This is a genomic window from Geomonas oryzae, assembly GCF_004117875.1.
Lineage (GTDB): Bacteria > Desulfobacterota > Desulfuromonadia > Geobacterales > Geobacteraceae > Geomonas > Geomonas oryzae.
Genome location: NZ_RAHW01000004.1, coordinates 229,139 through 341,532, shown reverse-complemented (window position 1 = coordinate 341,532; position 112,394 = coordinate 229,139). Strand labels below are relative to the sequence as shown.

Here is a 112,394-nt window from a genome sequence, read left to right as displayed (position 1 = left end):
CGAGCCCTGCGCCTCGAGCACCGCCTGGGAGACGAAGTTCTCCGAGGCGATCAGTTCGAGGTTGTACTCCTGGCGCTCCGTCTCGTGCTTGATGACTTCCGCCACTGCCGGGTCGAATGTTTCCAGTACTGACATGTCTGATCTCTCCTAAAAAGTGCTGGTGAAATGAGAAAACGGGACTCTGGGAGTCCCGTTCTTTGCTTCAGAATCGTTTGTCTTTCCAGTGCCACCTTGCCGAAACACGCTTTGTGGGAGAAAGGATTATCCCTTCAGTTCGCGCTCCAGTTCGGTGATCTTGTCCAGACGTTTCTGGTGCCTGCCTGCAGCGTACTCGGTATCGAGCCAGGCAGTCACCATCTCGCGCGCCTTCTCGACTTCCAGGACACGGCCGCCGAGCACCAGGATGTTGGCGTTGTTGTGCTCCTTGGCCATGGTTGCCATGAAGACGTCGGTGGCAAGTGCCGCGCGGATGCCGGGGAACTTGTTGGCGACGATGGACATCCCGATGCCGGTGCCGCAGACGAGGATCCCCTTCTCGGCGCTCCCCTCGGAGACGCGGCGCGCCACGGCCTCCCCGAAATCGGGGTAGTCGACGGAGTCGCCGTTGTGGGTCCCCAGGTCTTCGCAGGGAAGCCCGCGCTCTTCGAGAAGTTTCTTTATCTCGTTCTTCAGATCGAGGCCGCCGTGATCGCTTCCAAGAACTATCATCCGTTAGACCCTCTTGAAAAGAAGCGAGGCGTTGGTGCCGCCGAAGCCGAAGGAGTTGCTCATCGCGTACTCGACCTTCGCGTCGCGCGCGGTGTTCGGCACGTAGTCGAGATCGCACTCGGGGTCCGGGTCGTTGTAGTTGATGGTCGGAGGTACCACGGAGTTCTTCATCGCCAGGAGCGAGAAGACCGCCTCGACGCCGCCGGCCGCACCGAGCAGGTGGCCGGTCATGGACTTCGTGGAGGAGACCATCAGCTTGTAGGCATGGTCGCCGAACACGGTCTTGATGGCTGTCGTCTCGCCGACGTCACCGTACGGGGTCGAGGTGCCGTGGGCGTTGATGTAGTCCACCTGCTCCGGGTTGATGCCGGCGGTACGCAGCGCCATCTTCATGCAGCGCGCAGCACCTTCACCGCCCGGGGCGGGAGAGGTCAGGTGATAGGCGTCGCCGGAGAGGCCGTAACCCACTATCTCACCGTAGATCTTGGCGCCGCGCGCCTTGGCAGCCTCGTACTCCTCGAGCACCACGATACCGGAACCTTCGGAGAGGATGAAGCCGTCCCTCCCCTTGTCGAACGGACGCGATGCGCCCGCCGGGTTCTCGTTGTTCGTGGAAAGCGCCTTCATCACGGAGAAGCCGCCGATCCCGAGCGGGGTCACGGTCGACTCGGTGCCGCCGGCGATCATGGCGTCGGCGTCGCCGCGCTGGATCATGTGGTAGGCGTCACCGATGGAATGGGTGCCGGTAGCGCAGGCCGAAACGGAGGAAACGTTCGGGCCTTTAGCACCGTACTTGATGGAGATGTGCCCCGGAGCGAGGTTTATGATCAGCATCGGGATGAAGAAGGGCGATACCTTCTTGTAGCCACCCTCCAGCAGTGCGCTGTGGTAACGCTCGATGGCGGGAAGCCCGCCAAGACCTGCGCCCACCAGGACACCAACGCGCTCGGCGTTCTCCTCGGTGATCTGCAGACCGGAGTCTTCCATGGCGAAATGGGCCGCGGCCAGCGCGTACTGGATGAAGAGATCCATCTTCTTGATCTCTTTCTTGTCGATGAAATCTTCGGCGACGAAGTCCTTGACCTCGCCAGCGATCCTCACCGGCAGGTCGGAGGCGTCAAAACGGGTGATGGGAGCGATGCCGGACGTGCCGGCCACAAGGGCGTCCCAGTTCTTGCCGTTTCCGGTCCCCAGCGGGGAGACCACGCCTACCCCCGTGACAACAACTCTTCTCATACTCTGAACTCTCCTTGGATGCTTTTAGGCTCACGCCTGCCCGGAGGCGGCATGAAAAAGGGGAAGCATAACTCCCCCCTCTCTACTAGGTGTGATCAGTGATGTAGTCGATTGCGTCCTGGACCGACTGGATCTTCTCGGCGTCCTCGTCGGAGATTTCGATTTCGAACTCTTCCTCAAGGGCCATAACCAGTTCTACGGTGTCCAGGGAGTCGGCGCCCAGGTCGTCCATGAAGGAGGACTCGTTGGTCACCTGAGCCTCGTCAACACCAAGCTGCTCAGCGACTATCTCTTTAATGCGTTTCTCGATCGAAGCCATTCAATTACCTCCATTTGATTGTAACGTCAGACGTTTTTAGTTTTGCTTTGTCGAAAGACTGCTATTTCATAGCATGAAAAGCAGAATTTGCAAAAGGTATTTTTGGCGCTGAAAGTAAAAAAGAACGCCGTTTGCGACATCACATGTACATGCCGCCGTTCACCGAAAGTACGTGTCCGGTGACGTATGCCGCGGCGTCGGAAACGAGGAACAGTACCGCCCCCGCTATGTCATCGGAACTGCCGAGCCTTCCCATCGGGATCTGCTCCTGGAGCGCTTCCCTGGTCTTCTCGGAGAGCTCCGCGGTCATGTCGGTCTCGATGAAGCCGGGGGTGACCGCGTTCACGGTGACGTTTCTCCTGGCGAGTTCCTTCGCCACCGACTTGGTGAGGCCGATCATGCCGGCCTTGGAGGCGCAGTAGTTGGCCTGGCCGGGGTTGCCCATCTCGCCGACCACGGAAGAGACGTTGACGATCCTGCCGTAGCGCGCCTTGGACATGAGCTTCGCGGCCTCGCGGGTGCAGTTGAAGCAACCCTTCAGGTTCACGTCGAGCACCGCATCCCAGTCCTCTTCCTTCATCCTTAGGAGCAGCCCGTCCTTGGTGATGCCTGCGTTGTTGACCAGGATGTCGACCTTGCCGAAGGCCTCGACGGCCTGCTTGAAGAGCCCCTCGACCTCGGCGACCACGGAGACGTCCACCTTGACGGCGAGTGCCTTGCCGCCTGCGGCGACGATCTCTTCTGCGGTCTTGGCGGCACCCGCTTCGCTGGTCGCGGTGACGACCACGGCGGCCCCTTGTGCGGCGAGTTTCATGGCGATGGCGCGGCCGATGCCGCGGGAGGCGCCGGTTACCACTGCTACCTGTCCGTTAAGACTCATTACGCCACCTCCGCAATAGCTTTCACCCCGGCTGCATCCTGCACGTTGGTGCAGGCGGCTTCCTTGTCGATCCTCTTCACGAGACCTGCGAGCACCTTGCCCGGACCGATCTCGACGAAGTTGGTGACGCCGGCGGCGACGATGTTCTGGATGATCTGTTCCCAAAGAACCGGTGCGCAGACCTGCTCGACGAGGAGCGGTTTGACGCGTGCAGCGTCGGCGTTCGGTTTCGCTTCGACGTTGCTCACCACCGGGGCGGTCATGGTGCCGACGGTTACCCCCTCGAGGGTCTGGGCCAGACGGTCCGCGGCGGGCTTCATCAGGGCGCAGTGGAAGGGGGCGGATACCGGAAGGAGCATGGCCTTCCTGAAACCCCTCGCCTTGGCGATGTCGATGGCGCGGTTCACGGCGCCGGTGTGCCCTGCGACCACGATCTGGCCGGGGGAGTTGAAGTTGGCCGGGGAAACGACCTCGCCCTGCGCCGCCTCGGCGCAGATCTCTTTGAGGACGTCGGCCTCGGCACCGAGGATCGCGGCCATGGCGCCTACGCCGATGGGCACCGCGTCCTGCATGTAGCTGCCGCGGGCGCGCACGGTCCTGAGCGCATCGGCGAAGTCGAGCGCGCCGGAAGCGACCAGTGCGGAATACTCGCCCAGCGAGTGGCCGGCCAGGAAGGAAGGCGTCAGCGAGGACTCTTCCCTCAGCACCCTGAGCGCCGCGACGCTTGCCGCCAGGATGGCGGGCTGGGTGTTGGCGGTGAGCTTCAGCTCCTCCTCGGGCCCTTCGAAGCAGAGCTTGGAGAGGGAGAAGCCGAGCGCGTCGTCGGCCTCCTCGAAGGTGACCCGGGCGGTCTTGAAGTTATCGGCCAGGTCCTTTCCCATCCCGGCGTGCTGGGAGCCCTGCCCCGGGAAGATGAATGCATAGGATTGCATAGATGACCTCTTTTCTTTTTAGTGGGAGCCGGGCATCCGGCACGAGCTCGGCTGCGCCGTGCCCCTCACCCCTGCCCCTCTCCCGAAGGGCGAGGGGGTATGGGTGTTACCACCTTATGAGCGCGGAGCCCCAGGTGAGACCGCCGCCGAAGGCGTCAAGCAGCAGCAAGTCCCCTTCTTTGAGTCGGCCGGCACGCGCCGCCTCGTCGAGCGCGATGGGGATGGACGCTGCGGAGGTGTTGCCGTAGCGGTCCAGGTTCACGAATACGCGCTCGCCGGTGATGCCTAAGCGCTTGCCGACGGAGTCGACGATCCTCTGGTTCGCCTGGTGCGGGATGAAGAGCGTTACGTCGTCGGGGGTGAAACCGTTGGCCTCCAGGGCTTCCTGGGCGACCTCGCCCATGGCGCGTACTGCGAGCTTGAACACCTCGTTCCCCTGCATGGTCAGGTAGACCAGCTTGTCGTCCACGTTCTGGTGCGTGGCCGGTTTGCGGCTCCCGGGGCCCTTCTGGTAGAGGATCTCCCAGTAGTTGCCGTCGGAGTGCATGTGCGTGGAGAGGACGCCGTGGTCACCCTCCTGGGCCTCGAGCACCACCGCGCCGGCACCGTCACCGAAGAGCAGGCAGGTGTTGCGGTCGGACCAGTCGACGATGCGGGAAAGGACCTCGGCGCCGATCACGAGCGCCTTTTTCACCTGGCCGGAGCGGATGAACTTGTCGGCGGTGGAGAGGGCGTAGATGAAACCGGAGCAGGCGGCGGAGAGGTCGAAGCAGAAGGCGTTGGTGGCCTTGATGGCTTGCTGCACGATGCAGGCGGTGGCGGGGAACGGGAAGTCGGGGGTGAGTGTTCCGACGACGATGAGGTCGATCTCCTCGGCCTTAACCCCGGCGGCGGCAAGCGCCTTCTCCGCGGCCGCGACGGCGAAGGTCGAGGTGTACTCCCCCTCCGCGGCGATGCGGCGTTCCCGGATACCGGTCCTGGTGACGATCCACTCGTCGCTGGTGTCCATCATTTTTTCGAGATCGAAGTTGGTCAGCACTTTCTCCGGAACGGCGGAGCCGGTTCCGGTGATTCTTGCTCTAATCATGAAGCTACCCTTTCTGTTGCGGCGTCCGGGTTCTGGGCGCCGGCTCGCTCGCGCGGCTCACCGGGGAAGCTCTCGTTGAGCTTTTCCGCCATGCGGCTGTTGACCCCTTTGAGCGCGTATTCATGGGCAAAGCGGATCGCGTTCTTGATCGCTTTGGTATTCGAACCGCCGTGGCAGATCATCCCCACGCCGTTGATCCCAAGCAGAGGCGCCCCGCCATACTCGGCATAGTCTACGGTTTTCTTGAAGTTCTTGAACGCCTTGCGGCTCAGGAAGTAGCCGATCTGGGACAGAAGGCTCGCCTTGATCTCGGCCTTCAGCATCTTGCCCACGGCCTCGGCCAACCCCTCGGAAAGCTTCAAGGCCACGTTGCCGACGAAACCGTCGCAGACCACGACGTCGACGGAGCCGTTGAAGATGTCCCGGCCTTCCACGTAACCTATGTAGTTGATGGGCTTTTCGCGCAGAAGTGCGCTGGTTTCGCGGGTGAGCTCGTTCCCCTTGCTGTCCTCCTCACCGTTGGAGAGAAGACCGACGCGGGGTTTGTCGACGCCCATGACGAATCTGGCGTACACCTCGCCCATGACGGCGAACTGAACCAGATGGATCGGCTTGCAGTCGACGTTGCCGCCGACGTCGAGAACGAGGGTTTTACCGGTTACGGTGGGGAAGAGTTGGGCGATCGCGGCGCGATCGATCCCCTTCATCCGCTTCAGCACGAACATGCCGGCCGCCATGGTGGCGCCGGAGTTGCCGGCGCTGACGACGGCCACCGCCTCGCCACCTTTTACGAGCTCGAAGGCGACGCGGATGGAGGAATCCTTCTTCTTGCGTACCGCGTCGGAAGCGGAGTCGTGCATGCCCACCACTTCCGAGGCATGCCACACTTCGATATCCAGCCCTTTGCAGTCATGGCGGGCCAGTTCGGCCTGCACCTTTTCGACATCGCCGACCAGAGTGACCGGGATGCCGAACTCTCTGGCAGCAGCTACTGCACCTTCAACTTCAACATGAGGGGCGTTGTCGCCCCCCATTACATCGACAGCAACTCTCATATTTCCCCTAGGGAGCGGATTTCGAACAGTCACGGCTGTGAAATCGAAATCCTAGAGCTCTTCAGCCTTCAGCACCTGGCGTCCCTTGTAAGTACCGCAGGACGGGCAGACGCAATGCGGCAGCTTCGGAGCCTTGCACTGGGGGCAGGTCGAGACGGTGGGAGCGGTAAGGAAGTCGTGTGCACGCCTCATGTTCTTGCGCGACTTGGAGGTTTTCTTCTTAGGTACAGCCATGGTGTTCTCCTTTTTACTTTTCTATCTTGATCTTCTTCAGGGCGGCCATTTTCAGATTTATCCCGCCGCGATCGCAGCCGCACTCTCCGGCGTTCAGGTCAGAACCGCACTCGGGGCAGAGCCCTTTGCACGATTCGCTGCATAGTGGCTTGTACGGCACCTCAAGCATCACCTGTTCGGCGATCTCGGGGTCCATGTCGATCTCGTCACCCCTGTAGGTGGCGGAGATCAGCTCCTCGTCGGAGAGTTCGACTTCATCCTCGGCACTCTCCTCCTCACCCTCGGTGTAGAAGATGGTGAAGTCCGAGGTGATCGGGAAGTCATACTCCGCGAGGCAGCGGGAGCAGGTGAGGCGGGCTGCGCTCTCAACGTGCCCGGTCGCCCGCACATGGTCGTATTCCCATACTGCGGTGACCTTGGTGCTGACCGGGGCGGTGAAGGTACACTCGCCGGCCGCTTCCATTTGCACCAGCACCGGGAAGTGCGAAGCCGGCTCCACCTCAGAGAGGTCGAGCTGCTTCTTTTTCACCTTCTCTATCTCTATCTTCAAAGGAAGCTCTCCCTCATTTTCAAAGTTTCTCAGTATAGAGATGGCGGTTTTTTTGTCAAGGTAAATCTGGTCACCACCCCATCCTGTAGTCCACACTGACGCCGCTGTCTGCGCCTGTGAGGACACCGAGCCTCCCTGCGGCTCCTTCAACCAGCATGTCCACCAGCTTACCCTTCTTCTTCGGGGTCCTGATCAGCCTCGGCTCCCCTTTTATGCCGCCAAGGCGCGCCGCCTCGTCGACGGCATCCTGCATGGAGCCGATGCGGTCGATAAGCTTCAGGGCGAGCGCCTGTTCGCCGGAGAAGATCCTGCCGTCGGCGATGGCGCGCACCGCCTCCTCGGGGAGCTTTCTCCCTTGCGCCACCGCCTTCACGAACTGGCCGTGGGTCGAGTCGATCACCCCCTGCAGCATGCCCCTCTCCTCGTCGGTCATGGCGCGGGCCGGCGAGCCTGTATCCTTGAACTTGCCGGTCTTGATGGTGTAGGCCTTCATGCCGACCTTGTCCATGAGTCCCTCGATGTTGGAGAACTTCATCAGGACGCCTATGCTCCCGGTGATGGTGCCGGGGTTCGCGTAGATGAGGGTGGCCGGAGCGGAAACGTAGTACCCGCCCGAGGCGGCTACGCTCCCCATGGAGACCACCACCTTCTTCGTTTTGGCAAGATCCTTCACCGCCGCGTAAATCTCCTGCGAGGGGCCGACCACGCCCCCCGGAGAATCGACGCGGAAGACGACCGCCTTCACGTGCTCGTCCTTTTTCATGCTGCGCAGCTGCCTTATTGTCTCCTGGCCGTCGATGATGGCCCCCTTGAGCTCCACGACGCCGACCCCGTCGCCGCCGGAAAGCGTGTCGTCGTCGCCTATGAGGGCGCTGACCACCGCGACACAGGCCGCGAAAAGCAAGGACAACCCGAGAACCAGGGCGAGGATCCATAACAACCACTTCTTCATGACGCCTCCGTTAGTATCGGCAATACTCGATCACCCTTATCAAGTCAACTGTTTACAGCTTATTTTGCTTGTCATTTGCCGGGACAATGTCCTATATCTGAACAAGGTGGGACTAAGAGGAAACGGGATCAGCGCCAATAACTTTACACGAAGCTCTGTGCGGCGCAAAAATAAGCTTAATTGACTACCTCCCCCCTGAGGGGGAAAGGTTGATCGAGTTGCTGCGCTCCCCTTCCCTGTCCCTCCCCCACCGGGGGCGGGGATGCCACCGCAGTTTACTCTGACGCGATAGTTGTAAGAGGAATTATGAGAGTACTGGTGATTTCAGACAGTCACGGCAACTACGCCCACGCCTTCAAGGCGCACCAGCAGGCGGGTCCGGTGGATCATATCGTTCATCTGGGGGACGGGTGCGAGGACGCACGCCTGATGGAGGAGGTGCTTGCGGTGCCGGTGCACCGGGTGGCGGGCAACTGCGACATGGACCGGCGCGTCCCCGCCGAGCTCACCCTGGAATTCGGGGCGTGCCGCATCCTGGTGACGCACGGATACCGGCAACAGGTGAAAAGCGGCCTGAAGCAGCTGATCGACCAGGGGATGAAGGCAGGCGCCTCGGTGGTGCTCTACGGCCACACGCACCAGGCGGCGGTGGAGTCGGCGCAAGGCATGCTGCTGGTCAACCCGGGGGCCCTGAAGGAAGGGCTCCCCGGCAGCTACGCCATCGTCACCGTCGACGGCGCCACGGCGCGCGCCGAGATTTTCCCTCTTTAGCAGCCGCAGCCGCAGTTGTGGCAGACCTTGCGGTTCTCGTCATCGGGAGGCACGGTCTCCGGCGCGAAGGCGATGCGGTTCACGGCGCGCTTTATATCCTCATGGAGATCAAGGCGCGGGCTTTGACCGATGACGTGCCCTACGCAGACGTTGCTGATGCCGTCGGAAGGCGAGGCGATGCGCACCGAGTTCAACAGGTCGCCGTAGCCGTTCACCTCGATCACCTGCCCGGGATTTTCCCCGAGTTCCAGTGCGATGCCGAAGCGCTCCAGTTCCTGGGCCAGTTCCGCGAAAAATATGTCGAAGGTCACTCCCGAAAGCGGGGCTTCCCACTCGGGTTTGCTCTTTGTCCTTCCGTAACAGGTAAGTCTCATCTGTTTTGCCATGCTGTGTAGCTCCTGAAAGGTTCTTCTAATTGGCCGCGGCCTTTCTGTGCATCGAGCTGAAGATCATGTCGAGCACCGCCTTCTGCTTTGCTTCGTACTTGTTCAGGACCGCGAGACAGGTCCCCATGGGGAACTGCTCGTGCAGGTAGTCCGAGTCGCGCCCGGAGAGGATGACGATCCGGTTCTTGTCCATGCCGATGGAGACGGCGTACTTGAAGATCTTTGACCCGTCCAGGGTCGGCATCTCCAAATCCACGAGCAAAAGATCCACCTGCTCTTTCTTGAGCACGGCCAGGGCCTGCAAGGGGTCGGTACACGTTATCACTTCGAGCAGCGGGTAGAGCGCATGGATCTTCTCCTTGAGCGCCCCCACGAATGCCGCGTCGTCATCCACGATTACAATCTTTCCCATCAATACCTCTATGTATCTATTTAAGCACCCGGGTCGCGGCGGTGAGCACCGGGAAGGGGACGTTCAGGTCGAGCAGTCGGGCGGCCTTCAGGTTCACGATGAGATCGACCCGTTTCGGCGTGACGACGGGGAGATGCGACGCCTTCTTACCGCTCAGGATGCGCGCCACGTAGTCGGCCGCTGCCTGCCCCTGCTCCGCGGGATCCGCCTCAAGGGAGATGAGGGCCCCTTTGTGGGCTGCCCCCGGCATCTGCGATATCACCGGGATCTTCACCTCGGTGGCGCGGTGCACGATCTTCTCGAAGAAGCGCCCCCCCGCCGTGCATTCCGTCACGTAGATGCAGTCGACCCTCGTGGCCAAAAGCGTGGCGAGCGCGGCGTCGAGCCCGGACGGCGAGGCTACGTTGGTTTCGACCAGCACCACGCCTGCCTGGGCGGCGATCTTGCGGGCCTCCTTCAACTGGGCCACAGCCCCCTCTTCACGGCTTGCGCAGACGACCCCCAAGGTCCTGATCGGTTTCACCTCCATGGCGGTCTTCACCAGGGTGACGAGCGGGACCTTCGAGCTCACCCCGGCGATGTTCCGGCCGCTGGAGGCCATGCTTTTGGCTACGCCGGTTTCCACCGGACCGTACACGTCGGCGTACACGATCGGGATGTCCTGCGACTCTCTGAGGGCCGCCAGGGTGGCCGAGGTGCCGTAGGCGACGATGACGTCGGCTCCGATGGCGTTGAACTTGCGGATGCTGTTGGACCAGGAGATGAGATCGGGGTTGGGGGTCTGCGTGATGACCTCCACGTTGCTCTGGTCGTACCCCTTCAGCACCAGCGCCTTCATGAAGGCCCGGTGGGCCTCGCGGTAGCGCGGCAGGTCGCACGTCAAGAGCGCCGCCACCAGTTTTCCGGCCGCGCGGGAGTCAGACGCGGGGAGAACCGAGCAGAACAGCAAAAGCAGGAGTATGGATCGGATGACAGTTTTGATACGCTACCCCTCGGTCACCACTTGGCCGCCAGTCCGGCCACGATGGCATGCACCATCCCGTTGTACGTCTGGTAGTTGATGTTCTGGCTGTTCTTCTCGTCGTAATCCCTGAGCGTGTACTCGAGCGTCGTCGAAAGGACGCGCGAGAAGCGGTACTCCCCCCGGGCCGAAAGCGCGCTGATCACCGTGTCCTGCGCCGTTATCCCGCTGATCCCGGCCGTACTGCTCCCCGCGTACGCAGCGGAACTGAAGTCGGCAGGCGAAAAGGAGGCCCTCGAGCGTATCTGCTGGGCCATGAGCGACAGATCGCACTGCTCGCCAAGCGCGTAGGAGACGTTCACCGTGTAGACGTGAGAACTGTTGGAAAACCGGCTGTCGGCTTCGCTTCCCACGACGACGGTGGTGAAGAACACCGGCTGCTCCACCTCGCTGTGCAGGTAGGAGTAGTTGAATCCCACGGTCAGTTTCGGCAGCGGCATCCACCATGCACCCACGTTCGCGTTCTCGCTGCTGCCGTGGCGCGAGGTAAGCGGCATTGTGCTGTAGTCCAGCGGGTCCAGGGTATTCAGCACGAAGTGGGTAACCTCGTCGTTGCGGTCGTGGCGGATGAGGGCGTGGGTGGAGACCCCCCAACGGCCGCCGGTGTAAGTCAGGAGGAGCTTTCCCTCCTGGCGCTCTTTGAACGAGGCGCCGTACGCCGGGTTGTCGGTGGAGGCGTAGCTGTACTGGGCGCTGCTGCGCACCCCCTTGAAGGGGCGGTAGTAGACGGCGAGCGAGCCGGTATGGGTCGCGGAGTGGTCCGGCAGGGCCCAGGTGGTCGGCGACGGGAGATCGCTCACGTTGTCCCGGTTCACGAAGTCGCCGCGGTATTCCCCGACGAAGGAGAGGTCGTGCCGCGGCCGGTACCACACGGTGCCGGTGACGAGGTTGCGTGTGGTTTCCAGGGGCGCTTTCACTACCTGGAGCGGATCGACGAAGTTCGCGCTCAAAAGGGCGCCGCGGTTGCCGTTGTCGAGCTCCTGGCGACGGTACTTCAAGGCGAAGGTGTACTCCCGGCACGGCGTATAGGTGATGTCCCCGGCCGCGTTTTGCAGGTACACCTTCATGTGGCGCGCGCCGGTCACGTCGGACAAGTCGGAGAGGTTCTCGCGCTGGTCCACGCTGTAGGAAGCGGAGCCGACGAGACCGCCTGAGAGGGAGGTGTGCAGCTTCAGGGTGTGGGAGAAGAAACGGCTGTCGGGATTCTCGTTGTGCTGCTGCTCCCCACCGAGCCGCTCGAGGTTGCCGTGGATGTCGTTGCGCGCGATGTAGGTGGCGACCGGCGTAGGGAGACGGTCCTCGAAGTACCGGATCTTGAAGTCGTAGACCAAGTCGACCGGCCCCAGATGGGCGTCGAGGCCCAGGCGTCCCTCCTGGATCTGCTGGTCTATGCTGCGCGGGCGGGCGTAGACCGTGTTGGCCTCCCCCTCGAAGGAGGCGTCGGCGAAGCGCTGCTGGATGGTCCCTTCCTTCGTGTAGCGCCAGTAGCCCAGGTTCAGGTGCAGCGGGTAGTTGTGCAGACGGTAGCGGAAGTCGGCGCGGTCCTGGACCACGCTCACCCCGTAGTGCGCAGGCGCGTCCTGCTCGGCGCTGTAGGTGGCGCTCCCGGGGGCGTCGGTCCTTGGCCCCTCGAAGCTCGGAGAGAAGAGGATCTCGCGGTCCAGGTTGTGGTAGAGCGACTCCGTCCTCAGGTGCAGCCGGTAGTCCCCCCGGTAGTCCATCAGCAGATCGCCGTGGTAGTCGTTCTCGTTCAGGTAGAACCCTTCCAGCTCGAGGTTGGTGTCCTTCTCCATGTGACGGTAGAAGAGTCCGCCGCTTCTGCTGGATTTAAGGAAGCCGTACTCCAGGGCGCGACCGCGGTTGTCGTCCCCGAAGACGAAGTTGTAACCGAGCGAGCCTCCCTTTCTTTCCAGCACTTCCACCTGGCGCTCGTCCTCGGGCACGTACGCCGGTTCCCCGGCGCCCTGGGAAACCGCTTCGTCCGCCGGTTCGGCTGCCGAGACGCCTGTCCCCTCCGGCGTAGTTTCCGTCACCTCCCCCCCCGGCTCCTCCGCCGCGGAGTTCTCACCCGGCTCGCCGGCGTCGGGCGCAGTTGCCGACTCCGCCGTCCCTTTCGCCGATACGGCTGCCTTCTCGAGGTCGCCCGACGGCAGCGCGTCCAATTCCGCCGCGCAGACGCCCCCCGCTGCCAAGAGCAGCAAAAGCAGCGGTGATAGTACTGTTGATGCGAGATCAAGCGGTGTTTTCACCATCGGCTCCTTTCGCGCTTACTGCCGCAGGGTGCCCCGGCCCGTCACGGCCTGGGAGGGGATGTCGCTGCCGTGCACCTGCGAGTGGCAGTCGGTGCAGCGGTTCGTGTAAAGCTTTTTGAGCCCGCCACCGGGGGTGTCGGTGGCCAAGTGCCCGGAGTGGCACTGCAGGCAGAGAAACGGCATCGAGGCGTTCAGAAGGTTGTTGTTCACCGAGCCGTGCGGGGTGTGGCAGTTCATGCAGTTCTCGGTCACGTCGCCGTGCTCGAAGGCGAACGGCCCCTGCTTCTCCATGTGGCACCTGGTGCAGGTCTCCTTCGGGGTGTTCCCCTTGAGCAGGCGGTCCTGCGTGGAGCCGTGCACCTCGTGGCAGTCGACGCAGAACATCTTCTTCTCGCGGATGGGGTGGTGCGAGAAGAGCGAGTTCTCCGCCTGGACCTCGGGATGGCAGGTGAAGCACATCTCGGACATCTGCTGCGGGCTCACCTTCTGCTGGGGGCCCTGGTGCAGCTTGTGGCAGTCGAAGCAGCTCACGTCGTGCAGAGCATGCGCGCTCGCCTTCCAGTGGCTCAGCACGGGAATCGAGGCGGCGGCGTGGCACTTGAGGCAGATGAGGGACTGGGCCTGGGCGGGAAGATGCATGATGTCGAGGAACTTCGAGGTGTCGCACTTCCTCTTTTCCCGGGTGTTCTCCTCGCGGTCGTCGCTTAGGTGCGCGATGGCGAGGCTGCCCGGTCCGTGGCAGGACTCGCAGTTCACCAGGGGGAGCCCGGTTTCGGGCTTGATCTGTTCTCCGTGGAGGCTGTGGCTGAAGTCGTCACTGATCTTGTCGTGGGCGTGGCACTTGGAGACGCAGTTGCTGGTGCCGACGTACTCGGCGTCCAGGCGCCCGACGATCATCTTCTCGTATTCGCGGGTGGGGAGGAGGGGCTTGCTTTGCTTTAATTCGGCACAGGAAACGGAAAGAAGGGGAACGAGCGCCATGAGGATCGCGACTTTCATGCGGCGCAACGGATGAACGTTCATCTATTCCCCCCTTATCCCCTTCGTTGTCGTGTAGATGAAACCGCGGACGATCGGGTTTTCGCTGTTCTTGATCTCGCGCGGCGTGCCGATCTCGACCACGGAGCCGCCGTGCATCATGGCGATCCGGTCCGAGATGTAGAGCGCGAAGTTCAGGTCGTGCGTCACGATCACCGTGGTGTTCTTGGTGCTTTCCTTGAGCTTCAGGATCGTGTTGGCGAGCTCGTCCGTGGTCACCGGGTCGAGCTCGGCGGTCGGCTCGTCGTAGAGGATCAGGTCCGGGTTCATGGCGAGGGAGCGGGCGATCGCCACGCGCTTTTTCATCCCGCCGGAAAGCTCCGAGGTGCGCAGCTCCTCCTTGCCGACAAGCCCCACCATCTCCAGTTTCTGCCTGATGATCTCGCGGATCTGCTGTTCCTTGCAGACACGCTTCTCCCGAAGCCACAGCCCCACGTTCTCCCCCACGGTGAGGGAGTTGAAGAGGGCCGAGGACTGGAACACCATGCTGTAGCGGTAGTCCCTGGCGGCCGAGTCGGTCTTGGGGCCGAAGATGGGGAGGTCGTCGATGTAGATCTCGCCGCTGTCCGGGGTCTCGAGCTTCACGATGTGCTTTAAAAGGACGCTCTTTCCGGTGCCGGAAGGTCCTATGATGCAGAAGGTCTCGCCGGCGCGGATTTCCAGGTTCACGTCCTTCAGCACGTGGTTCGGGCCGAACGACTTGTTCAGTTGGTGGATCCTGATCCCGACGCCCCTGGTGTCCTGCAAATCGACGGGGCGATTCCCGTTTTCCGGGTGAAAGAAGGAGCCGGGCAGGCCGTGTTTTAGCTTCTCGAACATCCGTATCCTTTTGAGAGCGATTCTGCGTGATCGAGGCAGCGCACAGAACACCGGCTTTGCCAGTAAATTCTGTCATCTGCCGTCGCGAAGAAGCGCGCACATACTACCAGAGATGTGACTGTGCTGGCAAGGGGGAATATTTGAACACACTTAACGTTTACACAAGGTCCGAGCCCCTGTTCCGGCTCGGTGAAGGGGGGGGCGATGACTCTCTTTGATTCTGAAAGGTCCCATCAGGAAATACGAAGCGGACGGCAGGATCGTTGAGCGGCATGCATGGAAGCGGGGGGGGAGGCGGCGCCCCCCCACCCGCGGCGTTTTTCAGCGTTTCATCGTCTTTACGTGCTCCTTCAGCATGCAGCGGTCCATCACCACCTCGAGCCCCGCCGCGCGGGCGCGCTTGGCGGCCTCCTCGTGGACCACCCCTTCCTGCAGCCAGACCACCTTCGCCCCCTTGGCGATCGCCTGCTCGACGATCTCGGGGACGAACTCGGAGCGGCGGAAGACGTCGACGATCTCCACCGCTTCCGGAATATCGGTGACGCTTGCGTAGCTCTTCTCACCGAACACCTCGGGGACGGCGGGGTTCACCGGGATGATGCGATAGCCGGCCCGTTTGAGGTACGCCGCCACCTCGTGACTTGGTTTGCCGCTGTCGGGGGAAAGCCCGACGACGGCGATGGTGCGGTACTTGGTCAGTATCTCTTTGATGTCAGGAACCTGCATGAGCACCTCCCTTTAACCTTGAGTTTTTTTTTACCGCTTGCGCATCCCGCTCACGGCGACGCAGAAGAAGATCACCCCCATGACGCCGGCGATGAATATCCAGTCTGCCGCGCTGAATCCGAACATAATGCCTCCTTGGCCGTCTCTACTGTTCCAACTGCTCCAGGGTGGTCTGCGCCTCGGAGAACTCCGGGTTGATCCTTAACGCCTGGCGCAGGTAGAAGCGCGCGTCCGCGGCGGCCCCCAGGTCCTTGCAGCAAAGCGCGAGGAGATAGGGGATCTCCGCCATGGGGAACTCGAGCGCGAACCAGGCGTCCGCCATGACGTCGTTCAGGATCGCCGTCGCCTCCTGGTACCCCCCCTCTTCCCTGAGCGCCATGGCGCCCGCGATCGCCTCCAGGTAATCTACGGCTGGCACACGCGGCACCTCTCCCCGGTCGATCCGCTCCAGGCGGGCGTTCAACTCGGCCTTCGCCTTCTCCTCGACCTCCGGAAGGAGCGCGCGCCACAAGGAGGCCGCCTTGTCGTACTTGCCGAGGAGGAAGGAGACCTCGGCCAGGGTGGTCAGGCAGCGCGGCTGATCCCCGGCCAGCTCGCGGGCACGGTCCAGGTACTGTTCCGCCTTGAAAAGGGCCGCCGTCGAAAGGTGCAGCGCCGAGAAACGGCACGCCTGATCGAGGAGGGTGACGCCGATCTCCAGCGGAAAGTGGGCGTTTTCCGGCTCGAGGAGCGAGAAGATGCGCAAGAGCTTCACCCTGCGCTCGAGGTACGGGACCTCGACGTCCTTCTCGCCGAGCATCAGGATGTAGCTCGCAAGCTCGGAGACGTAATGGGGGTACCCCTTCAGCATCTCGGCGTAGCGCTCGCAGTAGCGGCACCCGGGATCCTGGCGCAGGGCGTGGTAGACGCCGCGTCCCACCGCGTCGTACCCGGGCACCTGCCCCCCCAGGGCGCGGTAGTCCTCGTCCAGAAGCGGGATCGGCTCGGGGCCAAGCGGAAACACCACCTTGCCGTCCAGGCCGCTCACCTCGCTCCCCGCGGGGGGGCGATAGTAGGTAACACCATTGATGGGGGTCATATCCCTTTCCATTAAGCGCACTCCTTTTCCTTGTTACCGCTCCCGATGCGGGAACGTGTCCACACCGGCGTGCACGCCGATGGTCTTGTATATCCTCACGTCGTCCCAGGGCTCGTCCATGATGCCGTCGTGGATCGCCCAGCTGCGCCCGAGGACGCTCTTCTCCATGCCGGGGCATCTGAACGGGGTGGAGCCGTCCAGTCTCTCAAAAAGCACGCCCCCCGGGGCGAACCCCGCGTCTATCTCCTGCATGAGGCGCTTTCCCACCACGTAGTCGAAGCCGTACCCCTCGTAGCGGATCGCGTTGTCGTAGGTCAAGGGCTCGGCCACGATGAGCTGCATGCCGAGCCCCGCGACGAGGCGCTCGAGAAGGGGGAGGAACTCCCCGAACATCCTCAGGCCGCGCCGGGTCTGGTTCGGGAAGAGCCCCGCCTCCATGGCCCGCACCTCCTCGAGGATGTTGCGCCCGAGCGTCGCGAACACGTTGTTGCGCCCCTCTTCGTCCAGGTCGACGTCGTAGCGCGGCGCCGCCGGATCGGCGATGGTGCAGTAGGAAAGCTCCATCTGGCCGTGATGCGTGTCGCACAGGTCCAGGATGAAGGCGGGGTCCCGGTCGCCCGGGCTGCGGCGCGCCGCGAGACGCAGGAACCGGTGACCCTCCGGCGCGATCACCTCGACATTCCCTCCGCCGCTTTCCACCATGGCGAGAAGACGCTCGGGGAGCAGCGACCGGTAGATCGCCTCCTTCTCGGCGGAGGGCAACCGGTTGATGTCGTACAGGGAGAAGAGCTGCCTTCCCCTTACGTCACTGAGCGGCTCATGTGAGGTGTCGTTTGCCATAGTCGCCGATGAGGACCGGGAAAACGTGTTTGCGCACGTAGGCGATGCTCTTCTCCACCGCGTCGAGCGCACGGTTGCGGTCGTCATCCTGGGCCCAGTGCATCGCGTCCAGGAGCATCCGGTGCGGGTAGCCAAGCTGCGCGATGAGCTTCACGAAGGAGGCGGGCAGCCTCGGTGAGACCTCGCGGTCGTTCATGACCCCCCAGGCGATGGTCCAGGCCCTGGCGACGTTCATGAGGTCGTACCCTCCCCCCCCGACCCCGACCCAGGGGATCTCCAGGGCGCGCAGCTTTCTCATGATGTAGGAGTAGGCGTGCGTGGTGACCTCGAGCCGTGTGAGCGGGTCGGTCCTGAAGGTATCGGCACCCAGTTGCGTCACCATGACGTCCGGGTCGAAAGCGGCGATGAGCGGGAAGGCGACCTCGTCGAAGGCCTTCATGAACAGCGCGTCGTCGGTGTGCGCCAGAAGCGGCAGGTTCACCGAATACCCTTTCCCCCTCCCTTCGCCGGTCTCGTTTTCGAAGCCGGTGCCCGGGAAGAAGTAGACCCCGCTTTCGTGCAGGGAGATGGTGAGCACCCGGTCGCAATCGTAGAAGGCGTTCTGGACGCCGTCGCCGTGGTGGGCGTCTAGGTCCAGGTAGACCACCCGTTTGCCCCGCTCCCGCAGGTAATTGATGGCGACCACCGCGTCGTTCAGGTACGAGAAGCCGGAGGCCCTTCCCTTCTGGGCGTGGTGATACCCGCCAAGCGGGTTGAAAGCGGCGGCGAAACCTTCCTCGGTCACCAGGCGAGCCGCCTCCAGGGTGCCGGAGACCCCGAGACAGGCCCAGTCGTACACCCCGGGAAAGATGGGATTCTCCACGTCGCCCAGCCCGTAGCGGAAGTCGGCCCTCGGTTCCCGGGCTTCGCTGAACTCGCGCAACCGGTCCAGGTACTCGGCGGAGTGTGCCGAAAGGAGTTCCTTTTCGTCTACCGGACGCGGACGCACCTCGGTCACCCCCGGGAGACCCAGGAGCCCGTACGCCGCCATGAGATCGCGTGCCAGACGGTAGCGCTGCACCTTGAAGGGGTGCTGTTCGCCGTAGCAGTACCCGCTTAGGTCTGCGCAGGCGATGAGAGCGGTTTTGCGGGACAACAAGCCACCTCCGGCCGAAATTCTGCACAAATTTACCCGCTGGCCGTTTACAGGTCAACAGTTAATCCTGCCTATCCCTTGGGCAGCGTCGCACATTAATTGGGCAGAGCGAGGCGTCCTTTTCATTAGACGCCCGAGGCGACCAACGTGATTCCAAGCAGATATGGATTTGGCAGAGACCTTGCTAGGACTCGGCGTTCTCCAACGAAGGGGGGCATTTACCAACGGAGGTAACGGAATGAACGGGATGTCGACGATGACAGGTCTTGCAAACAGTACAGATGTGCTCTTCCTCATGTTAGGTGCGGTCATGGTCTTCGCCATGCACGCCGGTTTCGCCTTCCTCGAGGTGGGGACGGTACGCAAGAAGAACCAGGTGAACGCCTTCGTGAAGATCCTGACCGACTGGTCCGTCTCGACCGTGGTCTACTTCCTCATCGGCTTTCCCATCGCCTACGGCATCAGCTTCCTGAAGCCAGTCAAAGAACTCCTCGGCCCCAACCAGGGGTACGACATCACCCACTACTTCTTCCTGCTCTGCTTCGCCGCCTGCATCCCCGCCATCATCTCGGGCGGCATCGCCGAGCGCGCCAAGTTCTGGCCGCAGGTGATCGCCGGTGCCGTTTTCGCCGGTCTCACCTACCCCCTCTTCGAGTCCCTCATCTGGGGGCAGAACTGTTCCGTGCTGCAGGGCTTTTTCAAGTCCATCGGCGGTGCCGAGTTCCATGACTATGCAGGCTCCGTCGTGGTGCACTCCATCGGCGGCTGGCTCGCCCTCCCCGCGGTCATCATCCTCGGGCCGCGCATGGGGCGCTACGTGAGGGGCAAGTCCCACCCGATCCCGATCAGCAACATCCCCTTCCTTGCCCTTGGCTCCTGGATCCTCGCCGTCGGCTGGTTCGGCTTCAACGTGATGAGCGCCGGCCACCTCGACAAGATCTCCGGCATCGTGGCGGTGAACTCGCTGATGGCCATGGTAGGCGGCGTACTCGCGGCCCTCATCGCAGGCAAGAACGACCCCGGCTTCGTGCACAACGGCGCCCTGGCCGGCCTCATCGCCGTCTGCGCCGGCTCCGACATCATGCACCCGCTCTTCGCTTTCGTAACCGGCGCCGTCGCCTCGGTCATCTTCGTCTACGGCTTCCACATCGAGCAGGAAAAACTCAAGATCGACGACGTCCTCGGCGTTTGGCCGCTGCACGGCGTGATCGGCTCCTGGGGGGGGATCGCCGCGGGGCTCTTCGGCGGCGAGGCACTCGGCGGCCTGGGCGGGGTGACCTTCCTCTCCCAGCTCATGGGCTCCCTCTCCGCGATCGTCTTCGCCCTCGTGAACGGCTTCGTCATCTACGGCATCCTCAGCAAGACGGTGGGGATCAGGCTGAGCCAGGAGGAAGAATTCAACGGTGCCGACCTCTCCATCCACAGCATCGGCGCATACCCGGAAGACCATATCCGCTAGGTATCGAATCTCAAAACGCAGAAAGATCAGGAGGCCCGGGAACGGGCCTCTTTTTTTTATTTTGATATTTCCTACGAAGTATGTATTATTTGCGATGTTAAAAGCTTCTCATTACCGTCAAAGGCGTACTCTATCATGAAGATACCCTTGGGACAGTTGCTGGTTCGATCCGGCATCATAACGGTAAAGACCCTGGAGCGGGCACTGGCGCGTCAGGCGACTTGCGGCAAGAGACTCGGCGGGGTGCTCCTTGAGATGGGGGTGCTGACCGAGGACGAACTGCTGGAAGCGCTTGGGCAGCAGTACGGTCTCGCGACGGTCCCCAGGCTCTTCACGGGACAACTTCCTGCCGAGATCCTGGCACTGGTGCCGGCGGACCTCGCCATCACGAGACATCTTCTGCCGTTGCGGCTGGGAAACGGCGCGCTATTTGTCGCGGTCAGCGATCCGCTCGACGCGGAAACCGTGGCGCTTCTGGAGCGGCACGGTTCCGTAAGGGTAACCCAGTTGCTTTGCCGCCCCGGCGAGCTTGCCGCCGCCGTGAAACAGCAATACCACCGTGACCAGGGGGGGAGCGACATGAAGATCCTCGTGATCGATGACCCTGATGCGATGAAAGAGGTGGAGGGAGCGCTCAGGAAGGAAGGTTACCAGGTGTTCACGGCGCGCGACGGGGTAGAGGGGCTGAGGATCGCCTTCTCCCAGAAGCCGGACCTGATCCTATGCGACGCCGCGACGCCCCGGATGGATGGCTACGCCCTCATGCGCGCCGTCAAGGCGAACCCGTCGAGTGCCGGGACGCTGATGATCCTGCTCACCTCGAAGGCCTCGCCCGAAGAGGAACACCGGGCGCTCAAGGCCGGATTTCACGATTTCATCGGCAAACCGATGATGACCATACGCGTGGTCTCGCGGGTGAGGCGCGCCTTCGAGATCATGGACAAGACGCGTGAACAGCAGCCGTCGCCCCCTCCCGTCTGACCCCCCCGTTTCCAGCCCGTCGACACCGGCACCGTCATGCTCCCACCCTACCTCCTCACCTTACCGGAGAGTTCGTGCAGCGTGTCCGCGAAAATCGCCATCCCCTCGCCAAGCTCGACGTCGGTCACGTTCAACGGGGGAATCAGGCGCACCACGTTTCGCTTCAGCCCGCATCCGATCAGGATCAGTCCCTTCTCCAGACACTTCTCGATCAGTTCCTGGCAGAGCCTGCCGTCAGCCGCCCCCGCCTCGTCGACGAACTCGACGCCGATCATGCATCCCATCCCCCTGACCTCGCCGATACGAGGGTTCTCCATGGCGAGTTCCTGCAGGGACGCGAGCATGCGCGAACCGGCCACCCGTGACGCTTCCAACAACCCCTCTTCCCGGATCGCCCTGATGGTTGCAAGGGAGGCGGCGCAGGAGACGGGGTTCCCTCCGAAGGTGGAGCCGTAGGCGGATGCTCCCCATTGCCGCATGAGTTCCGCAGGCGCCAGCACCACTCCGAGCGGGAACCCCGAGGCGACCGCGTTGGCCACGATCACGATATCTGGTCGCACCCCGGCATGCTCGCAACAAAACCATCTTCCGGTCCTCCCTACCCCGGACTGCACCTCGTCGAAAATCAGCAGGATGCCGTATCGGTCGCAGATCCGACGCAACCCTTTCAGGTAGCTCCTGGGCGCGGGGTAGTACCCTCCTTCACCCAGAAACGGCTCGACTATCATGGCACAGACTTCCTCCGGTGGGACCTGATACTGGAACAGCCTTTCCATCTCGTCCAAACAGCGGTCCCCGCACGCCTCAGGGTTCATGCCGCACGGGCATGTGAAGCAGGCGGGGTAGCTGACGTGATACACGGAGGGTAGCAGCGGCTGGTAGCGGCTGCGGTATGTCGATGAACTGCTGGTGAGGGAAAGGGCTCCCAGGGTGCGCCCATGAAAGCCGCCGGAACAGGCGATTATGGACTGGCGGCCGCTGGTGTAGCGCGCAAGCTTGATGGCGTCCTCCACCACCTCGCTCCCGGAATTCCCGAACGAAAGCATGTCCAGCCCATCGGGTGCTATGGCGACCAGTACCTCGGCGGCGGCCACGGTCGCCTCGCTGTAATAGATCCCGCCGGCATGGGCATGGCTCTTCAGTTGCCGCTGCACCGCCTCAATCACCTTTGGGTGGTTGTGCCCAAGGTTTAAGACGGCGAGCCCGGAAGTGAAGTCCAGGAAACGCCGCCCGTCCCGGGAATTGACCACGGTCCCCATCCCCCGCCCGATCGTGATCGGGTAGCAGGGATGCGCCGGCGGCGCGATGACGCCCCGTGCCCTTTGAACCAGTCTTTCGTCCTCGCCCATGGCACCCCCAACAGCGTTAGGTTTTACACATGAACAAAGGATGGTACCACCGACTTGAATGCCTGCAAGGATGGGGATCGAGAGGAGCTTTGGAGAAGTTTTTCGACGGTTCTTGCAAACAAAATGGATTAGATTACACTAATGCCTGTTTTGCAAAACGCCGGTCAAAAAACCAGGGCAGGACACAAAGGAGGGGCGATGTACAAGGAAAAGAGGAACTTCGCCAGGCTTGCCTTACACGCGAAAGCGAACATCCACCAGGGGGAACGGACCATCGAGGGAGAGGTCGAGAACCTGAGCATGAAGGGGGTTTTCGTGACGGCCGCGCGGCGGCTGGAGATCAACGACACCGTCGCCGTCACCATTTACCACACCCTCACGCCGCAGGTGCTCTGCGACCTCAGGGCCAAGGTGGTGCGGGTCACCGACCACGGCATGGGGCTGCAGTTTGAGAAGACCCTTCTCGACTGAGAAGGGTCCCGCAGTATCCACCTGAAACGGGGAACGGCCCGGGGCGACCGGACCTTAGCAGATGCGCGGCAGTTGCTCGCCCGCAAGCATCTCCACTCCCCTCATTCCACCAACGAGGGTTTCCATCTGCACCTTGCCTGCCGAGGTTTCGGTGACCTCACCGATGACGGCAGCATCCTTTCCAAGCGGATGACGGCGCATGATTTCCAGCGCCTCATCCGCCCTCTCCGGCGCGACCAGCGCCAGCAGTTTCCCTTCGTTAGCAACATACAGCGGATCGAGCCCCAGGATGGCGCAGACCCCCTTAACACCCGGGTTGATGGGGAGGCTCTCCTCGTTCAGGGTGACGGTAACGCCGGACTGCAGGGCGATCTCCTTGAGTGTCGTGGCAACGCCGCCGCGGGTGGGGTCGCGCAGCACGTGCAGCGCGGGGCCCAGCGTCAGCAGGCCGGTGACCAGGCCGTTCAGCGCAGCAGAGTCGCTCTTTATGCCGCTGTCGATCTCGAGTCCCTCGCGGGCCGAGAGGACCGCGATGCCGTGATCGCCGATGCAGCCGTTGACGATGATCTTGTCACCGACATGCGCCGAGGCGCCGTCGATCTGCAGGTTGTGCTCGAGTGCGCCGATTCCCGAGGTGTTGATGAAGATGCGGTCCCCCTTCCCTTTGGGGACCACTTTGGTGTCGCCGGTGACGATGGCGACGCCGGCTGCGTCGGCGGCCTGCCGCATCGAGGCGAGGATGCGGGAGAGTTCCTCCTTTGAGAAGCCTTCCTCGAGGATGAAGCCGACCGAGAGGCACAGCGGGCGGGCGCCCATCATGGCGAGGTCGTTCACCGTGCCGTTGATGGCTAAGTCGCCGATGTTCCCGCCGGGGAAGAAGATCGGGTCAACCACGTAGGAATCGGTGCTGAAGGCGAGCTTGACGCCGCCGATGTTGAGGAGTGCCGCGTCGTTTTGCCCCTTGACCGGGACACTGGAGAGTTGCGGGATGATCAGCTCGTCCAGGAGCTGGTGTGAAAGCCTCCCACCACTGCCGTGGCCCAAGAGGATGAGGTCGTTGTTCAAAGGGTTCTCCTTTTTTGTCGGACAGTCCGACCGGTCGGACTAGTCTGACAGGTCTGACGTCGGACGGTTTGTTTGCCTAGCGCCCGTACTTGTAGGCGGCGGCGCAGGTCCCCTCGGAGGAAACCATGCAGGCGCCGACCGGGGACTCGGGGGTGCATTTGCCGCCGAAAAGCGGACAGTCGAACGGGCTCACCTTCCCCTTCAGGATCTCGCCGCACAGACACCCCTTGTGCTCCTTGAGTTCCTCCACCTGCACCGGTATGGCAAGCTCGGCGTCGAACTCGGCGTATTTATCCGCGATCCTCAGCCCGCTCCCGGGGAGCACGCCGATGCCGCGCCACGGTGCGTCGAAGGGGGTAAAGACATCGGCAAGCATCGCCTGCGCCTTGGCGTTTCCTTCCCAGCGCACCACGCGCGAATACTGAATCTCCACCTTGCTCTCGCCTGCGATCGCCTGGCGCACCAGCATCTCAACCCCCTGCAGCACGTCGGTGGGCTCGAAGCCGGTGACGACGCAGGGGACCTTGTACTCCTCGCAGAGGAAACGGTAGGCATCGGCGCCTATGATGGCGCTTACGTGGGCCGGGCAGATGTAACCGTCCACCTGGAGCTCCGGGTCCGCGGAGAGGATCGCCATCGGCTGCGGCATGGTCTTGTGCGAGGCGAGCACGAAATAGTTCGTCAGACCTTGCGCCTTGGCCGCGAGTATGCTCCCGGCGATGGTGGGTGCCGTGGTCTCGAAACCGACCCCGAGGAACACCACGCGCTTCTCCGGGTGCTTCGCGGCAAGCTGCACCGCGTCGAGCGGCGAGTAGACCACCCTGATATCCGCCCCTTTGGCGCGCTCCTCCATGAGGGAGGAACTGGAGCCGGGAACCCTCAGCATGTCGCCGAAGGAGGCGATCACCACGTCGGGAAGCCTGCAAAGGGCGATGGCGCGGTCGAGGTAGCTGTTGGGGGTGACGCAGACCGGGCACCCGGGGCCGGAGATCAGCCGCACCTCTGGGGGAAGCAAGCTTCTCAGTCCGAACTGGTAGATGGCGTTGGTGTGCGTACCGCAGACTTCCATGAAGACAAGCGGCTCGGTGCGTCCCCGGGTCAGCTCGGCGATGCGCCTTGCGAGCCCCTGCACCAGTTCCTTTTCGCGAAAGACGTCCGAATAGTTCATCCCATCAACTCCGGGGTATAGACTTCGCGCATGAGCTCCAGCGTCGCCTTGGCCTCTTCCTCGTCGAGCTTCGAGATGGCGAAACCGGCGTGGACGATGACGAAATCGCCGACCTTCACCTCCTGATCCAGCATCATGAGGCTCGCCTCGCGCTTGACGCCGTCCACTTCGGTCATGGCGAAATCGCCTTCAATGCTGATCACCTGCATCGGTACACCTACACACATCTTCAGACTCCTTTTTACTTATGGCTGACAAAAGAGATCGCTATGAAACCCCCTCCCCTTGCGGGAGGGGGTTAGGGGGTGGGGAAAGGTGCCATGTGGCAATCAATTAGCCGCGCCGCATTCACCCACCCCCCTGCCCCCTCCCGTCAAGGGAGGGGGAGAATGGAAGCCGATTACTTCCGGACAAGCCTTCCCGCAATCACTGCTTGCCCCAGCGCCAATCCACCATCGTTGGGCGGCACGAGCCTGTGGCAGTAAACCTTGAAATCCTCCGCCGCCAACTGATCAGCCACGTCCTCGGTCAGAAGCCGGTTCTGGAACACGCCACCCGACAGGACCACGCGTTCCTCACCGTTCTCGGAACGGATGCGCCGGCAAACATCGACGATACCGGCGGCCACGGTTCGGTGGAAGGCGCGCGCGATGTCGGCACGGCTTCTCCCGGCAGTGAGATCGGCGCAGATCGCGGCGATGGCGGGGCCGAACTCGAGGACGTGCCTCCCCTCCCCCGCCACCTGGTACGGGTACGCCTCGGCTGCCTCACCCGTTTCGGCCAGCGCCTCCAGCTCGATGGCGGCCTGCCCCTCGTAGCTTATGCGGTGCCGGACGGAAAGAAGCGCGGAAACGGCATCGAAGAGCCTTCCGCAGCTCGAGGTGAGCGGCGCGTTGATCCCCTTCTCCAGCATCTTCAGGAAAAGAGGACGGTCCCCCTCCTGCACCTCTGCGCAGACAGCAAGGGGCTGTTCGAACAGCTCGCCGCCGTGCAGGCGGTACAGCGCGGAGAGCGCCATGCGGAACGGCTCCCGGACCGCGGCGTCCCCCCCCGGCATGCGTAAAAGTCCGAAGTGCCCGCGCCGCTCAAATCCTGCGTAACCACCCACCAGGAACTCGCCGCCCCAGATGGTGCCGTCGTTGCCGTAGCCGGTGCCGTCGAGGATCACCCCGATCGCCTCGCCGTCCAGGCCGTTCTCGGCCATGCAGGAGGCCATGTGGGCGTGATGGTGCTGCACCGCGACGCAGGGGAGACCGAGCCCCTGGCCGTAAACCGTGGAGAGGTAATCCGGGTGCAGGTCGTGCGCCACCACCTCGGGCGTGATCTCCAAAAGTCGCCCGAGATGCGCCGCGCTCTCCTCGAGCGAGGCGAGGGTCGCCGCGTTCTTCAGGTCGCCGATATGCTGGCTCATGAAGCCCTGGCCGCCCCGGGTGAGGCACAGGGTCGCCTTCAGCTCCGCCCCCACCGCGAGCACGCGCGCCTGCTCGCCCGGAAGCGCCACGGCACGCGGCACGTACCCACGTGAACGCCTGAGAAAGAGCGGTTCCCCCCGGTAGAGACGGATGACCGAATCGTCGGTCCGGGTATGGATCTCGCGGTCATGTGTGAGGAAGAAGTCCGCGATGCCCGAGAGCATGCGCAGCGCCTCGTCGTCACGGTAGGCGATCGGCTCGTCGGAGAGGTTGCCGCTGGTCATCACCAGGGGGCCGTCGATGCCGCGTGCCAGGAGGTGCTGCAGCGGGTTTCCCGGAAGCATGAAACCGAACCAGCCGTTCCCCGGTGCCACCAGGGGGGTGACCTGGCTATCGGGCCGCCTGCGCATGAGGACGATGGGACTCTCCACTCCCGAAAGAAGCCGCCCCTCGAGCTCCGAGCAGTGGACGTGGCGGCGCACCGTATCGAGGTCGGCGGCGAGCATGGCGAAGGGCTTTTCGTCCCGCTTCTTGCGCCGCCGCAAAAGCGCCACCGCCTCCTCGTTCGAGGCGTCGACCGCGAGATGGTACCCCCCCACCCCCTTCACCGCGACGATGCGCCCCGCCTTCAAGGCGGCGAGCGACTGCTGCAGCGGGTCCCCGGCTACGGGCACCCCCTCGGCATCGAAGAGCGAAAGTTTCGGCCCGCACACCGGGCAGGCGTTGGGCTGGGCGTGAAAGCGGCGGTTCAGGGGATCGTGGTACTCGGCCAGGCAGTCGTCGCACATGGGGAAGCCGGCCATGGTGGTGGCGGGACGATCGTAGGGGATGCCGGTGATGATGGAATAGCGCGGACCGCAGTTGGTGCAGTTGATGAACGGGTAGAGGTGGCGCCGGTTGTCCGGGTCGAAGAGTTCAGCTAGGCAGTCGTCGCAGACGTCGCAGTCCGGGGAGACCTCGCCGCCGTGTCCCTTCTTCGCGCTGTCGAGGATTACGAACCCTTCTTCGCCCACCGCGTCGAGATGGGTCAGGCGGAGCGCGGCGATCACAGCCAGGGGGGGTGCCTCCTCGCGCAGCGCGCGGCTGAAGAGGGCGAGCGCTTCAGCCTCCCCCTCCGCCTCGATCTGCACCCCCTGTCCGGTGTTGCGCACCCAGCCGGAGAGCCCCAGACGCAGGGCGAGCCGGTACACGAAGGGGCGGAACCCCACCCCCTGCACGATACCGTCGATCTCGAGACTTGCGCGCTGCCGTGTGGTCATCCGGTTACCGTCGATCGCGCCCTAGCCGCGGGCCTTTTCCATCCCTTCCTTGAGCCAGCCGTACCACTGGTCCATCCCCTCGCCGGTCCTGCTGGAGACCTCGAAGATCCTGATCCCCGGCGATACACGACGCGCCATCTCCTTGCACTTCTCGACGTCGAAATCGAGATGGGGAAGGAGGTCGACCTTGTTGAGGAGCATTATGTCGGCGGCATGGAACATCTGCGGGTACTTGAGCGGCTTGTCCTCCCCCTCGGTGACGCTCAGCACCACCACCTTGTGGTGTTCGCCGAGATCGAAGGAGGCGGGGCAGACCAGGTTCCCCACGTTCTCGATGAGAAGGAGGTCCAGGTTGTCCAGGTCGAAGTGTTCCACGGCATGCAGCACCATGTGGGCATCCAGATGGCACCCGGCGCCGGTATTCACCTGCTTGACGGGGACGCCGGTAGCGGCGATGCGCACCGCGTCGTTATCGGTCTGCTGATCGCCTTCGACCACGGCGCAGCGGCAGGAGCCGGCGAGATCCTTGAGGCTCCGCTCGAGGATGGTCGTCTTTCCGGATCCCGGCGACGAGACGAGGTTCAGCACGAAGAGCCCCTTCGCGCGGAAGAGCTCGCGGTTGCCCGCGGCCATCCGGTTGTTCTTGGCCAGGATGTCCGTCTCGATCACCACCTTCTTGGCAGGCTTCTCGGCAGCTTCCTCGTGGTGGTGATGGTGCTTATGCCCATGGTGATGATCATGGCCGTGGTGGCCGTTATCATGATCGTGGTGATGGCCGTGATCGTGATGATCGTGGTCGTGATGATCGTGATCGTGATCGTGGTCGTGATCGTGCTTATGGGTCGGGCCGCAGCCGCAGTCTACGCACATGTCGCTTGAACCTCCGGGCTAGACTTCCTTCTTCTCTTCGATCTTCACGGCGTCGTCGCCGTTCAGCGCCTTCTTGAACCCCCTGATGCTGCTCCCGAGGGCCTGGCCGAACTGCGGCAGCTTGCTGGGGCCTGCGACCACCAGCAGGATGACCGCCACGATGCACAACTCAGGTAAACCGAATCCGAACATGTCTTCTCCTTTATCAGCTGACCGGCTCCGGGCCGGATCAGGCTTCTTTACGCTTCAGCTCGACGCCGACCTTGGCGAGTTCCTCGACCACCATGGTCGCCACCTTCTCGAGCCCGGCCTTAAGCGGCGGGGTGAGCTCATCGCCCGGATCGAGCGACTGTGCCACGATTCCGAAGAAGGTGAGGTCGGGCTTAGGCGCGTCGCGCATCTCCGAGATCAGGAGCATCTCCTGGAGACCTATCTGGTGCGGCGACATCTTCACCGGGATGTTTTTCAGCATGATGTCTTCGCGCTCGTAACGGAAGATATCGCCCGGCTCGCCCTTCGCCTGCACCACGTCCACGAGGATGACGCGATCGGCCTCCTCGAACTTGAAGTGGACCATGATGCCCAGGGTCCCCCCGTCGTAGAGTTCCACGTTCTCGGGGATATCGTAATGCTTTTCCAAGTGACGTACGAAATGGACGCCGAACCCTTCATCGGAAAGGATCAGGTTGCCGGCACCATAGATGAGGACCTGCATGTAACCTCCAAAAAAAGAAAGGGGTCGGGGGAAAATCAGGGGCTAGGAACTGGTGACTGGAGGCTAGCAAAACAAGGCTATAAATTAAACGACTACCGGCGGCTGCACAAGCTTTTTTCGCCTGCGCTCGCCACCAAAGCCTGAATTGTCAAAGCCCCCACCCAAAACATCCCTAACCGCGGTTTTCCTTTACCGACCCCTTGTTTCGGGGAGCGGAGCCAAGAGCGAGGCTGCCTTTTCTCAGCCCCGCCCCCAGCACTGCCATTGTGTTTCTACAGCACCTTGACCTTGGTGATCTCCGCGCCTTCCGGGTCCACGGTGTGGACGGCGCAGGCGATGCACGGGTCGAAGGAGTGGACGGTGCGCAGCACCTCGAGCGGCTTGCTCGGATCGGCGATCGGGTTGCCGACGAGGGATGCCTCGTAGGGGCCCATCTCGCCCTTGTCGTTTCTCGGTGCGGCGTTCCAGGTGGAGGGAACGACGGCCTGGTAGTTCTCGATCTTCTTGTCCTTGATCACGATCCAGTGCGACAGGGTGCCGCGCGGCGCCTCGTGGAAGCCGACGCCCCTGTACTCCCCTTTCGGGATCACGGTGTGGTTCGCGTAGGTCTGGTCGCCGGAGCCGATGTTGGCGATCAGCTTGTCCAGGTTCTCAAGGGCGAGGTCCGCCATGACGTGGGCGCGGGCGCCGCGGCAGTAGAGACGGCCCATGGTTGAGTGGATGTCCTTCATGGAGATGCCGAGGGTGGATACGGCGCCGTCCACGAGCTTCTTCACCTTCGGGTTGCCGGCTGCGTAGGCGGCCATGATCTGGGCCGGAGGTCCTACCTGTACCGGCTTGCCGTCGAGCGTCGGAGCCTTGCACCAGGAGTACTTGCCGTTCTCTTTGAAGTCGGTGTAGTCCGGCTTGGTCTCGCCGTCCCACGGATGCAGGGTGCCGTTACCCTCGTACCAGGCGTGGGTGACGTTTTCCTTGATGTTCTTGATCAGGTAGTCGTCGCGGTGATCCTTCACCATCCTCATGCCCGCGATGTTGCCTGCCATGACGATGCCGCCCGGGAGCATGAACTTGGTGTTCTTGGTGTCTTCCGGGAACTCCGGCACCGCCATGTAGTTGGTGACGCCTGCGCCGTACTTGAACCAGTCCTTGTAGGCGCCGGCGATGGCGAGGAGGTCCGGGTAGTACACCTTCTGCACGAAGTCGCGGGTCTCTTCCATGAGGGTCTTCAGGTAGATGAGGCGCTCCATGTTGAGGGTCGCGATGTTCTCGGTGTTGACCGCGGTGGCGACGCCGCCCACGACCAGGTTCTGGATGTGCGGGTTCTTGCCGCCGAGGATCGCCGTTGCCTGGGAAGCCTTCCTCTGGTAGTCGAGGGCCTTCAGGTAGTGGGCGACCGCCATCAGGTTGACCTCCGGAGAGAGCTTCATCGCCGGGTGACCCCAGTAGCCGGTGGCGAAGATGCCGAGCTTGCCGCCGGCGACGAACGCCTTCAGCTTGTCCTGCACCGCCTTGAACTCCTTCTCGGAGTTGCCCGGCCAGTCGGAGATGCTCTGCGCGATGGCGGCGGTCTTCTTGGGATCTGCCTTCAGTGCGGAGACGATGTCGACCCAGTCGAGCGCCGAGAGGTGGTAGAAGTGGACGATGTGGTCCTGCACCGAGTGCTGGGCGATCATGATGTTACGGATGTACTGGGCGTTCAGCGGCACCTCGACGTCGAGGGCGTGCTCGACGGCGCGGATCGAGGAGATCGCGTGCACCGTGGTGCAGACGCCGCAGAAACGCTGCACGTAGCTCCAGGCGTCCTCCGGGGCGCGCCCCTTGAGGATGACCTCGATGCCGCGCCACATCTGGGCGGAGGACCAGGCGTTGGTTACCTTGCCGCCGTTTGCTTCGACATCGATCCTCAGATGTCCTTCGATTCGGGTGATGGGATCAAGCGTGATTCTAGACATTTATTCCTCCAAAAGGCTAATTGCTTAATTAGATCGGTAGATTAGTGCGCCGTGGCCTCGGACTGCGGCACCTGCTTTGCCTGCTCGCCCTTGTGCTTCTTCGCGTGTCCCTTCTTCTTGTGCGCGCCGTGCAGGTCCATGTTCGGCAGGACCGGGAACAGGGCGACGAACACCTTGTAACCGAGGATCTCCAGGGCAACGATGCCGACCGTGATCATCACCTCGGCGAAGGAGGGGAAGTACCTCCACCCCTGGCCCGGGTTGAAGCCGATCAGGTACACGTTGAAGCGGTAAAGGGCGCCGCCCAGGACGATCATGGAAGCCGAGATGAAGAGCCAGCGGGCCGACCTTCTGCACTTCTTCACGAAGAGGATGAGCGAGCCGCCGGCGACCAGCAGGAATTCGGTCATGAACCAGCCGGAGTAGAAGTCGCCCTTCAGCGCCGCGGCGATCTGGTTTCTGTGCGCGAGATCGCCGATCACGACGCTCAGCCAGATCACGGTGACGAAGGGGATCAGGCCGGCCAGGCCGGAGAGCTCTTCGATCTCGAAGGGGCGCTTGAAGGAGTAGCTCGAGATGATCGACTCCAGGATGGCGATGGAGTAGCCGATGAAGATGCAGTTCAAAAGGAACAGAAGCGGCAGAAAGCCCGTGTGCCAGAGCGGATGCAGCTTGGTCGAAGCGATGAGAAGGAGGCTCCCCAGCGAGGACTGGTGCATGGTCGGCAGCGTGATCCCCAAGACGATGAAGAAGATGAGGACCTTGTTCAGGCGCGGTTTGAGCCAGAGCGCACCAAGGCGCACCATCTCGAGCTTGTCCTCCATGGTCTTCTTGTCCGGAGCGAACCTCGGGTGGAGCCAGTTGCGGATCGCGTTCATGCGCTCCCACTTGCTCTGCTCGATCGAGGTGAGGATCGCCGGGAGGAACTCGAGGATCAGGACGGTCGAGTAGGCCATGACGCAGAGGGCGACCTCGAACATGGCGGAGTTCGCCTGCCACTTGCTCGGGATGAAGAAGTTGTACGCGTTCCAGGGGCGGCCGAGGTCGACCATGACCGAGAAGCCGGCCAGGCCGTAGCCGAACATGGAGGTGAGGATCGCCGAGCGGATCATCGGGTGGTACTGCATCCTGTTGCGGATGTAGACGAGGATCGCGACCGCGTAGCCGCCGCAGGCGATTGCCGTGCCGGTGGCGACGTCGTAGGTGATCCAGATGCCCCAGGGGTAGCCGTCGCTCATGTTGGAGACGGCGCCGATCCCTTTTACGTAGCGCACGCCGACGAAGTAGAAGCCCAAGAGCACCACGGAGAGGAGGATGTAGAAGGATTTGGTAAAGATCTTACCTTCCAGCTTTTTATATTCTTCGCTGTGACCCATTACTTGTCCCCCTTCTTGTGATCGTCGTCGTGGCTGTCGTGCTTCTTCATGTTCTTAACCGCGATGAAGCAAAGGGTGCTGTAAAGCGCCACCGGGGCGATGAACCCCTTGTAGATGGTGTGCTGGATCTTCTCGGAGAACTCGGCCGGCGCCTCCGGCTTGATCTCGGGAAGCCCGAGCTTGTTGAACGGCATGGAAGCGAGGTAGAGGTGGTTCGTCCCCCCCCCTTCGTGCTCGCCGTAGACGTGCTGCACGTACTTGTCCGGCGCGTCCTTAAGACGCTGATGCGCCTCTTCGAGGAGTTCCTTTCTCTTGCCGAACTTGATGGCGCCCGCGGGGCAGACCTCGGCGCAGGCGGAGATCCCCTTCTCGCGCAGGTTGGTCGCCTTGCAGAGGTCGCACTTGACGATCTGCGGCACAGCCTTTTCCCACTGGAACTTCGGGATGTTGTACGGGCAGGCGATCTGGCAGTAGCGGCAGCCGATGCAGGTGTTCTTGTTGTAGTCGACGATGCCGGAGACCTTCTCCTTGGTCATGGCCGAAACCGGGCAGACCGAAACGCAGGAAGGCTTCTGGCAGTGCATGCAGGAGTACTTCACGTAGCTCCAGCGCTGCTCGCTCTCCTTGAAGAGCTTGATGAGGGTACGGGTGGAGCCGGAGAGGTCGCTCGGCGCATCCCACAGGCCGTCCTCGTCGAACTTCGCCTTCTCGTAGGAGAGTGAGCCGTAGTCGTGGTTCACCCGCTTGCAGGCGGACATGCACGCCTTGCAGCCGACGCACTTGGTGGCGTCGTAGAGCATGCCGAGCTCCTCGTTGTTCACCTGGAGCCCCTCGTTGGCGAGGGCGCTACCCGCGCCGCAGGCCAGAAGGCCCGCGCCGGTGGCCCCGGCAAGCTTCAGGAAATCGCGTCTACTCGTCTTTTTCATGGCCACCCTCCTGCGCATCGCCCGGAAGCTTCTTGGCGAGCATCGCGCCGGCGCCTAAAGCCGCACCTGCCGCGAGGCCGACGAAACCGGTGGTCAGCGGATCCGGCCCTTTGCCCTTCTCTTTCAGATCGACCGGAGCGTAGCTGTCGAACGGGGTCGGCTCGTGGATCTGGACCTTCTCGGCGATAGCCGTCTTGAAGAGGAGATCCGGCTCGGTGCAGCCGATGCAGGGGTGACCGACGGATACCGGCCAGACGCCGACGTCGTTGAAGCGCTGCACGGAACAGTTGGCGTAGGTCGCCGGTCCCTTGCAGCCGAGCTTGTAGAGGCAGTAACCCTGAGCGTGGGTCGGGTCGCCGTAGGCCTTGGCGAAGCGGCCTGCGTCGAAGTGCGGACGACGCTCGCAGTGCTCGTGGATCCTCCTGCCGTAGGCGAACTTCGGACGCCCCAGGGCGTCGAGCTCGGGGAGCTTCTTGAAGGTGAGGTAGTAAAGGACGGTGGAAAGGAAGTTGTACGGGCTCGGCGGGCAGCCGGGGATGTTGATGATCGGCTTGTCCTTGATGATGTCCCTGACGCCTACCGCGCCGGTCGGGTTCGGGGAAGCAGCCTGGATGCCGCCGTAGGAGGCACAGGTGCCGATGGAGATGATCGCGGCGGCGCCTTCGGCCGCGTGCTGCAGCGACTCGAGTGCGGTCTTGCCGGAGACCTTGCAGAAGATGCCGTTCTGCTTGGTCGGGATGGCCCCCTCGACGACAAGGATGTACTTGCCGTGGTTGGCCTTCATGGAGTCATGCAGTGCCTGCTCGGCCTGATGACCGGCGCCGACCATGAGCGTCTCGTGGTAGTCCAGCGAGATCATGTCCAGGATCAGCGACGCGATGGTCGGGTGGGAGGAGCGCAAAAGCGACTCCGAGCAGCCGGTGCACTCCTGGAAGTGCAGCCAGATCACCGCAGGGTTGGCGTTTTTCTCAACGGCCTCGGCCACCTGCGTATGCATGGCGAAGGGAAGCCCCATCATCGCCGTTGCGGTGACACAGGCCTTCATGAAGTCCCTGCGGGTTACCCCTTCGCAAAACATCTCTTCTTTCATAACAACCCTCCTCGAGATAAATCGAACCGGCACGTATACGGCAACACCCGTGCCAATTCGGTAAACATTTTTCGCGAGGAGAAGTTTACGGAATCATTGAACAAAAAAAGAGGCGCCCGCGAGTTTCCTTCGCGCGGCGCCTTCTTTTGGTTCATTTTGTTGCGTACTTCTGTCCCATCTTTGTATCATTTTGACCCAAAACAGGTCGAAAGTGATCACTCGAGCTCGAGCTCCTTCACCCTCAACTCCTCGCCGGAAACGACGGTGAGGCCGAAGGCGCCGCAGTCCGGGCACGGGGCGAAAAGGCTCAGCATGGGGAACTCGCCGTGGCAGTCCGGACAGCTCCCGCGACCGGCAACCCTCTCGATGCTGAGCTTCGCCCCTTCAAGGAGCGTACCCTTGGTGCACGCTTCGAAGCAGAATTCGACGCTCTCCGGCACCACCCCCGAGAGTTCTCCGATCTCCAGGACCACCTCGACCACCTTGCGCCCGGTCGCGTGAACCTCACATATTTCCACCATGCTCTGGGTTATGCTCATCTCGTGCATCGCCCGCCTCCCGTTTCAAAGTTCAAGGACTATAGCAGATCGCGTCAGCGCGCAAAAGGGGTCTTTTCAACTGGTGCAGGCCTGGAGGGTGAAGTAGAAGACGGCACCCTTGTCCACCTCCCCTTCGGCCCAGATCTTCCCGCCGTGGCGGTTTATGATGCGCTGCACCGTGGTGAGGCCTATGCCGTTGCCCGGGAACTCGCTCGAACTGTGCAGCCGCTGGAAGGCGTGGAACATACGCTCCGCGTTGGCCATGTCGAAGCCGATGCCGTTGTCCTTCAGGAAACAGGTGCCCTCCTCGCCCCCCTCGTACGCGCCGAACTCGATGCGGGCGACCTCCCGCATCTGGGTGAACTTCCATGCGTTTCTCAAAAGGTTCTTCATGGCGATCTCGAGGAGGTTGTGGTCGCCGAAGGTGCGGATCAAAGGCTGGATCACGAACTCGACGCGGCGCTCGGGATTACCCAGCTGCAGGTCGGTGGCGGTCTCTCTCATGATCTCGGAGAGGTCCACCACCTCCTGTTTCAGGCTCTGGTAGGAGAGCTGGGAGAGCTGCAAAAGCGCCTCGATCAGGTCGTTCATGTGCTGCGACGACTTGAAGATCCTCTCGAGGTAGTCCATCCCGTCAATATCGAGCCTGCCGGCGTACTGTTCCTGCAGGGCGCGGGTGAAGCCGCAAATCCTCCTTAACGGGGCGCACAGGTCGTGGGCCACCGAGTAGTTGAAGGCCTCGAGGTCGCGGTTTATCGACTCGAGCCTATCGGTCTGCTCGGTCAGAAGGCGCTCCACCTGCTGGGTGAGGAGGCTGATCTCCTCGTTGTTCGGACGGTCGAGGAGCATGTTGCGTATCGTTTCCAGCGAGGTGTGCACCGCGGACTTCAGGTCGACGGCGTACGAGGCGTTCAGCATGCTGGATGCTATTTCCTTGTCTATGGTCAAAAACCGGCCCTCCCCGTTATGCCTCTTATCCTTGAACATGTCGGTCATGGGGCACCCCCTTTATGACCCGGACCCGGGCGACTACCAGCCCCCAAGCCCCCAAGCTTACCGACCGGGTGCACCGAAGCCTTCGCTTCCCCCGCCGGATGTTTCCCGTTTCCCAAGCGGTTCCCGCCGCAGCACAAGCGGTCCGCCTCCTACATACAGCAGCAACCATGCCTAACGTCGTCGCATGCGGATTTCCCAGTGATTCCGATGCGATGCGAGGGAGCGGGTTGAAAAAGAGGTGATTGTCCCCCGCAACAAAGGTTTACTTCAACAGTGCCGGTGCCCCGGAGCCTTTGCCGAAGCGGTTTGCGGGGGGACAACTTTCGTGGCAGGTGCAACGTCCGTTGCAGGCGGATCACGCGGAGGTCGGCTTTCTTCTCAGCCGATTGTTAAGGGCCTGCCTGGAGATGCCGAGCAGGGTGGCAGCCTCACCCTGGTTGCCGTTGGACATGCGCAGCGCCTCGCTGATCAGCTGGCTCTGCGCCTGCTTGATGCTGGGAAAACCGTTGAAGGTCACCGTCACGACCTCCTGCTCCTCATCCGTGCGCAGCTCCGCCGGCGGCAGGTCGATCCTGGAGCGGAACCCGTTGAGGGATAGGGCTCCCTTCTCGTGAAGCGCCACCGCATCGTAGACCATGGCCTGCAGCTCCCGCACGTTGCCGGGGAAATGGTACTGCTGCAAAAGGCGCGACAACTCCACCGGATACCAGGGCTTCGCCTTCCCCATCTCCCGCGCCGCGAGGGTGACGAAATGCTCCAGCAGCATGGAGATGTCCCCTTTTCTTTCCCTCAGGGGCGGGATGTGGATCCGGTGACAGCTGAGCCGGTAGAAGAGGTCCTCGCGCAGCCTCCCCTGCTCGAGAAGGAGCTTGGGTTCGCGGTTCGTGGCGACCACGATGCCGGCATCGGACTTCACGGCGCTGTCGCTTCCAAGGGGAAGGTACTCGTGTTCCTGGATCAGCCTCAAAAGCTTCACCTGGGAGACCTCGCTCAGATCACCGATTTCGTCCAGAAAGAGCGTCCCCCCCGAGGCCCTGCGGATGAGCCCCTCGCGGTGCTCCTGCGCACCGGTGAAGGCCCCCTTGCGGTGCCCGAACAGCGTGTCGGAAAAGACGGCGTCGTCCACCCCGGCCACGTTGACCGTTACCATGGCCCCCTTCTTTCCGGAACAGCGGTGTACCGCCTCCGCGAAGAGCTCCTTCCCCACCCCGGTCTCGCCGGTGATGAGGACCGGCTGACCGCTGTGCGAGATGGCCTGCACCCGCTTCAAAAGCTTCAGCATCTGACGGTCCTCGGTCACGATGTCCGGGAAGGGCATGCGCCGGTTTCTTAGCCGCGTCTCGTCCGCGGTGATGCCTAGGGCGCGGTCGATGGCGCAGAGAAAGGTCGCGTTGTCGAGCGGCTTCAACAGGTAGTCGCAGGCACCCGCCCGCATGCAGGCGACGGCCTGACCGATCTCAGCCACACCGGTTATGATCAGCACGGGGAGGTGCGGAAACTCCTCGACGAGACTTCGCAGCAGCTCTGCGCCGTTCACCGTGGGAAGGGCGAGATCCAGCACCACCGCGGCGGCGTCCTCGCGCCGCAGGAAGGGGACCAGCGCGTTTCCGTCCTCGAAGACGACCACCGGCCCCACACCGTGCCCCTTCAGCAGGGTGCGGTAGACCTGCAGCATTTCCCGGTCGTCATCCACCACCACTACCGGCAGCGTTCCCTCGTTGCTTTTCATGACGATCCTCTCGCGAGCGTCGCTAGACCTGGAAGTAGAGGGTGCCCCCCTTTCCGGCCTGCTCCGCGCTCCAGATCCTGCCCCGGTGGAGGTTTATGATGCGCTGTACCGTGGCTAGACCGATGCCGCAACAGATACGCTCTCCCTGCCCTTTCCCGTCCGGCTCTCCAGGCGCCTCGGCGTCCCTCGGGCCGTTATCGCTCACGTAAATGCTCCGCTCGCCGCGCACCTGCGCCGTCCCGAACCTGATCACCGGATGCTTGACCCCCATGGTCGAGTGCCAGGCGTTTTCGAGGAGCTGCTCCATGGCAAGGCGGAGCATCTCCTTGTCGCCGGTCACCCTCACCCCGTCCTCGATGCGGAAATCGACGGGGCGGGGAGCGGCACCCGAGAGTTCAGCCGCGATCTCGGCGGCCATAGCGCTCAGGTCGACCTCGACGGGCCGGATACCGCTCGCGGTCAAGGCGGTGATGCGCTTAAGCGCCGCGATGGGGCCGGCAAGCTCGGCTGCGGCTTTCTCGATGTCCTGCAGGAGCTCCCGGCACCCCGGCACCAGTTGGGGGGCGTTAAACTGCTTGAGACGGCTGCAGGCGCCGCTGATCCGGTCGAGCCTGCCGGCCAGATCGTGGCTGACCGCGTGCCCGAAGGCTTCCAGCTCCGCGGTCCGCACCTCCAGCTCCTCCCTTGCGCTACGCAAGACCGGCTCCGCCGCCTTCGGCGTGACGTCGATGCCGAGGATCCAGTTGGCCCAGCCGTTCACCGGGACGTAACGGGATATATTGGACCAGGAGACAAGTCGCAGCGAGCCGTCCTTGCAGTGCAGGCGCCACTCCCTCCCCCGGTAGTCTCCCCCCTCGCGCGGGTGATGGGCGACGACCTCCTCGCGCTGCTCCGCCTCGACGTGGAGCAGCTCCAGCATCGCCTTTCCCATCACCTCTTCACCGCGGAACCCGGTGACCCGCTCGAACTCGTGGTTGCACGCGGCCAGCCGGTCGCCGCTGTCGAAGGCGAGCATGATGGCCGGGAGATGCTGCAGGATGGTGTACTGGCGCCTGCGGTTGGCAAGGAGCGCCTCGTCCTTTTCCTGCATCTCCTTCTCGGTCGCCCTCAGGGTGTCCTCCTCCTGCCAGTTTTCGTAAATCTTCTTGGCAAGGGCGGAGTAGGCCTGCTCCAGCTCGCTCTTCAGCCGTTCCCCATCGCCTATGACCGCGGTCAGCCGGTGCGAGGCGGCGAGAAAGGTGTCGAGCTCGCTAAGGACGGTGGAGTGCATCCGATCCGGAATATGGAGCGGGTTTTCGCAGACCCTGCCGCTGCAGATGAGGGACGGGTGTATCCGGGCCAAGTCGAGCAGCCGGTCATCGCCGAAGCTTTTGCGGTCGTACAGGCAGAGCAGCGCCGTCTCGTTCGCCGCGGCGAAGGCGGTGAGGTCGTGCTCGAAGCGGTGCAGCATCTGCTGAGACTTCGCGTCCCTGAGCGCCCATGACATGTCGCACACGATGCGGGTGCCGCTGAAGCCGTCGGAGGCCGCGCCGGAGCAGATATCGCCCAGAAGTTCCATGATGCGGTCCTGCTTCAAGGCTGCGCCGCGAAGCCAGGTCTGCCTGAGCGGCAGCAGGATCAGGGCCCCGGCGTCTTCCTTGTTGCCGTCGACCGCGTTTTGCAGTACCTGTTCGAGCCTCTTCTCCGCGGCGTGCATGTAGACGCAGCGCTCACCAAGCGACAGCCCGCCCTGGATGAAAGGGAGCACCGCGCCCAGCAGGTCCTCGTCATCGCTGTACATGAGACAGAGGTGGTCATGCACGTTGACGACGCCGATATCGGTGATTTCCACAGGGGATTTTTCTTCTTCCATCCCGGTCATCTCCTCGCGCGCGGCATACATTAAAAAACACCAACACAATATACTGGAATCGTCCGGCATTGCAATAACGCAAGCGGCGTTTTTCGCACCCCTTGCCGGCGAAAGACCTATGACAAGCGCGCTTTTTTGACCGAGATCAAGGATGCCGGACGGCAGGCGTGGTAGCGTGCCCCTCGCGTTTCAATTCAAGGCGACACGGGAGGAAGGATGTGCGATTGCGGATCGGGTAATTCCAGAGGGGGTGGGCCCTACGCCACCGGCAGGGAGTTGGTGGAGTTCGTGCTGGCGGCGCACGGCGGACGGGTGGCATGCTCGCCGCTGCCGAGCGCGCTCCAGGTGGAGTGCCAGGAGTGCGGCAAAGGCTTCGTGCTGCGGACCTTCGTGCAGGGATGTCCCTCCTGCGGCGGGGTGCACGCGATCTCACCGCCTAGGGCCAACGACCCTCTAGCGGTGCAGTATGCGGGCGCCGATTTCGGCGCTGCGGCGTGAGGCAGGATAACTGGAACCAATTTATTTAATGATCCCACCCTCTCCCTCCGGGAGAGGGCAGGGGTGAGGGCGCAGGCAGTTGCAATTTCTCACTTCGGGGCAAAGCCCTCACCCGCCCTTTGGGCACCCTCTCCCGGAGGGAGAGGGGGACTAGCGGAAAGCCATCAGGTGCCAGACAGGAAAGGAAGAGGGAGCCGGCCTCAGCGGCGCGGCGCCCGTTTCCGCCCCCGCTGCGGCAATCCCTCGGGACGTGACTCAAGGCGCGCCAGGTAGACCACGTGCCTCAAGCCGCCGCGCCCGGGACGCTCGCAGCTCACCGAGAAACCGGCCTGACGCAGGCGCTTGTCGAAGCCCTGGTCGTAGTTTTCGCCCCAGACGGCGAAGACCCCGCCCGGCTTCAGCGCCCCCTTGGTGAGTTCGATGGCGATCTCGCCGTAGAGGGGATCGCAGATCTTGTCGGTCTTCGCGTGCGGGCCGGTGTACAGGTCGAGGACGATGGCGTCGAAGCGGCTTGTGCCCATGGCGCTTCTCCTGATCACGTCGGCCACGTTGGCGATCTCCACGGTGACGCGCGGATCGGAGGCGGCCCCCGAGGTGATCGGGGCAAGCGGACCGCGGCACCACTCGAGCACCACGGGGTTCAGTTCGGCTACCAGGACGTCGGCCCGCTGCGGCATCTGGTCGAGGACAGCCCGGAGCGTGATCGCCATGCCGAGTCCCCCCACCAGCACCTTCGGCGCCTGCGCCTCCTTCAGGTGACCGCAGGCCACCTCCCCCAGCGCCACTTCGGAGCGGTGCAGCGAGCTGTTCATCAGCACGAGGCCGTTTACCGTTATAAGAAAATCGCGCTCGCCGCGCTGCCTCAGTTCGAGGGTCCCGTCCGCGGTCTGCACGCTCTGCAATACTATCCATGGCTGCGCCATCTCTTTACCTCTTCTCCTTGTTGCTTCTCCAGCTGCGCTTGAGCGCCTCTTCCTCCAGGGCCTCCACCTCGGTCAAAAGGACGAGGTAGGTGCGGTAGCGCTCTTCGCTGATCCCCCCCGCATCCACCTCCTCCCGGACCGCGCACCCCGGTTCCTGCCGGTGCCGGCAGTCGTTGAAACGGCAGTGGTGCGCCTCCAGGGACTCGAAACCCGGGAACCATGCGGCAAGCTCCGGGACGGTGATGTCCACGAGACCGAAATCGCGGAAGCCCGGGGTATCGACCAGTTCTCCCCCCTCGGGGAGGGCGTGCAGCGAAGAAACCGTGGTGGTGTGCTTGCCGGTCCAGTTGTAGTCAGACAACTCTCCGACCTTCAGGTTCAACTCCGGGCAGAGGGCGTTCATAAGCGAGCTTTTCCCGACGCCTGTGGTGCCGACGAAGGCCCCGCGGTGTCCGTCACTCAGAAAGGCGCGCAGCGGGGCGGTCCCCTCGCCGGTCGCCGCGCTCAGCGTGAAAAGGGGGAGGATGCCGCCGTAGACTGCGCGCACCGCCTCGCTCAGTTCCTGCGCCTCGGCAAGGTCGCACTTGTTGATGACGATGAAGGGTGAGAGCCCGGCGGCCCGGGAGGCGACGATGGCGCGATCCAGGAATCCCGGCGGGGTGCCGGGGGCTAGGACCACGCCGAGGACGTCCAGGTTGGCGGCGACCAGGTGGATGCCGCCGCGGGCGTCGCGCCTTGAGAGCTCGGTCTTGCGGGAAAGCCGCACCAGCACCTCACCCTCGACCGTCACGTGGTCGCCCACCACGTGGCCCGAGTTGCGCTTAACCTTCACCATGCGCCGCTCGCCGCTTTCGAAGAGCACCTCGACCGCCACGCCGTAATGGGAGACGATGAGGCCTTCATCGCCCCTTTCCCTCCCCTGTTTCCCCTTGCTCCCCATACCCCTCCAGTGCGCCGTTTCGGGCGGTTGTCCCGGCTTTCCCGCCCGGGCCGAGCCCGAGAGTACGGCAGGAGACGGATCGTTGTCAACAAAAGCGTGGAGCAGCCGATAAGTGGAGCAACGCACTGTTGACAGCGTGCGGCTTATGAACGATATTTTTCATTATGTGAAAGCGCAGCAAATGGGTACACAAAGCTCGTTTCCCTACAGGATCAAGGGGGTCTTCAATTCCCCGGAAGGACTGGAACAGGGGGCGCCGGTACATCCGGAGGTGGCAGCCATGAGCAAAGAGAGCGTGGACGAAGCGATCAGCATGTACGTAGAGGAACGGATGGCGAAGGGAAAGGAGCTGGCGATCACCCATTTTCTGGCGAGCCTCTACCTGAAGGAACACAGCGAAGGGATCATCGAGTGCATGCGCCGCGTGCGCGGGCTCACCCGCTATTACATCGACCTGACCAAGGTGATGTTGAACCCGTTCAAGGGACCGGAAGTGGCATGGCTTTTCTCCATGCTCTTCATCGCGGTCTACGCCTGTTTCCTCATCTCGGTCGACGAGCAGCGCCCCTTGGGGATTGCCCTCCTCTCCGGGACGCTCGTGAACGGCGTCTACCTGGTAAGGAACATGACGAAGAAGTGGTGCGACCTGCACGTCATGCTGGCCATTTACGACGAGATCGTGCAGATAGCGGACCACGAACTGGAGGGACTTGCCTAACGCAGCGCGAGCGCGAGCTCCGCGAGGCTCCCGACCGCGAGGTCGGTGAGCTCGGGCCAGCGGAAGGTGCGCGCGGGATCGACATGGATGGTGCCGGCCCCGGCAGCGCGGCCGGTGAGAAGATCGAAGGCGTAATCGCCTACCATTACCAGTGCCGCTGGGGGTACCCCCCAGCGGCACGCGAGTTTGTAGATGCCGTCGGGGTCGGGCTTCGTCAGGGCATCCTCCCTGCCTAGGACGTCCTCCGCCGCGATGTAGGGGATGAGGCCGATACGGTCGAGCGTGGCCAGCGCGTTCTCCCTGGTGTTCCTGGTCAGCACCCCCATCCGGGTGCCGCGGCCGTGCAGGAGCTCGACAAGCTCCAGCGCCCCCTCGGCCGGCTCGGTCCGCCCCGCCAGCTCTTCCTCGATCGCCTGCAGGATGGCCCGGGCCCGCGCCGCCTCCCCTTCGGGAAGGGCGTCCAGATGCCCCAGGATGTCGCTCCCCTCCGGGACCCCCAGCACGCTCCTTATGTGGGCGAAATCGTGGATGGCGACGGTGAGGGTACCGTCGAGATCGAAGATCCAGTGCCTGCTTTGCAGCATATCTTTGCAATCACGCGTTTTTTCCATGAGTTGAAAACCTCTACTTCGCCCGGGCGGGGTCCCGCACCGGTGCCGGCCTTGGCGCCTCTACGCCACCCGTCATGATCCCTTCGATAAACTCCCACACCGCAGCGTGCACCTCGCCCGCCCCTTCGCCGGCCAGTATGCCGTGGCGCTCAAGGGGGAAGCGCCGATAACTCTTCCGTGTGCTGCCGAGCATCTCGAACAGACGCTGCGAGCCGCGCGGATCGACCACCGGGTCCCCCTCCGCCTGCAGCACCAGGGCCGGCGCACCGATCGCCGCGAGCCTCGGCTCCAGCTCGGCCATGAAACGCTCCATCGCCCGCAGCGCGGCGACCGGTATGCGTGCGTAGTTCAATTCCGGCCGCTCCGGGACGCTCTCGACGAACTCCTTCTTCGCCCACTGGTAACTGAAGACGTCCATGACGCGGTTCCAGACGGTGACTGCGGGGGCGAAGCGGGAGGAGACGTCGAGGAGCCGCTGCGGCGGGCAGACTGCGAAGACGCCGGCCGTCTTGCCGATCCGACCGGCACAATCAAGCGCCACGCCGCCGCCGAAGGAGAACCCCCCCACCACGACGCGGTCGCAGATGGTGCTCATGAGGGCGTAGCCCAGATCCACCGACTCCACCCAATCGCCGCCGCTGCGCCGGGCGAGGTCCTCCGGAGAGGTGCCGTGCCCCTTCAGGCGCACCAGGTAGACCCAGACCCCTTTTCCCTGCAGGTAGCGGGCGAGCTCCATCATCTGCGCCGGAACCGAGAGGAGGCCGTGCACGAGCACCACGCCCAAGGCGCGCGATCTTCCTTCCAAAAGGGCGGGTGCGCCGACCTCGACCCCCTTGCTCTCCCCTTCCCTGAAGAAGGTTGCGTAATCCTCCCGGTATTGCTCGAGCGCCTGCTCCTCGAGCAGTGCCGCCACCCTCCTGCGCACGAGCCACGCGGGATGCCATGCCATGAGGTGCACCTCGCGCTGCAGCGTGGTGAGCGGGAGCACCTCGTTGGCGATGACCCCGAGCGGGTTGTCGATCCGCGCACGCTGCATCTCGAAGGGGGCCGAGAACTTGCTCCTGTCCTTCACGAGCGCCCCGTCACGGCGCACCGCCACCCCCTTCTCGATGGCGAGTTCGCTGAACTCGCGGTACTTGTGGTAGCGGTCGTCGGTCAAAAGGGGAACCTGCCCGGTCCTTAAGCTTTGGTGCAAATGGCAGGTGGTCTCCTGCAGGCACTGCGTCGCGAGCAGGAAAACCCGGCGGCGGAAATCGTCCTCGTTGATGCTCAGAAATGGGTAGGCCCGAAGCAGGGAGGCGAACAGGTGGTCGTGGTTCACCGTGGTGAGGTCGTAGATGCTGCTCATGCAGCGCTGCACGAGTCGGTTCGCCTGCCGCTTCATTTCCGGCAGCGAGGGGAGCTGATCGTCGAAGCCGTAACTCGCCGTGGAGAGGATGTCCGCCTCGATCTCCCTGCTCGTGAGGTAGGCGGAGGGGTCGATGGCCCTGCCGAAACGGATGTCGATGTCCACCCCGGAAAGGAGCATGCTCCCCTCGGTGAGGATCTCCTCCTTCAAGCGCGGCGAGGCGTCCGAGAGGAAGAGCTCGGAGAGCCTGCTCAGGGCGTTCTCCCTTGCCCTCAGGGGATAGTAGGTGATGTTCACCGGCACGATGTGGCAAGGCCCCTTGGCAAGGGGGGCAAGTCCTGGAAGCTGGAACATCCCCTGCAGGCGCGCCACCTCATCCGGGGCCGACTGCTGCAGCCTCAGCATGCGCTGACGGTAGAACTCGGTGCGCAGCGCGAGGGTCGCCGCCCCCGAGCGCGGGCGCACCCCGCTCGAGGGAAGGAGCACGCGCTTTCTGAAGAGCTCCTTGTCCTTCACCATCCTCCCCTCGGGGAAGACGATCCAACTCGCCTCGCCGGTCAGGAGGGTCTTCACCATGACCCGGTCGCGGTCGGGATTTTTCGTGGAGACAGCCCCCATCAGGTCGAGAAAGCGCGCAAGCGGTCCCGAGAAGAGCGAGGCGTCGGCGAGCGACCAGACCGGCACGCGGGTCAGGCGGTGGATATGGTAGGGGAGAAGCACCGTCTCGATGCGGGTGAAGTGGTTCACCACGAAGATGACCGCCCCGTCGGGGATGTTCTCATTGCCGTGCACGTTCACGCGCAGCTTGGAGAACCCCTGCAGCATGGCGATCATCCGGCCGGTGGCTAGATAGGCCTTGCGGTTCATGATCGTTCCACCCGGCGCGTTAGAGCGCCCCTCAGCCAACCGGGGCGGTTGGTCATGATGGAGTCGACGCCGAGAGCGCAGAGCCTTTCGGCGGCGCGGGCGGCGTCCACGGTCCAGACGTGGAGCTCGAGCCCCCGGTCGCGCAGTTGCCGGACGAAGGGGGCGTCCAGGATGGCGCGGTCCCTGCTGGCAAGGCCGTCGGCGCCGATCTCTTCGAGGGTCGCCAGCACCTCGCCCTGCGAAGGGTGCCACGCCCCGCGCCAGCGGTAATCGCACAGCCAGCAGGTACGGAAGGCGGGGAGCCGCTCTTTCAGCGATATGACGAGGTTGCGGTCGAAGGTCAAAAAGCGGATCGCCTCCGGCGAAACAGCGGCGCGTTCTAGGTCGAGCGCCAGCTCCTCGATGATCTCGGCGCCGCACTTTATCTCTATGAAGAGCTTTTTGCCGGAGGGAAGGAGCGCGAGCGCGGCGGCGAGGGTCGGGATGCGCTCGCCGCACCAGGTATCCCCCTTCCATCCCCCAAGGTCGAGACGCTCCAGTTCGGCGAGGGTCGATCCGGCGACGGTGAGGTCGCTCCCGGCGGTACGGGCGAGCCCGGCGTCGTGCAGGCAGACGATCCTGCCGTCGCGGGTGAGGCGGAAGTCGGCCTCGATGCCGTCGGCACCCTGTGCGAAGGCGAGGCGGAACGAGGCGAGGGTGTTCTCGGGTGCGTCGCGGGAGGCGCCGCGGTGGCCGATGATGAGAGGGGTGGTGGGCATGGCTTTTCTCCCGTCGTGGTCAGGACGTTCATTAGCATACCCGGCCGAGAGCGACAAGGCAAACGGGAAAAGCGACCGATTCCCGCCCCTTAGGCCGTCCGCTGCAGGTAGTGGCTGTAGAGCGAGCTCGCGCAGATGGTGAGGAACTTGGTGAGGTCGCTGTCGCTTCTGGAGGTGAGGATGATGGGGGCCTTGGCACCGAGCACCACGTTGGCGACCTCCGCTCCCATGGTGAAGACCCAGCTCTTGTAGAGGAAGTTCCCCCCGGAGATGTGCGGGACGACGATGATGTCCGCGCGGCCGGCCACTGGGTTCCCTTGAAGCCCCTTCTTCGCCACCGCGTCGGGGTAGAGTGCCAGGTCGTAGGAGAGCGGGCCGCTCACCTCGGCGTTGTCCCACTCCCGGTTCGAGAGCTCCTTTTCGAGGAGTGTGGTCGGGATGTTCTCGGAGGGGACCTCGTTCGCCTCGAGAAGCGCCACCTTGGGGCGTTCGACGCCGAGGGCGCGCGCCACCTGGACCGCGTTGTCGATGATGTCGATGGCTGAAGACGCCTCCTGGTGCGCGAAGAGCTCGGGGTTGATGGCGGGGTCGGTGAGGAAGATGAGACGCTCGACGCCGGGGAGCTCGAAGATGCTCACGTTGGAGAGCCGCCTGCCGGTGCCGATCCCCTCCTTTTTGGAGAGCACCGCCTTCATGAGGACTGCGGTGTTGAGCGCCCCCTTCATCAGGAGGTCTCCCGTGCCGGAGGCGATGAGTTCGACGCCGCGGCGGGCCGCCTCGCGCTCGGCGTCGTCGCCCACGACCGGGACGAACCGGTACTGCTTCTCGAAGATGAGAAGCGATGCGCAGCTCTCGCGCACCCGCGCGGGGTCCCCCACCAGGAAAACCCGCTCCAGGATCCCTTCCTCGATCCCCTTGTTGACCGCCTTCATCGAGGCGGCGTCGGGAGAGACGAGCACCAGGCTGCGGCGCGGGGCGAGCCTTGCCGCCTCGATCACGCTCTTCATGCCGTGCCCCTTGGTGAGCTGCAGCATGGACTCCCCCTTGTAGAACGCGGCGACCATCCGGCACTGCTCGCTCAGGGGTAACAGCGCGTGGGGGAGCACCGAGTCGAAGTAGAGCGAGTCCCCCTCCTCCAGGTGAAAGACCTCCCCGTCCACGGTGACCTGCAGCGTGCCGGAGAGGACGAAGAGGAACTCCTCGCCGGGGTGGCGGCTCACCTCCGGAGCGGCCTGGGCGCGGTACAGGTCGACCACGAAAGGCTCGATGTGGCGTCCCGCAAAGGCGTGCGCCAGGCTTTCGTAGTGGAGAAACTCGCGCCGGTCCACGCCGACCCGTTCGTTCCTGCCGGTCTTCACCGCCCGCCTGGTGCGTTCCTCCTCTTCGCCCAGGAGGCGCGAGATGCCGACGCCGAGCCAGGTGGCAAGCCGCAAAAGCTCCGAGATGCCGGGGGAGAGCCGGTCCGAGAGCACCCGGTCCAGGGTGTCGGCATCCCACCCGAGCGCCTCGCGCACCTCTTCCTGCGCCACTTTCTTCGCCGCGAGAACCGCCCTCAGATTAGCCCCGATCTTCATCGGTTCCTCCCGCGTAGCGCCGCGCCGCCTCCGTCCCGGAGAGGACCCGGAGTGCGCCGTCGACGAGCGCCTCGATCTCGAACTCCCCCGGCCGCACGAAGACGGGGGCGATGAACCCCACCCTCTCGCGCACCCCTTCCACCACGGCGGCACCGAAAGCGAGCCCGCCGGTCAGCACGATGCCGTCGACCGCGCCGGAAAGCGCGGCGGCAAGCCCGCCGATCTCCTTGGCGATCTGGTAGATCATCGCCTCCTGCACGAGGCTCGCCTCGGCGTCCCCCCCTTGCGCCCGCGCCTCCACTTCGCGCATGTCGACCGTGTTCAGGTAGGAGTAGACGCCGCCGCGGCGGGCCACGATCCCCTTCAGCTCGCCGGTGGTGAAGGCACCCCGCTCCACGAGCTCGAGAACGCCGACCACCGGGAGCCCCCCGGTCCGCTCCGGGGAGAACGGTCCGTCACCGTTCAGGCCGTTGTTCACATCGACCACGAGCCCCTTTCGGTGCGCGCCCGCGGTGATGCCGCCCCCCATGTGCACCACGATGAGGTTTAATTCCGCATAGTCCCGGCCCAGTTCCCGCGCCACGTCGCGCGCCACCGCCTTCTGGTTCAGCGCATGGAACATGCTGCGCCGCTCGATGCCCGCCATGCCGGAGAGCCGCGCTACCGGCCACATCTCGTCGATGACCGGTGGATCGACCACGTAGGCGGGAACACCCTTGGATGCCGCAACCGCGTGGGCCATCACCCCGCCGAGGTTGGCCGCATGCTCACCGCTGACCCCGTCCTTCAGGTCCTTGATGAGCGGCTCCTCCACCAGGTAGACCCCGCTCGGCACCGGACGGACCAGGCCGCCCCGCCCGACCACCGCGTCCCAGGGCAAGCGGTCCACGTCGTTTTCACGCAGGTACCGCGCCAGGCGCTCCATCCGGTAATCAAGCTGCTCCATCACGCTGTGGAAGCTCTCGATCTCGCCGCGCGGATGCTCGATCGACGCCTTGACCAGTTTCCCCGCGCGCCACACCCCTACCTTGGTCGACGTGGAGCCGGGATCGATGGCGAGGATGTTCATGAGGACCTCTTTGGTGGGGTCAGTGGTTGCTTTTGGCGGCCATGGAAGAGATGTCCACGGCGAAGACCGTCGTCGCGGCCAGCGTCGCCTCCGGGAAATCGAAGCTCTCACCCGGGGCGTACTGGGCCATGATTATACCGAGCGCCTCGCACTTTTCCCGGTAGCCGTCGATCACCCGCGCGGCGCCGTACCCTACGACGCTACGGTACTTCATGGTGAAGTCGCATGGCTTCTCCGCCGGCAGCACGGCCCCGTGTTCGACCACGCTGAAGCAGATCCGGTTGTTCTGCTCGATGATTTCCAGCTTCTTCCCCGCACCGGCGCAGTGGAAGTACAGGGTGGAATCGCGGTAGCCGTAGTTCATGGTCACCAGGTACGGCTCCCCCTGAACCGCCAGCGCCAGCTGACATACGCTTCCCTTTGTCAGGATCTCGTTGGCGGCCTGCGCGGAGAGGTGCCGGTCCTTTCTTCTCATCGTGTCATCCATTTCATCCTCCTCTGTTTATGCAACGCCGCCTCCAAAGGCAGATTATAAGTGCAGCAGCTCTTTCAGCCGGTGCACATGATGCCCGTAATCGTCAATAATGTCTAGGCCTTTGGAAGGCGTGGCGGTGCAACAGGCCTACGGCTCCAAAAGAAATATTCCCGATTGGCTTCGCTTTGAGACATCCATCAAGCAGGAACCGATTGCCCCAGAAGAAGTTCTCCCCCTTCCCGGCTGTCACAGACGACCGACCGGGCAGATTATAACTGTATAATCTTCTTTTTTTACCTCAACATAGCTCTTGAATTGTCGATAACTATGCATGGGTCAGGAGTGTAAATCCGACTGACCCGGTTGGACCACACCCTGATTGGTCGTTACTGGTAACCGGAACGCACCGACAGTTCACACTGAGAGAGGAGAGCAAACATGGCGGTCGAGACTATCACGGAAACAACGCAGTACCTCACCTTCAAACTCGAAAACGAGCTGTTCGCCCTGGACATAGGCAAGGTGCGCGAAGTACTGGATTTCACCACCATCACCAAGGTCCCGCAGACCCCCGACTACATGCGCGGCGTCATCAACCTGCGCGGCAGCGTCGTTCCCGTCGTCGACCTTCGCCTGAAGTTCGGCATGGCCATGGCGGAGCAGACCGTGAACACCTGTGTCATCATCGTCGAGGTGGAACTCGAGGGCGAGAAGGTGGTCATGGGGGCGATGGCCGACGCGGTCCAGGAGGTGATGGACCTGGAGCCGGACCAGATCGAGCCTCCGCCGCGCATCGGCACCAAGCTCAACACCGACTTCATCAAGGGGATGGGTAAGCACAACGAACAGTTCATCATCATCCTCGACATCGACAAGGTCTTCACCAGCGGCGAGCTGGAGCTGGTTCAGAACATCGAGGGGCAGGCGGCGTAAGTCGCGACAGATCATCGACGAGAAGGGGCAGCGTGCCGGAAGGCGCCTGCCCCTTTTTGTTGGTTCATCCGGGAATTCCGGGGAGTGGGCGCCTTTAAAGATCGTTCCTACGGTCCTCCGTGGGAACGCACGTTCGGGACGCTCCAGCGTCCCCTAAGCAGACGCCGGAGCGTCCGAGGCTTTGCGTTCCCACGCTGGAGCGTAGGAACGATGCAAAAGGCCCCCTCCCCTTGCGGGAGGGGGAGAGTTGGAAGAGGTTCGATTTTGACAGTGCAAGCACCTAACCGGACAACGCCGGTGGGAGGTGCGTTTTGGGAATAAAAAAAGCGCCCCGGAAGGGGCACTTATCTTCATCGCATCGCAGGCAACCCTCGGGCCGCCGATGGAAAGGGATCAGTAGTGCTCGAAATCAGAGTCCGACATATCCTTGCCGTCGGAGAGGTCCAGGTCATGCCCGACCGCCTTCCTGGTCGCCTCCTGGTTGCCAACTGCCGCCTTCGAGCGTGTCATCTTTTTACCCTGAACCGCCGTGCCTGACGCCTTTCCCTGCTGGTATACGCCTACCCTTGCGGCACTCGCGACTTGATGCCTTGCATGGTCGCCGATCTTGAAAAAGGCGACGGCAGTCTGCAGCTGTTCTGCCTGGCTCGAGAGTTCCTCGGCCGTTGAGGCCATCTCCTCGGAGGCACCGGCGTTTGTCTGGATCACCTGGTCAAGCTGCTGGATGGCGCGGTTGATCTGGTCTGCACCGGTGTCCTGCTCCCTGCTCGCCGCGCTGATCTCCTGCACGAGTTCCGCCGTCTTCTGTATATCCGGGACCATCTTCGCTAGGAGCTCGCCCGCCTTCACCGCCACATCCACGCTGCTGGCTGACAGGTCGCTGATCTCGGCTGCGGCCTTCTGGCTCCGCTCGGCCAGTTTCCTCACCTCGGAGGCGACCACGGCAAACCCCTTGCCGTGCTCACCCGCCCTGGCCGCCTCTATGGCGGCGTTCAGGGCCAGGAGGTTCGTCTGACGCGCGATCTCCTCAATTATGGTGATCTTGCCGGCGATCTCCTTCATGGCGCCCACCGTCTCCTGGACCGCCTGGCCACCCTCCCGGGCGTCCTGGGCCGACTTCACCGCGATCTTCTCGGTCTGCATGGCGTTGTCGGCGTTCTGGCGGATGTTCGAGGACATCTCTTCCATAGACGATGATGCCTCCTCCGCCGAGGCCGCCTGCTCCGTCGCCCCCTGGGACATCTCCTCGGCACCGGAAGAAAGCTGCTGGCTACCGGCCGCCACGTTGTCCGACGCGCTCTTCACCTCGGCTACGATCCCCCTCAGCCTCGACACCATCCCGTTCATCGCCGCCGCAAGCTGTCCCACCTCGTCCCTGCTGTCGACGTCGATGCTCTGGGTCAGGTCTCCCCCCGCCACCGCCGAAGCGAACTCGACGCCGCGCCTTAGCGGCACGCTGATCATCCTGGCGATGACGATCCCCAATATCAGACCGAGCAGCACGCCGCCCGCCACCAGTCCGACCATCGTCTTCATGCTCGACTGGTAGATCCTCGTGGTCTCGTCGGAGGCCTCCTTTGCGTTGGCCTCCTTGAGACGCGCAAGCTCGGTAAGGGTGTCGTCCACCACGGTCTGCTTGGTCCGCGCCTCGCCGAAGGAGAGCGCCACCGAGGCGGTGCTGTCGTTCAGCTTGTCGTTCTTGCCGAGATCGATCACCTTCTGCTGGACCGAGAACCACTCCTCGTTGGCCGCCTCCAGCCTCTTGAGGATCTCCTTTCCCTTCTCGGAGGTGAACATCGGGCGCGCCTTGTCCAGCCACTCCTTGTACCCCGCCTTGTACTTGTTCATGTTGCCGAGGTACTTCTCGCGCTCCTGCTGGCTCGTCGAAAGCAGGAAGTTCTTTTCGGCGCGGGAGATGTAGATCAGGTTGATGTTAGCTTCCTTGACGTAGGAGAGTCCGAGCAGTTCCCTGGCGTACATGGCATCGGCCATGTCGTTGATGGTACCCATGTTGCGGATGCCCAGGACGCCGACCGCGGCGGTGATGATACAGACTGCTACGAAAGCCGAGACTAACTTGGTGCTGACCTTGAGATTGGTGAACCATTTCATGTGCGCTCCGTCTTCTGCAAAGGTTTGATGACCCAACCGGAAACAGCATCCGGTGGTGTCGTTTGCTTCATCGACGCGGGGCGGAAACGATGTATCAGAAAAATACCGGGAAGGGGCGGCTTTTTGGCCGAGACAGGCGGAGCAGTGCAGCAGAGGCGCAGGCGCGCAGGTCCGGAACGCGTACGTCCTGAGCCTGAAAGGGAGCGGCAAAAGTGGGGAACGGCGAAACAGCGCTAATCCAGAGGCAAAAACCCCTGTCTTATCGCATATTTGGTAAGGCCGGCGATACTGGTGAGGTTGAGTTTCTTCATGATGTGCATGCGGTGGGTCTCCACCGTTTTGGGGCTGATCTCCAGGAGCACAGCCACCTCGCGCGACGTCTTCCCGCTCGCAATCAGCGTGAGGACCTCCTCCTCGCGCTGGCTCAGGGGAGACTTCTCCAGGCGGCCGGTGGGAAGGTCGATACCGAGAACCTCGGAGAGTACGGGGCTCAGATAAAGGCCGTCGTCGGCCACGGCGTTTATGGCGTGGATCAGCTCCTGGGCGCCGCAACTCTTCACCAGGTATCCCCTGGCTCCGACGTCGAGAGCCTGGCGAACGGATCTGGCATCACCGTGGCAGGAAAGGATCAGCACCTTCACGTTGGGAAAGGCCGAGACGATGCAGCGGCTCGCCTCGATGCCGCCGCCGTCGGGCATCACCAGGTCCATGAGGACCAGGTCCGGCTGCAACTCGCAGGCAAGCCGCACGGCCTCCATACCGGTAGCAGCCTCGGCCACGACTTCCACTCCGGGAGCTTTTTCAAGGATGGCGCCGATGCACTGGCGGATGAGGGCATGATCGTCGGCAAGGATAATCTTCGTTGTCTGCATCGTCGCGGTCGTCTCGGCTTGGTAGGTTGCAGTTCCCAAATGAGAAGTACTCTAACAAAATGGGGGCGGCGACGATATAGGGGTTTGTATGACAGCCGGATGGGGTTTTTACTGAGGCCTCGGCTTTCCATGACGCACCTGATCGGTGGAATCAGTGGTCGATGCTGGTGACGCCCTCCCTTATGGCGTACTTCGTGAGTTCGGCGATGGAGAAGAGCTTCAGCTTCTTCATGATCTGCTGGCGGTGGGTGTCCACCGTCTTCACGTTGATCTTCAGCAGGAACGCGATGTTCTTCGCGTTGTTCCCCTCGGCCAAAAGCTGCAGCACCTCTTTCTCCCTCGGGGTGAGCGCGGGGCCTGCCTGCTCGAAGGAGTCGGGCACCCGCCGTATGTAGTCATCGATGACGACGCCGATGATGCCGGAGCAGACGTACCTCTCCCCGGCGGCCACCGCCCTGACGGCCTTCACCAGCTCCGCCGAACTGCAGTCCTTGAGCAGATAGCCGCGCGCGCCCGCCCTGAAGGCCTGGGCTACGAAACGCCTGTCCTTGTGCATCGAGAGGATGAGGACCTTGACGGCGGGGAAGATATCGGCCATACGCTGCGCGGTCTCGATGCCGTTCATCCCGGGCATGCTCATGTCCATGAGCACTACGTCCGGCGAGGCGCCTGCCGCGAGTTCGAGCGCGGCCCTGCCGTTTTCCGCCTCGGCAACGACCTGGACGTCCTCGGATTTTTCCAACAGGATCCGGACCCCCTCCCGAACGATCCCGTGATCATCTACTATCATGACGCGAATCATCGCCTACTCCTCTCCTGCAGCGTCGGCCGCCCCGGCGGGGACCGCGATGGTAACGCTCGTGCCGCCGGCTCCGGAAGTAACAATTACCTCCCCCCCCAGGTGCTGCACCCGTTGCCTTATGTTGAAAAGGCCGAAGCCCCCGCTTGCGGGTGGGGCGCAAGGAGAGATCCCCTTGCCGTCGTCCTGCACGGTGACCTCGATGCGTCCGCCCCGCCGCCTGATCGCTATGCGTACCTGTCGCGCGTCGGCGTGCTTCACCACGTTGACGAGGAGTTCGCGCACCGCATGGTACAGGGTGGAACCAAGCTCCTCCTCCAAGGGTGACGGGGGCTGCGCGCTCTCCAGGGAGACGCGCAGCCGGTACTTCGTTTCAAACTGCTCCGCAAGCCACTCCACCGCAGCCTCGAACCCCACCTCGTAAAGAAGCGGCGGGCTGACCTGGAAGGTAAGCGTCCGCACTTCCCGTATCGCGCGCTCCAAAAGGGTCACCACTTCACGGACCGTCCGCGTCGCGCCTGCGGGAAGCTTCTCCTCCGACCCGATGCCGCTCAGCTTTAGCTTCGCAAGCGACAGGTTCTGTCCGATCTCGTCGTGGAGCTCCGAGGCGATGCGGCGCCTCTCCCTCTCCTCGGCCAGGGAGAGCTCGATGGCCAGCTCCCTCAGCTGTTCCTGGTTGACGAGCAGCGCCTCCTGTGCCCGCACCTGCTCGGTTATCTCGCGCGAGATGCTGAAGAGGCCGGTGACGGCACCGCCATGGTCGAAGAGCGGCCCCCTGGTGGCGAGGAAGATCCGCTCGACGCCTGCCGCGTCGGTGAAGGTCTCCTGCACCGTCGCGTTCTTGCCGGTGGCGATGACATGGTGGTCGTTTTCCCGCATCACCTGCACCACCTCGTCAGGAAAGATCGCGCTGTCGTCCACCCCGACGATCTCCTCGGCGGGCCTGCCGTACATCCGGGCGGCCCGTTCGTTGATCAAAAGGTAGCGTCCCTCGAGGTCCTTCGCATACACAAGGTCCGGCGTCCCTTCAAGCATCGCCTGCAGGATACCGACGTTTTTTCTCCGCTCCCCCGCCGCCGTCTCAGGCATCGTCTTCCCCGGTGCCGGCAAGAAGCGCCTCTATGCTCTCGAGCCCCGCCTCCCCCGCCTGACCGCGCCGACGCGACAGTTCGAGGGCGACCGCGCCAAGGGAGCGGTAGACGAGGGCCACTTCCTGGTCCCATTCGTCCAGGGCGCGCAGCTGCCTTCCCACCACGGCCGCGTCTCCGCGGGCGATGGGGCCGGTGAGCGCTGCGACGGTACCGGACCGGAACACGTTTTCCACGGTGCCCCGCACCAGAGGTTCCATCACCTGCAGCGCGGTCTCCCGGTCAAGCCCCCCTTTCCCGTATGCCGCGACCGCCACTTCTACGAGTGCGGTGAGGCAGTTGCACGCGAGCACGGAGCCGGCATGGTAGATCGCCTTGAAACGGGGATCGATGGAAAAGACGCGGCCGCCGATCGCCTCGAAGAGCTCCCCCATCTGCTCCGCCCCCCGCCGTTCCCCTTCCACGCCGCACCAGGTGCCCGCGAAGTCGCCAACGGCTGCCGCCGGGTCGGCGAAACTCTTGACGGGGTGCACGCTCGCCACCAGCGCACCGAGCTGCGTCGCCGGGTGCAGCACCTCGCTTCCCAGGGCACCGCTTACGTGACACACCAGGGCCTGCGCGCCGAGCGCTCCGCTTGCGCACAACTCACGCACGCAAGGGGCGATGGCGTCGTCGGAACAGGTGATCAGGTACAAATCGGCAGGCTCCAACTGCGCGAAGCCGACCACGGGGCGTCCCGCCCCGATGAAGGCGACCGCAGCGCGTGCCGTCGCTTCGGAGCGGGTGAGAACGTCCTTGAGCTCGAGCACTCCTGACTCATGAAAAAGGCGCCCAAGCGTCTTACCGACCGCTCCGCACCCAATGATACTGAAGGTTTTCATCCCGCGCTCCTCATGAAGTGGACAGACGCGCTAAAGGTTACGCAACTTATGCTGGGGTGTCAACGGCGCCAGAGGGGGTGGGAGCGTGGTGGAGAGAGAAACTGCGCGGAAATAAAAAATCCCCCTTCGGGAGGGGGATTCCTTACCAAGCCGGAGCGGGGGTCACGACCCGCCGTCCATGTTGAGGCTGTAATCATCCCCCTCCACGCATTCGCTTTCCGCCTGGAGGAAGGACTCGGCCTGCGAATCACGGACGATCTCGATCACGCCGTGGTTGGCCGACCAGACCGTGCCGCAGACACTGCACTCAGTGATACCCTCTTTGAACCCTTCAGACTGTAGGTTGGTGTCGACCTGCTGGTGGTTTTTGCACACGGGGCATTTCATGGCTCTCCTCCTGTCACGAAAAACGGCGGCCGATGGTTTTCATGAAGAAGATTATGACGGCATTTCGCGGCGTCGCAAGTGCCAAAACCCCCATGGCAGCTTCAAGCCCCCGGCTGGGGCGCGGCAGGAGTCGCCACCGGCTTTTTGGCCTTTGCCTTCGCCTTTGCCTTCACCGACGTCGTCGTCGAGCGCACACGCGTTCCCTTCCCGCGCCCCTTCGTTGTCTTGGCCGGGGGGGTGTAGGTGGCGGGATCGGCGGGACGCAGGTCGGTGAAGTGCGAGGAAATGATCTTTCTGACCATGCCGTCGCTGAAACGTATGGTGGCCATATAGTCGTTCACTTCGACCACCTTGCCGGTTCCCCATTGCTGCGCCATCGCATGACTGACCACACTGCCGCGTTTGACGTTCATGTTGAGTTCCTCGCTGGATGGTTGCGGCCACGCCAGGACGCGCTTAGCCACTCGGCCGGAAGGAATGGGTCGACGGGTTGCTGAACCTGGAGTGGAGCTGATTTCTGAAAGACTGATCAAACGATCAAGAGATGTGACTAGGTGCTGCGGGAAACGATGCCTGAAATCAGGCACGGTGGAAACTATACACCTGAATCCGGAAATGCATAGATGAGAGGATTCTTTTTTTCAATCACCTTGGGGACGCGCCGGGCGCAAGGAGCGTCCCGGGTGTCATCGCGGCGTCCGGCACCGGTCTCAGCTTATCGGGCGGGATCTGCGGTTCGCCCATGATGACCACCATGGGGCCCCGCACGCGTTGCAGGGTTCCGGTGTCATCGGTCCCGACCACCCAGCGGTACAGCTGCTGCGCGTCCATGAGCAGCGGCTTGGCCGGCTCGCCGTAGTACTCAAGCTGCATCTCCTCGTCGTAAAGCCCGATGCAGCCATGAGAAGCGGGGTACCCCGGAAGGTCGCGGCCATGGATCCAGTAGGAGGTCCAGCCGTCCCCCCTTTTCTCGACATGGAAACGGAGTCCGTAATGCATGGGATAGGGGCGCTCGCTCCCCTCCACCGGGTAGAGGCTCGATTCGTGACGGGGGTCCACCGCGTCGATGCGGTAGGAGCCGTTTTTCAGGCGGAACTCCGCCACGCCGACCGCGACCGGAGCGGAAAAGACCAGGGTCCCGAACTCGTAGGCGCCCAGGTACATCTCGTTCTGGTCGATGAGGATCGTCTTCGGCTCCTTGTCGGCCTCCGGGTAGAACGGGGGCATGGGGTTGAACTCCTTGATGTCCTCCATATGCTTGGGGACCTTCACCGACATGCCGGCCAGAAAGTGGCGCCGGTCCATGCGGTTGAAGCGCAGACCGTCCTGCCACTGCTTGCCGAAGATCTTGTAAGGGGAGTCTTTGCCGGTGACTTTGACGCAGTCCCACTCATAGAGGTAGTCGGTGGGGTAATGGATTTCACAAAGCGATCGGATTTTGTCGGCTGCGAAACAGGGGATACCGGTGATACCGAGGAGAATCAGCAGGGTTAAGACTGCGCGGGCCGGAGCTTTCATGGTGCGCCTCGTTCCTTAGCCAGTGAAGCGGCTGGCCGCCGGTTGTGAGACGATTTCAGTTTACCAGAAGGCTAATGAAAGTTAAAGGCGGCTCCACTAATTGGACATCTCCTCCCAGCGGGGATTTCACGCACCCTGCAAGTCTTTTGCCCCACCCACCGGAGCCACCCGCCCCCCTATCCCGCGAGCCGTTCCAGCCAAGTTCCCGATTTGGCGGCGACTCTGTTTCACACGCTGAAAAGCCTTCCCATACGGGCACCCTTCTTGCTATTCAAAGTACAGATAGCTGTTATCGTTTTTGCAAATAACAATTAGAGGAGGCTTCGTGAAAAACGATCTTCTGGGGGAACTCCCCGAGGAAAAGGTGAACCTGATCGAGAAGTACCGTCTCGAGCCGTGTCTGATGGACGGGAAGGTGTACTGGGTGCGGAACTTCGGCAACCGCCCCCCCAACGCCTATGTCACCCACCGCGGCATGAAGAAGTGCCCGACGCTCGACCTGGTCTTCAGCTTCTACGGGCTGTGCGTGGCGAAGATGACGTACTTCCGCAACAACATGGGCGATTACCTGCCGTGCAAGCAGAACATGGTCACCGGCGTCATGAACGAATGCGCCCTTTGGGACATGGAGTTCCTGGTGCAGCGCGCCACCGGGATCCGGATCGACCTGCGCAACCTTGCGGAGATCAAGGAGATCGAGACCTTCAGATCGATGTGCGCCTGGCTTGAGAGAAGGTTGCAGGAGCGCCGCGAACAACAGGACCGTTATTGCCGCACCAGCGAAGCGGAGGCCTCCACGATGACCGTCGCACCCGCCTTGAGGATGGCCATCGTGCCCATCAGGCGGCGCCCCTTGCCGCGGAGGGAGCGGGAGTTAAGCCTGTGAATCGCACCTGAACACAGGTCTGTGGACGTAAAAAAAGCCCCGCCGGCTGTTAGAGCCGCGGGGCTTTGTCGTTTCGGGAGCGCGCTTTCGGAGCCTCAGGGGGGACACTGCGCGCACATCGACTTGAAGAGGTTCGTGCTCAGGTAACGGTCGCCCCGGTCGGGTAGGATCACGACGATGGTCCCGGAGGAGAGTTCTCCGGCGAGCCGCAGCGCACCGAAGACCGCGGCGCCGCCGGACATGCCGCAGAAGATGCCGTGGTGCGCGGCAAGCCGCCTCGAGGTCTCGAAGGCGTCATCGTCCTCGACCACGATCTTTCTGTGGTAGGCGCTTGCGTCGTAGATGGGGGGGACGATGGCCTCCTCCATGTTCTTGAGCCCCTGGATCTTGTGCCCCAGCACCGGCTCGACGCCGACCACCTGGACCTTGGGCGCGGTCTCCCTGAAGAAGCGGGAGAGCCCCATCAGGGTGCCGCCGGTACCCATCCCGGCCACCATGTGGGTGACGGTCCCGCCGGTCTGGCGCCAGATCTCCGGTCCGGTGGTCTCGTAGTGTGCGAGGACGTTGTTCGGGTTCGCATACTGGTTCGGCATGTAGTAGCGGTCCGGATGATCCTCGTAGATCTTGTGGGCGAGCCGGATGGCGCCGTCGGTCGCCTCGCACCCCGGCGAGAGGACGATCTCGGCGCCGTACGCCTCGAGCACGCTGCGCCGCTCCACGCTGACGCAGGCGGGCATCACCAGCTTGATGCGGTAGCCGCGCGCCGCGGCGATCATGGCGAGCGCAATGCCGGTGTTCCCTGAGGTGGGCTCCAAGATCACCTTGTCGGTGGTGAGTTCCCCGCTCTTCTCCGCCGCGAGGATCATGTGGCGCGCCGGACGGTCCTTCACCGACCCCCCCGGGTTGTTTCCCTCGAGCTTCACCAGGATCCTTACCGCCGGATTGTCACAAAGAGAATCGATCTCGACCAGCGGCGTCGAACCGATGGAATCTATCAAGCTTTGCCCTTTCAACGTGCCCCTCGCTTTCTATCGGTCCAAAAAGACCTGCTTTCTCAGACGGCCTGAGAGCATACCACGCACCATATATAATAAACAACCGCTAACTGCGCCGGCCCGCGCGCCCGGTCCGCCAGTTGCGGCAATAGGTAAGGGTCGGCACCGTCCGGCACTGTCATGGAGCACCGGAAACCGGGCGAAAACGCAGTTCAAAGCAGATTCAATGTGTCAAAGCGCACATGAATCGTAACTTAACTGGACCAAGCAGCACACACGACGGCACAGAGCGACCTTGCTACGCAATCAACACCACAAAGTTGGTCATTCAAAGCCACAAAGTCCGTGACTATGCGAAAATATTGTTTCCAAAAATACTAGAAAAAACCTGCAATGGTGGTATAAGTGTGTGACACTCAAATTTGTGCCAGCTAATGGTAAACATTGAACATGCCCATGACGCCCCGAAAGACAAAAGCCCCTGCCCAAAAGGGAATCCAGCTCGCCTCATTCCTGAGACGGCTCATCTGGCTCAGCGTTCTGCCGCTCATCGTGCTGTCGCTTTGGCTCGCCACGGACGCCCTGCACTCCCGGCAGGCGCAGGATCGACGTCAAGCGGGGATCATCGCGGGCAACTTCGCCACCGATCTCGACCAGTACCTCGCCGCGAGGATCGGCGCCCTGCAGATGCTGGCGAATTCCCCCCTGATCGATGACCAGACGCGATGGGGAGAGCTGTACCGGGAGGCGCAGTCCTTTAACGGATTCTTCGGCAGTCACGTCATTTTGGCCGGCACAGGGCAGCCGATGCGGATGCTCTTCAACACGAGGCGACCTTTCGGCAGAGAACTCCCCCCCCTCCCGGTGCCAAGAGGGAGGGCCGCAGCCCCCCTTGCCGCGGCCACCGGGAAGGCGGTGGTCGGGGACCTCTTCACCGGGCCGGTAAGCAATACACAGCTTTGTTCCATCGCCGTGCCAGTGGTGCGGGAGGGGAAGGCGCGCTACGTGCTGCTCACGATTCTCGAGGCGAGCCGGCTGCAGCAACGGATCGACCAGCGTCTCCTCCCTGCGGGGTGGGCCATAACCCTGCGGGACGGCCAGGGGCATGTCATCGCACAGCGCAACTCGCCGCAGCACCAGGAAGTGCGTTCCGTCGACCGGGTGGAGGTAGTGAGCACCGTTGCGCCATGGAAGGTGCTGATCGAGATACCCGCCGCCACTTATCAGCCCTCCCTGCTGAAACTCGCCGTCATGCTTGCGCTGGGGCTCGTGGCGAGCACGCTGGTGGGGGTCCTGTGCGGGAGCCTGGCCGCGCGGAGGGTCGCCAGGGGGGTGCGCAGCCTGGTGCATCGGGAACCGGGAACCACATGCGGGATCGTCGAAATCGAGGAGGCGCGCGAGCTTTTGGAGCACACCGCTGCTGCGCGGCGGGAGAGCGAGGAGCGCCAGGAGCTCTTCATACGCCACGCCCCGGCTGCCCTTGCCATGTTCGACGCTCAGATGCGCTACCTGCACGTTAGCCAGCGCTGGCTAAGCGACTACGGCCTCGACTGCGACGTGGTGGGGAAGTCGCATTACGACATCTTCCCCGAGATACCGGAGCACTGGCGGGAGCTGCACCGCCGCGGGCTGAACGGAGAGGTGCTCGGCTCGGAGGGCGACCGCTTCGTGCGCGCCGACGGCACCGTGCACTGGATAAGATGGGAGATCCGCCCCTGGCGCAAGGCCGACGGCGATATCGGCGGCATCGTGATCTTCTCCGAGGACATCACCGGCCTGAAACAGGCGCAGGAGGAAATACAGGCCCTGAACGACGACCTGGAGATACGCGTCGAACAGCGCACCGCGGAACTCAAAGCGGCGAACCAGGAACTCGATGCCTTCGCCTATGCGGTCTCCCACGATCTGCGCGCACCGCTTCGCGCCATGATCGGCTTCAGCCAGGCGCTTCGGGAGGATTGCGCCGAGCAGCTCTCGGATGAGGGGCTCGATTACCTTTTGGAGATCAGCACGGCGGGTTATCGGATGGGAGAACTCGTGGACGGGCTTCTCGTGCTCTCGCGCAGCCTGCGCGGCACCCTCGAGCGCCGACCGGTCGATGTGAGCGGGCTGGCGGAGCGCCTCGCCACGGAGCTGGAACGCGGGGAACCGGGACGGCGGGTACAGTGGCAGGTGGAGGGAGGGCTCGAGGTGAGCGGCGACGAGCGCATGATCGAGGTGGTGCTAACGAACCTCCTTTCCAACGCGTGGAAATATTCCGCCGGGGCGGAGCCGGCGCGCATAACGGTCCGCTCCGACAAGCGCGACGACAGGACCTTCATCTGCGTGGAGGACAACGGAGCCGGCTTCGACATGCGCCACGCCTCACGCCTTTTCCAACCGTTCCAGCGGCTGCACCGGCAGGACGAATTCCCCGGCCTCGGCATAGGGCTCGCGACGGTGCAGCGCATCATCAACCGCCACGGCGGCGCCTTGGAGGCGGAGGGGGAACCGGGCAAGGGGGCCTCGTTCCGCTTCTGGCTCCCCAACTGACAGGAGGGTATGCATGGAGGATCACAAGACCATACTGCTGGTGGAGGACAACCCGCAGGACGAAAAGCTCATCCTGCGCACCCTGCGCAGGATCAACCTGGCCAACGAGGTGTTCGTGGTGCGTGACGGCCAGCAGGCCCTGGACTACCTGTTCCGGGAAGGCGACTTCTCCATGCGTCAGGGGGGGAACCCGACGGTGGTGATGCTGGACGTGAACCTCCCGCGGGTGAGCGGCATCGAGGTGCTGGAGCGCCTGCGGCAGGACGAAAGGACGCATCTGCTCCCGATCGTCATGCTCACCTCCTCCGACGAGGAACAGGACCGTATGAGGAGTTACGCAGGGGGGGCGAACAGCTTCGTGCGCAAGCCGCTCGACTTCGCGCAGTTCGCCGAGACCGTGGCCCAACTGGGGGTCTACTGGCTGGCCGTGAACCAGGCACCCGGGAGCCCCGCATGAGCCATGAGCTGCGCATCCTGGTCATCGAGGACAACGCCGCCGACTTCAAGCTGATCAAGCGCCATCTGGAGGGACAGGGCTTCGACGCCTCCTTCACATGGATCGCCGAACGCGACCGGCTGGAAGAGTGCCTCGGGGAGTCCTGGGACCTCGTGCTCGCCGACTACAACGTCCCGCACATGGAGTTCGAGGAGACCCTCGAGGCGGTAAAAAGCCGCTCCCCGGAACTGCCGGTCATCCTGGTCTCCGGCAGCGTGGGCGAGGAGCAGGCCGTGGAGCTTTTGAAGCGGGGCATGTCCGACTTCGTGCACAAGGACAACCTCCCCCGCCTGGCCCCCTCCATCGCCCGGGCGCTCAAGGAGGCTGCCGAACACCGGGGCCGCCTGCAGGCGGAGGCGTCCCTGCTTAAAAGCGAAAGCAAGTACCGCAGCATGTTCGATCACGCCCCGGTCGGGGTCGGCATCGCCGAACTGGAGAGCGGGCGCATGGTGGAGGTGAACGCGGCCTGGCTGGAGATACTCGGGTTCGAGCCCGACGAGGTGGTGGGGAAAACGGGGGCGGAGCTCGGCATCTACCTGAACGGCGTGCAGCGCCCGGCCATCGTCTCGCATTTGAAGGAGAAGGGCCGCATCGTCAACCAGCCCCTGCGCCTGAGGAAAAAGTCCGGCGAGACGCTCGACCTGCTTACCTCCGCCGAGATCCTCGAGATAGGCCCGGCCTCCTACCTGCAGTTCATGCTGACCGACGTCACCGAGGAGATGAAGGTGAAGCGCGCCCTTGCCGCCTCCGAGGATACGCTGAGAAAGCTCTACGTGGCGGTGAACCAAAGCCCCACGGCCATCGTCATCACCGACCGTTTCGGCACCGTGGAATTCGTCAATCCCCGCTTCTCGGAGATGACCGGGTACGGCGCGAACGAGATGGTGGGCAAGAACCCGCAGCTGCTCTGGGAGAAACTCTGCCAGGGGGAGGTGTGGCGCGGCGATTTCTGCAACACCAGGAAGGACGGCACGGTGTACTGGGAGCACGACATCATCTCCCCGATCCGGGACCAGGAAGGGAAGATCACCCACTACATGGCCATCAAGGAGGACATCTCCGAAAAGCGGACCATGGAGGAGCAGTTGCGCCAGTCCCAGAAGATGGAGGCGGTCGGGCAACTGGCCGGCGGGGTGGCGCACGACTTCAACAACATCATGCAGGTGATCATGGGGAACGCCTACCTGCAGACGGTGGAGAACCAGTCCCAGGGCGTGGCCACGCAGCACCTGGACGAAATCGTGAAGGCGGTGGAGCACGGCTCTTCGCTCACCAAGAGCCTCCTGGTCTTCAGCCGCAAGACCCCGCTGGAGCTGACCAACTTCGACCTGAACGAACTCCTAGGGCAAAGCAGAAAGCTCGCCTCGAAACTCGTCACCGAGGACATCGCCATCGAGCTCGAGCCGTGCCGCGAGCCGCTGCACATCCTGGCCGACGCGGGGCTCGTACAGCAGATCGTCTTCAACCTGGTGACCAACGCCCGCGATGCCATCTCCGGACAGGGCAGGATCACCATCACGACGCAGTTGGTCGAGGCGCAGGGGGTGCCGCTTCCCTGCGGCTGCACCGCGACAAGCGGCAGCTACGCGCAGCTGTCGGTGCGCGACACCGGTCACGGCATCGCCGAGGAGATCAGGGGGCGCATCTTCGAACCGTTCTTCACCACGAAGGAGTTGGGGAAAGGAACCGGCCTCGGGCTTTCCATGATCTACGGCACGGTCCAGCGCATGAACGGCTTCATCGCCGTCACCGCCCCGCCGCAGGGAGGGACCGAATTCTTCATCTGCATCCCGCTCGCTCAGACGCCGGAGGCGGCGCTCCAGTCCACCTCCGGGAGCTTCATGATCGGCGGCGGCGAACTGATCCTCGTGGTCGAGGACGAGGAAGCGGTCCGCGACGCCCTCATCCGCACCCTGGCATCCTCGGGTTACCGTCCCGTCGCGGCGGGCAGCGGCGAGGAGGCGCTCGCCATGGCACAACGCAGCGCCGGGATCGCCCTCGCCCTCATCGACGTCATCCTCCCCGGCATCAACGGCATCGAGTGCGCGCAGGGGCTGAACGCCCTGTACCCGTCCCTGCCGGTGATCTTTCTGACCGGCTACGACAACGACGTGCTGGCGGGGAGGGGGATCTCGGCCAACGTGCTGCAGAAGCCGATCCAGAGTTCCCGGCTGGTGCAGCGCATAAGCGAGATCTTGAAGGCGCAGGCGGCAAGAAGGATTTGAGGAAAGGATCAGGTAGGGGCGTCCGGGATGTCCAGCTCGCGCATCTTCCGGTAAAGGGTCTTGCGGTCGATGTTGAGGGCGCGGGCGGCGCGCGACTTGTTGCCGGCGTGGCGCGCCAGCGCTTCCGCGATGCGCTCCCGCATGGTGAGCCCGTCGTCCGCGGCGGCCGTCTGGAAAACCGGGGGGAGATGGTCCGGGAGGATCATCCTCGTGGGACACATGATGAAGGCGTGCTCCAGGGCGTGTTCCAGCTCGCGCACGTTGCCGGGCCAGGGGTAGCGGGTCAGTAACTTGAGCGCCTCGTCGGAGACCCCACCTATGCTGCGCCCGAGCTTCGCGTTCAGCCTGCCGACGAAATGGTCGATCAGAAGCGGCAGGTCCTCGGGGCGCTCGCGCAAGGGAGCCACGATGAGTTCCACCACCTTGAGGCGGTAGTAGAGGTCCTGGCGGAACCTCCCCTCTTCCACGTCCCTTGCCAGGTCGCGGTTCGTCGCCGCGATGATGCGGACATGAACCTTGACCGGCGTCGTCCCCCCCACCCGCACCAACTCCCGCTCCTGCAGCACACGCAAAAGCTTCACCTGCATCTGCGGCGATATCTCGCCGATCTCGTCCAGAAAGAGCGTCCCGCCGTCCGCCTTCTCGAAGAGTCCCGCCTTGTCGCGCAAAGCGCCGGTGAAGGCCCCCCGCACATGCCCGAAGAGCTCGCTCTCCAAAAGCGTCTCGGTGAGGGCCGCGCAGTTCACCTTGATGAAGGGGCGTTCCTGGCTCCCTCCGCTTGCGTGCAGCGCCGCCGCCACGAGCTCCTTTCCGGTGCCGTTCTCCCCCCTGATCAGCACGGTCGAGGGGACGCCGGACAGGCGCTCGATCATGGAGTAGAGCATCTGCATCGGCGCGCTGCGCCCCACGAGACCGGAAAACGAGTTGCGCGGCACCTGCTTTTTTTCCAGTCGGTACAGCGAGCTCTCGTCCCGGACCACGATGACGGCCCCCTCGACCTGGCGGGCGGTGACCCGTCGCGGCGTGACCGACACGCTCACGTACTGGTCGCAGGCGCCCCCTGCGCACCTGAAGTAGCGCGTCTCGACAGGCTTTCTCGTGTGGATGGCGGTTTCCAGGGCGCCGCGGCATTTCTTGTCGCATTTAAGGGGAAGATCGTAAAAGGAGGTGCCGGCCACGGAGCCGTCGAGCCCGCAGATGGTCGCGGCCGAGCTGTTGAAGTTGAGGATCTTCAGGTCCCGGTCCACCGAGATGATGGCGTCCTGGACGCTGGTGAAGATGGCCGCGAGGTCGTTTCGGAAACGCTCGTTTTCCTGCGACACCCTCCTGAACTCCAGGGCGCGCCGCGCCACGTGGACGATCTGCTCCTTGTGCACCGGTTTCGAGATGTAGTCGAAGGCCCCGAGCCTCAACGCCTCCGAGGCGCTCTCCACCATCGGGGAGCCGGTGATCATGACCACGGGACACGGGCTTTCCTGGCCGCGCACCGCGCGCAGCACGTCCAGCCCGGACCCCTTCGGCATCACGATGTCCGTGACCACGAGGTCGTACTCGAAGGCGTTCAAAAGGGAGAGCGCCTCCTCTGGGTCGGCCGCCTGGGTGACGAAACAACCCATCTCCTCCAGGAACCTGGCAAGGGTGGCGCGGATCCCGGGCTCATCGTCGACAAGCAACACCTGTGCAGTCACATCCCCCCCCGAACCGCTCCGGGTGCCCGGCAGTGATCCCGTCGGGCACCCCGATCTGGAGCCTAAATCATAGTCCTCCGCAGGTTTTGCGGCTGGAAACACTCATCGGCCAGGGGCGACGCAACTTTAGCATCTGCCGGCCGACGGGAAGTGCGACGAAGGAGTATTGAAGCGGAAGCTCGAGGGGTCAAAGGCGCGGGTGGAAATCGGGAAAGACGACGGCCGAACTATTCCCGGCCGGAGCGTGCGTCCGCACAGCGGGCCAGAGCGCGGTCACGCCGTTTATGACGTACTGCACCGCGATGAAGGCGAGGACGAGGCCCACGATCCTGACGGCGACCTTCATGCCGAGGACGCCCAGGACGCGGGAGAGCTCGTCGGCCCAGTGCAGGAGAAAATAGGCGCAAAGAAAGACGACGAGCGCGCCGGCTACCAGCAGGAGGATCGCAAAGAGATCGTGGGCCTGGCTTGCGAAGACGAGGCAGGTGACGATGGCGCCGGGACCGGCCAGGAGCGGGATGGCGAGCGGGGTCACCGAGACGTCCTCCTTCTTCTCGGCGAGCTTCTCCTCGCTGCTGCTCGTCTGGGTCTTGGTGGGATTGCCGTAGAGAAGCTCGAGGGCGATCACGAAAAGCAGGAGCCCGCCGCTTATGAGGACGGCGGAGCGCCCGATGCCGAAGTAATCGAGCAGGGCCGGCCCGCCGATGATGAAGAGGACGATGACCAGATAACCGATGAGGCAGCCGCGCCTCGCGATGGCACGGCGCTCCCCCCTGTTGTGGTTGGAGGTGATGGCGAGAAAGATCGGGACCGCGGCCAGCGGATCTACGATGACGAAAAGCTGGACGATGAAGACCGCCAGCTGATCAAGGCTTTGTTGCATCGCTTTTTCCTGTCTCTCCTCCCCTTCAGGCAAAGGGAGGTGCGGGAGGTGATGATCATGCGCCCCCGGAAGGGGTCACGCGCTGCGAGACGACGCGGTCGAGGGAGAACCTCCCGCCGCCGGCGATCATTAAGGCAAGGCAGATGCCGACTACCAGGAAGTGGTACTCGAACCCCTCACCGGCCTGTTTGCCGCCCCAGTTCATGAAGAAGCCGTTGTGAAGATGGACGAGGGACGCCGCGACCGCGATCTCCACCCCCATGACCAGCGCGGCAAGCCTCGTGAGCAGCCCGGCCGCGAGCAAAAGCGGCCCCAAGAACTCGGTGAGGACGGCCAGCAGCGCGAAAAGGTACGGGATACCCATGTTATGGGTGAACATCTCCATGGTCCCGGAAAACCCGGGGCCGCCGAACCAGCCGAACACCTTCTGCGCACCGTGCGGGAAGATCACCACGGCGAGAAAGAGCCTCAAAACGGTGAGACTCGACGTCGGTTCCGTCGCCAGAAGCTTCCTAAACATAAGACCTCCTTCGGGCCGGACGCGGACGGCGCGAGCGCCCGCCCCCCTCCCCTCAAGCCGATGCAAACCCGCAAATCATATCAACCTGCCACACCTACGCAAGCGCCGTTTACGGCAACTCCGACGCAGAACCGCCACCAGTGCGGTTTTCTCCGGTCAAAACTGTTGCTTTTTAATTTACAACAAATAAATATTCACATATATTTCCATCGACAAAATGCGCTCTCAGGAGGAAACCATGGCACAAAACGCCTCGGCGTTCGAGGAATACCTGAAAAAGCAGGGCATCACCCTCGACAAGAACACCCACGAAGACAACACCGTGTTCGTCGTCCACGAGAAGATAGATGCGATCGGGGCGGTTTCCCTCATGGCGCTTTTCAATGACAGCGACCGCTATGTCACCCTTATCTGCTTTAAGTACCTCACCTTCCCGGAAGAGAAGAAACCGGCCGTGCTGGAGATGATCAACACGCTGAACGCCGAGTACACCATGGTGAAGTTCGTCGAGACGGGCAACGCGGTATCGGTCCAGGTGGTGGTTCCCTTCCACGACAACTTCTCCAGCGAAGTGATCGTCGACATGATCTCCCTCGTCTTCAGGTCGATGCAGGAGGAACATCCCCGTCTCCTGAAGGTGCTGCAGTAGTGCAATGAAATGAGGTCCTAGCTCCCCGGAGGAACTGTTGATGGAGAAAGTATCCTTTGTTATCGACGACGCGGTTGCCTCGATCATCCGAGCGCCGCTTGTCACGCCGTTTCGCATCGCAACCGGCCAGCACGACGAGCTGGAAAACGTCTTCTTGAGGCTGTGCGCAGGGGACGGGACCTGCGGCTACGGCGAGGCGGCGGTAGCCACGCACATAACCGGCGAGACGGTAGCCGACACCCTGGACACCCTGCAAAGCGCGGCGCACGCCCTGCGCGGTAGAAGGATCAGCGACCCCGTCGCGGTCTGCCGCGAGTTCGCCCCGGCCTTTGCCGGCAACCACGCCGGTCTTGCCGCACTCGAGATGGCGGTCCTGGACCTGAGCGCCCGCCTGCAGGGGATCCCCTTCCACCGGCTCTTCACGCCGCTCGCCCACAATGCGCCGGCCTTCTCCTTCGCTACGGACATAACCGTGGTGATCGGGACCGTCGATGAGGCGCGGCAAACGGCGCTCGACTTCGCGCAGCGCGGCTTTAAAACCTTCAAGATCAAGGTCGGCGCCGACGAGGGTATCGACCTCGAAAGGGTGCTCGCGGTGCGGGAGGCGGCGCCGGGGTGCGAGATCGTCCTCGACGCCAACATGGGCTTCAACGCGACGCGCATGCTCGCGTTCCTGGAACGGCTCGACGCCGGAGGGGCGCGCCCGGCGCTTCTGGAGCAGCCGGTCCCCAAAGAGGACTGGGAAGGGCTTTGCACGATAACGAAGGCGCTCGAGGGAAGCGGCATCCTGGTCTGCGCCGATGAAAGCGTCGGTTCCGTCGCTGCGGCAAGACGCGCCATAGATATGAACGCGGTGAGCGCCATCAACATAAAGTTCATGAAAAGCGGCATCCTGGACGGCGCCGAGATCGCCCGTCTCGCCGTGGAAAGCGGCAAGCGGCTCATGCTCGGGGCGATGATGGAGAGCTCGCTCGCCATCACCGCATCGGCCCATTTCGCGGCGGGACTTGGCTGCATCGACTTCATCGACCTCGACACCACCTTCTTCCTAAGCGGCGAGATGGGTCACTCCCCCTACCTTGACGCAAGCGGCCGTTTCGACCTGAGCGCCGCCGGCCCGGGCATCGGCGTGGAGCCCGAGTTCCCATGATCGAGAACCCGGTCCTCATCGTCGCGGTCTTAGTCGTCATCGAGGCGGTGATCCTCACCCTGTCGCGGCACGAGCGGACCGCACGCTTCTTCGATCTCCTCCCGGCGGTGTTCTGGATCTACTTCATCCCGATGCTTTCGGCCACCTTCGGCCTCATCGCGACGAAGAGCCCGGTCTACGGCCTCATCACCACCTGGCTGTTGCCGGCAAGCCTCGTGCTGCTCCTCTTGCCGGTGGATATCGGCGCGATCCTGCGCCTGGGGCCGATCGCCCTCGCCATGTTCTTCATCGGCGCCGCCGGCATCATGGCGGGAGCCGTCCTCTCCTTCTCGCTCTTTCGCCCCCTCATCGGCGCGCAGTTCTGGTCCGGCTTCGGCGCCCTTTCCGCCTCCTGGACCGGGGGGAGCGCCAACATGATCGCGGTGAAGGAGGCGCTTGCCGTCCCCGATGCCGTCTTCGCCCCGATGGTGATCGTGGACACCGTGGTCCCCTACCTCTGGATGGGCTTCATGATCGCCATCGTCGGGCTGCAGCCCGCCTTCGACCGCTGGAACCGCTCCGAGCGCGGCATCCTGGAACACCTGGGCGAGCAGGCGGCGCAGCATCTCGCCTCGAAGGGGGGGCGCCGCACCGCCGGAGGCGTCGCCCTCTCGCTGGCGGTGGCACTCGCCGGCGGCTGGGGAGCGCACATGATCGCGGAACTCCTCCCGAAGGTCCGGGACGTGATCACCTCCTACACCTGGACCATCATCGTGGTCACCCTTTTCGGCATCGCGCTCTCGTTCTCGCCGCTTAGAAAGCTGGAGCGCGCCGGCGCCTCGCGCACCGGGTACGACCTGCTCTACTTCGTACTGACCGCCATCGGCGCCAAGGCATCGGTGGCCAGCGTCGGCTCGGCGCTCGTCCTCATCGCCGCAGGCCTTTTGATCGTCGCGGTGCACGCCGTGTTCCTCGTGGTGGGGGCGCGGCTGCTGAAGGCCCCCATGTTCCTCGTCGCCGCCGCGAGCCAGGCCAACGTCGGCGGGGTCGCCTCCGCCCCCGTGGTCGCCGAGGTGTACCATCCAGGGCTCGCCTCGGTCGGATTACTCCTCGCCATCCTCGGCAACATCGTCGGCACCTGGCTGGGGATTTTGTGCGCGCAGATGTGCAGGGCGGTGGCACCATGAAGCTGCGCCACTTGAAACTGGCACTTTGCGCAGGGGAGAGCGCCTGCGTCATCGCCTCCCTGGCCGCGGCAAGGGCGGCCGACATCGCCATGGACAAGAGCGGCGCCGGCGATCTGGACCGTTTCGCCTTCTGGAACAGCATCGTTGGGCTTAGTGTCATGCTGTTCTTCCTGCTTTGGGTCGCCGCGGTGCTGCTGGCCGTTTTCAGCAGACAGCGCGAATTTTACGCGTCCAAAAGGGAGTACTGGACAAACCTCGTGCCGGACGTGATACTGCCGCCGCTGGTGATGCTTGCCGGTTGGGCGGCCGCTTTCGTGCTTTTGTGAACGGAGGATTGGCAGGCGGGATGATCAAGCTGGTGGCGGTGATATGCGCGGCATGCGCGCTGCTCTTACTCGGCGCGGGACCATCCGAGGCCGTCTGGCCGATGTACCACGAGCCTTCCTTCGACGGGAAGGTGGTCGACATCGCGACCGGAAAGCCCATCGAGGGGGCCGTGGTGGTCGCCGTGTACAACAAACGTGCGCTGGGAGCCAGCAAGGGGCAGTCCTCATCGGTGATCAACGTGAAAGAGGTGCTCACCGACCGGGAGGGAAGGTTCCACATCCCCTCCTACACCACGGTTCTCGCCCTGCCGTTCACCCAGAGCGACCGGACCACCTTCCTGATCTACAAGCCGGGATATGCGAGCGTCACCCTTCCGCTCAAAAACCTGTTCACCGGCCGGACGAAATGGGAAAAGGAGCTCTCTCCCTGGGACGACCCCGTTTTAAGCGGGAAGTACAAGATCAGGCTCTTCCCTTCCGGCGTCGTCGGGCTTCCCAGGCTGGAAACGAAGGACGAGCGGCTGAGGAACATGCCCTCCCTCCCCGACAAGCTGGATCATCTGGGGAGACAGAAAAAGCTCACCAGGCTGATCAACGAGGAGAAGCGCGAGCTGGGGGAACCTGAGATCGACCCATACCAGATGCGCAGCATCCTGCTCAACGAGGTGAAAAAAGAGAAGTGATAAAGGCGAGGCTGCTGTCATAGTGCCATTTTTCCCTTCTGCGGAACTTACAAAGAGTTTCCCTCGCTTGTCCCGTCGCTATCAGGTAAAATGTTTTCGGCGTTATGACAGGAGGTGGCGGCATGATTTCAGCGTTAGCGGCGTACAAGGCGATGATTCTCGGTTCCACCACCGACACCGGTTCGGCCAAGCCATCCTCTAAGAGAGACAACGGCGTGGATGCCACCGCCGAGGCCGATATGGTCAACATCTCCACCTCTCAAGACGTCTTCACCGCGGTAGACAACTTCTTCAACCTGGGCGCCTCGAACCGTTTCGACGCCTTCCACAAACTCTCCCCCGATGACAAGGAGCAGTTCGTCCAGATCGTCGCCGACCTCGCGAAGTCCGGCTACATGGGATACGAGGAACTCGTGGTGAACAAGAAGGTGGAGCGTCACGATCTGGAAAACAAGATCGCCGATGACCGCATCCGAGGCGCCCGGGTCTACGACCGCGCCAAGGACACCCGCCGCGGCTAGGCGACAACGTGTCCCAAAGTTTCCAGAGTTGCGCTCCCGCGAAGTACCGCCCAAGCCCAGCGTCCCCATCCCTTTGCGAAGGTTTAGATATCGTTCCTACGGTCCTCCGTGGGAACGTACATTGGGGACGCTCCAGCGTCCCATAACAGACGCCGGAGCGTCCGAAGCTTTGCGTTCCCACGCTGGAGCGTAGGAACGATGCAACGTGCCCTTTCCAGCCTCCCCCTCCCTTGACGGGAGGGGGCCGGGGGGTGGGTGAAGCCGCAAGCTGAGGGAGATAAGGTCCCCTCCCCCATTCATGGAGATGTCATGTCAGACCAGAAAACAAAGGTTTACCTCGCCTCCCCGCTCGGCTTCAGCCGCGAGAACACCCCCTACCGCGAACGGATCAAGGATCGCCTGAGAGCGCTCGGCTGCGAGATCTTCGACCCGTGGGAGCAAGAGGAGGTGGCGAAACGGATCGAGGCCGCGCTCTCCGTCGAGGATGGGCCGCACCGCGCTGCCGCCATCAAGGCGGCGGCCTCCTTCACCGGCGGAGTGAACGCACAAGGGCTGAAGGAATCCGACATCGTGCTGGCGGTGCTCGACGGCACCGAGCCTGACAGCGGGACCGTCGCCGAGGTGGGCTACGGCGCGGGGATCGGCAAGAGGTGCTTCGGCTTGCGCACCGACTTCAGGGATTGCGGCGATTTTCCCGGCGTGCCGCTCAACCTGCAGGTGATCTACTTCATCGAGGAGAGCGGCGGCCGACTCTTCCGCAGCATAGAAGAGATAGTCTTCGCAGCGTGACCGCAGTCACCAGACATCCAGCCGAATATCAGCCCCTAATGTCCACTTCCCCCTCTCCCTCCGGGAGAGGGCCGGGGTGAGGGACCGGCCATCAGCGGGAAATCGGCACCAGTGGGTTTCATGTTGACACCGTCGGGCGTTGCAGCTAGTTTTGCCGGACCATGAACGAGACAGGCACCACACAAGAAGAACTCACCTCGCAGTACGCGCCACCCCGCCACCGGCACACCCTGCAGGTGCTCACCTGCTGCCTCATCGGCTTTATCTGCTTTCTCGGCGCCTACATGCGCATGCCGGTGCTGCCGCTTCTGGCCAGCGGCATCGGAGCGGGCACCACGGAGATCGGCCTCATCAACGCCGCCTTCATGCTGTCGGCCGGCACCCTCGCCGTTCCCGCCGGGCTTTTATCGGACCGCATCGGCATCAGGCCGGTGCTGCTTGCCGGACTTTGCCTCATGAGCGGCGCGTCCCTTATCATCCCCTTCTGCGGCACCCCTTTATTGCTCGGCGCCGCCTACCTCGTCTTCGGCATGGGGCTTTCCGCCTTCACCCCGAGCATGATGGCCTCGGTGGCGAAGGTCGTTCCCCGCTCCCACGTCGGCCGCGCCTACAGCTGGTACACCACCGCGGTCTACCTCGCCATGACCATAGGCCCGGCCAGCGGCGGCTGGTTCGGCCGCATCATAGGCATACGGGAAGTCTTCTTCGTCTCGGGGGGACTCATCCTGCTGGCGCTCGCGGCCGTCCTCTTCTTCCGCCCCGGCCAAGGGGAGGACCACCACGCCCACGCCGACGATCACCCGGAGCACCTCACCGGCATCTTCTCGAACCGCAGGCTCTTAGCCGCCCTCGCCGGGACGCTCGGGGGATGCTTCGGCTTCGGCATGTTCATCTCGTTTCTCCCGCTGCACGCCCGCGCCCAGGGGCTGAACGTCGGGGAGATCGGCATCGTCTTCGCGGCCCAGGCCCTCATGAACGTACTGCTGCGCATACCGTTCGGGCGTCTGAGCGACAAGGTCGACCGCGGCCTCATGTCCGGCATCGGCCTGATCGTCTGCGCCGTCGCCGTCACGCTCACCGGTCCGGCCCAAGGGATGGCCGCGCTCGTCGCCTGCGCCTGCCTCCTCGGAGCGGGCATGGGGGTCTGCTTCACCGCGCTCAGTTCGCTCGTCGTCGTGGTCACCCCTGCAAAGCAGCGGGGATTGGGCCTTGGGCTCTATAACAGCTGCATCTACTTGGGCATGATGCTCAGTTCGGCGACCATGGGGGTCGTCATCAAAAGCTCCGGCTTCTCCCTAGGCTTCATGCTGACCGGCGCCGCGACCTTCGTCATGGCACTCGTCTTCTTCTGCCTGTACCGCGCCGTGGTCCCCGCTCCGGAAAAAACGGGGGCGGCCGGATAATCTCTCCCGGCCGCCCCGCTCGCCACACCGTTACGTGACGTACTCCCCTTCCCTTTCCGCGACTTCGGCCCTACTTTCCGAGCACCGCCTTACCCTGCCCGAGCTTGTCGGCTTCGGCCGCGCTGATCACCTTGGCGCAGAAAATGTCCGCCTCCTTGAAGGAACCGGCGGCCTTCGCCGGGTAATCATCCACCTGCGCCGGATTGATGCTGAGATAGATCCACATCTCCTTGACGGTCGCGAGCTTGACCAGGTAGGTGTCCCACTCCTTCACCCGGACCACCGACTGAATCGAGGGAACCGCCTTGAAAAGGGCCTCTCCCTTGCCTGCCGAAGCCGATGGCTGCTGCGCGTTTGCCAGCGCCGTTACCAGGCCGACCGCTTCGAGCTCCGGGCTCTTTTCCCACGCAAGCCGTAGCGCCTGTTTCTTCCCTTTTCCCGCGCCACTCTCCTTATCCTGCAACGGTACTGCCGATGCGCCCACCACAGCAGACTGGGCCGGTTGGGGCTCCGCAGCCGGCTTACCCGTTTGCGGCACGCTCTCCGCCGCGGGCGCCGGTGCGCCGCCGGGCGTCGTCGCCCCTTTCTGCCACGTTCCGCCGACAGGAAAGGGAAGCCCGTTTACCACCGGGCTCGCGGCTGGCGGCGCCGCCCCGTTCACCTTCATCTTCGCCAGAATGTCCGCCTGGGTCGCCAGGGTGATGCCGCCGCTGATCATGCCGTACCCTCCCAGGAAGGGGTGGGGCTTCGATTGGAGCAGGGAGAGGCACTCGGTCCGACGCCCCAACTTCTCCTTGTCCAGAAACGGGAGGGAAGCGGCGCCCTGAAGCCGCTCGACGTCCCGGCTCCACTGCTCGAAGTCGATGTCACGCCGCACCGGAAGGTCAAGGAGGAAGTCGAGCTGATGCAGGCCGCTCACCTTGAGCATCAGGATGATGCAGCTCCACTTCTGGATCTGGTTCAGCCTGTGATATGCGGGCTCGTAGTCGGCGAAGGCCTCGTAATGCCGGTCCCACCACCCGAGGAACTCCTTGCTCTGGTAGTTGGGGGCGGTCTCCTCCTTGCCCGGCGTCAGCATGTTGGAAGAGGCGGCGTAAACCCTGGTCGCCGTCGGCTGGAACAGGGTCTTGTTCCCGTACACCTCGAAGGCGTCCTGCTTGAGGCCGAACCAGAGCCTCGTGTTGGCCGCCCGGCCGTACCCCTGCCAGTACAGTTTCGGAATCAGGATCTCGGTCATGGGGCGGAACCCCTTGATGGCGAGCTTCGGCGAGCTCCCCTCGTAGTCCATGGCCCACATCTTGGCGAGGAGGTCGGTGTAGAAGAGCATCATGCCGGCCTGCGTCCCCTGCAGGTTCCCGTCGTAGCGCGCCTTCTGGTAGGTGTGGTACTGCTGGATGCTGTAGATGGCCGAGAAGACGCGCATGTCCGCGTCGCTCCCCGATTGCGAAAGGGTGCGCAAGAGCGCCACGAGAGGGGCATCGCTCCTTGTCATCCTGACGCGCTGCGCGACCGCACCGAGATCCGAGGCGGAGGCGCCGACAAAGCCCGGGTTCCGCACAAGCGGCGAGGTTCGGACGAACTCCTCCAGATCGGAGGCGAACGCGCCGTAGTCCATGTCGAGGTCGAGGGAGAAGCCGATTTTGGCGGGGCTGCCCGGTGCGATGTAGGCCTGGTAGAGCGCGGCGACCTCTTCCACCGTCACCGCGCGACGCGCGTCGTGCCCGTAGGAGCGCGCGCCTATGAGCAGGGCGCCCGGGCTCCACTGCACCATGACGACGTCGTCGGCGTTCTTGAGAAACTTCCTGAGCTCGGGAAGATTGGAAACGGAGGCGGTGCTGTAACCGTATTCGGCGGTAAAGACGGCGGCGGTATCGAAGCTCTTCTCGAACGAGATGTCGAGGTTCGATGCCCCTTCTGGAAGTGCGTAGGTGAAGACGGAGATCTTTTCTGGGAGGGCGTTGCTCTTCGCGTAGCGCTTGTCGACGAGGGAGCCGATGAGCGGCTTGTCACCGCGTTTCTCCCTGGGAATGAGTACGGCCCACTCCTTGTCGGAGACCTCGAACACCCTTCCCTTCGACACCTCCCCCGGAGCGGTTTCCTTGAGCGACGGGTGGCGGATGGGGATCTCCTCCCCCGTCGATACGCCGAGCTCGTTTTTCAGGCCGTACGCCGCCCAGTCGCGCACCTGCTCGTCCTTTTCATCCGTGCTCAGCGTGCCGAGGAAGGAAACGAGGCTCGAGATGTCGACGGAGACGTTTGCCGGGTGGGCAGGTGCAGTCCCGGCGTACAGATTCTGTAGTGAAACGAGGAGGATCGTGCAGGCGAGAAGGACTCTCAGGAACAACGAGGATCCGGACGTGCGGGGCGGGAAACGGTGCATAGCATCTCCTTACAATAACAATTCATATGCCGCCTGATTTGTATCGCACTATATAGATATCCCCCTTTCATGTCAAAGCCACATTGCCAAAAGAGAAAGTCCCCAGACCTTTAGCCATCTAAGCATCGGGTTAGCATTCCGGTGTGAAGACGGGAATGAAGGCTGGAGTAATGCCCCACGTTCTCAGCCCATCGCGAACTATTCCTAATACCTCAACTAGAAAATTAACATTGATCGCAGCTAACCCAGCATGTTAATGTGCGCGGACGACTGTTCGAGCAGGTGCATCTCAAGCTTGGACAGACCAGCACCAAAGCTGCTGGTCGCGGAATACGGTCAGTGCTGGAGAGTGTGCATTACCGCCACGGAAAGGCATGTCCCCTGCCGAGCATTTAGTTGTTACGAAATTAGAGGCGGGGACCCAGAAGGAATAGCCCCCTCAATGATAAGCCCGATTACCTAACTTCTGATGTTTGAAGTTACCTATATAGGAAGCCACCATTTGTTTCCTATATAGGTAACAAGTATCTTATATAGGTAACCGGCATCCTATATAGGAAACATTTCTAACCGGTCAATAACATGTTATGTGAGGATATGAAAGAATCATGAGTGAGGCCACAACCAGTACCTTGGAGATCAATAGACCGTCGATGTATTTTGCGAAGTACCGTTCATATCCGATTTTCGTAGATGGCGGAAAAGTAGGGGCAGTGAAAGACGGTGCTGCGCTATCAGTCTCTCTTCAGTCAGGTAGTCATAACGTGTGGAGTAGGATTGACTGGAAGAAAAGCAATAAGGCAGAAATCAGGATAGAGGCCGGAAAAACCACTAGAATCAAAGTGGGATATAAAAAGAAAGCAGGGCTGAGACTTCTTCTCCCGATAACGCTGGGCCTTGTGAGGAACAAGGGGGACGTTGTTGATATTTTGACTTTCGGTTGCTAGTCCGTGTAGTTCCTCTCAGTCAAATATCAAAAAATCAACAACGTCCCCTCTGGCCAATAACATGTTGTGCAAATAAGAAAGCTGAGGAATATCTTAAATATGCCCGAGAGCAAAACCAATGTGACATCTAAAGAATCTAAGCAATTAAAGATTGCTGCCGGTTTGGTGATCATTGGAGTTTTTGCAAATGCATTTAATCGGATGTCATTGCACAACGTATTTAAAGCATTTGCATATGCAGTTGCTATCTTTTTGCCAGTCATGGCCTTATTGCGCCATTACAAGCAAAAGATTGAAAGTTTACCAAAGGGGTTAAGTTACGCAGGACTTGGTATTGGGATGGTTTCATGGAGAATATTAAGGCCTTACCCAACTACGGAAACAACTTGCGCATTTATGCTTGGGTTTCTTCTTGTTGCCCTGTCATATATGTATGCTGACGTAAACGATGCACAACCAGAGCGCTAGAACTGACCGGTACAGCCGTCAGGTCAGCGCCCACTCCGTTGGCGAGGAAAGGACAATGAGAATCGAACTGCCCGGGAGGAAACGACAAAGGGTCATCCTCGCAGCTCCAGAACTTTTATGAGTTGATGCGCAGGGTTTGAAACTGTCGGCAATTACCAAAGTCTTATTGGTTCTTGTACTACTCCTGCTATATTCCATGTTCATGTGCGGCTCGATTGCCACTATGCTAACTAGTACGAAGCCCGATTCGAAAATTTTCGCAGCGGCTTTTGTCTTTTTAGCCATTGCGATGACCACAGCACTGTGGATCCTAGTGCCAATGATAATTAAGGATAAACGGACACCACTAATTTTCACAGAACTAGGGATCGTCGGAACGGCGTTCTTTAACGTAAAGTATGAAGATATCAGAAGCTATGGATGGGAAAATTGCGACCAATCTCTTGCTCTCGGGCAAGAGACAAGGCACACAAAGGTCACTTTGGCCCTTACCTCCAACAAGGGTCTCTTCCCCGAATTGAGTTATAAAAATAGATTCGGAGGTTCCGTACTAGGTGTTTATTGTTACTTCTTCAGTCCCAGCCAAATCGAGAAGGTTGAAACAATTTTTAAGACACACGGCATCAAATCTGCTGGGTGAATGCAGACTGTGAAGCCGATGGGACGGGTATTGATAAATAAGTTAGGAAGAAGACTCCGATCAAGCCGAAGTACACGCATCTTGCCGAAATTGAAGCATGGAATGCCAACAAATACAGGTGGAGACGGTCTGCGCGGGATGGTGGGGGGGCGGAAAAGCGTGAGTAAGCAATGCCGCTTCGCCGCTCACCTGCAGCCCGTTGGTGAAACAAAATGATAAAGAAAATGGTGAGGATAGTTGCCGTCGTGATAGCGATCCCGCTCGTAATTTGGGGATGGGACAGGTATCAAGACCGTCAGATTAAAGTAACAGTGAACGCGGCAACTCACCTTTATGCAAGCGATGTTGATGCTGCATATGGGAGCTTTAGACCAGTCAGAAGTTTGAAACCTGGAGAGAAGCTCAAAGTGATCCGTGCTACATACGGAAAGGATTATGGCGCTCTTCTGGTTAAAGCAGAGGATGGCCGTAGTGGGTGGATCGCGATTGGGCAGGACGGACTGACTATTCACCAGCGAAAATAGCCGCAATTGATCCCAACCAATTGGGTGGACCGGTCTACGCGATGGTAGAAGTCGGGATAGGTTAATAATACGTGGGCGCTCCGCCGGTCAAGCCGCGCCGTTGGTACACCCTGGTGGACCTCAAACAATGAAGGAGAAGGTGTGCAACCTGACAATGCTAATGCTGTGGGGATGATAGCAACTCTAATTTCCACGCTGGGACTGCTTTTGGTCTTTGGGAAGATGCAGCAACAGGCGTCTTGGGGAAAACGAATCGGTATTTCTCTTTTAACAGGCTTCTTTGCCCTAGTGTTCACCTCGATAGGGTTTGGCTACAAATGCCCCTCGTCGTACTTCTCAACCGGAAATCGTAGCTTATTGTTTTCAGCATGTGCAATGGCCATAGGAATATTAATTCCAAATAGAAAAATCGTCCTCACAAGTTGCATTGTAATTGTGATAGCAGGATTTAAGCTGAACATGCACTACGACTACTTAGTAAACAAAACTGGACAGTTTGGGTACGTCGGGACAGATGGCCACGGGTATAATCAAGCATGCCCTGATGAAGGTTCACCTGAAGTCAAGCTAAGGCCGATATGGCACTCCAGATTAACTGAAATCTACAAGGTAGAGCAATGACACGAAATGGAAGTCCTAACCAATCGGGTAGACGCGGTCTCCGCTGATGGATAAATGTTGAAGCCGGTAGAAATTGAGCGTTCCGCCGGTCACCCTTCAGGCGTTAGACAGAGAGAAGATAAATGACGAACAAGAAAAGAAGAAAGGTAGTGTTATCAACTCCTGTGATCCTACAAGTTGAATCACGTTATCCGAAACCGAATAAAACCAAGAAAATGATTTGGCGGACAGCGGTTGCAATTACAGCGTTGGCGTTCATTTTGGGTGGAATAACAACTGGTGAACCAAAAATTATCGGGGGAATGGCGCTGTCTGGAATTGTCTTCGGTACTTGCATGCTTATCGCCCTTGATAAAATGCACAAATCTGGAGAATACCCGCTCGTTTTTACAAGAAGTGGTATTTCCGCTGGTCCATATGTCAACGAGCTATGGGTGGATATAAAATCATATAGTCTAATTGAAGCAAATGATTTGGGCAAATTTACCTTGGGCAAAGACGGAGTCGGAATAAGTCTCCAATTGGAAACAAAGGAAGCAAGAACGGATACCAAATTGGGATCAATATTCCCAACACTGGGTTATTTCTTCGATGAGAATCAAAGGCAAAAAGTTAGACAAATCTTCGCTGAGTTCGGCACCAAATGTAATTGATAGTGAGAACGTCCAACAACGTGGCGGCACTCGGGCTCTGCTTCGCTTCGCCGGTGCGCCCCGGCCCCGTTGAGCAAAAAAGAATTTATGAAAAACATCATTGGCATATTAATTCTTATTGGAAGTGGTGCCCTGAATACATACGTTATTTATGGGAATAGGACAAATTGGAAACACAAGTATTTAAAAGTCACAGCATTGATATCATTAGACATTAGTTTGTTAATTATTGCTTTATTGATTCTGGCTACAAAATAGAAAGCACACATAAACTGATCAACCAGCGCCAAGACCGGCCTTAACAACAGGCCGGTAAGGCTTTTGGAGTTGGCCACAAGAGAGAAAAAGGAAACGATGGGCCGTTTCAAGTGCACAGAATGTTCGGCTACTTTTCCAGAGGAGAGTTTCGCGGCTGAAGAACTCATTTGTGAAGTGGTTGCGGTTTTTGAGACAGGGTGATAAGCAATGAACCGATCTATTTCCAGAGGAGAAGGTTCATGCCACAACATCGCACCCGTCACAGCGCTGAATTTAAGGCCAAGGTAGCCTTGGCTGCCATGTCTGAGTCCAAGACTCTTGCTGAGCTAGCCACCGAGTACGGGGTCCACCCCGCCCAGATCACCCGCTGGAAGCAAGAGCTCGTTCAAAGCGCCTCTGACCTCTTTGGTAAGGGAAAGAAGAAAGAGGTTAACCACGATGCCGAGATAGATGAACTGCACCGCCAGATCGGCAAGCTCAAGGTTGAGAACGATTTTTTGTCCAATCTGCCCGGGCTGAACTTGACCGGGCGCAAAAGCAAAAGGTGATCGCCGCTGGTCACCCTGAAATCTCTGTTGAGCGTCGCTGTGAGCTGTTAGGCGTGCCCCGCGCCAGCTACTACCGCGGCCCCGCAACAGGGTTGAAAATGGATGACCTCGATTTGATGCGCCGCATCGACGAAGTCTATCTGGAGCATCCCTGGATGGGTAGCCGGTCGTTGGCTGGCCAACTAACGACGCCTGAAGCACCTGTGGGCCGGGATCGTGTCCGGCGCCTGATGCTCATAATGGGCATCGAGTCTTTGGCTCCAAAGCCTGGTACCAGCAAGCGGCAACCAAAGCATCCTGTTTATCCGTATCTGCTGCGTGGGCTGACCATTGACCGGCCCAACCAGGTCTGGGCAACGGACATCACCTACATCCCCATGCAAAGGGGATTCATGTACCTGATCGCCATCATGGACTGGGCCACGAGAAAGGTCCTGTCGTGGCGGCTGTCGAACACGCTGGACACGCGGTTCTGCGTCGAAGCGCTGAAAGAAGCTCTCTTCAAGTACGGGGCACCTGAGATGTTCAACACCGACCAGGGCTGCCAGTTTACCAGCGAGGCGTTCACCTCCGTCCTCAAAGCCTGGAACATCAAGATCAGTATGGACGGCAAGGGGCGTTACAAAGACAACATCTTCATCGAACGACTCTGGCGCAGCCTGAAATATGAACGGATCTACCTGAAATCATATGAGTCGGCGGTCGAGCTTTCCAAAGATCTCACAGTTTGGTTCAACTTCTACAACGAGAAACGGGGCCACACGGCACTTGACAAGAAGACCCCTGATGAGGCTTATTCCGAAGGACTTGAGAAACTAAGAGCGGCAGCCTGACGCCGGCAACCACAACAACGACGGGACATTGCTTATTTCATCCCTCAGGCTGTCTCACAAATCCCGGCCACCTCATTTGTCCTTCGTGTGGAGGTCGCTTGGACGCTGAATCCCAGAGTGACTACACCACAGCGGGAAACAAGAGAACATCAACTCCTTCAGAAAAGTGGATGGCTAGAGTTTTGGTGCTAGTGTCAGTCCTCTTTCCGTTCGCAGTGGTTGGTACTTTGGAAGTCTGCGCAAATGTTGTCCCCCATGTTTTGACGCTTGAACTTGCTCGAAAAATCATTTCTATCTCTTTTCTTGTTGCTATAGGCCTGGTGTTTGTAACAACCAGCCAACCTATAAAGTTCCGTACCAACAGAGCCTTGATCAGACTCCCGGTATTATTCATTTATATTGCTATTTCCTTTTTAAATATGTGTCGCTCCTATTGCGACCCGCATTGGTTTGGGGAAGAGTACGATGAAGAAGGGACTGTAGCTGGTTGCACTGATACAAAGGTACCTTCTAGTGAACATCAAAAAGAGAGCCCAACCAGAACAGTTGGAGACGGACTCCGCGAGTCGGTCAGAGCGGGTGCGAAGCCCTGAGAAAGTGAAGTCGCTCGCCGCTCATCTGCCGACCGTTGGCCAAAGAGCGACAAGACATGGGACAAATGCTGCTCCTAGAGATTAGATGGTGCCTGCTCCCCTCTCTTTATCCTCCCGGCTCTCCCACCGATCGCCTCAGTACCATACCATCCTCCGGACGTGCGAGTTTCAACTTCCCACGTACGCGTTGCAAGTCCCACCCAGCAGGTTGCAAGTTACCACCTGCAGGTGACGACTTACCACGTGCAGGTGACAAGTTACCACGTGCAGGTGACAAGTTACCACGTGCAGGTGACAAGTTACCACATGCAGGTGACAAGTTACCATGTGCAGGTGACAAGTTACCATGTGCAGGTGACAAGTTACCATGTGCAGGTGACAAGTTACCATGTGCAGGTGACAAGTTACCATGTGCAGGTGACAAGTTACCATGTGCAGGTGACAAGTTGCCACGTGCAGGTGACAAGTTAACACGTGCGGGTGACAAGTTAACACGTGTAGGTGACGAGTTATCGCGGGCAGGTGACAAATTACCACGGACAGGTACGAGATGACGGCGTACGGGCTGTCATGAAAGGAAGGGAAACCGCCAAGAGAAGAATGAAATGGGGATGTCGAGGGGCACCACAGCTAACCTGATTTTCTCCGCTGTTCCTCTTCCCACCCTATGCAGGCAAGCTCAACGGTGCGGGGAATGGGGCGGGCGCCGGAACCATACGCGCTCACGGTTCTTATCGTGACCCCAAGCTCTCGGCTGGCAGCCGCCAAAGAAAGACCGTTACGGATGCGCCAAACGGTGAACCGGTCCGCGGGTGTTTCCGAGGTCTGCTCGAGCAGGTCGGCCAGAAGGGTGTCAGCTCCGATCTGTATGTCGAATTGAGGCCATTCCGCCTCCCACCCATATTCGCCCAGGACGGCTCCAGAGAAGGCCGCAGGATCCCGCAGAGGTGCAAGCCCGGGTGCAGTGAAGATCGAGTCTTTAAGATTGACCGTGCCGCCGGAGCCGTCTGCGAAACGGACAGAAATACAGAAATCCGCAACAGGAGTCACGGCCGTCAACCTGGGGCGGGTTACCCGTGTAGCGTGTGCCATTGTCTTATCAACTCCTCTTTGTTTTCATCAAGCCATCTCAGTGCGTGACGCAGCACCTTCGCAGGAGCGGCGCCATCAAGTACATCAAGCGTACCCAGGCAGATCACCGCTTCGAAATCCGGCCCCATGAGATGAACATGAGGAGGGTTATGATCCCTCTCCCGCAGCGTGATCCGGAAGTTAGCGAAGCGATACTTTGTAGTCATACAAATATAGAAAATATTTCCATACGTCAAGTATCCCCAGATCCAAAGGGGTCAGTTGAATTCCATTTTGTAGTAAAGGTCCGCGCCGGACTCGGAGCCACTCTGGGTCTCGATCTGGAGACGCTTGAAGATATCGTAGCGGAGCCGGAAGAGGTTTTGGCCGGTGATGAGGGAGCGGCCGTAACTCAGGTAAAGCTTCGGGGTGAGGTACTTGCCGACGGTGAAGAGGGACTCGCCGACGGTGGGCTGCTTCACGCCGCCTGGGGTGGTGGGGAGCTCCTTGTACCCCATGCGGCCGGTGGTCGAGGTGTCGACCCGCTCGAGACCTAGCGTGCTCAGCCCCAGGCGGTCCTTTATCTGCTCCTGCAGCGACTCGGATTTACCCATGGAGAAGAGCGAGGCGGCGGCGGTGGCGAGCATCCCCCCCTGCTCCCCGCTTTCGCCCATCGGATGGCCGAGCACCATGTACGCCAGGATGTCCACCTCGGGCATGGTCGGCTCGGAGTAGAGCTTCACCACCGGGGCCTTCAGGCTCCCGCCTACGGTGACGCCCGCCTTCACGTCGCCCACCGTGCGCAGGGCGAGGACGTCGAGGGTCGGACGGGTCACCGGGTCGTTCACGTAGTAGAGCCTGCCGCGCACGATCTGCAGGTCCATGCCGTAGGCGCGGTAACGCCCCTCCACCACCTTGATCTCGCCGGAACTCTGGATGTCGTCGATCCCGTTCAAGACGAGATCCATGCTCCCGCCAAGCTTCGCGTCGATTCCGGAGGCCTCCACCCGCACCTTGTCCCCGAGCGTCACCTTCACGCGCCCATCGAGTTGCAGCGGGAACGCGGCCTGCTTCGCCTGGGGCGGCGCCCCCTCGAAGATGACGTCCTCGCTCGGGGTGACCATCTTCTGCACCGGCGGGCCGCTCACGAGCATCTCCGGGATGCCGATCTCACCGGCCAGGGTGGCGCGGGTCCCGGTCCCCTCGAAGGTGAGTTGCGGCGAGGTGTACATGGTGAGTTCAGGAAGGTAGACGGTCTGGAAGCGCTGGCCGCTCAGGGTCCCCTGGAAATCCCGTACCTCCCATCCGGCAAGCCGCGCCCTCAGGTTACCCACCAGTTCGCCGCCGCCGGAGACGGCGCGCAGCCGTTCGATGAGAAACAGGTCCTTTTCCAGGCGCGCGGAGAGTTCGACCCCGGTCAGGGTGATCCCGGCACTCGGGAGGTAGGCACCGGCATCGGAGAGGTGCAGGGTTCCCTGCACGGTCGGATCGCCCCAGACGCCCCCCACCTTCAGATCGGCTTCGATGAGGCCGCGGCTCTCCTGCACGAGGCCGGGGAAGAGTGCTGTGAGGAAGCCGTGCTCGCGCAGTTTTCCGGCGAAGCTCCCGCTCACCGCTCCGTTTTGCTCGGGGGTGACCGGGAGTCGGGCGGGCACCGGGAGCCGGAACTCTCCTTTTCCCTGGCCGTATTCGGCGAGCGCGAGGTCGAGGTCGCCGGTCAGTGCGTCGCCGCGCCAGTCGAAGGTGAAACGGGCGGTACGGATGCCTGCGCTTGCCGCACCGTTTGCCCCCTGCCAGGTGGCGCTTCCCTGGGTGAAGATGGCCTCGCCCGCCGCCTCCAGGCGCCTTCCGGCGAGCAGCTTCCCTTGCGCGCTTCCGTCCAGTTCACCCTGCAACTCCAGCGCTCCGGGAAGCCACGGGCGCAAAAGGGCGGGCTTGATGCCGCTCCACTGAACGGTGACGTCGCCGGTCTCCGGGAGTGCGGTGCCGGCGGGGGTCGACGAGGTGAGCGCCGCGGTGAGGCTCCCGCCGGTGTCGAGCCAGAGCTGCGCTTCCCCCTTGGTTCCGGTTTTATCCGCATCGACGGCGAGGGTGAACTGGCTGCCGATCAGCTTCTCCCCTTGCGAGCGGTACTCACCGGTCGCCTCGGCCCGGCCGTGCAGGACGAGTTCCCCTCCCCTTTTCCCTGCGGCGGCAGCGTTCAGCCAGCGGAAGGAGAGGCCGGCCCGGTCGATCGAGGCATCGAACCGATCCCCCTTGTCTTGCCACTTGAAGGTACCGCCGGTGAGCGCGGTGTTCCCCTCCAGGTCCATCTTCCCGCCCGGCAGCAGGCGCCCGTGCGCCTCGGCGTTCAGGCGGCCGTCGAGGATGACTTCCGTCGCGAGGAAGGGACGCAAAAGCGCCAGGTCCAGGTTCGTCAGCAAAAGCGAGACCTCGCCACGGTCGGGTAGCGCGAGCCGTGCGGGACGATCGGAGCGGAAGGCCAGCCGCGCGTTTCCCTCCCCCTTCTCCATGGTGAGGTCGACGGTGGCATCGACTCCACTCTTTCCCCCCTGAACGGTCGCCTCCAAGCGATCGAAGCCGACACGCTTCCCCTCCCTGGCGAAGGCGCCCGCCGCCTCGGCGCGTGCGGAGAGGGCGACGCCCCCGCCGCGGGCAAGGAGAATTTCCAGGCTGCCGGAACTCTCCCCCGTCATCTCGCCGGCGGTGAGCCAGGCGTTGGCGCGGGCGAGGTTCAGGTGCTGCCAGGCGCCGATGAGCTTGCCGGAACGATCGCGGCTCATGTTTCCGGAGAGCTCGATACGTTCGCCGGGGGCACCGTTAAGGACAAGCGGCGTGGTGCTGAAGCGTCCGTTCCCGACGACTACTTGCGCCGGTGCGGCGAGGGCGAACGGGCCGACGCCGTCGTTTCCGGTAAGGCGCGCGAGCTCGCCGCGCCACGTACCGTCGGCGTAGCCGCCGGAGGCCATGAAATCTACGGTGGCGGCCCGGGAGGCAAGGCGCGCCTCCAGGGTGTGCCGCGCCGCGGTCCCTGCGAGGGCGAAGCTTGCCGTGTCCACTCTCAGCCCCGCGGTGCTGAGCGCCGACGCCGTCCCGGTCAGCTGCACCGGATGGTCCTTCCCCTCGCTAAGGGTGGCGGAGAGCTGCACCGCCCCGGCAGTGGCGCCTCCTGCGGCGAGGTTTTGCCCGGCCCCAGTTGCCGCGCCGGAGAGCATCCCGTCGCGCCAGCGCAGCCACCCCTCCGTCTTGAGCGCCCCGGCGCTTCCCGGCAGCAGCGAGGAGAGGTCACCCACGTCGGCGGCGAAATCGAAACGCCGGTCGACCTCGCCGTGGCCCGAGAACCGGAAGCCCCGGCCGGCGAGGAGGAGGCGTTTCACGGCGAGGCGCGCCCCCTCGAAGCCCCCTTCCAGTTCGCCGGAGAGCTCGCGCCCCTTGAGCCTGCTTTGTAATAGGTGCGCCCGGAGCGCACCGGATACGGGACCGCCGCCCGTCTGCCCGATCGAGCCGTTTATGTCGAGGTTCACCTTACCGTCCCAGTCGGCGGCAAGGCGCGAGGGGTCGAGCCCGCGCCCGGAAAGGTTCCCGGCCACCTTCCACCCGCGGCTCCAGTCCACGTCGAGCGCGCCGCGCACGCTACCCTTCAGCCAGTTGCCGGAAAGGGGCGCCAAGCGCACGCCGCTCTTGCCGCCGCGGTAGTGCGCCGCGAGTCCCATGTTCTCCCAGCCGGTCCCCTTGTTGGTGAGCGCGAAGGTGCCGGTATAGGCGGAGGGGATCCCGGAAAAGGTGAGCGTGCCGTTCAAAACGGCGGGACGGTCGAGCTCCTTCGAAAGGTCCAGATGGTCCGCGGCGAGCGCGAGGGCGAAGAGGGGTTCCGAAACGGTGAGGGTCATGCTCCCGTTGCCGGTGAGGGTCCCGGGGCGCCCGGGGCGGAAGAGGCGCAGCGACCTTAAGTTGAAGCCGGTACGGGTGACGCCGAGCTCTCCGTTCACCTCCAGGCGGCGAGCCCCTCCCCTTTTCCCCTCGAGTTCCACCGGTCCGGCAAGCTGCTCCGGTGCACGACCGGGAACAAGGCGTGCCTTGACTGAGACGGCGTCGCGATCGGCCACGGGGGTCGCCGGGGCGAGTTGCAGGTCGAGCCTCAGCGACGGCTGCCGGAGCCCCGCCTCGACAAGGCCGGTCACCTTGCCGTTTTCCAGGGAGAGGCTCCCCCCCGAGAGGGTCAAAAGACCGTCTTTCAGGGTCATCCCGGCGGCCAGCTCTTTTAACACGAACGGCTCTCCCTGCTGGTGGCGGTAGCTCACCCCCTTTACCGAGATGCGCTCCACGCGGGCGTCCAGGCGGCGCAAAAGGGCGCCAGGCTTCGGCCAGGCGAGATCGGGGGCCTTGGCGGAAAGCGGCGTGTCATCCTTTATGCGCACCGAGGCGACCCCTATCTCGTGCACCAAAAGCTCGCCCCGGAAGAGTCGCTCAGGCTCCCAGGAAAGCTCGAGGCGCTCGACCTCGACGACCAGGTTCGGTCGGGAAAGGCGCAGTCCTTTGACGAGGAGCCGGTCGCGAAGGCGCCCCTCCACCTGTTGCACGCTCGCCTTCCCCCCCATACCGGCAAGGGTGACCAGGGCGAAACGCGCCCCGGAACTCGTGTAGACGAGCCAGGCCGCCCCGCCGGCCAAGAGCAGGGAAAGGCCGACCGCGGGGGCCGCTATGTAGAGTGCGACGCGTTTCAAAATTCGAACCCCACGGTGAAATGGATACGAAAGAGACGGGATTCATCCAAGGGCTTCGCGAAGTAAAGGTTCAGCCCCCCCACCGGCGTGTAGTAGTGCGCCCCTATCCCCACCCCCTGGTGCAGATCCATGCGCGCGTAATCGTTGAAGGCGTTGCCGATGTCGTGGAACAGGGAGACGCCCCAGTTCTTGAACAGCGCACGCTCCACCTCCATGCTCCCGACCAGGAGGTGCTTGCCGCCCACCACCTTGCCCGAGGAGTCCTTGGGACCGAGGCTCTGGTAGGCGTAGCCGCGCACGCTCTGGTCGCCGCCGGCGAAGAAGCGGAGCGAGGGGGGAAGCTCGGCGAAGGGGTCGGTGAGGACGCTGTACCCCACGTTGCCCCGGGCATGGAAGTCAAGGCGCCAGGGGAGCGGGACGAGGACGCTCGCGTTGCCGATGAACTGCCCAAGCCCGACATCCGAGCCGAAATAGGGGTGCGCGCCGCGCAGGTCGAAGGAGAGGCGGTAGCCCAGGGTCGGGCGGATCATGTCGTTGAAGCGCTCCTTGGAGAAGCGGAAACCCGGGAGCACCAGGCGGGAGCGCGAATCCGCCGTCCCGACGGTGTAAAACTCCTCCTGGAACTTCACGTAGACGGTGGCGACTTCGCCCCGCCCAAGGCCGAAGGTGCGGTCGAGCTCGAGGGCGGCAAGGCGGCTTTGGTAGGTGGAGACGTCCTCCTGCTGCAGGTTCAGCTGTATCGCGCTCGAGCTGCGGTGGTCGGTTTCGTCAGGTATGGTGTAGCGGCCGGCGAAGCCCTGCAGCCTCTCGGCGACGTAGATGCTGAGGTCGAGGTCGTTTCCTTCGTGGGCAAGGTTCAGATCGCGGTAGCGCACGGAGAAGCGTCCGCCGGTATCGGTGCCGTAGCCGACGCCGGGGCGCAGGGTGCGGCGCGGCGCGGCGGTGAGCCGGATAAGCACCGGCACCTTCTGGTCCTTCGCCTCCTCGCGCTGAGGCGTCACCACCACCTGGCGGAAACGCTCGGAGTTGGCGAAGTTCAACTGGGTCTCCCCGAGTTTCGCGTAGGAGAAGGGGTCCCCCTCCTTGAAGGCGACGAAGCGCTTTAAAAAGACCTGCGGATAGTCGGGGGCTCCCTCGATGCGGACGCCGTCGAAGCGGTAGCGCGCGCCGGTTTCCATGGTGAGGAGGATGCGGGCCGTGGCGAGGTCGGGGGCGATGCGGATCTCGTGGCGGGAGAAGGAGGCGTCCAGGTACCCAAGGGTCTGCGCCTGCGACTGCAGGGCTCCCTTGCCCCGCTCGTACTCGGGCTGGGACAGCACCTCGCCCCGGCGCACCGGGAAGGAGGTGACCAGATGGGCGAGCTCCTTTTCCTTTTTCCCGCTCCCTTCAAGCCTCACCTCGACCTCGGCCACACGCACCGGCTCGCCCGGCTCCACCGTCACCGCAAGAACGCTTTTCCCCTTCCCGCCCCCCTGCACCGCCGCAGTCACCCTGGCGCGGTAGTAGCCGTAGGGCTGCAGCGCCACCCGCGCCTTTTCCGGCGCCTGGCGCGCGAAACGCTCGAGCCAGAGCCGGTCCACCTTTCCCTCACGCACAAGTCCGTGCGGCAGAGTTAGCGCCTGGCGCACGTTTTCCAGCGCGTCCCCCTCGACGCCGGAGATCTCCACCTCGACCGGCTCGGCGGCGTGCGCGGGCGCGGCCTGGGCGAGGCTCCAGGAGAAAGCGAGGGCAAGCACGAGGTATGTGGGAAGGGGTTTCGGCATGTGACACCACGTCATAGGTCCGCGCCGACGGCTACTTTGGCGACGGAACGCAGACTCAGATGGGAGGCGGCTAACCTTAGGATTTTGGACCCATGAAGTTTACCATGTAAATCTGCGCTGTTGTCCTTGAAGACGTTTTTCCGTAAGCGCGGCTGCGGCATGTGGTGAAGCGAGGTGACAGCCGCGGCAAACGCTGTGACTGCCCTTGGATCTTCCCGGCGGGACAAGTGCCGTCACGACACGACTTAGCCCCTCTCGGGCGAAGACTCGATGCTTCCTGCTCACGGAGCGCGCGGTGCTGTGAGCGTCTCCCGCAGCGCAGTTAGATCCGGGAAAAAAGCTCTTCCAGTCCGCCCCCGCGTAACTCTGATATAATGTCAGCAGCAGGTATCAGAGCCGTCACGAGGTAGCTCATGCCGCACGAAGTCCAGCACGAAGAAGACGCCCCCCGTATCCGCGAGATGATCATCGACGACCTCCCCGAGGTGTTCCACATCGGCGAGGAGGTCTTCACCGCCGAGTACTCCCAGAGCCTCTACCGCACCTGGGACGAGTACGAAATCACCACCCTCTTCAACTCCGACAACGAACTCTGCATCGTCGCCGAGCACGAGGAGCGCATCGTCGGCTTCGCCCTCGGGACCACGGTGAAAAAGCACAACTCCCCCTGGAAGTACGGCTACCTGGTGTGGCTCGGCGTGCGCCGCGAACTCCAGAAGCTGCGCGTAGGCGAGCGCCTTTTCAAGGAACTGAAGAGGCGCTTCAAGGAGCAGGGGGTGCGCATGATCATCATCGACACCTCGGCCGACAACGAAGCCGCCATCCGCTTCTTCAAAAAGCACGGCTTCGACAACGTGCAGGAGCACGTCTACATGACCCTCAACCTCTCCAAACGTCACAAGAAAAGATCGGTGAAGAAGCAATGAGCGGGCGCCTAGCCGAGGTGATGGCCGCCATCGATCCGGTCCGCCTCAAAGGGACCCTCACCGACATGCTCGACGTCTACTCCCCTTCCGGGAAGGAAGAGGACGTGCAGCTCTACCTGGAGGACCTCCTCTCACGCGCCGGCTTCACCGTGGAGCGCCAGGAGGTCGAGGAGGAGCGCTACAACCTGCGTGTGACCATGGGGGAGGACGAGCCGGAACTCTACCTGGTGGGTCATGTGGACACGGTCCCGGCCTGGGACCTGGAGGAATTCGGCGCGCGCGAAGAAGGGGACATCGTGCGTGGTCTGGGGAGCGCCGACATGAAGGGTGGGTGTGCGGCGATGCTCGAGACCTGGTTCGCCATGGCCCAGGCGCTGAAGCCGGCCCGCCGCCCGAACGTCGGGCTTTTGCTGGTGGTCGGCGAGGAGGAAAACGGCGACGGCAGCGCCGCCTTCCTGAAGCGCTGCCGACCTTCCTGGGCGGTGATCGGGGAGCCGACGAGCCTCTCCGCCTGTTTCGCCCACTTCGGCTACCTCGAGGCGGGGTTCGTCACCCGGGGGGTCCGGAGCCACTCCTCGCTTCCCGAGCTCGGGCACAACGCCGTGGAGAGCATGCTGCGTGTGCTTTTGCACCTCGGCAAGGACCCGCTTTTCAAGCGCGGCGCCTCCGAGATCGTCTACTCGGTCCGCGAGATGCACTCATCCCAGAAGGGGTTCGTGGTGCCGGACCGCTGCGAGACCTGGATCGACCTGCACCTGCCGCCGGAGCGCGACCCCGCCTCGGTGGAACAGGGGATCCGGCGCGCCGTAGCCGGGGCCGGGCAGTTCATCCCCGGGCTCGACCTGTCGGTCAGCTTCGACTTCGCCTCGGCCGGGTACAACCTCGGCACCGACAACGCCCCGGCAAGGATCCTCGAGGAGGTCTACCGTACCCTCGGCCTCACCTTGCGCTTCGACGCCTTCCGCTCCCATTCCGACGGGAACCTTTTCCACGCCGCCGGGTGCCGTCCTCTCATCCTGGGGCCCGGGGCGCTGGAACTCGCGCACACCCCGGAGGAACAGGTCCCCTTCCCCGAGGTGCTGGCGGCAGCGCGCATCTACGCGGCGCTTTGCCTCGGCATGGACCGATACGCAGCGCTTAGGGTCGAGGACAGGGGAACCATCGTGGGCTTCGACAGGCAGGCCTGCTGGGCCGGGTGCAGAAGGGATCAGTAGGAGTTGCTCATCCCCTTGTGGCAGCGCCTGCAGTCGTTCATGGGGAAGGCGACCAGCATGTGGCAGACACCGCAGAAGTTCCCGTAGATGTTGGTTTCCATGGTGAAGGCGGTGGTGGATTTGACCTTGATGTTGAAGACGTCGGGGTGGCAGGAGGAGCAGTCGAGTTCGGCGTAGTGGTCCTGGTGCGAGAAGCTCACGTCGCTGCGCGGCGAGGTGGTGCCGAGTTTGAGGGGTTTTTTCAGTTTCTCCGGAAAGGGGAGCGTCACCTGGCCGGCAAGCGAGTTGACCGGGCGGATGTTCCCCTCGTTGTAGGCGGTGGCCCAGTCGATGCCGTTGCCGAAGGTTGCCAGCGGCATCCCTTCCGCGAACTCCGCGAAGCGCTTGTTGAGCTCCTTCGTGTTCGCCATGTGGCACCGCTTGCACTGCTCATTCGCGCCCGCCTGGACGGTGAAGGCGGTGGTGCCGTCATGACAGGCGCCGCAGAACTTGCCGCTCGTGTACTGGGCCCTGGTGATCCCGGTGTCGCCGCGCCGCATGCCGAAGTTGAGCTCCATGTGGCAGACCCGGCAGGTGTAGCGCGCCCGGTGCACCCAATGGGGAAAGACCACCGGCGCCATCCCGGCCGCCTTCGCCCTGCTGCGCATGGTGACGTTGCCGTACCGCTCGAAGGGGCCGTTCGGGGGGATGGTCTGCAGGACCTTGGCGAGTTCGGCGCGGTCCATGGCAGAGGCACCCGCGTAGAGTGCAAGCGCCAGTGCGAACCCCACCGCCGCCGTTACCGACACCCTCGTCACCATCCGCAAGCCCCCCGGTTTCATCTCCCCTCCTGACCGACGCACCCTATTGGGCCTGGCCGCTTTGCTTGTACTCCAGCATGTAGGCGTAAAGGTTGCGGCAAAGTGCGAGCCGCTTCAGGTACACCTTTCTTACCGACTCCTCCTGCACCTCGATGACCTTTTGCAGCGCCTCGCACTTCGCCAGGAGGTCGCGCAGTTCCTTAACCGACATGGTCATCGCCTGGTCCGTCTTAGAGCAGGCGGCCTCGAAATCGGTGCGCCAGGATTCCTCCGCCGCTGCCGGCTGCACCAGGGCGAGGGCGAGGACGAACGCTGCAGTCGCTTTCTTCCAGTTAGCGGTCATGGCTCACCCCGCAACCGGCTTCGCATGGCAGCGCTTGCAGTCGCTCTGCGGGAAGGCGACCTTGTCGTGGCATACGCCGCAGTACTTGCCGTCGAACAGGTCGATCATGGAGTACTTGGTCGCCCCTTTCCTGATGCCGACGAAGATGTCGGGGTGGCAGACCTCGCAGCCGTTCCAGACCGTGTGCTTTGCGTGGGAGAAGATGATGTCGGGCATCCCCTCGACTTTTCCCTTCAGGGTGAAATCCTTCTGCACCTTCATGGTCCCCTTCTTCAGGGAGACCCCTTCGAGAGTGTCCACCAATTTGATCTGCCCCATCTCCTCGGCCTTTTCCCAGTTGATGCCGTTACCGAAGGTCTCGCGCGGCATCCTGTCCTGGAAGCGGTAGAACGCCTCCTCCCGGACCGGGTCCTTCTCCAGGGCATGGCACTTCACGCAGCGCTTGTACTCCTCGCGGTTATAGGTGGTGGCGCAGGAGGCGAAGATCTTGGTCTTGTTGAAGGTGGAGGAGCCGTTGTGGCAGGCACCGCAGAAAAACCCTTTGCCGTTGTCGGCGGCGTGGATCTGGGTGGAATTGGCGGTCATGCCGAAGCCTATGTCGACATGGCAGAGGCGGCAGGTGTAGTTCTTTCTGTGCACCCAGTGGTCGAACACCACCGGCGGCATCCCGGCCTGCTGCGAATAGTTGTTGATGGTGACGCTCCCGAAGTCCTGAGGCAGCGGCTTTTTCTTCTTCATCCCCGCGCCCCAAAGGACGCCGGCGCAGCATAAAAGGATCAGACAGGCAAGAAACAGTCTTCGCATGGCACTCCCCCCAGTCATCCCGGACAACGGGAAGACATCATTATCATCAGCAAATGTGTTCAATCTATTCCAAACATTCACATATGACAAGACTTATTTTAATGCCTTTTTGATGAAAGGCAACACAGGATCGGGGCGATGCCTATGCCTCTCCTCGCATCCACGTTGTCGTCAGGCCGGACGGGGCTTGCCCTTACGGTGCGGTTTACGGTAAGCTCTCGTATCATCAAAACCTCAAGGCGGTAGAACGTGTATCGAGCAGTACCTTCCGTTGTGGCAGTGATCCTCGTACTGATCCTTTCCTTTCCCATACCTTCCCCGGCCGGCACGGTGAAGACCGGAGCCGAGGTACTGAGCGAGCAGAATTTCCTCCCTCTGCAGGGGAAGCGCTTCGCCCTGGTCACCAACCAGTCGGCGGTGGTAGGCGGCACCCACATCATCGAGTTGATGCGGCAAAAAGGGGTGCATCCGGCGCTCATCTTCACCCCCGAACACGGCCTCAAGGGGAACGCCGAAGACGGCGTGAAGCTCTCAGACGACGACAGCGCGACCATCCCGGTGAAAAGCCTGTACGGCGTAACGAAGAAGCCGCGTCCGGAGGACCTGAAGGGGATCGACCTCATCGTCTTCGACATCCAGGACGCCGGCGTGCGCTTTTACACCTACATTTCCACCATGGGGCTCGCCATGGAGGCGGCGGCGCAGGCGGGCATCCCTTTCATGGTGCTCGACCGACCAAACCCGCTGGGCGGGGACTACGTGGCGGGCTTCGTGCGCGACAAGATTCCGGGGAGCTTCACCTCGCTCTATCCCATTCCGCTCGCGCACGGCATGACGGTAGGCGAGCTTGCGGGGATGATCAAGGGGGAAGCGATGCTGCCGGGGCTTGCCCGGCTCGAGCTATCCGTGGTGCGCATGCAGGGGTGGGAGCGCGGCATGCGCTGGCCCGACACCGCCCTCGCCTGGGTGGCAACGAGCCCCAACCTGGCCGCGCTCGAGTCGGTGCTGCTCTACCCGGGGACGGGACTTTTGGAGGGGACCGGCGCCTCGGAAGGGCGCGGCAGCGGCACGCCTTTCAGGCTCGCGGGGTGGCCCGGCATCGACGCGAACGCGCTCGCTAAGCGTCTGAACGAACTGCAGCTCCCCGGGCTGCACTTTACCCCGGTGCTGTTCACGCCGGTCCGGCTCCCCGGCATCTCAAGCGCGCCCAAGTACCGGGACCGCGAGGTGGCCGGGGTGAGCATAAGCATCACCGATTACCGGAAGCTCCTCCCGGTCGAGACGGGTGTCGCCGTCCTGAAGGCGCTCCAGGAGGCGCTCCCGGAGAAGGCGCGCGCCGCGTTCTTCCGGGTCGGCTTTGACGACATGGCGGGATCGGCCGAGCTGCGCAAGGCGCTCGTGGCGGGGCTGTCGGCACAACAGGTCGAGCTTCTCTGGACCCCCGGGGTGGAGGCCTTCCTGGAGCGGCGCCGCCCCTACCTGCTTTACTGAGATGGAAAAAAATGGGGGTACCCGCTGGGGTACCCCCGGTGCAACGTGGGTATCGGCCGCACTGCGCACATTCCTTCAGGGAATTCTGCCGGACCGCCTTCTGGCGCCTTCTACCCGGCGCAAAGCCGGGCCTGGCGCACTTCTGTGCCCCGGCATCCATATGCGTCAACACCTGTCGCTTATCGCCGTCCCCTTCCGCTACTTGAGCACTATTTTCCCGACACCTCCCCCACCACTCTCAATCAAGCCTCCCCTACAGACTTTAAGCATCAGGTTTTGCGTACTTTTAAAGGCAAAAAACCCTAAATTACCGTGACGTGTTGCCGATACGATTGGGTGAGACTGCGACAAAGACGTCCATCAACATAAGGAAAAACTCATGGAACGGAAAAACAGACTGTCATTTCGAATCAAACTGCTTTTACTGGTGCTCGTTAGTTGCGGCGTCCTCGGGGCCCCCACCGGTCTCACCGTAATGAAGCAGTTTTATGACTCAAACAACCGTTTCAACGCGACCTACCACGACGTCCTTTATTCCTCTTCCGACGCGCTCCTTAAGTCCGAGGTGCAGACCGCGGTCAGCCTGCTGCAGGCCGTAAGCGACCGCGCCTCCAAAGGAGAGATCACCCTCGATGATGCGAAGAAGCAGGGGGCGGATCTTTTGCGCGGCCTCAAGTTCGGCAAGGACGGCTACTTCTGGGCCGACACCTCCGACGGCACCAACGTCGTCCTCCTGGGCAAGCCCGCGGAAGGGAAGAACAGGATGAACGCGCAGGACGCGAAGGGGAAATACCTGATCCGCGAGATCATAAAGAACGGCATGCAGTCCGAGGGGGGCTTCACCGATTACCACTTCCCCCGTCCGGGGAGCGACACCCCCATCGCCAAACGGGGCTACTCGCTCTACTTCAAGCCCTTCGACTGGGTGGTCGGCACCGGCACCTACGTCGACGACCTGGACGCCCGGGTCGCCAAGGAGGCCCAGACCAACAAGGAGCTGATCCTAAAGGACGTCTTCATCGTGATCGTGCTCACCGTGGTGCTCCTGGCGGGGATCTGCATCGTCGCGATACTCGTGGTGCGCCAGCTTTTAAGCCACATCGGCACCGAACCCGAGGAGCTCGCCTCGATCGCCGAACAGGTGGCCGCGGGAGACCTCACCGTCCGCCTCGAGCCGGGGAAGACCGGCATCTACGAGGCGATGCGCCGCATGGTGGAAGGGCTCAGGGACGTGATGACCAAGGTGAACCGCAGCGCGCTCGACGTCTCTGCCGCGGCCGGGGAACTGAACGAAAACGCCCGCCGCACCGCCGACGGCGCGAGCGAGGTGGTGCACCAGGCCGGGACCGTGGCGGTGGCGAGCGAAGAGATGTCCTGCACCAGCAACGAGATCGCCAAGAACTGCCAGCTGGCCGCCGGGAGCTCCGGGCGCGCCAGCGGCTCGGCGCAAAGCGGCGCCGCCATCGTGAGGGAGACGGTCCAGGGGATGAACCGGATCGCGGAGCACGTGCGCCAGTCCGCGGGGGTCGTGGAACAGCTCGGCACCCGCAGCGACCAGATCGGCGAGATCGTCGCCACCATCGAGGACATCGCCGACCAGACCAACCTGCTCGCCCTGAACGCGGCCATCGAGGCGGCGCGCGCCGGCGAACAGGGGCGCGGGTTCGCGGTGGTAGCGGACGAGGTGCGGGCGCTCGCGGAGCGGACCACCAAGGCGACCCGCGAGATCGGCAACATGATCAAATCGATCCAGCAGGAGACGAGGCAGGCGGTACAGGCCATGGAGGATGGGGTGCAGGAGGTGGAGCGCGGCACCGGCGAGGCGGCCCGTTCCGGCGAGGCGCTCGAGGAGATCCTCTCCCAGATCGAGGAGGTGGCGGGACAGATCAGCCAGATCGTCACCGCGGCGGAAGAGCAGACCGCGACGACGCACGAGATCACCGACAACATCCACCGGATCTCCGAAACCGTCCAGGAGAGCGCCCGCGGCGCCGAGGAGATTTCCGCCGCCTCGAACCAGCTCTCGCGGCTCTCGGTGGAGATGCAGGAGATGGTGCAGCGCTTCAGGATCTAGCGCGGTCCAGCATACGATGCTTTGGCATCCGGGGCGATTCGTGTATCCTATTGCCTATGCCCAGCCAGAAAACGAACCGCCAAGACGGCGTCATCATCGAGGAGGATGTCCTCCTCGCCCCCTTCACCACCTTCCAAATCGGCGGGCCGGCGCGCTATTTCGCCCGTGCCCGCACCGTTCAACAGGTGCGCCAGGCCCTGCGTTTCGCCCAGGACCAGGCGCTTCCCTTCTGCTTCCTCGGCGGCGGCAGCAACCTTCTCGTGAGCGACGACGGCTTCGAGGGGCTCGTGGTGCGGCTTGTCATGGATGCGGTTTCCGTCGACGGCGCGACCGTTTCGGTCGAGGCGGGGTATGACCTGAACCGCCTCGTGCTCGACTCGGCGCAGTGGGGGCTCTCGGGACTCGAACCGCTGGCGGGGATACCCGGCACGGTGGGTGGCGCGGTACGCGGCAACGCCGGCGCCTACGGCGGCGTCATCGGCGACGTGGTGACTGCGGTCTCGGTGCTCGACACGGCGACCCTGGACATGATCACCATGGCGCGCGAGGAGTGCACCTTCGCCTACCGGGACAGCCTCTTCAAGCGCGACCCGTGGCTTGCCGTGATGGGGGCGACGCTCACCCTCTCTCCGGCGCCCCCTGCCGAGATCAAGGGGCGCATCGAAGAGACCATCGCCAAGCGCGAGGCGAAACAGCTCTCCTGCGACCGGAGCGCCGGCTCCTTCTTCATGAACCCCGTGGTGCAGGACGCCGAACTGATCCGGAGCTTCGAGGCGGACCAGGGGGTGCGCTGCCGGGAATGCCGCATTCCCGCCGGGTGGCTCATCGAGCGGGCCGGGGTGCGCAACCTGCGGGTCGGGGGGGCGGCGGTGAGCCACCGGCACGCCAACTACCTGGTCAACACGGGAGGTGCCACCGCGGCCGACATGATGGAGCTCGCCTGGCTGGTCAAGGCGGGGGTACGGGTAAAGCTCGGGGTGGCGCTCCAAGAGGAGGTCAGCACCCTCGGGTTCACGCGGTAGCGGCCAAGGCCACCCGCCTGAACTCGGCGAAGGAGGCCTCGAGTTCGGCGAGCAGCACGGGGAGCCCCGGCTGCTCTTCGGGCTTTTGGGCCGCATGCTCCATCCTAAGCGCCACGGCACGCATCACTTCGGCCCCGATACTCGCGGCGGCCCCCTTGATCGAGTGGGCCTGCAGCCGCACCTCCGGGTAGTCCCCGCCGTCCACCGCCTCGCGCAGCAAAAGGATCAGTTTTTCGCTGGTCGCGCAGTACTTCTCCACGAAGATCTCCACGAATTCGGCCCCACCCATGCGCTGCACCAAACCGTTGCGATCGAAAACGGGCGGGGCTTCCTCCACCCCGGAAGACGCCGAAGCCGCATCCGCCATCCCGGCGCCGGAACTGCCGGCCGTTGCCTCGACGGCGGCCGCACCGGATGCCTCGGCGGCATCGGAAGGCGCCCCCCCCGCGGGGGTCACCCCGCGCTCGGGAATCCAGCGACGCAGGACGTCGCGCAACTGGCCGCAGTCGTAAGGCTTGCTGAGATAATCGTCCATCCCGGCGGCAAGACAGAGCTCCCGGTCTCCCGCCACCGCGTTCGCGGTGAGGGCCACGATGGGGAGGTGCCCGCCGCTCTCCTGCTCGCGGGCACGGATCGCCCTTGTCGCGGCAAAGCCGTCCATCTGCGGCATCTGACAGTCCATGAACAGCAGGTGATACCTCCCCTGCGCCGCCGCGGTGACGGCAAGGGCCCCGTTCTCCACGATCACCACCCGGCAGCCCAGAAGCCCCAGCATGTGGCGCACCACGTCCTGGTTCACCGGGTTGTCCTCGGCGACGAGGATCGTTGCGTCGAAGCGCTCCGACGGCTCGCCCGCCGGCAGGCAGAGCTGGTGCGCGAGGCTTTCGGGTACGCCGTCGATGACCTTCAAGCTGACGCTGAACCAGAAGGTGGAGCCGACACCGTACTCGCTGGAAAGCCCGAGCTCCCCTCCCATCAGCTCGGCGAGCTGCCTGGAGATGGCAAGCCCAAGACCGGTGCCGCCGAAGGTGCGGGTGGTCGAGTAATCGGCCTGGGAGAAGCTTTCGAAGATGTGCGCCTGCGCCTCGGGGCGGATGCCTATGCCGGTGTCTACCACCTCGAAGCGCACCCCACCCTCCCCTTTTCCGGCGACCGGCGCGGCGGACAGGCGCACCTCGCCGCGGCCGGTGAACTTGACGGCGTTCCCCACCAGGTTCACGAGGATCTGGCGCAGACGCACCGCGTCCCCCTCGACGTAACGCGGCAGTTCGGGGGCGATGGTGAGCGAGATCCCCACCCCCTTGCGCTGCGCGCCGGCAGCGAAGATCTCCAGCACCCCGCCCAGGAGGTCGTGCAGGTCGAACGGGGCGGGCTCGAGCTCCATGCGCCCCGCCTCGATCTTCGAGAAATCGAGGATGTCGTTGATGATGGAGAGGAGCGATTCGCCTGAGTTGCGCACCGCGTCGGCGAAGCGGCGCTGCTCGCCGGTGAGCCCGCTTTCCAGAAGGACGCTCACCATGCCGAGCACCCCGTTCATCGGGGTACGGATCTCATGGCTCATGTTGGCGAGAAACTGCGACTTGGCGAGGCTCGCGGCCTCGGCCGCCTCCTTGGAGACGCGCAGCTCGGCTACCGTCTGGTTCAGTTCCCGGTTCGCTGCGCTCAGCTCGGCGGTCCTGCGCTGCACCTCCGCCTCGAGCTCCTGGCGGTGCGCCTCCAGCTTCTCGTCTCGCTGCTGGATCTGCACCAGCATGCCGTTGAACCCCTCGATGAGGGTGCCGAGCTCGTCGTTCCCCTGCTTTTCGGCGCGCACCGAGTAGTTCTTGTCGATGGACACCGCCCTGATGACCTGGGCCAGGTGGGTGATGGGGGCCGAGATGAAGCGTTGCAGGCGCGAGGCGAGGAAATAGGCAAGGAGGAGCGCGCTCAACATGACCCCGGCGACAAGGAAGAAGTAGCGCGCCAGCCGGTCGGTGAACTCGCTGGCATCGGACTGCAACACCACGGTGCCGATCTTCTGCCGGTCGAGGACGATGGGGTAGACGCCGTAGATGGCGTCGCTTACGGCAAGGGGGGAACGTGAATGCTCGAGGGTGGCGCGCAGCCGCTTTTCGTCGATGCGCAGTTTGCCGCCGAACCCGCTCAGAAACGGCGGCTTGGTGCCTCCCGGCGCCTGGTAGCTTGCAAGCACCGTGTTGTCCTGCAGCATGATGAAGGCAAGGCGGATGTAAGGCTTGGCGCGGAGCGCGGCGACGGTCTCTCCGGCGGCGGCCCGATCGCTGAAGGCGACCGCGGCGGAGCTGTTATTGCCGATGATCTCGGCGAGGGCGGAAAGCTCGGTTTGCATCTCCCTGCGGAAACGGTGCGCCTCGTTCACTACGAAGGCGGCCGACACGAGCGCGAGCACGACCGCGTTGGTGAGCAGCAGCATGCCGATGAGTTTGCGTCTGATGGAGAGGTCGCGGAACCGGTTGATCATGAACTCTTTTCTCGTGCGCGAGCGCCGTGAGCGTTACAAACCATAGCAGCCTTGTCGGCAAAGCCCGCGATTTCTTTAGTTCAAAATCCCGCCGGTCCCGGTGCGCGGGGCTGAGGGGACAGGCACCTGCGGAGCCGGTCCCCTCCGGTTCACCTGCTCACCGCGCCCTTGTGCTCCGGGATGAGGCCGCGGTCCGCAACTACGGCGTGTCCTACGACCGCGATTCCGGCCATGATGACGGCGATGCAGCAGTACCGCGTCTTCCTGTTGATTTTCATACGGCACCCCCATGATTAAATTCGACCAATAGTGGATAACACAGGGGGAAGGGTTGTCAACAAAAGTGGACGAGGCGGGGGGGATGCAACCGATGTTGCTGCGCGGAAATGCCGGCAACGGGCAAAAAAAAAGTCCCGGATCGCTCCGGGACTTTTTCATGCGCAACTGATGTTGATGCGCTATACGCGGGTCACGTTGGCGGCCTGCAGACCTTTCGGTCCTTTGGCCACTTCGAAGGTGACGCTATCGCCTTCAGCAAGGGATTTGAACCCGTCGCCGGTGATGGCGGAGAAGTGCACGAACACGTCGTCGCCATTCTCCTGCTCAATGAAACCAAACCCCTTGCTGTCGTTAAACCATTTTACAGTTCCGTTAACCATTTACTTTTACCTTCTCCATGTCTTTCTGCTGATATTCGTCCGGCTCATCCGGACCTTCGACACATTAACAGCTTGGTTCCGACAAAGCAAGCATTTAAATTTTCGCCTTTTTTCCCTGCCTTGCTACTGCGCCAGGTTCACCACGACGTCGAGCCCGTCGATGGTGAGCGTCGTCACCGCGCCGGCGCCCACCACGGTGGAGAGGTTGCGCACGAAGATCCTTCTTCCGTTCAGATAAGGGAAGGTCCTGGTATCGTTGAAGAAGTTGCTCGGAATCTCGTCGGTCTCGCTTACGCCGTAGAGCGCCTTGCCGGAGTTCAACGAGTCCTTGATGCTCACCACGTGCGTCCCCAAAACGCCGTCGACGCTGGTGATCACCGCCATCGCCTGCCGGTAGGGAGAGGGCTGCAGCACCGTGAGCGTGAAAGAAGGTTTTTCAATATACCTGGTGGTGCTGATGAACTGGGCGCTTTCGCTCCCGATGGAGAGCGTCGTCGTGGTCGTGGTCCCCAGCGTGCTCGCAGCGGTGTGGGTCACGGTGACCTTGTCGCCGTTTTGCACCGTCCCGTCGCTGTTCGTCGGGGTGCCGCCGTTCACCGAGTACTTGCTGTCCCCTCCCGCCGAACCGGTGACGCTGATCGGGCTCGTGGAGCCGGTGAGCCCGGAGACGGTGATCGGGGCGGAGGTCACCTGGGCGCCGGGCTCGGTTCCGGGCACGGCGGCGAAAGAGAAGGAGTCCGGGGTGGTCGGGAGGCGCTGGTACTCCGGGAGCCATTCCACCTTGCCGCAGCCGGCGAAGGTGAAGACGAGCAGCAACAGGAAGGTCTTGAAAAGGGCGCTGCGGCGCATGCATGGCGCGCGGTGCGGACCTGCGTTCAGGGGTTCCATGGCATATCCTCGTGTATTGGAAGGTACGAAAGCTGGATACTACTCAAAGAAGGGAGCGTTGACAAGGGCTACTCTTTGCAAAGCCCCTTGAACGCCTCGCGCAGCGCGGAAAGCTTGTACGGTTTCTGGATGAAACCTGCGATCCCCTTGCCCAGGAACTTGCGGGTCACCTCGTGTTCGGTGAAGCCGCTGGAGATGATCACCCGGACTCCCGGATCGATGCGGCGCAGTTCCCGGAAGCACTGCTCCCCGTCCATCTGCGGCATGGTCAGGTCGAGCAGCACGACGCTTATGTCGTCGCGGCTTTTGAAAAGCTCCAGCCCCTGCAACCCGTCCGCCGCGGCCACCACATCGAACCCCAGCTCGTGCAACATCTCGCTTGCCAGGGAGCGTATGGTCTCCTCGTCGTCGATGAGGAGCACGGTCCCGCTCCCCTTCCACGGCTCTGCGTCGCCATCCCGATGGTTGTTAGCGGCGGCCGGTCTGTCTCCGGCAGGAAACATCACCTTGAAAGTGCTCCCCTCCCCCGGTTCGCTGTAGACCCGGATCGACCCGCTGTGCCCGCGCACGATGCCGAGGACGGCGGCCATGCCGAGCCCCCGTCCGGTGAACTTGGTGGTGAAAAAGGGCTCGAAGATCTTGCCGATGGTGTCCCGGTCCATGCCGCATCCGGTGTCGGCGACCTCGAGGTAGACGTAGCGCCCGGGCGGAACCGGGTCGGAAAGCCATCCCCCCTTCAGGTATTCCGGGGTCACCTCGATGCAGCCGGTCGAAAGCGAGATGACCCCGTTTCGATCGCCGATCGCCTCGGAGGAGTTGATCACCAGGTTCATCACCACCTGGCGGATCTGGGTCGCATCGACGGTCACTGCGGGAAGCGGGTGTTGCAGGTGGTAGCGCAGCGCCGCCTTCTTGGAGATGGAGACGCTCAGCATGTGCCCCATCTCCTCCACCAGCCGGTTCAGGTCGAGTTCCTCGGTGACGAAGCGCCCCTTGCCGGAATAGGCGAGCATCTGGCGCGCCAGATCGGCGGCCCGCGACGCCGCGGTCTCTATGCTGCGCAGGTTTTCGACCGCAGGGGACTCGGGGGAGAGACGCATGAGGGCGAGATCGGCATTACCGACGATGGCGGTGAGGATGTTGTTGAAATCGTGGGCGATCCCACCGGCCAGCACGCCCAGGCTCTCGAGCTTCTGGGTGTGCAGCATCTGCTTTTCGAGTTTGAGGCGCTCTTCCTCCGAGCTTTTGCGCTCCGTGATGTCGTGCGCGGACCAGACCACCCGCTCCCGGGACATGGGGGCCACGCTCCCGGCGAACCAGACCTCTTTCCCGCCGATGGTGAGCTGGTATTCGACCGTTACGGTGCGCCCCGTCTCCTGCGCCTCGTGGATCGCGGCCAGGAAGAAGTCGGCCTGCTCCTTCGGGAAGACCTCGTGCAGTCGCTTGCCCAAGAGTTCCGCGGGGGGGAGGTAAAGGGTGTCCGTCCCGGTGGGGGCGATCTCGAGGTAGCGTCCTTCGGCGTCCAGGACCAGGATGACGTCGGTCAGTGAGGCGAAGATGGAACGGAGTTTCTCCTGCGATGACTTGAGGGCCTCCTCGGCGTGCTTGCGCTCCGCCACCTCGACCTGAAGCAGCGCGTTGGACTCCGAGAGCTCCCGGGTCTTCTCTTCCACCCTTTGCTGCAAAAGGATGGGTTGGCGCAGGAACCACCAGGCGAGGAGCGCGGAAAGGGAACTGAGGAACAGGATCAGCAGCAGCTCCAGGGCGACGAAACCGCCCAGGTGCCACCCCTTAACCGGCTCGACCGAGACGGTCCAGGCGCCGTTGGGAACGGCGACCTCCTGGCTCACCGGGTCGCGCAGCGGGCGCCCCACCGACCAGAAGACCTCCCTCTTGCCCGTCTCCGGGTCAATGCGCGAGATCTGGTAGTTGTAATCCTGCCCCAGCACCTCCAGGTTCGAGCTGTGCAGGAAATCCTGCAGGCGCAGCATGGCGACGGTAAAGCCCCAGAAGCGCTCCCCACCCTCTTCCTTGAGAAAAACGGGGAGTCTGCCGACGACGGCCTTGCCTCCTCCCTGGATCAGGTCGAAGGGGCCTGCGAGGGTGAGCTTCCTGGTGCGCAGGGCAAGAAGCGCCTCCTTGTTGCGACGGTTGTCGGCAAGCAGGTTGTGACCGATGGCTTTTTCGTTGCCGGTGAGGGGGACGACCTGGCTGATGATCCCGCGGGGGGCAAGCTGGAGGGCGCTGGTACCGGGATATAGCTCGAGCATTTCCCGGGCTATTTGGGGGAAATTGGAAATTTCGCCGTCACCCTGCCGGATGAGCGCGGCGAGGGCGTAGGTGGAGGAAAGGGCGCGGTTCAGGTTGTCCCGGATGCCGTGGGCCACCTGGGCGGTGAGGTCGCCGGCCGCCTGGCGCCGACTCTGCACGCGGTTCTCCTCGTAGAGCCAGACGATGGTGCCGCTGACGGCCGCGCCGAACACGAAGGCGGCAACAACGGTCAGCACCAGCCTGGCGCTGCAGGCGGGGCTCTTATGCACTTTTTCGTGCTGCATGTTTTCTTGCATGGGCTCCACTTTTGCCGGTCCGTGCCTGCGCCGGCGGCAGCCTCAAAGCCTCATTTCCGCCTCCCACTGAATACCTTAAACGGAAAGGATACGCCAGCAAAAAAGTAAAGAACCCGTATACCTCACTCCAACCGGTCCAGAAGGCGCAAGAGGCCGTCCAGGATGGTGAGCGGATGCGGCGGGCACCCGGGGATGTAGAGGTCCACCGGGATGAGGCCGTCCACGCCGTCGTGCACCTCGGAAGAGCCGATGAAAGGGCCGCCGTTGATGGCGCAGGCGCCGCAGGCGATGACGAGCTTCGGGGCCGGTATCGCCTGGTAGGTGAGCAAAAGCGCCTCGCGCATGTTCTCGGTGACCGGCCCGGTGACCCAGAGGGCGTCGGCATGGCGCGGGCTCGCCACGAACTGGAGGCCGAAGCGCCCCAAGTCCCAGCCGATGGTGGAGAGGACGTTGCTGTCCGCTTCGCAGGCGCCGCACCCGCCGGCGACGACGGAGCGGAACTTGAGCGATCTGCCGAAGATGGAGAGCATCTTCTTGTCGAGCGCGCGGGCCAGACGCCGCTCCTCCCCCTCCCGGATTACGAGGTCCTCGCGCCGGTTCGCGGCGAGGCTGTGGTCGCCCGAGTAGGAGATGGCGCCGTGCGGGCAGGCGGCGGTGCACTCGGCGCAGAAAAGGCACTTGCCGAGGTCGACGCTTAATCCTTTGTCGCAGCCGATCGCCCCGACCGGGCAGGCATCGGCGCAGAGGCGGCAGTCCGCGGGACAGAGCGAGCCGTTGAGCTCCGGGTACCCCCGGAAGCGTTCGGGAAGCGGCAGCGGCTTTTCCGGGTACGCCATGGTGCGGTGCCCCTGCTTGATGCGCGCTAGTACGGCCTTGATCATGATGCGACTCCGTTTAGGTCTAAAAGTTTGTCCACGCCCCCTGCGTCCCCGCCCCCGGAGGGGGAGGGTCAGGGAGGGGGAGAGGCTAGAGGTCCACCCCGCAGTAGGAGAGGTTGAAGCTCTTGTTGCAAAGCGGGAAGTCCGAGATCTGCCCGCCTCTGAGCGCCATGGCGAGCCCGCTCCAGTTGTGGAAGGAGGGGTCGGTCACCTTGTAGCGGGAGAAATCTCCGCGCGCATCGGTGATGGCCACGTGGCAGACTTCGCCGCGCCATCCTTCGGTCAGGGCGACGGCGAGGGTGTCCCCCCCCACCTCCCCCACCGGGCGCCGCGCCGCCCCGCCCGGGAGTTGGGCCAACTGCTCCTCGATGAAATCGAGCGACTTCTCCATCTCCAGCCAGCGCACCATGGTGCGGGCGTAGACGTCCCCGGTCTTGCCGGTCTCCACCGGTATCTGGCTCATGCTGTAGATCCCGAAGGGATGGTCGCGCCGGATGTCGCGGTTAAGCCCGCTCGCGCGCGCCGCGGGGCCCACGAGCCCGAGTTCCAGGGCGGTCTGTTCGCTCACCACGCCGGTCCCCTCGAGGCGGGCCAGTACCGACGGGGTGTCCCAGAGCAGATCGATCGCGTTGGTGACCTCGTCCCGGGCGGTCCTGATCCGGTCGGCGAGTCCGCGCGCCCCTTCGGCGGAGAGGTCGAAAGCGACGCCGCCGGGGACCACCAGGTCGCGCCCGAAACGGCTGCCGCAGATGCCGGCGGTCATGTTGAGGAAATCGCCGCGGATCCTGCCGCAGAAGGAGGCGGTGGGGAGGTAGCCCACGTCGCCGGAGATGGCACCCAAATCCCCGGTGTGGTTCGCCAGGCGCTCCAGCTCGAGGGCGATGCCGCGCACGGCCTGGGCACGGGCGGGAGGCGCCGTCGAGGCGAGCGCCTCCACGATCATGGCGTAGGCGGTACCGTGGCCGATGGTGGTGTCCCCGGCCATGGTCTCGGCGAGCTTTCTCATCCGCTCGCCCGGACGCCCCTGCATCATGCGCTCGACGCCGCGGTGCTGGTAGCCCAGCGAAACCTCCAGGTGCATCACCTCCTCGCCGAAGCACTGGAAGCGGAAATGCCCCGGCTCGATGATGCCGGCATGCACCGGCCCCACCGCCACCTCGTGCACCTCGTCCCCCTCGACGCGGTAGAAGTCCATGATGCCGACGGTCGGCGGGCGGTGCGGCGCCACCCCGGGAAGCGAGCCCAGGGCCGGTGCGAAACGGACCGGTTTGGGCCAGGGATGCCCCTCCGGGGTGAGCGAGAACTGCTCGGCTATCTCCCGCTCGAAGAGATGGAGCTGCGGCGCCTCGGCGGTCAGGGAGTAGAAAGACTTTCCCGTGACCAGCGTGCTCATGACACCGATGGTCGCGTGGCTCTTGAAGGAGAGGAGGCAGTAAAGCCTCACCCCGTCTTCGGCCGGCACCCCGAAGTAGGAGACCACGCGCCAGCCGCCGGAAAGCGCCGAGAGAAGCGCCTGGGCGAAGCGATCCGGTGCGTGCTGCGGGATCTCGCGCAGCGAAAGGGTGCCTCCGTTTTGCGTGAAGACCATGGAAGGGGTCATGCCTCACCTCCCAAAAGTGCCGCGGCGTCGTGCAAGAGCACCCGCAACGGCTCGGGGATCCATACCCCCAGGACCAGCACGATACCCATCAGGATGAGCGGCGGGAACACGGTCGGGAAGGCGTCGCGGTAGCGGGTGCGCTCCAGGTCCTTGGGGACCTCGCCAAGGACCACCGGGAGCACGGTCGAGGCCATGCCGATGAAGATGAGGGCCAGGAACAGCAGGAAGAGCGCACCGGTCACGTGGTTTCCCTGCCCGAAGGCGGAGGAGACGATGAGGAACTCGCTCACGAAGGGGGCGAAGGGGGGTGAGCCGGTGATGGCGAGAAAGGCCGCCATGAAGAGCGCACCGGACCAGGGGGTGCGCCGGATGGCGCCGCGCACGAACTGGGTGCTCTTCGAGTTGTAGGCGCGGTGGATGTTGCCGCAGGAAAGAAAGAGCACCCCCTTGGTGAGGGAGTTGTTGATCATGTGCAAAAGCCCGGCGAAGAGCGCCCCGTGGCCTAGACCGAGCGCCACGGTGATGATGCCTACGTGCTCGACGCTCGAATAGGCGAGCATCCTCTTGAAGTCGCTCTGGCGCGCCATGAAGACGGCGGCGAAGGCCATGGAGACGAGCCCCATGACGAGGAGCACCTCCTGGAAGAGCGCCCCTTCCGTGGAGGCGACCGCGATCTGGTACACCCGCAAGAGGGCCAGGAGCGCGCAGTTCACGAGTCCCCCCGCGAGGAGCGCCCCGACGAGCCCCGGCGCTTCGCCGTAGGCGTCCGGCTTCCAGGTGTGCAGGGGCGCCAGTCCCATCTTCGAGCCGAAGCCGACCAGGAGGAAGATGAAGGCGGCGTGGCGCCACCCCGGGTGGAGCCCGGCGGCGTTGTTGATCAGGGTCGGCAAGAGCAGGGTCACCTCCTGCCTTGCGACGATGGTGGAGTAGGCAAGGAAGAAGAGCCCCAGAAGGGCGATGGCGATCCCCACCGAGCAGATGAGAAGGTATTTCCAGGTCGCCTCGATGGAGCGGGCGTTGTGGTTGAAGTAGATGAGGGGCGCCATGGTGAGGGTGGTCGCCTCGAGGGCGATCCAGAGGAGCCCCAGGTGGTGCGAGATGGCGACGAGCGAAGTGGCCGAGAGGCAGACGAGCAGCGAGGCGCAAAGGACCCGGTTCGGGCGCTTCAAGCGGTAGGCGAGGTAGCCTACGGCGTAGAGCGAGCAGACCGTGAAGAGGACGGAGTTGCCCGCGAGCACCAGCTTGCCGAGCGCGTCGAGCAGGATCCAGCCCCCCGGGGAAGCGGCGGGAGCCTCGGCGATGAGCGCCGCGGTGATGGCCAGGTGCGCGAGCGAAACCACCGGGAGTACCCAGGCGCGCCGTCGGTTGTCAGGGACGAGCCAGGTAAGCGCGGCACCCAGAAGCGGGAGAAGAACCAGGGCCCACATCATGCAGTTATTCCTCCCTCAGCGCGGAGAGTCTCGAGGTGTCGATGCTCGAGAACTCGCGGCTGATGTGATTGATGACGATCCCCATGACGAAGATGCCGACCAGGAGGTCGAGAAGCGCCCCCGCCTCCACCATGACCGGCATGGCGTCGGCGAGCAGCAGGCCGAACAGGAAGATCCCGTTCTCCATGAGAAGGTACCCAAGCACCTGTGAGATCGCCTTGCGCCGCCCCATGAGGACCAGGAAGCCGCTCATGAGGGTTGCCGCGGCGGCGGGTACCACGAGAAGCCCCTCGTGCTCGGGGGCGAGCGGAAGCTTCGCGGCGAAGATGAAGGCGAGCGAGGTGAAGAGAGCACCCAGGACCAGGGACGGGATGTAGCCGATGAAGGGCGAGAACTCGCGCTCGATCTCCGCCTTCTTGATGGCCCGGATGATGAGGACCGGGATGAGCCCCCCCTTGACGAGGATTATGCTCACCACGATGAAGGCCAGGTGCCAGGAGAAGGGGTGCACGAGCGCCGGGAGGACGCCGAGAAGCACCCCCTGCACGGCGACGCTTCTAACCGAGAAGGCGAGGCGGCTCGTGCCGAGGACGGCGAAGTTGATGAGGAGGCAGAGTACCAGGAGCTGGTCGGCCAGGGAATTCATATCGTCACCTCACTACCAGGACCAGGGAGAACGCGGTCAGGATCAGGGCTGCCACCAGAAGCTGCGGCACGCGGATCAGCCTCAGGCGCGCCATCACCGACTCGACCACACCGATGGCGACGGCAAGCCCCAGCATGCCGCAGGCGAAGATGCCCCAGTCGAGAAAGCCGTTACCCGAGGAGAACGGGAGCGCGATGTTCACGAAGAGCGCGCCCAATAGGTAGAGCTTTAAGGCCGCGCCGTAGAGGATGCAGCAGAAGTAGGGCCCGCTGTGGTCGAGCACCATCACCTCGTGGATCATGGTGAGCTCCAGGTGGGTGTTCGGGTCGTCGAAGGGGATGCGGCAGTTCTCGGCGAGGACCACCACGAAGAGACCGGCCAAAAGCAGGATGAGTGCGGCGCCGGTGGCAAGCCAGACCGGGAGCGTCACGTGCTGCAGCATGGGCGTGAGGCTCATGGTCCCGGAGAGCCTCGTGAGCGTTATGAGGGCGAAGAAGAGGGTCGGCTCGGCGAGGCAGGAGAAGGTGACCTCGCGGGCCGCCCCCATCCCCTCGAAGCTCGAGGCGGTGTCGAGCGCTGCGGTCGTGGTGAAGAAACGCCCCAGGGCGAAGAGATAGGCGAAGAGGATCATGTCCCCCTCGAAGGAGATCGGTGCCGCGTGTCGCCCGAGAGGCACCAGAAGCGAGGCGAAGAGGGTCGCGGCGAGCGTCACCACGGGGCCGGCGCGAAAGACCCAGGTCGTGCTGTCCGAGAGGACGATCCCCTTTTGCATCAGCCGCCCCATATCGTAGTAGGGCTGCAGGAAGGGGGCGCCGACCCGGCCGGCGAAGGCCGCCTTGGTCTTGCCGATCACCCCGAGAAGCAGCGGGGGCATGGCAAGCACCAGCGCCATGTGGAAGATTGTGTCGATCATGTCCAACTCCTGTTGAACTAAGAGTCGCTAGTAAAGTTTAAGGGGACTTCTCAATGCACCCACAAAAGAAGCAGCATCAGCGTCGCGAAGATGTAGAGGATGTAGATCTGCACCTCGCCGTGCTGCAGCCTTCTCAGGAAGGCGCAGGCGACCCCCGCTATGTTCAGAAACGGAAGCACCACCCGATGCAGCAGGGTCTCCTCCGGCGCGTAACTGAGCCTTGCCGCCGACGGGGCCAGTCCGGTGACCGGGTCGACGTGGAGCCGGGTCCGGATCAGTGCGCCGGAGAGGGACGAGAAGAAGGCGCCGAAGGAGCTGCCGGTGTACTGGATGCGCGGCGAGGGACGCAAGTAGCCGCATCCCCAGGTGGGCCCCGAGGCCTGGCGTCCCTTCACCCTCCCCTGCAGGAAGAGGTACAGGACGGCTGCCAGGATGATCACGCTTCCCCCCGCCACGGCGAACCAGACCGGGGGGACCGGAAGCGCCGAGACGAGCCCGGTGTCCGGGGCGAGCGCCCTCAGTGCCGGCTGCACGAGCGCCATGAAGACCGGCGGGAAAAGCCCCCCCAGAAGGGAAAGGGCCGCAAGGAGGCCGATCGGGGCGAGCATGGTGACCGGCGCCTCGTGTCCCTTCGCGGCGGCTTCGGTGCGGGGCTCGCCCAAAAAAGCGATGCCGTAGAGTTTCACGAAGGCGATCACCGCCACTCCCCCCACC

108 protein-coding genes (2 of these 108 running past the window's edge) are annotated in these 112,394 nt (G+C 62.9%); 32 read left to right on the top strand and 76 right to left on the bottom strand.

Annotation, left to right across the window (positions count from 1 at the left end):
* The 11 genes from glyA to sppA form a co-directional block, all read right to left on the bottom strand.
* Nucleotides 1-135, bottom strand: partial view of a serine hydroxymethyltransferase gene (glyA, locus tag D6Z24_RS12285; protein ID WP_129126883.1) — the 5' end (the start) only. Its footprint begins 1,113 nt before the window's first position; only the first 135 of its 1,248 coding nucleotides appear in the window; the start codon lies at nt 133-135; its stop codon lies off the left edge, out of view.
* A 126-nt stretch (nt 136-261) separates the two neighbouring features.
* Entirely contained in the window at nt 262-708 is a 447-nt protein-coding gene (rpiB, locus tag D6Z24_RS12280) for a ribose 5-phosphate isomerase B (protein WP_129126882.1), read from the bottom strand.
* A 3-nt stretch (nt 709-711) separates the two neighbouring features.
* Nucleotides 712-1,944 carry a beta-ketoacyl-ACP synthase II gene (gene fabF, locus D6Z24_RS12275; RefSeq protein ID WP_129126881.1) on the bottom strand — a complete coding sequence of 411 codons (1,233 nt, stop codon included), beginning with the start codon at nt 1,942-1,944 and terminating at the stop codon, nt 712-714.
* 85 nt (nt 1,945-2,029) lie between these two features.
* The gene (gene acpP / locus D6Z24_RS12270) at nt 2,030-2,263 is read right to left on the bottom strand and encodes an acyl carrier protein (protein ID WP_012531540.1); all 234 of its coding nucleotides are present in this window, start codon (nt 2,261-2,263) and stop codon (nt 2,030-2,032) included.
* A 139-nt stretch (nt 2,264-2,402) separates the two neighbouring features.
* A complete protein-coding gene (gene fabG / locus D6Z24_RS12265; protein ID WP_129126880.1) occupies nt 2,403-3,143 on the bottom strand; it encodes a 3-oxoacyl-[acyl-carrier-protein] reductase in 741 nt (246 codons plus the stop codon).
* Nucleotides 3,143-4,075: an ACP S-malonyltransferase gene (gene fabD / locus D6Z24_RS12260; RefSeq protein WP_129126879.1), complete on the bottom strand. Its 933-nt coding sequence runs from the start codon at nt 4,073-4,075 to the stop codon at nt 3,143-3,145. The genes fabG and fabD overlap by 1 nt, the downstream gene beginning before the upstream one ends.
* Nucleotides 4,076-4,181: 106 nt before the next feature.
* Nucleotides 4,182-5,162, bottom strand: coding sequence for a beta-ketoacyl-ACP synthase III (locus D6Z24_RS12255; protein ID WP_129126878.1), 981 nt, complete (start codon nt 5,160-5,162; stop codon nt 4,182-4,184).
* Nucleotides 5,159-6,217, bottom strand: a complete 1,059-nt coding sequence (gene plsX / locus D6Z24_RS12250) for a phosphate acyltransferase PlsX (RefSeq protein WP_129126877.1) — start codon at nt 6,215-6,217, stop codon at nt 5,159-5,161. Before plsX ends, D6Z24_RS12255 begins: the two co-directional genes overlap by 4 nt.
* A gap of 51 nt (nt 6,218-6,268) precedes the next feature.
* Nucleotides 6,269-6,451: a 50S ribosomal protein L32 gene (rpmF, locus tag D6Z24_RS12245; protein WP_015721360.1), complete on the bottom strand. Its 183-nt coding sequence runs from the start codon at nt 6,449-6,451 to the stop codon at nt 6,269-6,271.
* Between the two features lie 13 nt (nt 6,452-6,464).
* Nucleotides 6,465-7,001, bottom strand: a complete 537-nt coding sequence (locus tag D6Z24_RS12240; protein ID WP_129126876.1) for a YceD family protein — start codon at nt 6,999-7,001, stop codon at nt 6,465-6,467.
* A gap of 70 nt (nt 7,002-7,071) precedes the next feature.
* Entirely contained in the window at nt 7,072-7,953 is an 882-nt protein-coding gene (gene sppA, locus D6Z24_RS12235) for a signal peptide peptidase SppA (RefSeq protein WP_129126875.1), read from the bottom strand.
* 306 nt (nt 7,954-8,259) lie between these two features.
* On the opposite strand from sppA, the gene D6Z24_RS12230 reads away from it, so the two are divergent.
* A complete protein-coding gene (locus D6Z24_RS12230; RefSeq protein WP_129126874.1) occupies nt 8,260-8,724 on the top strand; it encodes a metallophosphoesterase family protein in 465 nt (154 codons plus the stop codon).
* On the opposite strand, the gene D6Z24_RS12225 is transcribed toward D6Z24_RS12230, so the two are convergent.
* The 10 genes from D6Z24_RS12225 to D6Z24_RS12180 form a co-directional block, all read right to left on the bottom strand.
* Nucleotides 8,721-9,110: a hypothetical protein gene (locus tag D6Z24_RS12225; protein ID WP_129126873.1), complete on the bottom strand. Its 390-nt coding sequence runs from the start codon at nt 9,108-9,110 to the stop codon at nt 8,721-8,723. The two genes, D6Z24_RS12230 and D6Z24_RS12225, sit on opposite strands and share 4 nt — an antisense overlap.
* Before the next feature lie 25 nt (nt 9,111-9,135).
* Nucleotides 9,136-9,522 (bottom strand): response regulator transcription factor, encoded by a 387-nt coding sequence (locus tag D6Z24_RS12220; protein ID WP_129126872.1) that lies wholly within the window; start codon nt 9,520-9,522, stop codon nt 9,136-9,138.
* A 16-nt stretch (nt 9,523-9,538) separates the two neighbouring features.
* Nucleotides 9,539-10,417 (bottom strand): ABC transporter substrate-binding protein, encoded by an 879-nt coding sequence (locus D6Z24_RS12215; RefSeq protein WP_246014653.1) that lies wholly within the window; start codon nt 10,415-10,417, stop codon nt 9,539-9,541.
* 101 nt (nt 10,418-10,518) lie between these two features.
* The gene (locus D6Z24_RS12210; RefSeq protein ID WP_129126870.1) at nt 10,519-12,795 is read right to left on the bottom strand and encodes a hypothetical protein; all 2,277 of its coding nucleotides are present in this window, start codon (nt 12,793-12,795) and stop codon (nt 10,519-10,521) included.
* A gap of 15 nt (nt 12,796-12,810) precedes the next feature.
* The gene (locus D6Z24_RS12205) at nt 12,811-13,818 is read right to left on the bottom strand and encodes a DmsE family decaheme c-type cytochrome (protein WP_129126869.1); all 1,008 of its coding nucleotides are present in this window, start codon (nt 13,816-13,818) and stop codon (nt 12,811-12,813) included.
* Complete coding sequence (locus D6Z24_RS12200) at nt 13,819-14,652, bottom strand: ABC transporter ATP-binding protein (protein WP_129126868.1); 834 nt, start codon at nt 14,650-14,652, stop codon at nt 13,819-13,821. It abuts the gene before it with no gap.
* Nucleotides 14,653-14,973: 321 nt separating this feature from the next.
* The gene (locus D6Z24_RS12195) at nt 14,974-15,378 is read right to left on the bottom strand and encodes a CoA-binding protein (protein WP_129126867.1); all 405 of its coding nucleotides are present in this window, start codon (nt 15,376-15,378) and stop codon (nt 14,974-14,976) included.
* Between the two features lie 145 nt (nt 15,379-15,523).
* Complete coding sequence (locus tag D6Z24_RS12190) at nt 15,524-16,468, bottom strand: hypothetical protein (protein ID WP_129126866.1); 945 nt, start codon at nt 16,466-16,468, stop codon at nt 15,524-15,526.
* A 21-nt stretch (nt 16,469-16,489) separates the two neighbouring features.
* A complete protein-coding gene (locus D6Z24_RS12185; protein ID WP_129126865.1) occupies nt 16,490-17,296 on the bottom strand; it encodes a hypothetical protein in 807 nt (268 codons plus the stop codon).
* Nucleotides 17,274-18,431, bottom strand: a complete 1,158-nt coding sequence (locus tag D6Z24_RS12180; RefSeq protein ID WP_129126864.1) for an acetoin utilization protein AcuC — start codon at nt 18,429-18,431, stop codon at nt 17,274-17,276. Before D6Z24_RS12180 ends, D6Z24_RS12185 begins: the two co-directional genes overlap by 23 nt.
* A 238-nt stretch (nt 18,432-18,669) precedes the next feature.
* Here D6Z24_RS12180 and D6Z24_RS12175 point away from each other — a divergent pair, with 238 nt between their 5' ends.
* Entirely contained in the window at nt 18,670-19,890 is a 1,221-nt protein-coding gene (locus D6Z24_RS12175; RefSeq protein ID WP_129126863.1) for an ammonium transporter, read from the top strand.
* A 135-nt stretch (nt 19,891-20,025) separates the two neighbouring features.
* Nucleotides 20,026-20,871, top strand: coding sequence for a response regulator (locus D6Z24_RS12170; protein ID WP_129126862.1), 846 nt, complete (start codon nt 20,026-20,028; stop codon nt 20,869-20,871).
* A gap of 47 nt (nt 20,872-20,918) precedes the next feature.
* On the opposite strand, the gene D6Z24_RS12165 is transcribed toward D6Z24_RS12170, so the two are convergent.
* Nucleotides 20,919-22,220: an aminotransferase class III-fold pyridoxal phosphate-dependent enzyme gene (locus D6Z24_RS12165; RefSeq protein ID WP_129126861.1), complete on the bottom strand. Its 1,302-nt coding sequence runs from the start codon at nt 22,218-22,220 to the stop codon at nt 20,919-20,921.
* Nucleotides 22,221-22,418: 198 nt separating this feature from the next.
* Between D6Z24_RS12165 and D6Z24_RS12160 the strand changes: the two genes are divergently transcribed.
* Complete coding sequence (locus D6Z24_RS12160; protein WP_129126860.1) at nt 22,419-22,691, top strand: PilZ domain-containing protein; 273 nt, start codon at nt 22,419-22,421, stop codon at nt 22,689-22,691.
* 54 nt (nt 22,692-22,745) lie between these two features.
* On the opposite strand, the gene hypE is transcribed toward D6Z24_RS12160, so the two are convergent.
* From hypE to D6Z24_RS12085, 15 genes are all read right to left on the bottom strand, one after another.
* Nucleotides 22,746-23,756 carry a hydrogenase expression/formation protein HypE gene (hypE, locus tag D6Z24_RS12155; protein ID WP_129126859.1) on the bottom strand — a complete coding sequence of 337 codons (1,011 nt, stop codon included), beginning with the start codon at nt 23,754-23,756 and terminating at the stop codon, nt 22,746-22,748.
* A 76-nt stretch (nt 23,757-23,832) separates the two neighbouring features.
* Complete coding sequence (hypD, locus tag D6Z24_RS12150) at nt 23,833-24,924, bottom strand: hydrogenase formation protein HypD (RefSeq protein WP_129126858.1); 1,092 nt, start codon at nt 24,922-24,924, stop codon at nt 23,833-23,835.
* Complete coding sequence (locus D6Z24_RS12145) at nt 24,921-25,151, bottom strand: HypC/HybG/HupF family hydrogenase formation chaperone (RefSeq protein WP_129126857.1); 231 nt, start codon at nt 25,149-25,151, stop codon at nt 24,921-24,923. The genes hypD and D6Z24_RS12145 overlap by 4 nt, the downstream gene beginning before the upstream one ends.
* Nucleotides 25,152-25,324: 173 nt before the next feature.
* Nucleotides 25,325-27,595, bottom strand: a complete 2,271-nt coding sequence (hypF, locus tag D6Z24_RS12140) for a carbamoyltransferase HypF (RefSeq protein WP_129126856.1) — start codon at nt 27,593-27,595, stop codon at nt 25,325-25,327.
* A gap of 21 nt (nt 27,596-27,616) precedes the next feature.
* A complete protein-coding gene (gene hypB, locus D6Z24_RS12135; protein ID WP_129126855.1) occupies nt 27,617-28,465 on the bottom strand; it encodes a hydrogenase nickel incorporation protein HypB in 849 nt (282 codons plus the stop codon).
* Nucleotides 28,466-28,483: 18 nt separating this feature from the next.
* Entirely contained in the window at nt 28,484-28,657 is a 174-nt protein-coding gene (locus tag D6Z24_RS12130) for a twin-arginine translocase TatA/TatE family subunit (protein WP_129126854.1), read from the bottom strand.
* 37 nt (nt 28,658-28,694) lie between these two features.
* Nucleotides 28,695-29,180, bottom strand: coding sequence for a HyaD/HybD family hydrogenase maturation endopeptidase (locus D6Z24_RS12125; protein ID WP_129126853.1), 486 nt, complete (start codon nt 29,178-29,180; stop codon nt 28,695-28,697).
* Nucleotides 29,181-29,452: 272 nt separating this feature from the next.
* Nucleotides 29,453-31,132 carry a nickel-dependent hydrogenase large subunit gene (locus tag D6Z24_RS12120; protein ID WP_129126852.1) on the bottom strand — a complete coding sequence of 560 codons (1,680 nt, stop codon included), beginning with the start codon at nt 31,130-31,132 and terminating at the stop codon, nt 29,453-29,455.
* 41 nt (nt 31,133-31,173) lie between these two features.
* Entirely contained in the window at nt 31,174-32,508 is a 1,335-nt protein-coding gene (gene hybB, locus D6Z24_RS12115) for a Ni/Fe-hydrogenase cytochrome b subunit (protein WP_129126851.1), read from the bottom strand.
* Nucleotides 32,508-33,434 carry a hydrogenase 2 operon protein HybA gene (hybA, locus tag D6Z24_RS12110; RefSeq protein ID WP_129126850.1) on the bottom strand — a complete coding sequence of 309 codons (927 nt, stop codon included), beginning with the start codon at nt 33,432-33,434 and terminating at the stop codon, nt 32,508-32,510. The genes hybB and hybA overlap by 1 nt, the downstream gene beginning before the upstream one ends.
* Nucleotides 33,418-34,524 carry a hydrogenase small subunit gene (locus D6Z24_RS12105; protein ID WP_129126849.1) on the bottom strand — a complete coding sequence of 369 codons (1,107 nt, stop codon included), beginning with the start codon at nt 34,522-34,524 and terminating at the stop codon, nt 33,418-33,420. Before D6Z24_RS12105 ends, hybA begins: the two co-directional genes overlap by 17 nt.
* A gap of 215 nt (nt 34,525-34,739) precedes the next feature.
* Entirely contained in the window at nt 34,740-35,072 is a 333-nt protein-coding gene (gene hypA, locus D6Z24_RS12100) for a hydrogenase maturation nickel metallochaperone HypA (RefSeq protein WP_129126848.1), read from the bottom strand.
* 66 nt (nt 35,073-35,138) lie between these two features.
* On the bottom strand, nt 35,139-36,011 hold the full coding sequence (locus D6Z24_RS12095) for a sensor histidine kinase (RefSeq protein WP_246014652.1): 873 nt from the start codon (nt 36,009-36,011) through the stop codon (nt 35,139-35,141).
* 403 nt (nt 36,012-36,414) lie between these two features.
* Complete coding sequence (locus tag D6Z24_RS12090; RefSeq protein ID WP_129126846.1) at nt 36,415-37,788, bottom strand: sigma-54-dependent transcriptional regulator; 1,374 nt, start codon at nt 37,786-37,788, stop codon at nt 36,415-36,417.
* 22 nt (nt 37,789-37,810) lie between these two features.
* Nucleotides 37,811-39,640: an MEDS domain-containing protein gene (locus D6Z24_RS12085; RefSeq protein ID WP_129126845.1), complete on the bottom strand. Its 1,830-nt coding sequence runs from the start codon at nt 39,638-39,640 to the stop codon at nt 37,811-37,813.
* Nucleotides 39,641-39,856: 216 nt separating this feature from the next.
* Here D6Z24_RS12085 and D6Z24_RS12080 point away from each other — a divergent pair, with 216 nt between their 5' ends.
* The gene (locus D6Z24_RS12080) at nt 39,857-40,138 is read left to right on the top strand and encodes a hypothetical protein (RefSeq protein ID WP_129126844.1); all 282 of its coding nucleotides are present in this window, start codon (nt 39,857-39,859) and stop codon (nt 40,136-40,138) included.
* Between the two features lie 200 nt (nt 40,139-40,338).
* Here D6Z24_RS12080 and D6Z24_RS12075 read toward each other — a convergent pair whose 3' ends face one another.
* A complete protein-coding gene (locus D6Z24_RS12075) occupies nt 40,339-41,061 on the bottom strand; it encodes a spermidine synthase (RefSeq protein ID WP_129126843.1) in 723 nt (240 codons plus the stop codon).
* Nucleotides 41,062-41,065: 4 nt separating this feature from the next.
* Entirely contained in the window at nt 41,066-42,001 is a 936-nt protein-coding gene (gene rsgA, locus D6Z24_RS12070; RefSeq protein WP_129126842.1) for a ribosome small subunit-dependent GTPase A, read from the bottom strand.
* Nucleotides 42,002-42,281: 280 nt separating this feature from the next.
* Between rsgA and D6Z24_RS12065 the strand changes: the two genes are divergently transcribed.
* A complete protein-coding gene (locus D6Z24_RS12065) occupies nt 42,282-42,719 on the top strand; it encodes a GSU0071 family protein (protein WP_129126841.1) in 438 nt (145 codons plus the stop codon).
* Here D6Z24_RS12065 and D6Z24_RS12060 read toward each other — a convergent pair.
* From D6Z24_RS12060 to D6Z24_RS12035, 6 genes are all read right to left on the bottom strand, one after another.
* A complete protein-coding gene (locus D6Z24_RS12060; protein WP_129126840.1) occupies nt 42,716-43,330 on the bottom strand; it encodes an HAD family hydrolase in 615 nt (204 codons plus the stop codon). The two genes, D6Z24_RS12065 and D6Z24_RS12060, sit on opposite strands and share 4 nt — an antisense overlap.
* 13 nt (nt 43,331-43,343) lie before the next feature.
* Nucleotides 43,344-45,545, bottom strand: a complete 2,202-nt coding sequence (locus D6Z24_RS12055) for an alpha/beta fold hydrolase (protein ID WP_129126839.1) — start codon at nt 45,543-45,545, stop codon at nt 43,344-43,346.
* On the bottom strand, nt 45,542-46,303 hold the full coding sequence (locus D6Z24_RS12050) for a glycerophosphodiester phosphodiesterase family protein (protein ID WP_129126838.1): 762 nt from the start codon (nt 46,301-46,303) through the stop codon (nt 45,542-45,544). Before D6Z24_RS12050 ends, D6Z24_RS12055 begins: the two co-directional genes overlap by 4 nt.
* A gap of 89 nt (nt 46,304-46,392) precedes the next feature.
* On the bottom strand, nt 46,393-47,877 hold the full coding sequence (locus D6Z24_RS12045; protein WP_129126837.1) for a phosphate acyltransferase: 1,485 nt from the start codon (nt 47,875-47,877) through the stop codon (nt 46,393-46,395).
* Nucleotides 47,861-48,946 carry a butyrate kinase gene (buk, locus tag D6Z24_RS12040; protein WP_129126836.1) on the bottom strand — a complete coding sequence of 362 codons (1,086 nt, stop codon included), beginning with the start codon at nt 48,944-48,946 and terminating at the stop codon, nt 47,861-47,863. Before buk ends, D6Z24_RS12045 begins: the two co-directional genes overlap by 17 nt.
* A 19-nt stretch (nt 48,947-48,965) precedes the next feature.
* Nucleotides 48,966-49,433 (bottom strand): pyridoxamine 5'-phosphate oxidase family protein, encoded by a 468-nt coding sequence (locus tag D6Z24_RS12035; protein ID WP_129126835.1) that lies wholly within the window; start codon nt 49,431-49,433, stop codon nt 48,966-48,968.
* 426 nt (nt 49,434-49,859) lie between these two features.
* Here D6Z24_RS12035 and D6Z24_RS12030 point away from each other — a divergent pair, with 426 nt between their 5' ends.
* Nucleotides 49,860-50,354: a chemotaxis protein CheW gene (locus tag D6Z24_RS12030; RefSeq protein ID WP_129126834.1), complete on the top strand. Its 495-nt coding sequence runs from the start codon at nt 49,860-49,862 to the stop codon at nt 50,352-50,354.
* Nucleotides 50,355-50,747: 393 nt separating this feature from the next.
* Here the strand turns inward: D6Z24_RS12030 and D6Z24_RS12025 are convergent, their stop codons facing one another.
* The 8 genes from D6Z24_RS12025 to D6Z24_RS11990 form a co-directional block, all read right to left on the bottom strand.
* Nucleotides 50,748-52,466 carry a methyl-accepting chemotaxis protein gene (locus tag D6Z24_RS12025; protein ID WP_129126833.1) on the bottom strand — a complete coding sequence of 573 codons (1,719 nt, stop codon included), beginning with the start codon at nt 52,464-52,466 and terminating at the stop codon, nt 50,748-50,750.
* Between the two features lie 233 nt (nt 52,467-52,699).
* Nucleotides 52,700-53,377, bottom strand: a complete 678-nt coding sequence (locus D6Z24_RS12020) for a response regulator transcription factor (RefSeq protein ID WP_129126832.1) — start codon at nt 53,375-53,377, stop codon at nt 52,700-52,702.
* A 112-nt stretch (nt 53,378-53,489) separates the two neighbouring features.
* Complete coding sequence (locus D6Z24_RS12015) at nt 53,490-54,140, bottom strand: response regulator transcription factor (protein ID WP_129126831.1); 651 nt, start codon at nt 54,138-54,140, stop codon at nt 53,490-53,492.
* A 3-nt stretch (nt 54,141-54,143) separates the two neighbouring features.
* Complete coding sequence (locus D6Z24_RS12010) at nt 54,144-55,226, bottom strand: PAS domain-containing sensor histidine kinase (protein WP_129126830.1); 1,083 nt, start codon at nt 55,224-55,226, stop codon at nt 54,144-54,146.
* The gene (locus tag D6Z24_RS12005) at nt 55,219-56,106 is read right to left on the bottom strand and encodes a Rossmann-like and DUF2520 domain-containing protein (protein ID WP_129126829.1); all 888 of its coding nucleotides are present in this window, start codon (nt 56,104-56,106) and stop codon (nt 55,219-55,221) included. The genes D6Z24_RS12010 and D6Z24_RS12005 overlap by 8 nt, the downstream gene beginning before the upstream one ends.
* Before the next feature lie 162 nt (nt 56,107-56,268).
* The gene (locus D6Z24_RS12000; protein WP_129126828.1) at nt 56,269-56,493 is read right to left on the bottom strand and encodes a hypothetical protein; all 225 of its coding nucleotides are present in this window, start codon (nt 56,491-56,493) and stop codon (nt 56,269-56,271) included.
* 101 nt (nt 56,494-56,594) lie between these two features.
* A complete protein-coding gene (locus D6Z24_RS11995) occupies nt 56,595-56,906 on the bottom strand; it encodes a DUF3553 domain-containing protein (RefSeq protein ID WP_198419549.1) in 312 nt (103 codons plus the stop codon).
* Between the two features lie 232 nt (nt 56,907-57,138).
* Entirely contained in the window at nt 57,139-58,011 is an 873-nt protein-coding gene (locus tag D6Z24_RS11990; protein WP_129126827.1) for a L,D-transpeptidase, read from the bottom strand.
* A 325-nt stretch (nt 58,012-58,336) separates the two neighbouring features.
* On the opposite strand from D6Z24_RS11990, the gene D6Z24_RS11985 reads away from it, so the two are divergent.
* Nucleotides 58,337-58,897 carry a hypothetical protein gene (locus D6Z24_RS11985; protein ID WP_198419548.1) on the top strand — a complete coding sequence of 187 codons (561 nt, stop codon included), beginning with the start codon at nt 58,337-58,339 and terminating at the stop codon, nt 58,895-58,897.
* A 95-nt stretch (nt 58,898-58,992) separates the two neighbouring features.
* On the opposite strand, the gene D6Z24_RS11980 is transcribed toward D6Z24_RS11985, so the two are convergent.
* Nucleotides 58,993-59,910, bottom strand: a complete 918-nt coding sequence (locus tag D6Z24_RS11980; protein WP_129126826.1) for a PLP-dependent cysteine synthase family protein — start codon at nt 59,908-59,910, stop codon at nt 58,993-58,995.
* 438 nt (nt 59,911-60,348) lie between these two features.
* Between D6Z24_RS11980 and D6Z24_RS11975 the strand changes: the two genes are divergently transcribed.
* From D6Z24_RS11975 to D6Z24_RS11965, 3 genes are read left to right on the top strand one after another with little or no spacing between them, the layout of a single operon-like run.
* Complete coding sequence (locus D6Z24_RS11975; protein ID WP_162605127.1) at nt 60,349-62,424, top strand: sensor histidine kinase; 2,076 nt, start codon at nt 60,349-60,351, stop codon at nt 62,422-62,424.
* A gap of 13 nt (nt 62,425-62,437) precedes the next feature.
* The gene (locus tag D6Z24_RS11970; RefSeq protein WP_129126824.1) at nt 62,438-62,881 is read left to right on the top strand and encodes a response regulator; all 444 of its coding nucleotides are present in this window, start codon (nt 62,438-62,440) and stop codon (nt 62,879-62,881) included.
* The gene (locus tag D6Z24_RS11965; RefSeq protein ID WP_129126823.1) at nt 62,878-65,145 is read left to right on the top strand and encodes a hybrid sensor histidine kinase/response regulator; all 2,268 of its coding nucleotides are present in this window, start codon (nt 62,878-62,880) and stop codon (nt 65,143-65,145) included. The genes D6Z24_RS11970 and D6Z24_RS11965 overlap by 4 nt, the downstream gene beginning before the upstream one ends.
* A gap of 8 nt (nt 65,146-65,153) precedes the next feature.
* Here the strand turns inward: D6Z24_RS11965 and D6Z24_RS11960 are convergent, their stop codons facing one another.
* From D6Z24_RS11960 to D6Z24_RS11950, 3 genes are all read right to left on the bottom strand, one after another.
* Nucleotides 65,154-66,833, bottom strand: coding sequence for a sigma 54-interacting transcriptional regulator (locus D6Z24_RS11960; protein ID WP_129126822.1), 1,680 nt, complete (start codon nt 66,831-66,833; stop codon nt 65,154-65,156).
* Between the two features lie 187 nt (nt 66,834-67,020).
* On the bottom strand, nt 67,021-67,716 hold the full coding sequence (locus D6Z24_RS11955) for a MarC family protein (protein WP_129126821.1): 696 nt from the start codon (nt 67,714-67,716) through the stop codon (nt 67,021-67,023).
* Nucleotides 67,717-67,771: 55 nt separating this feature from the next.
* Entirely contained in the window at nt 67,772-68,236 is a 465-nt protein-coding gene (locus D6Z24_RS11950; RefSeq protein WP_129126820.1) for a DoxX family protein, read from the bottom strand.
* A 238-nt stretch (nt 68,237-68,474) separates the two neighbouring features.
* Between D6Z24_RS11950 and D6Z24_RS11945 the strand changes: the two genes are divergently transcribed.
* From D6Z24_RS11945 to D6Z24_RS11910, 8 genes are all read left to right on the top strand, one after another.
* A complete protein-coding gene (locus D6Z24_RS11945; RefSeq protein ID WP_162605126.1) occupies nt 68,475-68,885 on the top strand; it encodes a YbjN domain-containing protein in 411 nt (136 codons plus the stop codon).
* 40 nt (nt 68,886-68,925) lie between these two features.
* Nucleotides 68,926-70,035: a dipeptide epimerase gene (locus tag D6Z24_RS11940; RefSeq protein ID WP_129126818.1), complete on the top strand. Its 1,110-nt coding sequence runs from the start codon at nt 68,926-68,928 to the stop codon at nt 70,033-70,035.
* On the top strand, nt 70,032-71,201 hold the full coding sequence (locus tag D6Z24_RS11935; protein ID WP_129126817.1) for a DUF819 family protein: 1,170 nt from the start codon (nt 70,032-70,034) through the stop codon (nt 71,199-71,201). Before D6Z24_RS11940 ends, D6Z24_RS11935 begins: the two co-directional genes overlap by 4 nt.
* Nucleotides 71,198-71,527, top strand: coding sequence for a hypothetical protein (locus D6Z24_RS11930; protein ID WP_129126816.1), 330 nt, complete (start codon nt 71,198-71,200; stop codon nt 71,525-71,527). The genes D6Z24_RS11935 and D6Z24_RS11930 overlap by 4 nt, the downstream gene beginning before the upstream one ends.
* 20 nt (nt 71,528-71,547) lie before the next feature.
* Complete coding sequence (locus D6Z24_RS11925) at nt 71,548-72,210, top strand: carboxypeptidase-like regulatory domain-containing protein (RefSeq protein ID WP_129126815.1); 663 nt, start codon at nt 71,548-71,550, stop codon at nt 72,208-72,210.
* A 122-nt stretch (nt 72,211-72,332) separates the two neighbouring features.
* On the top strand, nt 72,333-72,731 hold the full coding sequence (locus D6Z24_RS11920) for a hypothetical protein (protein WP_129126814.1): 399 nt from the start codon (nt 72,333-72,335) through the stop codon (nt 72,729-72,731).
* A 309-nt stretch (nt 72,732-73,040) separates the two neighbouring features.
* Nucleotides 73,041-73,520 carry a nucleoside 2-deoxyribosyltransferase gene (locus tag D6Z24_RS11915; protein ID WP_129126813.1) on the top strand — a complete coding sequence of 160 codons (480 nt, stop codon included), beginning with the start codon at nt 73,041-73,043 and terminating at the stop codon, nt 73,518-73,520.
* 161 nt (nt 73,521-73,681) lie between these two features.
* Entirely contained in the window at nt 73,682-74,923 is a 1,242-nt protein-coding gene (locus tag D6Z24_RS11910; protein WP_129126812.1) for an MFS transporter, read from the top strand.
* Between the two features lie 70 nt (nt 74,924-74,993).
* On the opposite strand, the gene D6Z24_RS11905 is transcribed toward D6Z24_RS11910, so the two are convergent.
* The gene (locus tag D6Z24_RS11905; protein WP_162605125.1) at nt 74,994-77,303 is read right to left on the bottom strand and encodes a hypothetical protein; all 2,310 of its coding nucleotides are present in this window, start codon (nt 77,301-77,303) and stop codon (nt 74,994-74,996) included.
* Between the two features lie 608 nt (nt 77,304-77,911).
* Here D6Z24_RS11905 and D6Z24_RS11900 point away from each other — a divergent pair.
* The 8 genes from D6Z24_RS11900 to D6Z24_RS21510 all read left to right on the top strand — a co-directional run bounded on the left by D6Z24_RS11900 (nt 77,912) and on the right by D6Z24_RS21510 (nt 83,859).
* A complete protein-coding gene (locus tag D6Z24_RS11900; RefSeq protein ID WP_129126810.1) occupies nt 77,912-78,250 on the top strand; it encodes a hypothetical protein in 339 nt (112 codons plus the stop codon).
* A gap of 99 nt (nt 78,251-78,349) precedes the next feature.
* Entirely contained in the window at nt 78,350-78,718 is a 369-nt protein-coding gene (locus D6Z24_RS11895) for a hypothetical protein (RefSeq protein ID WP_129126809.1), read from the top strand.
* A gap of 852 nt (nt 78,719-79,570) precedes the next feature.
* On the top strand, nt 79,571-79,882 hold the full coding sequence (locus D6Z24_RS11890; RefSeq protein ID WP_129126808.1) for an SH3 domain-containing protein: 312 nt from the start codon (nt 79,571-79,573) through the stop codon (nt 79,880-79,882).
* A 141-nt stretch (nt 79,883-80,023) separates the two neighbouring features.
* Nucleotides 80,024-80,503, top strand: a complete 480-nt coding sequence (locus D6Z24_RS11885; protein WP_129126807.1) for a hypothetical protein — start codon at nt 80,024-80,026, stop codon at nt 80,501-80,503.
* A gap of 122 nt (nt 80,504-80,625) precedes the next feature.
* Complete coding sequence (locus tag D6Z24_RS11880) at nt 80,626-81,156, top strand: hypothetical protein (RefSeq protein ID WP_129126806.1); 531 nt, start codon at nt 80,626-80,628, stop codon at nt 81,154-81,156.
* 497 nt (nt 81,157-81,653) lie between these two features.
* Nucleotides 81,654-82,795 (top strand): IS3 family transposase gene (locus D6Z24_RS11875; protein ID WP_407925418.1). Its coding sequence is split into 2 segments (ribosomal slippage): nt 81,654-81,915 and nt 81,915-82,795, totalling 1,143 coding nucleotides; the frame shifts between segments, so codons are not numbered across the junction.
* A gap of 98 nt (nt 82,796-82,893) precedes the next feature.
* A complete protein-coding gene (locus tag D6Z24_RS11870; RefSeq protein ID WP_129126804.1) occupies nt 82,894-83,388 on the top strand; it encodes a hypothetical protein in 495 nt (164 codons plus the stop codon).
* Between the two features lie 228 nt (nt 83,389-83,616).
* Nucleotides 83,617-83,859 (top strand): hypothetical protein, encoded by a 243-nt coding sequence (locus D6Z24_RS21510; RefSeq protein ID WP_162605124.1) that lies wholly within the window; start codon nt 83,617-83,619, stop codon nt 83,857-83,859.
* A 159-nt stretch (nt 83,860-84,018) separates the two neighbouring features.
* Here D6Z24_RS21510 and D6Z24_RS11860 read toward each other — a convergent pair whose 3' ends face one another.
* The 4 genes from D6Z24_RS11860 to D6Z24_RS11845 all read right to left on the bottom strand — a co-directional run bounded on the left by D6Z24_RS11860 (nt 84,019) and on the right by D6Z24_RS11845 (nt 90,946).
* On the bottom strand, nt 84,019-84,480 hold the full coding sequence (locus D6Z24_RS11860; RefSeq protein ID WP_129126802.1) for a DUF2442 domain-containing protein: 462 nt from the start codon (nt 84,478-84,480) through the stop codon (nt 84,019-84,021).
* Complete coding sequence (locus D6Z24_RS22025) at nt 84,459-84,608, bottom strand: DUF4160 domain-containing protein (RefSeq protein WP_342782871.1); 150 nt, start codon at nt 84,606-84,608, stop codon at nt 84,459-84,461. The genes D6Z24_RS11860 and D6Z24_RS22025 overlap by 22 nt, the downstream gene beginning before the upstream one ends.
* Nucleotides 84,609-84,737: 129 nt before the next feature.
* Nucleotides 84,738-89,183 (bottom strand): translocation/assembly module TamB domain-containing protein, encoded by a 4,446-nt coding sequence (locus tag D6Z24_RS11850; RefSeq protein WP_198419546.1) that lies wholly within the window; start codon nt 89,181-89,183, stop codon nt 84,738-84,740.
* A complete protein-coding gene (locus D6Z24_RS11845) occupies nt 89,180-90,946 on the bottom strand; it encodes an autotransporter assembly complex protein TamA (RefSeq protein WP_246014651.1) in 1,767 nt (588 codons plus the stop codon). Before D6Z24_RS11845 ends, D6Z24_RS11850 begins: the two co-directional genes overlap by 4 nt.
* Before the next feature lie 413 nt (nt 90,947-91,359).
* On the opposite strand from D6Z24_RS11845, the gene D6Z24_RS11840 reads away from it, so the two are divergent.
* Nucleotides 91,360-91,872 carry a GNAT family N-acetyltransferase gene (locus tag D6Z24_RS11840; RefSeq protein WP_129126800.1) on the top strand — a complete coding sequence of 171 codons (513 nt, stop codon included), beginning with the start codon at nt 91,360-91,362 and terminating at the stop codon, nt 91,870-91,872.
* Entirely contained in the window at nt 91,869-93,086 is a 1,218-nt protein-coding gene (locus D6Z24_RS11835; RefSeq protein ID WP_129126799.1) for a M20 family metallopeptidase, read from the top strand. The genes D6Z24_RS11840 and D6Z24_RS11835 overlap by 4 nt, the downstream gene beginning before the upstream one ends.
* Here D6Z24_RS11835 and D6Z24_RS11830 read toward each other — a convergent pair.
* Genes D6Z24_RS11830 through D6Z24_RS11820 form a run of 3 tightly spaced genes read right to left on the bottom strand, consistent with a single transcriptional unit; the run spans nt 93,080 to nt 95,033 of the window.
* On the bottom strand, nt 93,080-93,907 hold the full coding sequence (locus D6Z24_RS11830) for a c(7)-type cytochrome triheme domain-containing protein (RefSeq protein WP_246014650.1): 828 nt from the start codon (nt 93,905-93,907) through the stop codon (nt 93,080-93,082). The two genes, D6Z24_RS11835 and D6Z24_RS11830, sit on opposite strands and share 7 nt — an antisense overlap.
* Before the next feature lie 22 nt (nt 93,908-93,929).
* Entirely contained in the window at nt 93,930-94,229 is a 300-nt protein-coding gene (locus D6Z24_RS11825; RefSeq protein ID WP_129126798.1) for a hypothetical protein, read from the bottom strand.
* Between the two features lie 3 nt (nt 94,230-94,232).
* Nucleotides 94,233-95,033 carry a c(7)-type cytochrome triheme domain-containing protein gene (locus D6Z24_RS11820; protein WP_129126797.1) on the bottom strand — a complete coding sequence of 267 codons (801 nt, stop codon included), beginning with the start codon at nt 95,031-95,033 and terminating at the stop codon, nt 94,233-94,235.
* A 249-nt stretch (nt 95,034-95,282) separates the two neighbouring features.
* Here D6Z24_RS11820 and D6Z24_RS11815 point away from each other — a divergent pair, with 249 nt between their 5' ends.
* From D6Z24_RS11815 to murB, 3 genes are all read left to right on the top strand, one after another.
* Nucleotides 95,283-96,524, top strand: a complete 1,242-nt coding sequence (locus tag D6Z24_RS11815; RefSeq protein WP_129126796.1) for an exo-beta-N-acetylmuramidase NamZ family protein — start codon at nt 95,283-95,285, stop codon at nt 96,522-96,524.
* Between the two features lie 379 nt (nt 96,525-96,903).
* Nucleotides 96,904-98,598, top strand: a complete 1,695-nt coding sequence (locus D6Z24_RS11810; protein ID WP_129126795.1) for a methyl-accepting chemotaxis protein — start codon at nt 96,904-96,906, stop codon at nt 98,596-98,598.
* A 56-nt stretch (nt 98,599-98,654) separates the two neighbouring features.
* The gene (gene murB, locus D6Z24_RS11805; protein ID WP_129126794.1) at nt 98,655-99,620 is read left to right on the top strand and encodes a UDP-N-acetylmuramate dehydrogenase; all 966 of its coding nucleotides are present in this window, start codon (nt 98,655-98,657) and stop codon (nt 99,618-99,620) included.
* Here murB and D6Z24_RS11800 read toward each other — a convergent pair.
* From D6Z24_RS11800 to D6Z24_RS11755, 11 genes are all read right to left on the bottom strand, one after another.
* Nucleotides 99,610-102,099 (bottom strand): ATP-binding protein, encoded by a 2,490-nt coding sequence (locus D6Z24_RS11800; protein WP_129126793.1) that lies wholly within the window; start codon nt 102,097-102,099, stop codon nt 99,610-99,612. The genes murB and D6Z24_RS11800 overlap by 11 nt on opposite strands.
* Before the next feature lie 149 nt (nt 102,100-102,248).
* A complete protein-coding gene (locus D6Z24_RS21945) occupies nt 102,249-102,377 on the bottom strand; it encodes a hypothetical protein (RefSeq protein WP_281275029.1) in 129 nt (42 codons plus the stop codon).
* Nucleotides 102,378-102,557: 180 nt separating this feature from the next.
* Nucleotides 102,558-102,758, bottom strand: a complete 201-nt coding sequence (locus tag D6Z24_RS11795) for a cold-shock protein (RefSeq protein ID WP_129126792.1) — start codon at nt 102,756-102,758, stop codon at nt 102,558-102,560.
* Between the two features lie 123 nt (nt 102,759-102,881).
* The gene (locus tag D6Z24_RS11790) at nt 102,882-103,646 is read right to left on the bottom strand and encodes a hypothetical protein (protein WP_246014649.1); all 765 of its coding nucleotides are present in this window, start codon (nt 103,644-103,646) and stop codon (nt 102,882-102,884) included.
* Between the two features lie 68 nt (nt 103,647-103,714).
* A complete protein-coding gene (locus tag D6Z24_RS11785) occupies nt 103,715-106,213 on the bottom strand; it encodes a response regulator (protein ID WP_129126791.1) in 2,499 nt (832 codons plus the stop codon).
* Between the two features lie 122 nt (nt 106,214-106,335).
* A complete protein-coding gene (locus D6Z24_RS11780; protein ID WP_129126790.1) occupies nt 106,336-107,094 on the bottom strand; it encodes an NADH-quinone oxidoreductase subunit B family protein in 759 nt (252 codons plus the stop codon).
* Nucleotides 107,095-107,179: 85 nt separating this feature from the next.
* Complete coding sequence (locus D6Z24_RS11775; RefSeq protein ID WP_129126789.1) at nt 107,180-108,691, bottom strand: hydrogenase large subunit; 1,512 nt, start codon at nt 108,689-108,691, stop codon at nt 107,180-107,182.
* Nucleotides 108,688-110,121, bottom strand: coding sequence for a proton-conducting transporter transmembrane domain-containing protein (locus D6Z24_RS11770; RefSeq protein ID WP_129126788.1), 1,434 nt, complete (start codon nt 110,119-110,121; stop codon nt 108,688-108,690). The genes D6Z24_RS11775 and D6Z24_RS11770 overlap by 4 nt, the downstream gene beginning before the upstream one ends.
* 4 nt (nt 110,122-110,125) lie before the next feature.
* Nucleotides 110,126-110,767 (bottom strand): hydrogenase, encoded by a 642-nt coding sequence (locus D6Z24_RS11765; protein WP_129126787.1) that lies wholly within the window; start codon nt 110,765-110,767, stop codon nt 110,126-110,128.
* Between the two features lie 4 nt (nt 110,768-110,771).
* Nucleotides 110,772-111,680 carry a respiratory chain complex I subunit 1 family protein gene (locus D6Z24_RS11760; RefSeq protein ID WP_129126786.1) on the bottom strand — a complete coding sequence of 303 codons (909 nt, stop codon included), beginning with the start codon at nt 111,678-111,680 and terminating at the stop codon, nt 110,772-110,774.
* Nucleotides 111,681-111,730: 50 nt separating this feature from the next.
* Nucleotides 111,731-112,394, bottom strand: partial view of a proton-conducting transporter transmembrane domain-containing protein gene (locus tag D6Z24_RS11755; protein ID WP_246014648.1) — the 3' end only. It continues 1,313 nt past the right edge of the window; the window shows 664 of its 1,977 coding nt (coding positions 1,314-1,977); its start codon lies off the right edge, out of view; the stop codon is at nt 111,731-111,733.

Bases quoted from the DNA above. Each gene is read 5' to 3' on its own strand.
- D6Z24_RS11845 (WP_246014651.1), bottom strand. From the start codon at position 90,946: ATGCCGAAACCCCTTCCCACATACCTCGTGCTTGCCCTCGCTTTCTCC.
- D6Z24_RS12195 (WP_129126867.1), bottom strand. From the start codon at position 15,378: ATGCAGGTTCCTGACATCAAAGAGATACTGACCAAGTACCGCACCATC.
- D6Z24_RS11915 (WP_129126813.1), top strand. From the start codon at position 73,041: ATGTCAGACCAGAAAACAAAGGTTTACCTCGCCTCCCCGCTCGGCTTC.
- D6Z24_RS11795 (WP_129126792.1), bottom strand. From the start codon at position 102,758: ATGGTTAACGGAACTGTAAAATGGTTTAACGACAGCAAGGGGTTTGGT.
- acpP (WP_012531540.1), bottom strand. From the start codon at position 2,263: ATGGCTTCGATCGAGAAACGCATTAAAGAGATAGTCGCTGAGCAGCTT.
- D6Z24_RS12010 (WP_129126830.1), bottom strand. From the start codon at position 55,226: ATGCCTGAGACGGCGGCGGGGGAGCGGAGAAAAAACGTCGGTATCCTG.
- D6Z24_RS11910 (WP_129126812.1), top strand. From the start codon at position 73,682: ATGAACGAGACAGGCACCACACAAGAAGAACTCACCTCGCAGTACGCG.
- D6Z24_RS12130 (WP_129126854.1), bottom strand. From the start codon at position 28,657: ATGTTCGGATTCGGTTTACCTGAGTTGTGCATCGTGGCGGTCATCCTG.
- D6Z24_RS12190 (WP_129126866.1), bottom strand. From the start codon at position 16,468: ATGGAAAGGGATATGACCCCCATCAATGGTGTTACCTACTATCGCCCC.
- buk (WP_129126836.1), bottom strand. From the start codon at position 48,946: ATGAACATCCTCGCCATCGATCCCGGCTCCACGTCGACCAAGGTAGGG.
- D6Z24_RS12045 (WP_129126837.1), bottom strand. From the start codon at position 47,877: ATGAAGATCGGGGCTAATCTGAGGGCGGTTCTCGCGGCGAAGAAAGTG.
- rsgA (WP_129126842.1), bottom strand. From the start codon at position 42,001: ATGGGGAGCAAGGGGAAACAGGGGAGGGAAAGGGGCGATGAAGGCCTC.
- D6Z24_RS11860 (WP_129126802.1), bottom strand. From the start codon at position 84,480: ATGGCACACGCTACACGGGTAACCCGCCCCAGGTTGACGGCCGTGACT.
- D6Z24_RS11895 (WP_129126809.1), top strand. From the start codon at position 78,350: ATGCCCGAGAGCAAAACCAATGTGACATCTAAAGAATCTAAGCAATTA.
- D6Z24_RS12120 (WP_129126852.1), bottom strand. From the start codon at position 31,132: ATGTCTAGAATCACGCTTGATCCCATCACCCGAATCGAAGGACATCTG.
- D6Z24_RS12255 (WP_129126878.1), bottom strand. From the start codon at position 5,162: ATGATTAGAGCAAGAATCACCGGAACCGGCTCCGCCGTTCCGGAGAAA.
- D6Z24_RS12170 (WP_129126862.1), top strand. From the start codon at position 20,026: ATGAAGATACCCTTGGGACAGTTGCTGGTTCGATCCGGCATCATAACG.
- D6Z24_RS12175 (WP_129126863.1), top strand. From the start codon at position 18,670: ATGAACGGGATGTCGACGATGACAGGTCTTGCAAACAGTACAGATGTG.
- D6Z24_RS11780 (WP_129126790.1), bottom strand. From the start codon at position 107,094: ATGATCAAGGCCGTACTAGCGCGCATCAAGCAGGGGCACCGCACCATG.
- D6Z24_RS12060 (WP_129126840.1), bottom strand. From the start codon at position 43,330: ATGGAAAAAACGCGTGATTGCAAAGATATGCTGCAAAGCAGGCACTGG.
- D6Z24_RS11765 (WP_129126787.1), bottom strand. From the start codon at position 110,767: ATGAATTCCCTGGCCGACCAGCTCCTGGTACTCTGCCTCCTCATCAAC.
- hypF (WP_129126856.1), bottom strand. From the start codon at position 27,595: ATGACCACACGGCAGCGCGCAAGTCTCGAGATCGACGGTATCGTGCAG.
- D6Z24_RS12220 (WP_129126872.1), bottom strand. From the start codon at position 9,522: ATGGGAAAGATTGTAATCGTGGATGACGACGCGGCATTCGTGGGGGCG.
- D6Z24_RS11800 (WP_129126793.1), bottom strand. From the start codon at position 102,099: ATGATCAACCGGTTCCGCGACCTCTCCATCAGACGCAAACTCATCGGC.
- D6Z24_RS12185 (WP_129126865.1), bottom strand. From the start codon at position 17,296: ATGGCAAACGACACCTCACATGAGCCGCTCAGTGACGTAAGGGGAAGG.
- D6Z24_RS11825 (WP_129126798.1), bottom strand. From the start codon at position 94,229: ATGACCGCTAACTGGAAGAAAGCGACTGCAGCGTTCGTCCTCGCCCTC.
- D6Z24_RS12005 (WP_129126829.1), bottom strand. From the start codon at position 56,106: ATGAAAACCTTCAGTATCATTGGGTGCGGAGCGGTCGGTAAGACGCTT.
- D6Z24_RS12000 (WP_129126828.1), bottom strand. From the start codon at position 56,493: ATGAAATGCCCCGTGTGCAAAAACCACCAGCAGGTCGACACCAACCTA.
- D6Z24_RS12085 (WP_129126845.1), bottom strand. From the start codon at position 39,640: ATGGAAGAAGAAAAATCCCCTGTGGAAATCACCGATATCGGCGTCGTC.
- D6Z24_RS11900 (WP_129126810.1), top strand. From the start codon at position 77,912: ATGAGTGAGGCCACAACCAGTACCTTGGAGATCAATAGACCGTCGATG.
- D6Z24_RS12015 (WP_129126831.1), bottom strand. From the start codon at position 54,140: ATGATTCGCGTCATGATAGTAGATGATCACGGGATCGTTCGGGAGGGG.
- D6Z24_RS12035 (WP_129126835.1), bottom strand. From the start codon at position 49,433: ATGGATGACACGATGAGAAGAAAGGACCGGCACCTCTCCGCGCAGGCC.
- D6Z24_RS12105 (WP_129126849.1), bottom strand. From the start codon at position 34,524: ATGAAAGAAGAGATGTTTTGCGAAGGGGTAACCCGCAGGGACTTCATG.
- hypB (WP_129126855.1), bottom strand. From the start codon at position 28,465: ATGTGCGTAGACTGCGGCTGCGGCCCGACCCATAAGCACGATCACGAC.
- plsX (WP_129126877.1), bottom strand. From the start codon at position 6,217: ATGAGAGTTGCTGTCGATGTAATGGGGGGCGACAACGCCCCTCATGTT.
- D6Z24_RS12225 (WP_129126873.1), bottom strand. From the start codon at position 9,110: ATGGCAAAACAGATGAGACTTACCTGTTACGGAAGGACAAAGAGCAAA.
- fabF (WP_129126881.1), bottom strand. From the start codon at position 1,944: ATGAGAAGAGTTGTTGTCACGGGGGTAGGCGTGGTCTCCCCGCTGGGG.
- D6Z24_RS22025 (WP_342782871.1), bottom strand. From the start codon at position 84,608: ATGGGGCCGGATTTCGAAGCGGTGATCTGCCTGGGTACGCTTGATGTA.
- D6Z24_RS12165 (WP_129126861.1), bottom strand. From the start codon at position 22,220: ATGGGCGAGGACGAAAGACTGGTTCAAAGGGCACGGGGCGTCATCGCG.
- D6Z24_RS11935 (WP_129126817.1), top strand. From the start codon at position 70,032: ATGATCGAGAACCCGGTCCTCATCGTCGCGGTCTTAGTCGTCATCGAG.
- D6Z24_RS11945 (WP_162605126.1), top strand. From the start codon at position 68,475: ATGGCACAAAACGCCTCGGCGTTCGAGGAATACCTGAAAAAGCAGGGC.
- D6Z24_RS11785 (WP_129126791.1), bottom strand. From the start codon at position 106,213: ATGCAAGAAAACATGCAGCACGAAAAAGTGCATAAGAGCCCCGCCTGC.
- D6Z24_RS11930 (WP_129126816.1), top strand. From the start codon at position 71,198: ATGAAGCTGCGCCACTTGAAACTGGCACTTTGCGCAGGGGAGAGCGCC.
- D6Z24_RS11950 (WP_129126820.1), bottom strand. From the start codon at position 68,236: ATGTTTAGGAAGCTTCTGGCGACGGAACCGACGTCGAGTCTCACCGTT.
- D6Z24_RS12145 (WP_129126857.1), bottom strand. From the start codon at position 25,151: ATGTGTGTAGGTGTACCGATGCAGGTGATCAGCATTGAAGGCGATTTC.
- D6Z24_RS11965 (WP_129126823.1), top strand. From the start codon at position 62,878: ATGAGCCATGAGCTGCGCATCCTGGTCATCGAGGACAACGCCGCCGAC.
- D6Z24_RS12200 (WP_129126868.1), bottom strand. From the start codon at position 14,652: ATGTTCGAGAAGCTAAAACACGGCCTGCCCGGCTCCTTCTTTCACCCG.
- D6Z24_RS11940 (WP_129126818.1), top strand. From the start codon at position 68,926: ATGGAGAAAGTATCCTTTGTTATCGACGACGCGGTTGCCTCGATCATC.
- D6Z24_RS11955 (WP_129126821.1), bottom strand. From the start codon at position 67,716: ATGCAACAAAGCCTTGATCAGCTGGCGGTCTTCATCGTCCAGCTTTTC.
- D6Z24_RS11920 (WP_129126814.1), top strand. From the start codon at position 72,333: ATGATTTCAGCGTTAGCGGCGTACAAGGCGATGATTCTCGGTTCCACC.
- D6Z24_RS11880 (WP_129126806.1), top strand. From the start codon at position 80,626: ATGACGAACAAGAAAAGAAGAAAGGTAGTGTTATCAACTCCTGTGATC.
- D6Z24_RS12050 (WP_129126838.1), bottom strand. From the start codon at position 46,303: ATGCCCACCACCCCTCTCATCATCGGCCACCGCGGCGCCTCCCGCGAC.
- D6Z24_RS11760 (WP_129126786.1), bottom strand. From the start codon at position 111,680: ATGATCGACACAATCTTCCACATGGCGCTGGTGCTTGCCATGCCCCCG.
- D6Z24_RS12090 (WP_129126846.1), bottom strand. From the start codon at position 37,788: ATGAAAAGCAACGAGGGAACGCTGCCGGTAGTGGTGGTGGATGACGAC.
- D6Z24_RS11890 (WP_129126808.1), top strand. From the start codon at position 79,571: ATGATAAAGAAAATGGTGAGGATAGTTGCCGTCGTGATAGCGATCCCG.
- D6Z24_RS11810 (WP_129126795.1), top strand. From the start codon at position 96,904: ATGGAACGGAAAAACAGACTGTCATTTCGAATCAAACTGCTTTTACTG.
- hybA (WP_129126850.1), bottom strand. From the start codon at position 33,434: ATGAAAAAGACGAGTAGACGCGATTTCCTGAAGCTTGCCGGGGCCACC.
- D6Z24_RS12030 (WP_129126834.1), top strand. From the start codon at position 49,860: ATGGCGGTCGAGACTATCACGGAAACAACGCAGTACCTCACCTTCAAA.
- D6Z24_RS12205 (WP_129126869.1), bottom strand. From the start codon at position 13,818: ATGAACGTTCATCCGTTGCGCCGCATGAAAGTCGCGATCCTCATGGCG.
- D6Z24_RS12230 (WP_129126874.1), top strand. From the start codon at position 8,260: ATGAGAGTACTGGTGATTTCAGACAGTCACGGCAACTACGCCCACGCC.
- hybB (WP_129126851.1), bottom strand. From the start codon at position 32,508: ATGGGTCACAGCGAAGAATATAAAAAGCTGGAAGGTAAGATCTTTACC.
- rpiB (WP_129126882.1), bottom strand. From the start codon at position 708: ATGATAGTTCTTGGAAGCGATCACGGCGGCCTCGATCTGAAGAACGAG.
- D6Z24_RS11770 (WP_129126788.1), bottom strand. From the start codon at position 110,121: ATGATGTGGGCCCTGGTTCTTCTCCCGCTTCTGGGTGCCGCGCTTACC.
- D6Z24_RS11830 (WP_246014650.1), bottom strand. From the start codon at position 93,907: ATGAAACCGGGGGGCTTGCGGATGGTGACGAGGGTGTCGGTAACGGCG.
- fabG (WP_129126880.1), bottom strand. From the start codon at position 3,143: ATGAGTCTTAACGGACAGGTAGCAGTGGTAACCGGCGCCTCCCGCGGC.
- D6Z24_RS11820 (WP_129126797.1), bottom strand. From the start codon at position 95,033: ATGCGAAGACTGTTTCTTGCCTGTCTGATCCTTTTATGCTGCGCCGGC.
- hypD (WP_129126858.1), bottom strand. From the start codon at position 24,924: ATGAACTATTCGGACGTCTTTCGCGAAAAGGAACTGGTGCAGGGGCTC.
- D6Z24_RS11905 (WP_162605125.1), bottom strand. From the start codon at position 77,303: ATGCACCGTTTCCCGCCCCGCACGTCCGGATCCTCGTTGTTCCTGAGA.
- sppA (WP_129126875.1), bottom strand. From the start codon at position 7,953: ATGAAGAAGTGGTTGTTATGGATCCTCGCCCTGGTTCTCGGGTTGTCC.
- D6Z24_RS11925 (WP_129126815.1), top strand. From the start codon at position 71,548: ATGATCAAGCTGGTGGCGGTGATATGCGCGGCATGCGCGCTGCTCTTA.
- D6Z24_RS11790 (WP_246014649.1), bottom strand. From the start codon at position 103,646: ATGGAACCCCTGAACGCAGGTCCGCACCGCGCGCCATGCATGCGCCGC.
- D6Z24_RS12025 (WP_129126833.1), bottom strand. From the start codon at position 52,466: ATGAAATGGTTCACCAATCTCAAGGTCAGCACCAAGTTAGTCTCGGCT.
- D6Z24_RS12065 (WP_129126841.1), top strand. From the start codon at position 42,282: ATGAGCAAAGAGAGCGTGGACGAAGCGATCAGCATGTACGTAGAGGAA.
- D6Z24_RS11995 (WP_198419549.1), bottom strand. From the start codon at position 56,906: ATGAACGTCAAACGCGGCAGTGTGGTCAGTCATGCGATGGCGCAGCAA.
- D6Z24_RS12160 (WP_129126860.1), top strand. From the start codon at position 22,419: ATGTACAAGGAAAAGAGGAACTTCGCCAGGCTTGCCTTACACGCGAAA.
- murB (WP_129126794.1), top strand. From the start codon at position 98,655: ATGCCCAGCCAGAAAACGAACCGCCAAGACGGCGTCATCATCGAGGAG.
- hypA (WP_129126848.1), bottom strand. From the start codon at position 35,072: ATGCACGAGATGAGCATAACCCAGAGCATGGTGGAAATATGTGAGGTT.
- rpmF (WP_015721360.1), bottom strand. From the start codon at position 6,451: ATGGCTGTACCTAAGAAGAAAACCTCCAAGTCGCGCAAGAACATGAGG.
- D6Z24_RS12210 (WP_129126870.1), bottom strand. From the start codon at position 12,795: ATGGTGAAAACACCGCTTGATCTCGCATCAACAGTACTATCACCGCTG.
- fabD (WP_129126879.1), bottom strand. From the start codon at position 4,075: ATGCAATCCTATGCATTCATCTTCCCGGGGCAGGGCTCCCAGCACGCC.
- D6Z24_RS11835 (WP_129126799.1), top strand. From the start codon at position 91,869: ATGAGCGGGCGCCTAGCCGAGGTGATGGCCGCCATCGATCCGGTCCGC.
- D6Z24_RS11840 (WP_129126800.1), top strand. From the start codon at position 91,360: ATGCCGCACGAAGTCCAGCACGAAGAAGACGCCCCCCGTATCCGCGAG.
- D6Z24_RS11775 (WP_129126789.1), bottom strand. From the start codon at position 108,691: ATGACCCCTTCCATGGTCTTCACGCAAAACGGAGGCACCCTTTCGCTG.
- D6Z24_RS11975 (WP_162605127.1), top strand. From the start codon at position 60,349: ATGACGCCCCGAAAGACAAAAGCCCCTGCCCAAAAGGGAATCCAGCTC.
- D6Z24_RS12055 (WP_129126839.1), bottom strand. From the start codon at position 45,545: ATGAACCGCAAGGCCTATCTAGCCACCGGCCGGATGATCGCCATGCTG.
- D6Z24_RS12080 (WP_129126844.1), top strand. From the start codon at position 39,857: ATGTGCGATTGCGGATCGGGTAATTCCAGAGGGGGTGGGCCCTACGCC.
- D6Z24_RS11970 (WP_129126824.1), top strand. From the start codon at position 62,438: ATGGAGGATCACAAGACCATACTGCTGGTGGAGGACAACCCGCAGGAC.
- D6Z24_RS12125 (WP_129126853.1), bottom strand. From the start codon at position 29,180: ATGCAGGTCCTCATCTATGGTGCCGGCAACCTGATCCTTTCCGATGAA.
- D6Z24_RS12075 (WP_129126843.1), bottom strand. From the start codon at position 41,061: ATGGCGCAGCCATGGATAGTATTGCAGAGCGTGCAGACCGCGGACGGG.
- D6Z24_RS21945 (WP_281275029.1), bottom strand. From the start codon at position 102,377: ATGAAAATCAACAGGAAGACGCGGTACTGCTGCATCGCCGTCATCATG.
- D6Z24_RS11990 (WP_129126827.1), bottom strand. From the start codon at position 58,011: ATGAAAGCTCCGGCCCGCGCAGTCTTAACCCTGCTGATTCTCCTCGGT.